Origin of the sequence: Micromonospora sp. NPDC006431, assembly GCF_042870725.1 — a bacterium.
In the GTDB taxonomy this organism is placed as follows: domain Bacteria; phylum Actinomycetota; class Actinomycetes; order Mycobacteriales; family Micromonosporaceae; genus Micromonospora.
This window is the reverse complement of the sequence record NZ_JBIAHQ010000017.1, coordinates 1-115,343: the sequence shown is the minus strand read 5'-3', so window position 1 is coordinate 115,343 and position 115,343 is coordinate 1. Positions and strand designations below refer to the sequence as shown.

Below are 115,343 nucleotides of genomic sequence, written 5' to 3'. Positions count from 1 at the left end.
CCGACCCGCAGCCGGCCGGCGGTCAGGTCACGCAGCGCGGCGAGGTCGCGGCGGGCGGCGGCAAGCCGGTCGAGCACCGCCTCGGCGTGACCGAGCAGGCAGCGGCCCTGCTCGGTCAGGGCGACACCGCGCGGCAGCCGGTCGAACAGGGTGGCTCCGGTCTCGGCTTCCAGGGCGGCGATCTGCCGGGACACCGCCGACTGGGTGTAGCGCAGAGTCCGGGCCGCGGCCGTGATGGACCCGTGCTCGACGACGGTACGGAAGACCTCAAGCGCATGCGGCTGCATTCCGCCATGTTCTCGCAGCATGGCTGGCATGTTCAACATTCGCTGGTGGCATGGCCGGCCGCCGCCTAACCTTCCGGATCATGGAAGCCATCGCACTGCTGGGCGCGGGCACGATGGGCAGCGCGCTCGGTCGCCGGCTGCTCGCCACCGGGCACCGGCTCACCGTCTGGAACCGCACCCCCGGCCGGACGCGGCCACTGGTCGAGGCCGGCGCGCGGGCCGCCGCCAACCCGGCCGAGGCCGTCCGGGACGCCGACGTGGTGATCACCATGCTCACGGACGCGACCGCCGTGCGGGAGTCGCTGTTCGGCGCCGACGCGGCGGCCCGCGCCCTACGTCCCGGGACCCACCTCGTGGAGATGTCCACGATCGGCCCGTACGCCCTTCGTGAGCTGGCCGGTCAGTTGCCGCCCGGCGTACGTCTCGTGGACGCGCCGGTCGCCGGCAGCGCCGCAGCCGCGGAGGCCGGCCGGCTCGTGGTCCTGGCCGGCGGCGCCGAGGCGGCCGTCGACCGCGTCGCTCCGGTGCTGGCGGCCCTCGGCACGGTCCGCCGGTGCGGTGGCCCCGGCCGGGGCGCGGCCATGAAGCTGGTGCTCAACACCGCCCTGGTCACCGCGGTCGCGTCGGTGGCCGACGCCCTGGCCGTCGCCGACGCCGTCGGCGTGGACCGCCGTACGGCGTGCGAAGCGCTCACCGGCGGACCGCTCGGCGGCGCGGTCGCCCGGGTGACCACCACCGAGGCCGCGTTCGCCGTCGCGCTGGCCGCCAAGGACGCCCGGCTCGCCCTCGACGCGCTCGGCGACGCGCCGGCACCGGTCCTGCGGGCCGCCGCATCGGTGCTGGCGGCCGCGCCCCGGCCGGACGCCGACATCGCCACCCTCACCGACGTCCACCCCGTGGACGTCACCAACCCCGACAAGGAGCAACCGTGACCGTGATCCTGGACAACCCCGCGACCGTGCCCGCGCCGTACGGCGACCGCTTCGCCCACGTCGCCCGCTTCGACCTGCCGGGCGGTGCACTGCTCGTGCTCTCCGGCCAGGTCGGCGTGGACGACGCCGGCGCCGTGGTGGCGCCCGGCGACGTACGCGCCCAGAGCGAACGCATCTTCGAGCTGATCGGCGGCCTGCTGGCCGCGCACGGCGCCACGTTCGCCGACGTCATGCATGTCCGCACGTTCCTGACCGACCTCGACGACCTGGCCGGCTACGGGGCGGTCCGCAGCCGGTACTTCGCGGACGCCAAGCCGGCCAGCACCACGGTGGAGGTGAACCGGTTGTTCCTGGACGGCGCGGTGCTGGAGGTCGAGATGACCGCCGCGGTGACCAGGAGCTGACCGGGTCACGGCTGATAGGCCCCTCCCCCGGGCCGGGGTCGGCTATGGTCGGGCTGTGCCCGCCCACGACCTGCGGCAGCGGGTCGCCTCGGCCCGGGTCGCCCGGCTGGCCACTGTCGGCGCCGACGGCCGCCCGCACCTGGTGCCGGTGTGCTTCGTCCTGCTCGGCGACGCGGTCTACCACGCGGTGGACCGCAAACCCAAGCGCCACCGACGGCTACGGCGCCTGGAGAACATCCAGGCGACAGGGCGGGCCTGCCTGCTCGTCGACGAGTACGCCGAGGACTGGTCGACGCTGTGGTGGGTGCGCCTGGACGGGCACGGCCGGGTGGTGGTGGACCCGGCGGAGGAGGACGCCGCCCGCGCGGCGTTGTGCGACAAGTACCCGCAGTACGTGGCCCGGCCGCCGGACGGGCCGGTGGTCGCGGTCACGGTGACCCGGTGGTCGGCGTGGTCGGCCGCCGAGGGAACAGCGGACCCGGCGGCGTGAACCGAGCCGGGACGTCTCCGGGCCGGGTCACCGACCGGGGGCGAGGGCGTCGAGCACCTCGTCGGCGCGGCGCAACGACGCGTACGGGTCCGCCCGTGGTGAGCCGATCTCCGGGTCGAAGTTGAGGTCGACGAACAGTTCGGTGATGCCGGCCGCAGCGAGTGCACCCAGGTCCGACCGGATCTGGTCGAGCGTGCCGGTGAGCGGCTCACGGTCGGGCGGGCTGGCCGCGCGTACCCGAACGGCACCTCGGCAGACGAAGCGCAGCGCCTCCGGGTCGCGGCCCGCGCCGGTCGCGGCGGCCTTCACCGTCGCGACCGCCTCGCCGATGCCCTTCAGGTCGGCCTGGCTGCCACTGACCCAGCCGTCGGCGAGCCGCCCCGCCCGGTCCAGCGCGGCGGGCGCGTGCCCGCCGAGCAGGATCGGCGGGTGCGGTCGCTGCACCGGCTTCGGCTGCATCCGCGTCGGCGGGACCTGGTAGAACGCGCCGTCGTGCGCCGCGACCTCGTCCTGCCAGAGGGTACGGAGCACGGTGAGGAACTCCTCGGCCCGCCGGCCCCGTTGATGCCGGCTCGCGCCGGTGGCCTGATATTCCTCGTCCGCCCAGCCGAGACCGAGTCCGACGTCGAGTCGCCCCCCGGCGAGGATGTCGAGGGTCGCGGCCTGCTTGGCCAGCACCACCGGTGACAGGAACGGCATGTTGAGCACCGCCACGCCGAGCCGGATCCGCCCGGTGTGGGCGGCGAGGAACGCCAGCGTGGTCAGCGGATCCTGGACGCTGTGGTAGGTCTCGCTCCAGGCGAGGTCGGCGGGTACCAGCAGGCGCTGGAACGTCCAGAGCGAGTGGTAACCGAACTGTTCGGCCCGGCGGGCGACGTGGATCATGTGCTCCGGCGTGGCCCACGACCCGGATACGGGCACGGCGAATCCAATCTCCACCCCGGCACCGTACCCAGATCCGGCGCGGTGCGGCTTGACAACGGTCCGGACGACGACCAGATGGCCGGGGTGCGGGCCCGCGACCTAACTCTCGGCGTAGACGAGGTCCATGGTGTCGGTGCGCCCGGACCAGCGGAGTTCGAGGTGCCAGCAGCCGGCCCGCGGCAGGTCGATGATCGACGGGCCGGGACCGCCGGTGACCTCGTGGGTCACCCGGGTGTCGGTGCCGTCCAGTGTCGCCGTGATCACCAGGGTTTCCGGCGATGTCGTGTCGGACGGCGTCGGGGCGGGCCGGGCCACCCAAAGGATCTTGTTGGTGTGCCCGTCAGCCGGTTGCTGCGACAGCGGGTAACCGAAGAGCACCCCGAGAATCTCGCCCTTCGCGCCGAAGACATGCGGCGGTCCCGAACCGCCGCCGCTGAACCCCTCGTCCGCCCAGTCGGGCAGGGATCCCATCTCGATCGGCGAGGTGCAACCGGCGGCCGCGCGCGGCGAGACCGTGCTGGCCGGCGCGGCCGACCGCCCCGCGGCGGTACACCCCGCCAGCAGGAGCACCGATCCCAGCACCACCCTGCCCCATGAGCCCATCGCACACCCCCGGACGATCCCGCCTGCCGATGACCCGAATCCGTCAACCACTTCAAGGACACCGGCCGGCCCACTCGGGTTCCGGCGAACGGCGCCGGGTTCTCCGCAAGCCGTTGGCTGCCGCAAGGGATCTGCGACCATGAACCATGGCTTCCCGATGGCGATGCGGGGCCGATCTGCTGGCAAGCGCCGCGGCCGTGATCGGGGTGCTCATGCTCGGCCTCTACCTGGGAGTGATGCGACAGCAGGGCGACCAGCCCCTCGCCTGGGTGGTCACCGCGCTGGCGGTGGCCGCGGTCCTCGCCGGCTACGGGGCGTTCCACGCAGCGCCCCGGCGGGGCTGGGCGCTGGCGACTTCAGGTGTCCTGCTGGCGGCGCTGGGGCTGCTCGCCATCCTGTCGATCGGTCTGCCCATCCTCATCGCAGGCGGGCTGGCCCTGGTGGCCGCCGCCCGCAGCGGGCGGCGTCACTCCCCCGGCCGCTGATTCGCTATCGGGGATCGGCTGTCAAGGCTTCGCCTGCCTCGGCCGTGTAGATGGGCTGGGTACGTCCACACTTCGTGCTCGACCGCCAGTGCCGTCTGATCTCGGTCATGGCGACTTCCCGCCACCGTCGAACCCTGTCGCTTCGTCGAGCCGGAGCCGATGCTGGCTGGACCGGAACCGTCCGCGATGCGGACGGTGGTTGGACGACAACCCACGGAGCGTACATGAGGAAGAACGCCCTTTGGCTGGTCACCGCAGTCTCCAGTATGGCCCTCATCGTGGGGCCCGGACTGCCGGCCGCCGCAGCGGACCCAGCCCTCGCGACGACCGCGTCGCAGACCTACACCTACGACCTCGCCACCGCCACCACAAGCGACCCGGTGGCCCAGGCGAAGATCGACAAGATCGCCGCACAACTACCTGCGGACTGGCGTGCCCGGCTCGCTGCCGTGCGGGCCGAGTCCGGCATCGAGCCCTCCGGCCTGCAGAACGCCATCGCCGCAGCCATCGACCCAGACGACTACGTGTGTAGCGACACCGCGTTCAGCGCCTGGGTGGACGAAATCGTCGGCGGCATCGATTTCGGCACCCTGTTCGTCCTGCTCATCTTCGGGGTCCTCGACTACCCGACCTACGACGCGGTGCTGTACGGCTCGTCGGCGAACCAGACCGACTACGGCCTGCCCGCGCAGTACCAGAACTCGATGTCGGTGGCCTTCCGCGCCGCGAAGAAGTTCTGGGACGTGCCGCTCGACGATGTCGACTTCCTCGCAATGCAGAACGACATGCTGCAGGACCCTGAGCGGGTCGCCCGAATGGTCACGCTCTTCTGGGGTCTGAGCCCTGAGGACGCGCTCGGCATCGCCGAGCAGCTCATCGGGATCATCGACTCCGCTCCGGGCCTCGCCGGCGGAGACAGCCCGCTCTTCACCCTCAACGCCTTCGCGTTCAGCGCCGTGGACGAGACCGAGCCGCCCTTCGCCAACCTGCCCGACAAGATGGTCTTCGGCGAGGGCATGTTCACTGCGCTTGAGGTGTTGGGCATCAGCGACGCCGGCCCGCGTGCGGTGCTCGGTCACGAGATGGCCCACCACGTCCAGTACGAAGCCGGCCTGTTCGACAGCCCGCTCACCGGTCCGGAGGCCACGCGTCGCACCGAGCTGATGGCCGACGCCTTCGGCACCTACTTCGTCACCCACGCGCGCGGTCTGGCCCTGAACACCCGCCGGGTCCTGGAGGCGGAGCGGGCCTTCTACGAGGTCGGGGACTGCTCGTTCACCTCGGGCGGCCACCATGGCACCCCGAACCAGCGGCTCAGGGCCTCAACCTGGGGTGCGAACCTCGCCAGTGCCGCGCAGAAGCAGGGTCACATCCTGCCTACGCTCACCATCGATATGAAGTTCGAGGAGCAGTTGCCGGTGTTCGTCGCGCCGGACGCGAACGAGTGAGACTGCGCTCCTGAGCAGGCGGGCCGTCCGCTACGGGCGGCCCGCCGTGCCCTGCGCCGCCGATGCTGTTCGGCTTCGCCGGCTTGCGATCGCGGCTCCCGTTCAGAGCCAGCCGCGTCGCGCTGCCTGCACACCCAGCTGAAACCGGCTGCGGGCGCCGAGTGACTTCTGCAGGGCGGCGATCCTCCTGGTGACGGTACGCTCGCTCACGCCCAGCTCCCGTGCAATCGACTCGTCGGTGAGGCCCGCACCGAGCAAGGTGAGGAGATGCCGGTTCGACTCGCTGGGGCCAGCATCGAGCGCGCCGTCCGCGGGAATGGCCGAGATCGGCACGCCAAGTGCCCAGAACGACTCGAAGACGCCGATCAGGGCGTCGAGGAAACCGCCGCCGAGTATCACCAGCCCGTGTAGACGCTCGGCACCGGGCATGGGTGCGGTGAGGACCGCCCTTCGGCTGTCGGCAATGGTGAGATTGCAGGGGACGTTCGGGAAGACTCGGGCGGATTCTCCCACCAGGATCGCCTGCTGAACGAGCGCCATGGCCGTGGGCTGCCGAAGGATGTCCGCGCTGTAGACCACGCGGTACGTGACACCCCGACTCATCGCCTCGAAGGACCCCGGTGCCTGCGCCAACTGGGGTGGGTCAATGCCGACGGGTCCGACCGAGAGTGCCATGACCTCGCCGCGCACCTCACGGTGCAACTTCTCCTGCGCCGCGTACGTGCTGTCCGTGGTGGTGAGCACCTCCAGGTAGACGGGCAGGGGTGACTGCTCCGCCCACAGCCGCCCCAGCACTTCGGAGCTCTCTCGGGCCGCTGCGGCGGTACGCAGATGCTGTTCGGCGAGGACCTCGAGGGTGAATCGTGGCGGCAGCGGGACACACCTCTCCCCGCTGAGCTCCACGAGGCCGAGGCCGACCAGCTCGTCGAGCGCGGCATCGACAGCAACCACATCGGTCTCGAGCCGTGCAGCGAGCTCCTCGCGGTGTCGAGGACCGCCCTGCACCAGGGCGAGGTAGGCGCGTTCGGCCACTTCAGACAATCCGAGATCACGCAGTGCACCCACCACCGCTGTCTATCACGGATCTTGGGCCGGGCTGTTCAGCCTTTTCGGGCTGCAGCAGGTCCGATTGGTGATACGGGCACGTCCGGCATGCTCGTCATCTTTCGGCGATCCGCACTGGCGACGACCCGACATGTCAGGTGCTCGCCAGATGCAGCCATAGCGCGCAGCCCCTGGTCTTCACGAAGCTTTGCTCCACCGGTACAGGCCCCTGGTACCGGCAGAAGGAGGCCAGATCAATGCCAATAAAGAGACCGACGTTGGTCGGCGCCGCGCTCGCCGCCACGCTCGTCGTGGCTGCCGGCACCAGCGCGTACGGCCAGCCGCCGGCACCCGTTGCCGGGGTCACCGGCGTACCGGCGTCGGCAGCGCCCGCCAAGCAGGTCACTCTCGTCACCGGTGACCGACTCGACACATAGCGCTTCCATCTTCTCTCCTCCGTTCCTACAGTGGTGGATCACCGCCCCTCGAGACCGTGAGAGTCACATGAGCATCCGCGTGTATCGCAACGCCGCCATCCACACGGGAGACAGCGCCAACCCCTTGGCCGAGGCCATGGCCGTGGACCGCGGTCGCCTGCTGGCCGTCGGCCGGGAGGCGGAGGTGCGGGCGGCCGCGGGCCCCGGGGTGGAGCTGATCGATCTGGAGGGCGCCGCGGTGCTGCCCGGGCTCTACGACGCCCACATCCATACCGCGCAGTACGCGCAGAGCCTGGGCGCCGTGGACCTGCGCGAGGTGCGCTCCCTGGACGACGCCCTCGCCATGGTGGCCGCGCACGCGGCGCGGCTGCGGCCGGGCGCCTGGCTGTTCGGCGGACGCTGGAACAGCAACACCTGGGATCCGCCGGCGCAGCCGGACCGGTACGCGCTGGACTCGGTCTGTCCCGAACTGCCGGTCGCGTTGCCCAACGCGGACGGCCACACGGTGTGGGCCAACTCTGCGGCCCTGCGGCTCGCCGGCATCGACGCGAGCACGCCCGACCCGGTGGGCGGCGAGATCGTCAGGGACGCGAGCGGAGAGCCGACCGGCATCCTGCGCGAGGCGGCCTCGTACCCGCTACGCGACCTGATGGTCTCCCCCGACCTGCGCGACCTGCTGCACGCCGCGCAGGACGAGCTGCTCGCGCTCGGCCTGACCAGCGTGCACGACATCGACGGCGAGGACTGCCGGGCCGCCTACCTGGCGCTGCGCGACGCCGGCAAGCTGAAGCTACGCGTCCACAAGGCGATCCCGATGGTCCACCTGGAGGCGGCCATTACCGAGGGCCGCCGCACCGGGCAGGGCGACGACTGGTTCCGCACCGGGCCCGTGAAGATCTTCAGCGATGGCGCGCTCGGCTCGCACACCTGCCACATGAGCAGGTCCTTCGCTGGCGAGCAGGGCAACGTGGGCATCGCCGTCACCCCGTACGAGGACCTGGTCAGGCTGTTCGGCAGGGCCGCGGGAGCTGGCATCGCGGTGGCCACGCACGCCATCGGCGACCAGGCCAACCGCCTGGTCATCGACGCCTACGAGGCGGTCGGCGGTACGCCGGAGTTGCGGCACCGCATCGAGCACGCGCAGCACCTGCGGCCCGCCGACCTGGCCAGGATGGCCAGGCTGGGCATCGTCGCGTCAATGCAGCCGGTGCACTGCACCAGCGACATCGATCTGGTCGACTCCCTGCTGGCTGGCCACGAGCTGGCCTCCTACGCGTGGCGCGGGATGCTGGACGCCGGCGTCGCGCTGGCCTTCGGTTCCGACGCCCCGGTCGAGCACCCCAACCCGTTCGCCGCGCTGTACTCCGCGGTGACCCGTGCCCGCCCCGACGGAACTCCGGCCGGTGGCTGGCAGCCTGAGCAGCGGCTGAGCATGGCCGAGGCAGTTACCGCCCATACCCTGGGCGCGGCCTACGCCGCCGGCGAGGAGGACCGCAAGGGCGTCCTGGCGCCCGGCAAGCTCGCCGACTTCATCGCGGTGGACACCGACCCCTACCAGGAGTCGCCGGACGCGGTGCTCCGCACCAAGGTCATGACGACCGTGGTCGGCGGCGAGATCCGCTGGCAGCAAACCTGAGGGGCACGGTCGCAACGCTCGCTGCCGGCGCGCTGCATCGGCTACCCATGGTCGCGGTGCCCGTCGGCGATGTTGCCACGGCGTGGGTGGCCGCGTGTCCGCCGTGGATTCCAGCCAAGCAGCAGATCTCCGACCTACTGTTCCTGCTCGGATTCCGACCGGGCTACTCGGTCGGCGACCCGCCACAGGAACACGGCCAGCAACAGCAGCCACACGATGAACAGGCCGACACCGAAAAGGGAAGAGTTGCCTTCGACGGTCCGGCCGAGGACGCTGAAGATCGAGCCCAGGGCGAACACGCCAGCCGCGACGAGCCCGCCGACGCCGAGCCACTTCGGCAGCAGCCCGGTGCGAAGTGCGCTGAGGGAAACCGCGGCGGTGAGCGCGGTGATGCTCCACACGATCGGGGTGCGCCCTTGTAGCTGGTTGAGTGCCAGCACTGCTGACAGGTCGCCCGCGTCGGCCGCGCCGACGAGGGCGGTCTCGGCGGCCTGGGACACGAACCCGAGCGTGACGAGCACCGTGCCGCTGATCGCGATCGCGGTGGCAAGCGTGTCCTGACCAGCCCTCCGTACGACCGGGGCCAAGGCCGCGACGAACGCGATCGCCCCCAGCAACGCCGCGCCGACAGCGGCCTCGCTGGCCACCAGTGCCGACCGGTGCGCCACGGTGAACGCGGCGACGACGGCGGGAGTGTCCCCGTCGGGGCCGAGCCCTTGCAGCAGCCGATGGATCACGTAGAACACGTCGAAGCCGAGCGCCCCGAGGGCTGCCGTCCGCAGCGCGCGAGTGCCGGTGACACCGATCGTCATGCCGGACGAGGAAGTGAAAGCGATGGACATGCCTGCGATGCTGTCGCAATCGGGCGGCCGGGATCGTCCGTTGGCGGGAGACAGTCGCTCGCGCGGCTACTGCGGCGGCGTACTCCGCTGGGCGTATCCACCCACGGTGACCAGGCCGGTCTCGTAGTGCGGCGGGGTGCCGCGCGATGATGCAGGCAGGCATGGTTCCGGAGCACAGGGTGGTGGGCAAAGGACGCCACCACGACGGCGGCACGGACGAGACACCATCCGACGCTCTCTACTGCGGGCGGCGTAGGCGGCAGTAGTACCGGCGAGCGGTGGTTGCCTACCGGGGGCGGACGATGGCGTGCGTCCGGGTCGCGACGATCGGTGGCATGCCAGAAACGTCGCTGTCCCCACCCGCCGCAGACGCGGTCCTGGCCCCCGCGGCGGAGCACCTGCCGTTGCGCCGGGGCCCCCTGCTGGTCACGTCGCTGCTGGCCGTGACGGCCAGTGCTCTGATCTACCTCGCTCCGCTGGCCGCAGTGTGGCGCACCGCGTGGCCGTACGCGCTGCTGTTCGCCGCGCTGGGCACAGCACAGTTGGGTACGGTTGCCCGCGTGCTGGCCCGCCCGGCGTCGCGTCGGGTGGTGTTGGCTGCCGGCGCCGCGCTGGCCGTACTCGTCGTGTGGTTCCTGACCCGCCGCACGCCGGTCCTGCCTGGTCCCTCGCCGTGGATACCGGCGGACTCGGTGATCGGGTTCGTCGACTACCTCTGCGCGGGGCTGCAGGTCATCGGCGTTGCGGGATTCGGCATCGTGTGGGTTCTGCGCGCGGTGGCCCTCTCCGGCGGCGCCGATACGCAGGCTCGGCGCCGGCCGCGGCTGCGCCGGGTGGCGGGGGCGGTCGCTGTCACGCCGGTGACGCTGGTCGTGCTCCTGGCCACGTTCGTGGGGTTCAGCGGGGCCAGCGACGGGTTAGCGGGAGCGGGGTTCCCCGGCGACACCGTGCCTCCACGCCATTTGCCCGCCGGGAAGCGCAGCACAGTGGAGTACTGCCGGATCGACGGGGTCCCGCTGGCCATGGATATCTACACCCCACCGGCCGGTGCGGCGCCGCCCGGCCGGGGCGCCCCGGTGGCGATGTACATCCACGGCGGTGGCCTGGTACTCGGCGACCGGAAACTCTCCGGGCTGGGCGCGTCACTGTCCGACCATCAGGCGGCGCTGTTCACGCCGCTGCGGGAGCGGCTGAACGCCAACGGTTACCTCGTCGCCTCGATCGACTACCGGCTGACCCCCGCCGCCCCGTGGCCCGCCCCGCTCGATGATGCCAAATGTGCGGTCCGGTTCCTCCGGGCCCACGCCGCCGACCTCGGTATCGACCCATCCCGCATCGGTGCGTGGGGTGCCAGTGGCGGTGGTTGGCTCTCGTCGATGCTGGGTCTGACCGGCCGGCAGGACGGGATCGGCCCGTACGCCGAGCAGTCCAGCGCGGTTCAGGCCGTGGTGGACATGTTCGGCCCCACCGACCTCAACGACTTCGCCGACGCGCCGCCGTTCATCCGGTTCCTGCTCTGGGCCGGTATCGGTACATCCACGGCTACCCGCCACTCGGCCAGCCCGATCAACTACGTCACTGGCAATGCGCCCCCGTTTTTGATCCTGCATGGCAAGCAGGACGAGGACATCGCGCCGCGCCAGTCCCTCCGGTTCGCCGAGCGGCTGCGCACCGCCGGTGTGTCGGCAGAGTTCGTCGAGGTCGCCGGCACCGGGCACACCCTGGCCACCCCCGGACAGCGACCGTCGACGCAGGAGGCGACCGACATGGTGGTCGATTTCTTCAGGGCGACGCTGCGATGACGCCCGTCCGGGGTGGGCGGACGTCACCGCAGGGTGAACAGGGTTTTGCGATCCTCGTCGGCGGGATGGCCCATGGCGGATCGAGCGTGCGGGCGCATACGGTGAGCGCGTGTTGAGGGGCGGGCCAGTGCTGCGGCGGTGGATGGTGGACGCCGGAATCGCGCTCGCGGTGTTGGTTGCCGCCGAGATCGCGATAGCGACCGGCAACGAGGACGGCTCGGTCGACCGGGACTGGTTCGCGTACCTGCTCGGAGTGGCGATGGCGGTACCGCTGCTGCTGCGCCGGCGGTACCCGACCGTCGTGCTGTACGCAGTCTCAGCGGTGCTGTTGCTGTTCTACGCCCTCAACTATCCGGGCTTCCCGCCGGCTCTGGTGCTCGCGGTACCGCTGTACGACGCGGCCCGCGCCGGGCGCCTGTGGTGGGCGGTGCCGGTGCCGGTGTTCTTCCTGGCGGTCGGTGCCGTCGTGTTGATCGTGCACCGGGAGATGCCGCCGCTGGAACTGCTCGCCGCGTTCCTGCCGCAGGCCGCGACGCTGGCGGTGGCGGTGCTGCTCGCCGCGTTGATGCGCAGCCGGGCCGCGTACACCGCGGCGGTGCGGTACCGGCTGGACCAGGCAGAACGGGAGCGCGAGTTGGAGGCGCGGCGCCTGGTCACCGAGGAACGGCTGCGGATCGCCCGTGACCTGCATGACACGGTGGGGCACGCGATCGCCACCATTACCGTCCAGTCCGCCGCCGCGCTGCGGCTGCTGGACGCAGAACCGGAGCGGGCTCGAGAGGCGTTGGTGAGCATTCGGGGCACCGGCAAGGCAGCGCTGGCCGAGATGCGGGCCACCCTCGGTCAGCTGCGCTCCGACGGCAGGCCGGGCTCGGCGGGGCCGGACCTGCGCGGGCGCGGGCAAGCGGAGCGGGACGCAGGACTGCACCGGCTGCCCGAGTTGCTGGCCGCGGTGCAGGCGGCGGGTTTGCCGGTCGAGCTGAACAGCGAGCTGTCCGGCGAGCGGCTGCCCGCACCGCTGGACGAGGTGGCGTACCGGATCGTGCAGGAGTCGCTGACCAACGTCCTGCGGCACGCCGGGGCGGCCGCTCGTGCCGAGGTGCTGCTGCGGGCGGTGCCGGACTCGCTGTGGGTAGAGGTACGCGACGACGGGGTGGGCGCCGGTGCCGGCGGGACGCCGTCCGGCGGGCGGGGGTTGACCGGGATGCGGGAGCGCGCCGAGGCACTGAGCGGCCGGTTCGAGGCCGGACCGCGGCCAAGTGGGGGTTTCCAGGTCCGGGCGATACTGCCCCGGATTGCGCCGGAGCGGATGCCAACGGCCCGGGAGACGCTGGAAGGTGGGGCGCGGTGATCCGGGTGCTGCTCGTCGACGACCAGGTCCTGGTGCGGGCGGGGTTCCGGGCGCTGCTGGAAGGCGTACCCGATATCGACGTGGTGGGCGAGGCCGGCAACGGCGGTACGGCGGTGGCGCTGACCCGGGAGCTCCGCCCGGACGTGGTGCTCATGGACATCCGGATGCCCGATGTGGACGGGGTCACCGCGACCCGGCGGATCACCGGCGACGCCCAGCTGTCCGGCGTACGGGTGCTGGTCCTGACCACGTTCGCCGAAGAGGACGACGTGTTCGCCGCCCTCCGCTCCGGGGCCAGCGGCTTCCTGGTCAAGGACACCGACCCGGACGATCTGGTGCAGGCGGTACGCGTGGTTGCCCGCGGCGACGCGTTGCTGTCGCCCAGCGTCACCCGAGCGGTGATCAGACGCTCGGTCGGGGCGGATCAGCCGGCCGCCCGGCCGAGGCCCGCGCCACCGGAGTTGGCCCTGCTCACCGCCCGGGAACGGGAGGTGGTGCAACTCGTCGCGGCTGGCCTGAGCAACGACGACATCGCTACCCGCCTGGTGGTCAGCACGCTCACTGCCAAGACCCACGTCTCGCGGGCGATGGTCAAGGTCGGCGCGCGGGACCGGGCCCAACTGGTGGTCTTCGCCTACCAGACCGGCCTGGTCACCCCAGACGGATACGACGCTGGGAGTACGCCCCGGTAGCAGGCCGCCGGCAGCTTGCCGGACCAGCGACGGCCCCTGGGTCAGCCGACTCCGCGCAAGTCCCAGGGGCGGCCACGCACTACTCGGCGAGCAAGCGGCGGCGACCGTCGTCGCCGCGGACCACAATATCCGCGCGCCTCGGCCGTCACCCCACCCTTGCGCGCGTTCGCAGATTTGCTGTCGACCACCACGCGGGCGGCGCTCGGCCTTCTGAGCGCCCGAGCCGGGCAGCTGCCAACGGCCGGCCCGGCGTTGTCCCCACAGGGCAGTCGATGGAGCAGCCGCGGTGACGGTGTCAAGGCCGTTTCGTCGTGAGGCCGGTGCACCTCTTCGCCGTGGCGATCTTGTCCTCGATCCGCTCGCGGGCCGCGCCGGACACGAGCACGGGCTGCCCGGTGCCCGACACCGTCGCTGGCAGGAACTCGGTGCGTGTCACCGTCCGCCCACGCACGGTCAGCCGCAGGACCCCGGAGTCGGTGCTGTGCGACTCGCTGTACCAGAGGAAGTTGCCGAGCCCGTAGTGCACGTAGGTCTTACCGAGCCAACCGTCGGCGAGCAGGGTGTGGGCGTGGGTTCCGACCACGACGTCCGCTCCGGCGGCGGCCATCTGGCGGGCGAAGGTCTTCATCTCCCCGGTTGGGCAGGAGTTGCCCTCGGCGCCCCAGTGCATGAAGACGATCACCAGGTCGGCCTGCTGGCGGGCTGCCTGCAGCGCGGCGGTGGCGCGGGCCTCGTCGAACGCCATCGCGATTCCCGGCCGGGTTTCCGTCGCCTTCCACTGCGCGGCAAGCTCGTGCACCTGCGACATCCCCAGCACCGCGATCCGCACGCCCTTCACGGTGCTCAGCCATGGTGCGTACGCCGCGTCGATGTCGCGTCCCGCGCCGAACACCGGGAAGTCTGCGTCCGCCGCCGCGTCGAGGGTGTCGAGCAGCCCCACCTGGCCGTAGTCGAGGGTGTGGTTGTTGGCGATCGACACCGCGTCGATCCCCGCCGCGCGAAGCGCCGAGTACGCGGTCTCCGGCGAGCGGAATTGATAGCGTTTGGGCTGCGGCGTGCCGCGGTTCGTCACCGCCGTCTCGAGGTTGACCAAGGTGAGGTCGGCGTCGCGTAGCACCGCGGCGATGCGACCGAATGCCGTCTGCGGGTCGTCGAGCAGACGCAGCGTACGGCCCGTGAAGTGCACGTCGCCCGCGAAAGCCAGCCGCAGCTCGACCGGCGGGGCCACGCCCGGCTCGGTGCCACTCGGCGATGCCGTGGCGTTCGACGTCGTGGCTGGGGGCTTCCACTCGGCCGGGCGGCCTTCGGTGGCGCACCCGGCCAATGCTGCCCCGACCGCGACGGCCGCCACCGCCACCCGCACCTTGCTGATCACCCGCTCAGGATAGTGGGGCCGAGGAAGGCAGGCTTGCCGCCGGCCCACCACCGCTGCGTCTCGGGGCAACCTCCCTACGGCGCGACCGGGTAGACCTCCATCTCATAGAGCGAATAGCCGTATCCCGTGCCACGCTGCACGCCCTGCATCCGGACGAACTTTGCCGCCGGCGCATCGAAGCGCAGGGTATCTGTCCCGCCGTCGCCCGCGGTCACGGCCGCCGCGGTCGTCCAGGTCGTGCCGTCGGCAGAGGTCTCGATCCGGTACGCCCGGCCGTAGGCCGTCTCCCAGCGCAGCACGACCTTGCCGATCCGCTGCGGCTGCGCGAGTTCCACCTGCAGCCACTCGTTGTCCACGTGGTTGGACGACCAGCGGGTCGTGAGATCACCGTCGATCCCATGATCGGGGGTGAACTGTGGGAGGTTCTGTTCGGTGGTTGACGCCGAGGCGGTGCCACCGTTCGTGACCAGCGCGGCGTTGGTGTCACTGGTCTTCGGATAGACGTGGACCGTCAGCACCGTGCTGACCGGATCACCGCTCGCTGGGCTGAAGGTCACCCGAACGTCGTACGTCCCAGTCGGCGTGCCAGCCGAGACGGTGACGGCCACGGGGACGGCCGTGTCCTGGCCACGGAAGATCGTGGTCGGCTGGCTGGCCGGTTGTGCGGAGATTCCGCCCGGTGTGGTGACGGTCAGGGTGCCGGTGAGATCCGCTACGCGGGCCGGCACAAGGTGTGCCGTCGTCCTCGCGGGCTGCTCGCCCGCCTCGACGTCAACCATCGCCGGGTCGAGGGAGAGGTCAGCGACCGGAGTGTCGGCAAACCATGGAATCAGCTCGTTGATCCGCGGTGCGGCGGAGGCGTCCTGCCAGGCGAGCCGGATCGTGTCGGTCTTCACGCCTGCCGCGTCGAGCTGCGTGTAGCCACCGGACAGGACGCCGATGGTGGTCCAGCTGCCATCGGCGGAGCGCACCTGGACCGCAGCTGTCGCCGGGGTGCCGGACTGGAGGACCACCACCTGGTCGACGGGACGGGCCGGCGAGATGCTGACCTGGAGGAACTCGCCGGGCTGCGGTGCCCGGTCCGCGACGTACGGGGTACCGACGTCACCATCGACGGCCTTCGCCAGGCTGGATCCGGTGGCTGGCGGCGGAGTGCCGGTCGCCGTCAGCTTGGTGCCGCCAACCACGGCGACCTGGAACTCCCGGACCACCACCCACGTGCTCTGGGCCGCCGTCGCGCGCATCCGGACGAACCTCGCCTTGGTCCCTGGGGGGACGCTGGCGTGAATCTCCGGCTGGTCTCGGTAGGTGCCGATGGCGGTCCAGGTGGATCCGTCGGTGGAGAACTCCAGCGTGCCCTGGCGGAGGTAGTCCGTCGGGCTGGTGGGCTTGCTCATGTAGAGGTCGATCGTGCTGATCTGCTGAACCGACCCGAGGTCGACTCCCACGTAGGCGCCGGAGTCCGCGGCCCGGTCGCTCCAGTAGAACGTGGTGAGGTCCCCGTCGACCATGTTGGCCGGCGAGTTGGCCTGCCACTGCCCCATCGAGGTCGTGCCCCTCGCCCTTCCGCCGGTCGTCCCGAGCCAGCGGTCGCTTGCTGACGTGGCCCGTTCGAGGAACGAAGGCATCACTCCCGGCGCGACGCTCTGGCTGATCGCGTCGGCCTGGGCCCGCGCCGTGTTGAACGCCTGGCGCTCGGCCCAGGCCGTGTTGCCGTCGCCTGCCCGCTGTGCCAGCAGCATCCGGACGGCGTGCTGGCCCGCCTGACCGTAGCGGCCGAGCTTGTCCAGCCACGGCTTGACCTCGTCCAGGAACGCCCGGTTTCGCAGCCCGGAACGGAGCGCGGCCGGGCTGCCCGCCATCTGGCCGAAGTAGTCCTCGAGCCCGGCTGCCGCGCTCTTGAATCCTTCGCCGCGCTCATAGGCCGACCAGAACGCATCGATCATCGGTTTGAGGGTCGGCGACTCGACCGGATCGATGTTGGAGGAGTAGTTGTTCTCGGCGAAGACCTTCAGCGCCGGCCATGCCGGACCACCAATGTCCTGCAGCGCCGCCTCCCACGCCCGCGCCGCGTCGTACGCCTCCGGGTTCCAGAGGAAGGCACCGGAAGTGAACTCCGCGATCTTCGACGCCTCGGCCTGAACCATCGGGTTGGCCGTCACACCGACGAGATGCTGCCCGATGCCGGGCTCGCGCCCAACGTACGGGCCGAGCAGCAGCCGGTTGGTCACGTAGTCGTTGACCGGGTAGTTGTCCCACACCAGGATGTCGTGGTCGAAGACCTCGCGCGCGCTCTTGGCCTGGGCGGTGGTGATGACCGGAGCCACCACCCCCACACCGGTCCACTCGACGATCACCGCCGGGTCGAGCTTGGTACGGAGGGCGGTCTTGTAGGGCGAGTCGCTGACGTCGTAGTACTCCGTCGGCACCATCTGCAGCCTCTCGGCGCCGGGGTGGGTGGCGATGAACTCGTGCTGCACCCGGTTGAGAAGGAACGCCTGTGCCGCGCCCGCCGCGCCGCCGCCCGTGCCGAACTTGGCCGCATCCTCGGCGCAGTTCCATGTCGTGTAGCTGATGTCGTCCAACGGAATCGCGAACGAACGCACTCCGATGTTCCACAGCGACTGGAACTTGTCCACCAGTGCTCGCTTGTCGCTGTCAGAGCTGTAACAAACGGACAGACCCGGCGAGAGCGCATAGGTGAACTCGACGTGGGTGCTCGTCGCCGTCGCCACGAGTTCCTGAATCGGGCCCAGCTTGTCCGGCGGGTACGCCTGGCGCCACTGTTCCCGCAGGTAGGGGTCGTCCTTCGGGGAGTAGACGTAGATGTTCTGCTTGGTACGGCCGTAGAACTCCAGCTGGCTCAGCCGGTCCTGCTGCGACCACGGCTGCCCGTAGAAACCCTCGATCACCCCGCGCAGCGGCATGGCCGGCCAGTCTCGGATGGCAACGGCAGGAAACACGTCCCGGCCGGAGTGCGGCACGAGGAGCTGGCGCAGGGTCTGCGCGGCGTAGAATGTACCGGTCGGGTCGACTCCGTCCAGGACCACCCTCGCGTTACCGTCGCTACCCTTGCCGATGCCCAGGACATAGCCGTCGCGGGGCAGGCCGGTGGCGTCGTCGGCGATGCCGATCTCCTGGAGGGCCGCGTCGGAGGCGGAGTTCTCGCTCGGCCCGCCGATGTAGAGGGTGATCCCGGCGTCCGGTGCCGGATCCTTGTCGGACACGGTCCTCACCTTCGTGACACCCGCCTCGGCCAGCACTCGGTTGACCACAGCGACCGCCGACGGATCGGTCTTCGCACCCGTCACGAGCGCAGCGTTGGGCGTGACCGGAACCAGGTTCTTCTTGTCCTCGACGGACTGGGGCGGCGGCCAGATCGCCGGCAGTGGGACCGCCGCTGCGGTTGCCGGAGCCGCAGTTGCGAGAGAGATGGGCAAGGTGGTCGCAACCGCAACGCTCGCAGCGGCGAAGAGCGCGCCGAGCCGTGCGGGCATTCCCCTCCGTCGCGCGCCCGCCCGGACTGTGACGGCGGGCCATCCCGATAGGAGTGCTCGTCTGCTAGGCATGTGTCTCCTCTCGAAGACGGCACGCCAGCCTCCGCGCTGACGACCGTTAGTGCGCGACTCCCCGGCTATCTGCGCACATTCACACAAGGTCCAGGATGTGTCAAGAGGCGCTCACTGCGCGTGACAGCCTCGCGCGGGGCCGCCTGCGGAGTCGCACCGCGTCAAGGGCTGGGAACGCGGCCCTTTTGTGGACTCTTCGAAGCCGGCGAATGGGTTCACAGACTTTCGCCGGATCGCGCGCCCAGCCTGACCATCTCACCGGGGTCGGCGCGACGACGTCCAGCCTTGCTGGTGCAGCCGTTCGATGCCGTCCAGCAGCAGGTCCAGCGCGAACTCGAACTCGAACTGGTCGTCGCAGCCCTGCCCCACGACCGAGGCGTTGTCGTGGGACGCCGCTGCGGCGATCTCCGCGAGGTGCGGGAACCGGGCCACGGCCTCCGGTGGTAGCGCCGCCGGCGGGTCCGGGACGGTCGTGCCGGACCGGCCGGCGCGTCGGGAGGCGTCGAACAACTCCTGGCTGAAGCCCAGAATCCGGCTGCCCATCGCGTGCATCACGTGGTGGGAGAGGTCGGCGGAGAACCCGCCGGCCCGGAACGTCCCGACCATCGAGTCGAGGTAGGCGAGGATGGCCGGCGTCGCCATGTTCCGCGATTCGATCGCGAGCGGCGCCCAGGGGTGGCGCTGCAGCACCTGCCGCGCCGAGAGGATGCGCCGGCGGACCATGTGCTTCCAGTCGGTGCCGGGCATCAGCGGGTCGATCTCGGCGACGACCACGTCGATCATGCCGTCGAGCAGCTCGTCTTTGTTGGCCACGTGCTTGTAGAGGGCCATCGGCACGACGCCCAGATCCTGGGCGAGGTTGCGCATGCTGAGGGACTCGATCCCGGCCTCGTCGGCGAGCGCGACGGCGGCGCGCAGGATCCGGTCCCTGCTCAGCGGCGTCCGGCGCAGCGTTTCAGCCTGCTCAACCATCTCGGTCCTCGTCTTCCGGCGACGGTTGAACCATAACCACCTTGACAGGTGTACGGCGTACACCTAGCCTGCTGTTGTGAGGTGTACGCCGTACACCTGAGGGAGGGGAAATGAAAGCGATCGTCCAGGACCGATACGGCCCGCCGGAGACCCTCACGCTCGCGGACGTCGACACGCCGGCGCCCGCCGCCGACGAGGTGCTCGTACGGGTCGAGGCCGCCGCGCTCAACGCGTACGACTGGCATGCCATGCGCGGCGATCCACGGATGGCACGGTTGGCCATGGGCCGATCAAGGCCCCGAGCACGCATCCGTGGCCGCGACTTCGCCGGCCGGGTCGAGGCCGTCGGCACCCACGTTCGACAAGTACGCCCCGGCGACACCGTCTTCGGCGACCTCGGCGAAGCCAACGGCGCGTTCGCCGAGTACGTATGCGTGCCCGAGAACCTCGTCGCGCCGAAGCCGGCGAACCTGACGCCGCAACAGGCGGCCGCCCTGCCGCTGGCCGGCATCACCGCACTCATGGGACTGCGCGACGTCGCGCAGGTCGAGCCCGGCCACCGCGTCCTCATCAACGGCGCCTCCGGCGGCGTCGGCACCCTGGCCGTCCAACTGGCCAAGGCGCTCGGCGCGACCGTCACCGCGGTGTGCAGCACCCGCAACGTCAACCTGGTCCGCTCCCTCGGCGCCGACCACATCGTCGACTACACCCGCGACGACTTCACCCACGACACGCGCCGCCACGACGTCGTGTTCGACCTCGTCGGCAACCGCTCACTCACCGCGCTTCGGCGGGCGCTGACCCCAACCGGGACGCTGGTGCTCTCCGGCGGCGGCGTGTACCGCGGCGGCAGCCTCATCGGACCGGTCTGGCTCATCACGCGCGGGCGACTGCTGGCACCCTTCGTTCGACACCGCATCGTCACACTCACCACGGCACCCAGCCGGCAACACCTCGACACACTCCGCGCCCACGCCGAGACCGGCCGCCTCACCCCGATCATCGACCGGACCTATCCACTCCACCAGGTGCCCCAAGCCATCCGATACCTCGAAGACGAACACGCCCAGGCGAAAGTCGTCATCACCATCTGACCTGCCAACCACCACCCCGACCAGGCCCCAGAGCCGGGAAGTGGCATGACGACCCAAGGCCCCTCTTGATCGAGTCATGCTCTTGCTGGTTGGCGGGCGCCGAGCACCACACCCGTCGCGCGAACGTCCCCTCCGCACCCCTCTGTTGCGGCGCAGGTGTCCCCGTCGATGTCTTGTACGACAGACCGCCGGCACCGGCACGGGCGCAGGCAGGTACCGACCCGCAGAGGAGTCTCGATGGGTATTCGTCGACCGTTCGCGGTCGGGGCGGCATTCGCCCTGGTTCTCACACTCAGTCCTGCTGTCGCCTCGGCCGTCGTTGACGTCGGCTCGCCGGGCGTCGGCAGGCTTGATGTCCGGCGTGCGGGCCAGTCCGTGCGGCCCACGGACGGGCAGGTCAGTGCGGCGCGCGAGTTGGTCGCCGCCGCGGGCGCCGGTACGCGGGTCAGCTGGGACGGGCGGTTCGGCACGCCTCGGACGATCCGCAAGGATGGCGGCTGGCTCACCGGGCCCAGGTCGGGTGATCCCGCCTCGGTGGCCCGGTCGTTCATCGACGCCAACCGTGACGCGTTCGGCCTCACGGCGGCGGACGTCGCTTCGCTCGCTGTCGTACGCGACCACGAACTCGTCGGTACCGGCACGCACGTGGTGAACTTCGCACAGACGTACGCGGGCCTGCCGGCGGTGCGCGGTGGCCGCCTCGGCGTGGCGGTGACCAGCGACGGCAAGGTTCTCTCCTACGCCGGCAATTCCGCCCGTGGCGGCGCTCTGCTGGCCACGCACAAGCTCTCCGCGGCAAGAGTGCTGGAGGGCGTGGCCGGCAAGCTCGCCCCCGGGGTGTCCTTCACGGCTGTGCCGGCCGGCGACCGCGCCGGCTTCCAGATGTTCGCCAAGGGACCGTTCGCTGGAGAGTCCTACGTGCAGAAGGCGGCGTTCCCGACCCGGGACGGCGCCCGGCCCGCCTACCGGGTGCTGTTCATCAAGGCCCTCGACCAGGCGTGGGACACCGTCGTCGACGCGGCGACCGGGGAAACGCTGTACCAGGCGTCCCTGGTGGCGCACGACGCCGAAGGCACCGTATACGAGAACTACCCGGGAGCCCCGGCCGGCGGCGCCCCGGTGGTCAAATCGTTCGGGCCGACCGCCCAGTCTCCCTCGGGTTACGTCGACCCGACTGGGCTGGCGGGCCTGGCGGGCCCGACGACGCTCGGCAACAACGCCAACACCTACGCCAACTACTCGAACTTCCTGGTCCCCGCCGACCAGGGGCCGCGGCCGGTGAGCCTCACCGGGCAGTTCAACTACGCGTACACCGCGAACTGGGCCCGCAGCAAGGGCCAGTCCGTGCCGCCGGCCTACGTCCAGGATCTCGATCCGGCGGCGACCAACCTGTTCTGGCACCACAACCGCATCCACGACGAGCTTCGGGCGCTGGGCTTCACCGAGTCCGCAGGCAATTTCCAGGTCAACAACGGCGGCAACGGCGGGCAGGGTGGCGACCCCGTGCTGGGTCTGGTCCACGCCGGGGCGGCCACCGGCGGCGCACCCACCTACACCGGCCGGGACAACGCCTACATGCTCACCCTCCCCGACGGCATCCCCGCGTGGAGCGGCATGTTCCTGTGGGAGCCCGTCAACGACACCTTCGAAGGGCCGTACTCGGACGGCAACTTCGACGCCTCCGTCATCGAGCACGAGTACGCGCACGGGCTGTCCAACCGGTACGTCAGCGGCGAGGACAACGCCCTCAACACCCACCAGTCCGGCTCGATGGGCGAGGGCTGGGGCGACTGGTACGCCCTGAACTACCTCTACGGCAACCAGCTCGCCACCACCGCCGTGGTCGGCCAGCACGCCACCGGCAACACCGAACGCGGCATCCGCAACTGGAGCTACGACCAGAACGCCACCGGCTACGGCGACGTCGGATACGACCTCGGCGGCCCCGAGGTCCACTCGGACGGGGAGATCTGGACCACCATCCTGTGGGACATGCGCAAGGCACTCGTCGCCCGGTACGGAGAGGCCACCGGTGGTGAGATCGCTGCGCGGCTGATCACCGACGCGATGCCGCTGTCCCCGGCCGACCCGTCGTTCATCGACATGCGCGACGCCATCCGCACCGCCTTGGACAACCGCTACCACAGCCGCTCCGACTACGCCGCCCTCGTGGACGTCGTCTACGGCGCCTTCGCCAAGCGCGGCCTGGGCCTGCATGCCGTCAGCGACGGCGGCGACGACACCGACCCCACCCCCTCCTACGAGCACCCGAACCCGGCCCGCAACGGCACCCTGACCGGCACCGTCGTCAACGCGGCCACCGGCAAACCCATCCCCGGCGCCCGCATCATGCTCGGCGTGTTCGAAGCCAGGGTCACGCCGCTGCGGACGTCGTCAACGGACGGCGGGTTCTCCGCGCCGGTGGCCGCCGGCACCTACCCGGTGACGATCGCGGCCGAGGGCTTCGGCGCCCGGACCTTCCCGAACATCAAGGTCACCGCCGGCAAGACCTCCGCGTTGCGGTTCGCCCTGGCACCCAACCTGGCCTCCGCCGCCAACGGCGCCACCATCGTGTCCACCACCACGACCGGCGCCGCCCGCCTGATCGACGACACCGAGGCCAGCACCTGGAAGACCACCCCGGGAACCGGGAACGCCGTGATCAAACTGGCCGCCCCGGCCCAGATCTCGTCGATCCAGGTCAGCGCCTTTACCACCGCCCGATTCGAGGGGCTGCGCGGGTTCACCCTGCAGACCTCCACCGACGGGACGAACTGGCAGACCGCCCTGACCAAGGCGGACGCCTTCACCTACCAGGCGCCTCGGCCGACCGCGCCCGACCTGCACTACAAGCAGTTCACCCTGCCGAAGCCGGTACAGGCGCAGTACGTACGATTCTGGGCCGACACCGCGCTCGGCGAGACCAAGACGGACGTGCAGACCGCCGAGCTGCAGGTCTTCTCCCCCACCGCCACCGGAGTCGAGCCGCTGCCCCCATCACCGCCGGACCCGCCGGTGACCGACACCGGCGTCATCGCCACCGGAAACCCGTCCACCGGGACGGCCGACGACGCCACCGGCATCACCGCCACGGCGTTCAAGACGACCTGTGCCGTGCCGGCGGCACCGGCGCAGGGCGCGGACGGCTGGGTCACCAAGCTGCCGGACAGCTTCGGCGACGGCGCCCACGAGGCACACGTGCAAAGCGACAGCATTGCCCCGTACGACTTCGACCTGTACTTCTACGACGAGTCATGCACCCTGCTCGGCGCGGCGGCCTCCTCGGCCGCGGACGAGTCCGGCACGATCCCCAGCGGAACCCGCTACATCCTCACCCAGCTGTGGCTGGGCGCCGCGGTCCCGTTCACCCTCACCGCGACCGACACCAGGTGACCTGACCACACCTTCCTTCGAGCCCGAGGCGGGGTGGTGTGCGCCGGCAGCCCGGCCACACCACCCCGCAGCCGCCAGCGGTTAGCCAGGTCGGCGGCGAAGGCCTCTATCCGGTCGTTGCGCGCTGTCGCACTACGCAGCCTCGAGGACGAAGAACAGGAAGCACAGGATGTACCCCGAGGGGGAGGTCACGAGGTCGGGGAACGCCTCGCGGGCACCGGGTGCGGGAGGCGGTTCGCTCACGACGGCGATCCGGAAGCCGGCTGCGGTGAACTCGCTGGTTATTGCGTGCAGTGGTCGGTGCCAGTACGTCAGCACGGCGGGCTGGCCGCTGAAGATGTACTCGTCGGACCACTGTTCGGTCGCGAAGTAGTCGCCTTCGGGCCTGATCAGATGGTAGACGAAGGGATGGTTGACGGCCACGATGAGTCGGCCGCCGGGTACAAGCACGCGCCGCAACTCGGCGAGCGGTGCCTTCCAGTCCTCGAGGTAGTGAAGGACCAGGCATGCGATGGCATCATCGAACGCGGCGTCGGGGAACGGCAGAGGATTGTCGCCCAGGCCGCCCTGACGCAGGGCCGTGCCATCGCCGAGCCGCTGCCGGGCCAAGTCCAGCATCTTGGCGCTGGGCTCGATGCCGGTCACGATGGCGCCGCGATCGCGCAGTGCCGCGAGCAGGGGGCCGGCTCCGCAGCCGACGTCAAGGATCCGCCGCCCGGCCACGTCTCCGGCCAGGTCCAGGATCGCGGGCCTGGTGTAGTAGCCGTTGATGAGGTTGGACTCGGTCTCGGCCGCGTACGCCTCGGCGAAGCTGTCGTAGTCGTTGGCCACAGCATGGCCGACAGGCCCGGAGGAGTGCTCAAGGTCAGCAGACATACGGCCAATCCTGACAGCTCTGATTGCTTGAGGGTGCGAACAGAGGCGAACGTTGCCTGACGCGGCATTATGAGGACCGCGACGAGAACGGCCGCGATTAGGAACGGGCTCCGCCGCCGGGTCGTGATGTCCGAAACGCCGGTGGGCGGCGGTCGGCCCGGTCGCGTCTCGTGCCCGCTCGTGCCCGCTGCGCGCCACGGTTACTGGCCCACGGATGGCTCATGTCGGCGTTTCGGATCAGCAGAAGATCACGGATGGCTGGTCGTCTGGTGATCGCATGCTTCACTATCACGCATGACGTGGCGAAGGACCGGGCTGGTGTTGGCGGTCATTCTGGCGGTGGTGGCCTTCGTTGGCTGGCGCTGGTGGCACAACCACCCGCCGTACGGCCCGGAAGCGCTGGCCATCAAGTCCTCACTTCAGTTCGTCAGCCACGAGGAGGCTCAGGCCGCGCTCGGCGAGAAGGTATACGCCCCGTTGTCCAACGGACGCGACCAGTTGGTGCTCGGGCGGGTTTCCTGGCAGACCCCGCCCCAGCCACTCGATGGCGGATACTTCGCGATCTTCCTCATTGACAAGCGCATCAACCGCAAGGTGGGAAGCTTCAGCGCGTCGTCGCCACGGCAGGAAGCCATCAGCGCCGGGAACGCCGGAGTGGAAAATAAGATCCCGGAGCGCTATCCCTGGCTACAGGGCGCAGGCGACGTCAGAGAGGGAAACACCTGGTGGAGCTACGGCTCCAGACTGGCCGTGTACGGCGGGGACGCTTCGCCGCTCACGTTCGTCGCGCCCTTCCGGTATCTGGAGGGGCCGCAACGGGCGGCGGCTAGGGCGGCCACTGCACCGGTTGCGATGTCGGACCTGCTGCTGGCCTTGGTCTACATGGGGTCCGATGGGCAGGTGTACTGGGCGCAGCGGCTCCAAGGCTAGGTAGCGGATCTCCTCGTCGGGCAGTCTCCGACCGTCCGGCCTCCCCGGGCGGGGACAAGGTGGAGCGCCCCACAGACGAGTCTGAATGACGGCCGGCACGCCGGGTCGCCTCGCCGGCGATCAGCCACACCAGCGACGCCCGGTCGTCGAACGAACGGACCGAACGACAGCACCCCGCCACGGGCGCGTCGAGTCCACGACGCTCATCGGCCTCTCGAACCGGACGAGCAACCTCGCTGCGGCGTTACTCCGTCTCCTGTGCGTGGCACGAGCGAGAGGTCCCGCGTGGTGAACCGGGTTGAGAAGAGTGGGCGCCGGCGGCGCGGTGTCGTGGAGACCGCGTGGCTCCTGCTCGTGGTGGTGATCGCGTCGCTGCTGTTCCTGGCCCGGTACGAGGACCCGAGGCGGATCTCCAGCTCCGGCGACAGCATGTGGTACATGCGTCAGGCGCTCATCTTCACCGGGAAGAGCCCGGACGAGGCCCGGATCGAGGCGGCCCGCCAGGTGTGCCGTGACATCAACCGCTCTCAGCGGGAGCTCGGCATGCGGCCCTCCTGCAAAGGAGTATCAAAGCGACGAGATCTCGCCGCGCTACGTTGGGATCTTCGACAGCCGGCCGGGATATCCCCTGTTCGCCACGCCGTTCGTAGCGGTGCTCGGCGCCTGGACCGGCATGGTGGCCGCCACGATGATGCTGGCCATCGCCGGCGCGGTGCTGGCCCACCTGGCGGTCTGGATGGCGACCGGGCGACGGCTGGCGGGCGTACTCGCGGGGGGCCTGTTGTTCGTACTGCCGTCCGGATTCTGGATGACCCGCCTGCTCACCGAGAGCGGGATGGTGGCCGGCTACCTGGCCGTGATCACCGGTGTCATGGTGGCGTGGCGCGGTCGTACGAAGTTCGGCCTGTCGACCGTGGCGGTCGCGCTGGTGTGGCTGTTCGCGGTCAGATCGGCCAGTGGCATGGCGATGGCGCTGACGCTGGTCGGAGCGAGCACGGTGGCGCTCCTCGTGCGGACGCCGCAGCGTCGGCCCGCGCTGGCGACCGGCGGCGTGGGCCTGCTCGCCGTTGTCGGCTGGCAGGTCCTCAGCGTGCTCCTGAGCCTGCCGGGGCTCAACGAGACGATCCAGGACTTAGCCACCACTCATTTCGCGCGTCCCGACATGGCCCACCCGGTGAGCTGGCTGATCGACCGGAACATCGCCTTCTGGCCGGAGCAGGGAGCCGATCAGGTCCCCCACCCGGAGGCAGTCGTCGCTCTGGTGTTCGCCGTGGTGGTTCTCGTACGCCGGATGCGCTCGGTCGCCGCATTGTGGATCTTCACCGGGCTGACCGGCGTGGTGATGCTGGTAGCCCATCCTGTGGCGACCGAGTACGACCGGCTGATGCTGCCGTTGTGGATTCCGGTGGCGTGCGCGCTCGGCGACGCCGCGGCGCTCGCCGTCAGCGGCTTGACAACCAAACTTGACAACCAAATAGGCAAACCCCTGGCTCAGCGGTTGTCGCCGCTGCCACCCAGCACGCCACGGCCCTGGCGGCTGGCCAGCTTGGCCAGGTTGGCCGCCGCGATGTCGTCCAGCGACAGATCGAGGTAGTCGGCGAGCACCGCCACGTACCAGAGCACGTCACCGAGTTCCCTGGCGATGTCGGCCCGGTCGATCCGCGACTCGTCGCTGTCGAGGTCTCGGACCCACTTCTTGAACTTCTCGGCGATCTCACCCGATTCGCCGACCAGCCCGAGCACCAGATGGAGCAGTTCGTTCCTCTTGTCACGTGGAGCGGCAGTACGGAGGGCGCCGCGCTGATACTCATCCAGGTCCATGGCGGACCAGTATGGCCGAACTAGCATCGAGGAGTTGTTCCAGATCGGCAAGGGCCAGGCGAGGGCTCTGTCCGGGTCGTGCCCTGCCATCGACCGGCAGCGATCGCCGGGATCGTGCCGGAGCCGCTTCCGCCCGCGTTGACGGAGGAATTAGCGGACACTTAGACTTCCGTCGATTTGTTGCCTGCAACATTGTCCGGGTTTCTGCGCGGGCGGCGCTGCTCGTCGCCTGCGGCCCCATCGCGCAGCCACCCATGTGCCTGGAAGGGGCTGTCTATGTTGCGCATGCGTGCTTTCTGGCGAGGCTTGCGCCGCTTTCCGCGACAGGGGGTCGCGGTGGCTTCCCTCGTCGCCCTGCTCGCCGCGATGGTCGTCGTCGAGGTGGGCACGAGCGCCCCTGCGCTCGCGAACACGAGTCAGTTCAAGGGGGTCAACTGGGCCGACCCCAGGGACAACTACGCCGAGGACCCGATCGTCCTCTCGGGCGTGTCGGCAACCGACGACTATGCCACCACGTACACCAAGGCCACCTCGATCATCGGAGCGTTCGAGACCAACCTCGGCGCGAACACCGTGCGACTGCCGATCAACCCGTACACCGTCAACGGGCCTCGCTGGGCTCCGTACACAGGTGCCATCGATGCCGCCGTCGCCAAGGGCTTCAAGGTCATCCTCAGCTACTGGGAGGGTTCCGCCCACAAGGACGGGCTGATCGACAACACCACCGCCTTCTGGAACATGTGGACCACGGTCGTCAACAAGTACGCCGGCAACGGCCTGGTCTACTTCGAGCCGATGAACGAGCCCCACGGGTACACGCAGAGCGCCTGGGCGAACGTCGCCGCCTCGTGGATCAGCAGCTACCCGTCGGTCCCGAAGAACCGGATCTTCATCAGCGGCACCGGGTACAACGACAACGTCACCAGCGTGTGCGCCGACAGCCGGCTGTCCGGAACCTTCCTTTCGCTGCACTTCTACGGGTTCTGGAACCCGACCGAGGCCAGCTACGCGGCCTGGGCCACCGACTTCCGGAACCGGATCGGTTCGTGCGCCTCCCGCACCGTACTGGACGAGTGGGGTGCGCCCATGACGAGCGGGCTGAACTACAACGGCCCGGACAACGGCAACGGCTACATCGCCTACATCCAGGCCGTCAGCGACAACCTTCGCTTGCTGGGCATGGGCTCGGTCTACTGGCCGGGTTTGCGCGCCAACGACGGCTACAGCATGACCAGGCTCGGCCCCAATTACACCCTCATCAACAACAACGCCTCCGGGGTCAACCGGCTGCAGTGGTCGTGGGGCGGCGGCGGAACCTTCAACGCCCCGATCCGCGGCGTTGCCTCCAACCGCTGCCTCGACGTGCCCAACTCCTCGACCACCTGGGGCACGAAGCTGTTCATCTACGACTGCAAGAGCAGCGCCAACCAGTTGTGGCTGCAGACTCCGTCGAAGACCCTGGTGGTGTACGGGAAGCTGTGCCTGGACGTCACTGGTGCCAGTACCACCGCTGGCGCGCAGGTCCAGGTCTGGGACTGCAATGGAATGCCGAACCAGCAGTGGAACATCAACAGCAACGGCACGATCACCAGCGTGCAGACCGGCTACTGCCTCGATGTGAACGGCGGCGGTACGGCCAACGGCACGAATGTCATCGTGTGGTACTGCAACGGCGGCGCGAACCAGCAGTGGAAACGCTCATAAGAACCCGCGGCCGGTAGCCCTGACCGCAACGGCCGCGCCTGGTGGGGTCGCTACGACGATCCCACCAGACGTCTGGCGGTTCGGCACTTGCGCTGCAGCTGATGTCGGTAAGTATCGGAGTCCGGCCCGCTCCCTCGGTGCCGTGACTCGTCACAGCACCGAGGGAGCGCACGTGACGCGGCGGGAGCGGACCCGACGCCGGGCTGCCCGTCCCCGCCGACGACCGGCGGGTTCAGTGGCAGACGGACGTGAGGCGCTCGTCGTCCTTCGGCTCACCGCCCGGGGCCGTGCTGAAGACATGGCAGCCGCTCGCGACGCCGTCGACGCGTAGGTACCCGCGCTCGCGTACCGTGGGCCACTCGCGGCCGTCGACGTACACGACGCCTGTGGCCGCGTCCCCGGCCGGGACGAAGACCGACGCGACGGTGTTGCCGGGCACGTATGCGCCGACGTCCGTGCGACCGTCATGGGTGTGGAACGCCGCGCCGATCCGGCCCTTCAGCGTGGGCAGCGTGACGCTCGCCCAGGTGACCGACTGCGGTTGGGGACGCAGGTCGAACGTTGCGTAGCCGGGTGTGGTCGGCCGGAGGCCGAACATGCCCTGCGGGATGTTGTACGCCGGCGAGGCGGCCCACGGGTGGGAGTAGGTCATGTTCGACTTCAGGGAGGCGTCCCACGCCTCCGCCGTGGCCCCCGCTCCGTTGGCGATCATGTTGAGCCAGCTGCGGCGGCCGCTGCTGGTGAGCAGCTGGTAGGCCAGGTCGGAGCGGTCGCCGTTGTAGAGCGACTCAATGAGGAACGCGGCGCAGTACACGCTGCACTGCATGCCGCGCGAGCCGATGTAGTCGGCGGCGCGGGCCGCCTGATCGGCGCCGGGAACGCCGAACGCGCTGGCGAAGACGCTGGCGTGGACCGCCCAGTGCTCGACCGGAGTGCGGTCGGCGTTCAGGCCATCCCGGTAGGCGCCCTTCGCGTCGTCCCACAACAGCTCGTTCATCGCGGAGCGGATCCGCTCCCCGGTGGCGGTGAAGGAGGCCGCGTCGTCGTCGCGGCCCAGCGCCTTCGCGATTTCCGCCATGTCCAGGAAGCTGCGGTAGCCGATGGCGTTGATGACGGTGTTGTAGGGCCGGAAGACGAAGCCGTCCCGCTCCGACGCCGGCCAGTCGACGATGTCGCAGTCGGTCCGGCTGCTGCAGCCATCGGATCCGGTGTTCTTGCGGATCAGGCCGGTGCTCTCCTCGATCCACTGGTCGGGCAGCTTCTCCCGTAGCTGGTCGTAGCTGCGCTCCAGTTGCGCCACGTCGCCGGTCTGCTGATAGCTGTCGTGCATCGCCAGGATCGTGTACATCGGCCACTCGGTGGGCCAGGTGCGCCGGGTGAGCAGGTAGTCGATGGAGTAGTTGCCCAGGGACGGGTCCGCGGAGGTGAAGAAGTTGGCCATCATCTGCAGGTAGCTGTCGGCCTCGTACGGCTCACGCTCCCGGGTCCAGGAGTCGACGTACAGGTTGTGGTTGGTCGCCTCGACCGTGTTGCGCGACAGACGCCAGACCTTGTCGAGGGCGTCGTCGGAGGAGTCGAAGACAGCAGTGCCGACGTCGAACGGGTAGACCTGCGCGAGGGCCGGGAAGTCCTCGGCTCCCAGACCGGCCGGCGCGCCGATCACCTCGAGGTAGCGGAACACCCGCATGCCCCAGGTCTCGACGTGCTGCGGCCCGTCGACGAGCGTCCAGCGGTCCTGGTACTGGTTGCCGGTCCGCATGTTGTAGCGGACGGTCTGCGGCGCGGAGAGCTCCTCGCCGAAGCGCAGCTCGAGGACCTGGCCGCTGTTGCCGTCCAGGTCGAGGCTCACGCCGCCGAGCCAGGTCGGGCCGTAGTCCACGAAGTAGTGGCCCGGCTCCTTCTCGACGACCTCGACCGGGTGCTCCAGCCGCTGCCGGACCTTGTCCGTCGGGGTGGCGACCAGCTTGGTGTACGGCGCCTTCGCCGCCGCCGGCTGCCACGCGGAGTCGTCGAAGCCGGGCTCGTCGAAGCCGGTCGGGTACGCCGCCACTTGGACGTTCTCCTTGGGTGCGGTGTAGTAGCCCGTGCCGATCGAGCCGGCCGACGGGTAGACGCCGGAGCCGTTGAGCGTGGTCCAGTTCTCCCCGGTGCCGAACGTCTGCCGGGTGCCGTCGACGTACTCCACGACCAGCTGCGCCTGGAAGCGCCGGTCGCTGGTGGTCCACGCGAGCGCGCCGAGTGCGTTGGCGCCGCCCCGCCGGACCAGGTCGGTCACGTCGAAGCCGTCGTACCGCGTCTCACCGGCGATGGACCGCGTGGGTCCCAGGCCGACGAAGTCGCCGTTGAGCCACAGCTTGTAGACGTACTGACGGCCTGGCTCGGGCGAGGAGCCGGTCGCGAAGACGGTCGCCCAGGCGACCTCCTTGTCAGCGGTGTTGAACTCGCCGCGGAGGAAGGCCCAGTCCGTGCTGCCGAGCCCGTAGACGCAGTTCTGGCCGGTGCCGACGTTCAGCCTCCCGCCGGCCACCGTGCCGCAGGCGAAGTCGGAGCTGGAGGCCTCGAAGTCGTTGGCGTAGAGCTTGCGCCCGTCGGCTGCGGTGACCGTCAGGTTGTCCCAGCTGTTGCGCTCGCTGCCGCCGGTGCGGAACCCGATGCTGCCGCGCGTGAACCGCACGTTCTGCGTGGTGTCGATGAGCCGGTCGTCGAGCCAGGTGCGGACCGTGGAGCCCGAAACCCCGATCCGCAGCCGATAGTCGGTGTTGCGTTGGAGCGCGACGCCCAGCGGGACCGTCTTCAGCTCCTGGAAGGTGCCGTTGACCCGCTGGTGCGGCGCGAGTTGGTTGACGCCGTCCCCCCTGAGCTGCCACATGAGGTAGTTGCTGGGGTCCTGCGCGTTGAACACGATGGTCGCGTTCTGCGTGGTGATCGAGAACGTCGTCTCGATCGTGTAGTCGCTCCACTGCAGCGGTGCGGGATCGCCGAGCCAGATCGGGTTGCTCTGCGCCCAGTCACCACCGAGGGAGGTGCCGAAGCCGGCCGGCTGCGACCACGGGGACACCATCCCCGCGCCGTCCCACGTCCGGACCCGCCAGTGGTAGCGCTCGCCGCGGTCGAGGGCCGGCCCGGCGTACGCGACGTTCGTGCTCTCCGGGGACGTCACCTTCCGGGAGTCCCACACGAGGTCCTTGCCGGACTTCAGGCCGGAGAAGGTTTCCGCCACCTGGACCTGGTAGGCGGTCTGGTGCGCCGCCGGAACGTGCCAGCCGAGGAGCGGAGCATCGACGTCGTCGACGTCCGCCGGCCCGGAACGCTGCTCGACCGTGAGCGCCGACGGAAAGGCCTTCCCGGGCGCGGCGTCGCTCTGCGACGCGATGGGCAGTTCGACAACGACGGCGAGCGCGACGGTCAGCGCGAGAACCAGCGTCCGAGTGGCCACGCGTGGACGGGAGGCGTGCTTCAGGAACATCTGCGTCCCCTCTATTGAAACGTTCCAACGCCTCGTCATGCTAACGATCGGTGACCTCGGTCACAAGATCCTGGCCGGACCCGGCCATGGCCCCTCGAGGATCCCGGTCCACCAGGCACCTTCCCTGGTTGCCGGCACGACGCCGAGATCCTGACCGCCTACCTCGACCGCTATCTGCCGAGGGTCGACCTGCGCTACGACCAGCGCTGGGCGCTGGGTGCCCTCCTACATCTCGAGCTACAACGCCGCACGAGCCACGCCGACCGCTACCTCGTCCCCCGGCGGCATGTGGGAAGGCCGGGCCAGCGGCGTCTCCCGCCCACCGATCGTCAACACCTACCGAGACGGATCCAGGTCGGCGTGCCTCAAGGTCGGTAGCCCGTCTTGTCGGCATCGGTGATCTCGCGCAGCACTCGGGCCGGCGATCCGACGGCGATGACACCGGACGGGATCGAGCGGGTGACCACGCTCCCCGAACCGATGATTGTGTTGTCGCCGATGGTCAGGCCCTGGTTGATAGTGGCGCCGCCGCCGATCCAGACGTGATCGCCAATCGTGACCGGCTTGGCGTAACACCCGCCGGCTGCCCGTTCGGCAGCATCGAGGGCGTGGTTCGAGGTGTAGATGCCAACGCGGGGGCCGAAAAGGACATGATCGCCGATGGTGATGCCACCCCCGTCCAGCATCACGCAGTCGAAGTTGGCGTAGAAGTGGTCGCCGACGCTGATGTTGAAGCCGAACTCGCAGCGGAACATCGGCTCGAAATGGCACTCCCGCCCAACCGCGCGGAGCAGTCGCCGCAGGATCGCCTCGCGCTGCTCCTGCGGCTGCCCGAAGCTGTCGTTGTACTCAGTGGTCAGCAGCACGGCCCGCTGCCGAGCCTGCACCAGTTCATCGGTGAGGTCGTTGTACATCCGGCCCGAGAGGATGTGCTCCCGCTGCGCTTCGAGCGTCACCGCATGATCCTCCCATCGTCCGGGCTGCGGCCGCTTGTCGGCACGCGAGAACCGCTCATCGCCCAGTTGGAGCCGTTCGTCTCAATTGCAGGACCAGATGGCCGTGCGTCATCACTAGGCCACTTAGCGTGGTTCGCGCGTTGGCGATCAGACTAACGGCCGGCGATCCCGACGCCTGACCGCCGAACGTACGTCCCTGCTCGACCGGTCGCCTCGGGACCCTTCCTGCCCGGCCAAATCCCGCCATGCAGAATTCACTGAGGGAGTCATTCCTGATGAACCAGCCACGCATGCCCTTAGTTACCACCGGGCTCGCCATCGCCACCGGCCTGGCAACCGTCGCCGCCCTCGTCGGACCAGTCGCCGCCGAGCCGAGCTCCGACGCCTCCACACGAGCGACCTCGGTCACCACCGACCAGGTCGTGACCTGGGGTGCCAGCGCGGACCGCGTCGGCGGCTCGTTCGCCGACCAGACGGTCCGCAACATCATCCACACCAGCATCGGTGGCAGCGACCTGCGCATCTCGTTGTCGAACGTGTTCGGTGACCGCATCGTGACCTTCGACTCCGTCTACGTCGGCGTTCAGAGCGAGGGCGCCGGGGTCCTACCGGGCACCAACCGGCAGGTCACCTTCGCCGGCAGCGAGACGGTGACGGTTCCGAACGGTGCGGAGGTCCTCAGCGACCCGCTGCCAGGTGACGTGCCCGGCGACACCAATCTCACGGTCAGCATCCACGTCAAGGGTGCCAGCGGCAGCCTGACCGGACACAACCTGGCCATGCAGACCAACTACATCTCCGGGCCTGGTGATCACGCCGCGGACACCGATGGGACGGCCTTCACCCAGCAGGCAACCCGCTGGTACTGGGTCGATGCGCTGGTCGTCGACACGCGGCAGCAGGTCGACACCGTGGCCACGCTCGGCGATTCCATCACCGACGGCTACGGGTCCACCCGCGACGCCAACCACCGGTGGCCGGACTACCTCGCCCGCCGCATCGCGGAACAGCCCCCGGCGCACCAGTTCGGCATCATGAACGAAGGCATCTCCGGCAACCGGGTTCTCACCGACGGCGCCGGGGTGAACGTCCAGGCCAGATTCGACCGAGACGTGCTTTCCCAGCCCGACGTGCGCACCGTCATCCTCATGGAAGGCATCAACGACATCGGCGGCGGCGTCGCAACGTCGGCGGACCAGCTGATCTCGGCCTACCGGATCCTGATCGCCCGCGCCCACACCAACCACACCTGCATCCTCGGTGCCACGCTGACCCCGTTCGAGGGCGCCGGCTACTACAGCCCCGCCAAGGAAGTCATCCGCGAGGAGGTGAACACCTGGATCCGGACGAGCGGCGAGTTCGACGCAGTCATCGACTTCGACCAGGTCACCCGCGACCCCGCGAACCCCAAGCGGTTCCTGCCGGCCTACGACGTCGGCGACCACCTGCACCCCAGCGACGCCGGCTACCAGGCGATGGCCAACGCCATCGACCTCAGGCAGCTCGAGTGCAACCGGTAGCGACACCAGCGCGCTAGGTCGGCAGCTCGTCGCACCCACCCTGCCAGCGGCTGTGGAGACCGCCGTAGGGCCCGCGCCACGTCGGTGCGGGCCCTACGCAGAGCGCTCGGGCACAACTGCCGTACCCCCGCGATCTCACGGCGATCCGCGCAGGTCGACAGCCGGCGCGCCCTTCGCCAACCGGAACGTGCAAGCCGCTGCTGAGCGAAGCGTCCTGACCGGTAATGCGTTGGCGCCGCGACGGTCCAGGTACATGATCGGATCGGACCGCAACGGTCGGGCGGGACCGGGGTCCTTCGGCCAGGCTTGACGTCGAAAGGAGGCCTCGTGATCTCGGCACTCAACCGGCTTGTCGACCTTGTCGAAGAGCACCTCACCGAGGAGTTCGACGTCAAGGGATTGGCCAGGGCGGTCGGCACGACCGAATACCACCTGCGGCGGATGTTCTCGTCGTTGGCCGGCATGCCGCTGTCGGAGTACGTGCGCCGGCGTCGCATGACCGTCGCCGCTGCCGACGTCGTCCGAGGGGAGGACGATCTGCTGAGCATCGCCGTCCGGCACGGATACGGCTCGACCGAGGCGTTCGGACGTGCGTTCCGGGCGGTTCACGGCGCCAATCCCGGTGACGTTCGCCGCGACGGAGGCCCCCTTCGCACACAACCGCAGCTCAGGTTCCGCCTGACCGTCGAAGGGAGCATCCCCATGGACACCCGCATCGTCGACCGCCCCGCGTTCCGGCTCGTCGGACACGCAGCCCGGGTTCCGCTGGTCCATCAGGGCATCAACCCGCACATCCAGCAGCACATCACGGCACTGCCGCCGGAGGCGCATCTGCGGCTGAAGGCCCTCGGCGACACCGAGCCGGGGGGCCTGCTGCAGGTCTGCGACGACCTCGACCCCGACGGCACGGAGGGCAGCGAGCTGACCTACCTGCACGGGGTCGCTGTCGTCCGGGACACGCCGGTCCCCGACGACCTCGACACCATCGAGGTACCGGCCGGCATGTGGGCGGTCTTCCGCACCGCCGGACCCCATCCGCAGGCCCTGCAGAGGACCTGGGCCGCGACCGCGACCGAGTGGTTCCCCTCCAACCCGTGGCGTCTGCGGCCAGGGCCCTCGATCGTCGCGATCCTTGAGCGCGCGGACGACTTCAGCACCGCGACCTGCGAACTGTGGCTACCCGTCGAACCGATCTGACGGACCCTGCGGAATGTGTTGGGACCAGACACGCCCGGCACCCGGCGTCCGACTCCGGACGCTGGGTCACCCGGTGGCTCACCTGATGGGTGACGCGATGCCGCGTGTTGTCGACTACCTGCCGTCGGCCGTTGGTAGAGGTGCGGTTGGGCCGTTCTACCCGCCACTCCTTGTCGGTTCCCCGGCCCAACCTGTCGACCTGGCGCGGATCCGGCACACCTGGCCTTGGTCGGCCCCCTGTGTCGGCGCCACGAACAGTGGTCAGCCTCGGCCGGCTCAGACGTGACCTTGGAAGTCGCGTCGCGGGTCGAACAGGCTGATGGGGTGGACCGTCGAGCCGCTCGTCGCCAGGTCGGCGAGGATCTCGCCGACGACCGGGACGAACTTGAAGCCGTGGCCGGAGAATCCGCATGCCACGGTGACCTGCGGGTGCTCCGGGTGCGTCGCGATCACGAAGTGCTGGTCGGGCGTGTTGGTGTACATGCAGGTCGCCGCCCGCAGCAATCGCCCCGGAAGGGCGGGCAGGACTCCGGCCAGGTGTTCCCGCATGTCCTGGATCTCCTCCGGGTGCACCTGCCGATCGATGGTCTCCGGGGTGCAGGCCTGACCGCGCCGGAAGAACGCCACCTTGGCACCGCCGTCGGGCCCGTCGATGGCCGGGAAGCCGTAGATCTGCGTGCCGGAGCCGTCCTCGTGGATGTAGATGGGATGCCGCTCGGGTTGGAAGGGGCCCACCCCGGTCTCCGGCTGGAACCAGTACATGACCTGCCGCTCGACGCTGAACGGCACACCGAGGTCGGCGAGGAGTGCCGGGGCCCACGCCCCGGGGCAGACGACGAGCCGGCCAGCTGTGTAGAAACCCCCCTCGGTCGTCACTCGCACGCCGCCGTCGGGCAGCGCCTGCCATCGCAGTACCGGCTCGTTGTAGCGGAGGTCGGCGCCGTGCCGTCCGGCCAGCTCGAGGTGAGCGGCCACGGTCGCCTCGGGGCGGACGAAGCCGGCCTTGGCCTCGAAGAGCGCCACCTCCTCATCCCGGGGACTGAAGGTTGGGAAGCGGCGACGTAGCTCCCTTGCGTCGAGGATCTCGTGCGGCAGGTCCCACTCGCGCGAAGCGCGCAGACTGCCGGCGAAGGTGTGGCTCTCCGGCCGGCCGACAAACACTCCGCCGGTCAGTGAAATGATCTCCCGTCCGGCATCGCGTTCCAGCTTGTCCCACAGCTCGTAGGCTCGAAGCAGGAGCGGCACATAGGCCGGATCCTCGAAGTACGACTGCCGGGTGATGCGCGAGCCGCCGTGGCTGGACCCGCGGTCGTGCGCCGGCCCGAACTGCTCCAGACCGAGCACACGCTGCCCCCGCACGGCCAGGTGGTAGGCGGCGCTGCTGCCCATGCCGCCAAGCCCCACGACGATGACGTCATAGGCCGCCATTTCTACGCCTCCAGCATCCGTGCATCCTTCGACCGGGACGCTACCCGCCTGGCCCGCTGCTGCCGCACAAGATCCAAACGGCCGCCTCCCGCACAGGGAACCGCCCCCTGGTCAGCTCGCCACGCCGCTTGATCGGGCATTGGCGTGAGGGCCAGTTGAACCCGTCGCCCGACCCGCACGGTCCGGCGGTCAACCGGGCGTCGGAGTCGGCCCGACGGCGTGCGGCGGGACGGTCGGGCAGGCAGATTAGGCTTTGTTGGTGCGCCAATCGCCAGCGCCGTGCGGGCATCCGCGCTGATCGGGAAGCCTGAACGGTCGGTGAAGGCGTCGCGGAACGCCGGGTAGTCCTTGTGCAGCAGCGATTCGCAGCGCGGCGGGCTGCGTCAATCCAGGGAGCTACGGTGATCGCAGGGGCGCGAGCTGCACGGTCCAGGTCCGGGCTGTCCCGACGACCGCAATTGCCCGGCAGAGGAGGTCGCAGCCCAGCTGCGGACTTCCTTCTGCGAAGCCGCGGTTGATGAAGCTGATCGCTCTCGGGTGGTCACCCGCTTCAAGAGCATTCTCCAGCCCGGTGGCCAAGACCGCGGCGAGCGCGGCGTGAAAACTGTCTGCCCCTCTGTCGCGGAGGGTCTTGGCGGGCTCGCGCAATGGTGACGGAGAGACCGTGGGCGGGGCTAACACGAAAGTCATGTCCTTCTCCTGTGGTGTCGGTGTTGCTCGGTCAGGCCAGCCAGATTGGCGCCCACCTGCCGCAGCCGTGCCGCAACGGCACCGCTGGGCGGAATTGGTTGATTGTTGCCGGCAAGGTAGTGGCTGATGACCCGGGCATGATCGCTGACGGGACGCCAACGCGTCGTTGTGCCTGGGGCAGACGTTTCCCGAATGGCCGCATGAAGGGGATGACCCGCCACTGGACGCCAGCCATGCCTCCGACCATGATGGTTTGCCTCACGGCGTCGCTGGTCGTCGCCTGTAACGGACGGGGCGTTGTCCGTCAGCAAACTGAAGTGTCGGTGGCGATCGGATTGTCTGCCAACGCTCGGCCCTCAACCTCGAAGTTGTCCTGTGGACACTGCCGAGACCTGGGCAGCACGCCCGGTAGGCGCTGGCCCGCCAACGATGTTGACGAACTGATCCACCACCCACTCTACGCGCACTACACGCGGCGGTGCCGCTGCCAGCTCAGGGAGCTGACGCCAGCGATGAATGTGGCTCCCTCTCGGCGAGGATCGACACGACCTCGTCTCGTGTCCTTGTCACGTCCGCCCGGGTGTGGTCCATCGTCCGAGCCTCACCTGTGTCGGCGACCTGCGACCTACAGCAGCGGTTGCACGTCGTACATCTGGCTGCGCGAAGTCGACGGAGGAGCCCGCGACAGCGCCACTGCACCTGGCATCCCCGCTCGACTAGCCTCTACGACATGGCAACTACGGTGCTACGCGTCCGGCTCATCGGCGGCGACCGCATGGACCTCACGTACGACAAACCGGACGTCTCCGACGAGGACGAGCTTGTGGAACACGTGATCTCGACACTGGCGCAGGATTCGGGAGTGCTGCGCACTAAACACGGTGATCGGCTCGTCGTACTCTACGGCCGAGGCGTCGCAGCGATCGAAGTTGCGCCTCGCGGTGCAGTGCTGTGACGGAGGCCGCGCCCATGGGGCTGGCGGCCAGCGCCGGATTCTGTGTTATGGTTACCCGGTTGCAGTTTTGATTTCCGTAGACGTTTCGGCGCCTGATGGGTTAACCAAAACCCATCCAGGTGCTTTTTTCGTTTCGTGTCGTTTCCGGCGCGGGTGATCAACGCCGTGGCGCGCGAGTCCGCACAGTGCGGTCTCCAGCAGCCTGCGAAGGAGCAGACATGGCTACAGGTACCGTGAAGTGGTTCAACGGCGACAAGGGCTTCGGCTTCATCAGCCAGGACGGCGGCGGCGCCGACGTTTTCGCCCATTTCTCGGCGATCTCCGCGAGCGGCTTCCGCAGCCTCGCCGAGAACCAGCGGGTGGAGTTCGACATCACCCAGGGCCCGAAGGGCCCGCAGGCGTCGGATATCCGCTCGCTCTGATCCACGCTTTGCCGCGGCGGCCTGACTGGTTCAGCGGGCCGCCGTTCGGCGTTTCATCTATCATCATTTGTTCAGGTTCGTTCTTGCGATGTCCCGTGGCCTGCGGCCCTGACCGACTTGGTGGTCGAGTCGCCGCACGCGTCGCGGCATATGAGTTCACCGATGCTGGAGCAGCCCGCGTTTGGCCATGTAGGCTCGCAACGTTTCGGCGTCCTCGGCGGACATCAAGCGGCGTGGGATCACGGTTGCCGGCATCCGGCCGACGTACACGATCCAGAACTCAGGGGTGTCCCTTACCTGGGCGACCCCGTCCCAGGCGATGCCGCCGGACTCCGAGCCGCTGCGCATCATGATGTTGTCGTCGGTGATGTCGTAGGCGCCCTCGACAGCGTAGCGACTGGATCGCCGCCGGGCGCGCAACCGCACCCACGGCGAGTACAACATCGACAGCAGGCCACCCACGACCATCGCCAAGCACAGCGGCGAGATCCGGTCGCCCCACCCGAATCCTCGCGAGACGGCGAAACCGATCGCCCCGACCGCCGCCAGCACCGCGCCGATATAACCGTACTTGCGCAGCCGAACGCTGCTGAGCGCAGCCGCCACGCGGCCTGGGTAGGCGGGATCAGCTGGGACGTCAAAACGGATGTGCACGCCAGAACGATAGTGCCCCACCCGCCCCGGCAGTGCCTGACTCGCGCCCCGCTGGCCGGTGAGTAGGTCACTGGTCCGGTCTCCGGGCGGCGCGTGTGGACACCGCTGCTGGCGTGGCGGTCTTCGGGCCCGCGGTCAGTCGTCGATCGCCTGGTAGACAGCGGTCCAGAAGTCGAGCCACGTCGGCAGCCTCTGGTCGCCCGCGTGCGCCCGCTGCATGATGAAGATCGTCGTCATCTCCTCGTCCGGATCGTTGTACCAGGCGGTGCCGTAGAAGCCGGGCCATCCGTAGCTCCCGACCGAGGGGCCGAGGTGCGTGCGGCGGGTGCGGACCGACATCCCGAAACCCCAGCCCATGGTGTCGAAGTACCCCGGCCAGAACCCGGAGACCGCCTTCTGCACCGGGGTCAGGTGGTCGCTGGTCATCAGGGTCACCGAGGCCGCGAGAGCACCCGCTCGCCGTGGTGGGTGCCGCCCGCGAGCAGCGCCGAGGCGAAAGCGAGGTAGTCGTCGGCGGTCGAGACGAGCCCGCCGCCACCTCCTTCGAACGCCGGCGGCCGGCTCCACTGCCCGTCTTACCTGTTGCGCGACGACCGCACGTTCCCCAAGGACATTGAGGAAGACACCCGTCCGAGCAGTACGGATCATCGGCGTGGGCGTGCGCTTCTGCGTTCTCGCGAGGGCTTGGGCTGCCGGACGCCGATAACGGCGTCACGTCGCGTAACGTTCGCACCGCGGCATAGGCGTGCACCGCCGCCGAGGTTTCGCGGAGGCCTGGAGCACGTGACGATGTTGGTGGTGTCTCGGCGTACGTTCCACGACATCGCCGCCAAGCTGCCCGTATCGGCCTGTGGCGTATTCATCGAGCCGTATGCCGCGGGTAGCGAGGGCTGCCCGTCTCCGATACCGTACCCCGGTCCCACTTCCGCCCTTCGATGTACGGGGGATACATGAGAATGCGTGCGGTAAGGCGCGCTGGCGTAAGTTCACTGGCGCTGTTCGCATCCGCCACCCTGCTCGCCACCAGCCCGGCGCATGCGGAGCCTAGTGGCGCCGACCTGGAGCTGACTACCTCGGCCACCGCCGTGACCGCCAGCGACTCGGTCAAGGAACTGACCACCACCGTGGTTAACAAGGGTCCGGCTGACGGCTCGTACTGGACCCTTGAATACGACCTCAGTGGCCTGGACGACAGCAAGGTCACGGTCGGGGCATCGCAGCAGCTCGGCTGCGAGCGCAGCGGCGAGAAGCTGCTGTGCCGGGAGGAGCCGGGGCTTGCTGTCGGGAACAGCTTCCTGCAGAAGACGCCATTCGCGCTGACGCCGGTGGTGGGCAAGACGGGGGCCGCCGGATCCTTCACCGTCACCGCGGTGTCGGACTCCGACCCCGACCAGACCAACAACTCGGCGACCGTCACGGTCGACGTACCGGCCAAGGGCGTCGATCTGGTGGCCGTGGCCGAGGACGTGTACCAGGTGACCGACGACGGGGAGCTGACCGACAAGCCGGTAGCGCCGGGTGGCAGCAGCTTCGTCCTTGGCGCCGTCGGCAATGTCGGGGACACCATCGCCAAGGGCCTCAAGGTCTCCGTCGCGCTGCCCGAGCACGTGACCTTCGCCGAGGTGGAGCCGGGCTGCACCTACGGCACGGGCAATCGCACAGTCACGTGCGACTACGAGGACGTCACGCTGGTGCCGATCGACCAGGACAGCGGTAAGGACGACGACATCCTCTCGGTCGTGGGCATCGTCTTCCCGGTGACCGTGGCCAAGGACGCTCCGGGACCGGTGGTGCTGAAGGGCGGAAAGCTCACCGGTGTCGCCCTAGCCACCCAGACCGAGGTCAGCCCCGCCTCGGTGGCTCGCAGCACGAGCGGCAAGCTGCCCAAGGGCCTCAAGGCCCGGTCGGCGGCCAACGTCAGGGACGCCAACCCGGCCGACAACACTGCCGAGTTTCGGGTCCACGTCGGCGCCGCGGGCTCCGGCGGCAGCGGCTCGGACGGTGACGGCTCGGGCGGCTCGGGCGGCGGCCTGCCGGTGACCGGCGTCCAGGCCGGGCTGATCGGTGGCATCGGCGCGGGCGTCGTGGCGCTCGGCGCCGTGCTCTTCCTCGTCACCCGCCGACGCCGGCTCGTCCTGACGACCCCCGATGACGAAGTACCGAACGCCTGACGACCGTCTGCCGTCTGCATGAGAACCCGTTGAAGGGGTGGGGTGGCTAAGGCCGCCCCACCCCTTCACGGCAAACGGCGATGCCCAGGTCTCTGACCTCGCTGGGCTTCTGCAACGACGCTCCCGCACCGTCCGTGGACGTGCGGGATAGTGCTTTCGGGCCCGGAAGGACCACCCGGACGAGTGCAGCCCGGGCTCACGGGTTCCTCCTTCGAGGGTGTCGCCGGCAGCCGCCGCGGGGCGGTGCGGCCGCGGCTGCCGGGGAGAGTGCGGTCAGTTCCCGGTGGGGACGCCGAGCTTCCCGAGGACCCGCTGGGCGGTGGCGACGCTGGACTGGGGGTTCTGGCCGGTGACGAGGTTGTCGTCGACCACGACGGTGTTCGACCACGGCGTACCCGTCTCGACCGTCGCCCCACGCTCGCGCAGCGTTGTCTCGACCCACCACGGGGTGGTGTCGCCCAGGCCACCCTGGCGTTCCTCCTCGTCGGTGAACACGACCAGGCGGCGGCCGGCGAAGGTGAACGTGCCGTCCGGGCGGCGGGCGGCGAGCAGCGCCGCCGGCCCGTGGCAGAGGGCGGCGATGACCTGGCCGCGACCGTCTGCGTCGGTGAGCAGCCGCCCGAGATCGGTGTCGGTGGCGAGGTCGGCCATCGGGCCGTGCCCGCCCGGGATGTAGATGGCGTCGTAGGCGGACGCGTCCACGTCGGCGATGGCGCGGGGGTTGGTCAGGTCGTCGGAGATGCTGGCGAGGTAGTCGCGGAAGGTGGCGGCGTCGGCGTCGCTCACTCCGCCGCGGGAGTCGAGGCTGATCGCGTCGACGGTTGGTGCGATGCCGCCGGGCGTGGCGATGTCGACCTTGACACCGGCGTCGCGGAAGACCTTGTGCGAGGCGGCGAGTTCCTCGGCCCAGAAGCCGGTCGGGTGGCTGGTGCCGTCGGCGAGGGTCAGGCGGTCGGCGCCGGTGACGATCATCAGGATCTTGGTCATGGCAGGGCTCCTTGTCTGCGGTGTGCGAGATCAGGTCATGGTTCGTCGGGCGGAATGCGGGTCTCGTGGCCGTGCACCTGGACACCGGGGTCCAGGTGCACGGCTCGGTATCAGGCCCAGGTGCCGGCGGTGTTGACCGCGGCGGGCGTTGCGTCGCGGCGTACGGCGTGCCGGGTCGCGATCAGCAGGACCAGGAGGCCGGCGAAGCTGAGCGCGGCGCCGTCCCACAGCGTGGAGGTGTAGCCGAGTCCGGCGGTGATGGTCACGCCGCCGATCCAGGCGCCGAGGGCGTTACCGACGTTGAATGCGGCGATGTTCGCGCCGGAGGCCAGCGTGGGCGCCTGCCCGGCGTACTGCATGATCCGCATCTGCAGGCCGGGCACGGTGGCGAAGCCGAACGCGCCCATGAGCGCCAGCGAGACGACGGTCATGATCTGGCTCGGCGCGGTGACGGCGAAGATGACCAGGACCGCGGTCAGTGCGGCGAGGACGGCGGTGAGCGTCGCGGGCACCGACCGGTCGGCGGCCTTGCCGCCGAGGGTGTTGCCGGCGAACAGGCCCACGCCGAACAGGACCAGCAGCCACGGAACGGTGGCGGCGGCGAAGCCGCTGACCTCGGTCAGGGTGTACGCGATGTAGGTGAACGCGCCGAACATGCCCCCGAAGCCGAGGACCGTGATCAGGAGCGAGAACCACACCTGCGGGTGGGCGAAGGCCTTGACTTCGTGGCGCAGCCCGCCGGCGGTGGCGGTGGCGGTCCGTGACGGGACCAGGGCGGCCATGCCGACCAGGGCGACGACGCCGATGGCGGTGATCGCCCAGAACGTGGATCGCCAGCCCAGTTGCTGGCCGAGGAACGTGCCGAACGGGACGCCGAGCACGTTGGCGGCGGTGAGCCCGGTGAACATCATGGCGATGGCGGCCGCCTGACGGGACGGTGCGACGAGGCTCGCCGCGACGACCGAGCCGATGCCGAAGAAGGCGCCGTGGCTCAGGGCGGCGACGATGCGGCCGACCATCATCAGTTCGTACGTCCCGGCCAGCGCCGAGGCCATGTTTCCGGCGACGAACAGGAGCATCAACCCCGTCAGGACGTGCTTGCGGTTGAACCGGGTGACGGCGGCGGTCAGGCCGATCGCACCGACGGCGACGGACAGGGCGTAGCCGGAGATCAGCCACCCGGCGGCGGATTCGGTGACGGCGAAGTCGGTGGCGACCTCGGGCAGCAGGCCCATGATCACGAATTCGGTGAGGCCGATACCGAACCCACCGATCGCAAGCGCGAGCAGGCCCAGTGGCAGCTTCTTCGGTTCAGCAGACATCAGTTCTCCCGTTGCGGACATGTGGCGCGCCTGCAACTACCGGCGTACGCAATAGAGATACTTGCGCGCGCCGCCTATCGGTGCAAGCGTGCCACTGGTCACATAGCTGGCGTCTGCAACAATCGGCGTGCGCGGCTAGAATTGCGGCGACAGCGCTGGACCCGATCCGGACGGTCGGCAACAAACGGTGACAGCAAGGAGTGCAGGACGTGGGCATCCGCGACGACGCGGTCGAGATCCGCGCCCAGGGCTGGCGGACCCTCGCGGCCCTGCACGGCCTCATCGACACCGCCCTGGAGAAGGCTCTGCAGGCCAAGCACCACCTCTCGGTCGTGGAATACACCGTGCTCGACGCCTTGTCCCGCCAGGACGGCTGGCACATGCGCATGCAGCAACTCGCCCGCGCCGCTGCCCTCTCCGGCAGCGCCACCACCCGGCTGGTCAACCGGCTGGAGGACCGTGGCCTGCTCACCCGCATCCTGTGCCAGGACGACCGCCGCGGTATCTACACCGAACTCACCGAGCAGGGCTGGGCCCTGCTCAACCAGGCGCGCCCGACGCACGACGAGGTTCTCGCCACCACGCTGGCGCAGGCCGAGAACCTTCCGGAGCTCGCACCGCTGGTGGACGCGCTGCACCAGCTACCGGCACAGACGTCGCAAGCCCCCGCCTGACCGGGAGGATGTACGACAGGGGCCTGTCTCGGTAACGGCTTTGCCAGCGGCGGATCCGCGCGCAAGTTTCTCCGTTCGGTCAGCCGTCCAGAGCAAGGTCTGCCACCTCGGCGGCGGATCCCCAGGACAGGGTGACCCCCGCCCCGCCGTGGCCGTACGCGTGCACCAGCCGACTGCCGGGTGGGCCCGCCGGGTCCGGGTCCACCTCGACCCGGGGGCCGCCGTGCCGGGCCGGCCGCAGCCCGATCCGCTCGCCGAGCACCGGCGCGTCGGCCAGCGCCGGCACCAGCGCGACGCAGCGACGTCGGATCGCCGCCGCCGTGTCCGGATCGGGCGCGGTGTGCCCCACCCCCGGCTGGTATGTGCCGCCGAGCACCACGTCGTGTCGGCGCGGGTGCACGTACGTGATCCCGGCCGGGTCGTCCTCGTCTCGCACCGAGACCGTCAGGCCCGGGTTCGCCACCAGCACCAGATGCCCGCGCACCGCGTGCACGGCCGGGTCGGCGGCGAGCTGGCCGGCGGCCAGCCCCGTCGCGTTGACCACCGTCGGCGCGGTCTCGAACGTGTCGGCGAGCCGTCGCACCCGGCGGCGCAGCACCCGCCCGCCGCCGGCTTCCAGCCGCTGCCGTAGCCAGGCCAGGTACAGACTCATCTCGACCGTCGGCGCCGTGAACCGCAGCAGCGCCGTGTACGGCGGTCGCGCCGCCTCGGCCACCAGATCCCCGCACGCCTCCGCCCACCACGGCGGATTGGCGTACGGGTGGCGCAGCAGCATCCGGGTCGGCCGGTCGACCACCCCCGGCACGCCGTCCGCCGCCTGGCGGCTCAGCTCCGCATGCGTCTCCCGCGCCCAGCGCAGCACCCGCGGGTCCTGGTCTGTGTGGCTCGGGTACCAGACCGCGGCGGCCACCGTGGACACCGTGTCCGCCGGGTCGTCGGCGGCCAGCACGGTCACCCGCGCCCCTCGCTGCTGGAGGGTGACCGCCGCCGTCATCCCGATGATCCCTCCCCCGACCACCACCACGTCCGTCGCCGCCATCATCGTCCGCTCCCGTCGCTCGTGCCGTTGGCCTCGGATCGTCACCGTCCCGACGGGCCGCCGTCCAAGACGGATCGGGTAGCCGGCAATAAGCGCCGCTTATGATCGGTCCATGTTCGGCTCGCCGACCCTGGACGTCTGGTCGGACCTGCGGCGGCTGCGTTACTTCGCGGTGCTCGCCGAGGAGCTGCACTTCACCCGGGCCGCCGCCCGGCTGCACGTCGCACAGCCCGCGCTCAGCCAGCAGATCCGCGCTCTGGAACGCCAGCTCGGCGTGTCGCTGGTACACCGCACCAGCCGGGGCTGCACGCTAACCGAGGTGGGGGCGCGGATCGCCAGCGAGGCCGCCCGGCTGCTCGCCGAGGTGGACGCGGGCACCGCCCGCATCCGGGACCTGGTACGCGGGCGGGGCGGCCGGCTCCGGCTGGCGTACACCCGGTCGGCGCGTGGCGGCCGGGTCGACGCGCTGGTCGCCCGGTTCCGGGCCGCCCACCCGGACGTCGAGGTGGTCCCGGAGACGGCCTGGACGGCACCGAACGTGGCCGGCCTGCTCGCCGGCCGGCTCGACGCGGCGTTCGTCCGTCCGCCGGTCGACGAGCCCGCGCTGGCCTGCCGGACCGTCGACACCGAGGAACTGCTGCTTGCCCTGCCTGCGGGTCACATCCTGGCCGCCGGTCGCCGTCGGATCAGCCGGGCCGAGGTGGTCGACCTGCCGGCCGTGATGTGGCCGCGCGAGAACGGCCCCGGCATGTTCGACCGCACGATCGCCCAGGTCTGGCCGCACGGCGGCTTCAACCTTGTCCGACAGGAGCCGGACGACGAGCAACTGCTGCGGGCGGTGGCGCAGGGAGACGTGGTCGCGGCCGTCCCGGCCGGCCGCGCCCGCGCGCTGCGGCTGCGCGATGTATGGCTGCGCCGGTTCACCGCCCCGACTCCCACTGTGGACGTGGCTCTGTGCTGGCCCCGCGACAGCACGAACCCGGCCCTGCGCCGCTTCCTCGCCCTGCTCGACTGAGGCCGGCGAGACGGCGGTAGACGTCACGGTCGCTGGAGAAGCAGATTTCGGGTGCCGTGGCGCCGCAGCCGACCGTTGACGCTTGGCCTGTTGAAAATTGCCAGGCGCTGCGGTGGAATGGTCGAAATATTTCACCATCGGTCTTCGCGGATGAAGGTGGCACCATGCCGGTCCACCCACCGTTCGGCGGGATGACCTCCTACAACAGTTGTCGTTGTTGTTCCACACCCCTCACGGAGGCAGCGCATGTCAACTCATCGGCACGAGGTCGACCGTCGCACCCTGCTCAAGGCAGGTCTGGGTACTGGGATCGCGGCGATCGTCGGCACTGACCTGTTCGTGGCGGCGCCAGCGGGCGCCGCACCCAGCGCCATGTTCCCCTGGATCATTGACTGCGACACATGGGGCGCGCGTCCGCCAAGGGGAGCGATTCAGATCACCGGCAACACCACCAACAAGATCATCCTGCATCACATGGCGTTCCCGAACGTCACGGACTACTCGCGCGACCACGCGATGCAACTGGCGCGGGACTGCCAGGACCTGCACATGGACGGCAACGGCTGGGTGGACACCGGACAGCACTTCACGGTCAGCCGTGGCGGCTACGTGCTGGAGGGTCGCCGCCGCAGCCTGGAGACGCTCGACGCGGGCGCGCACCAGGTCAGCGCCGCACACTGCCCGGGCGAGAACGGGAACGCGATCGGGATCGAGAACGAGGGCACCTACATCACCGAGACGCCGCCGGACGCACTGCTCGACGCGCTGGTGAGGTTGTGCACCGCCGTGTGCCAGCAGTTCCGGCTGCAGCCATGGGACATCTTCGGCCACTGGGACTTCTACCCCACCCAGTGCCCGGGCATCGCCTTCTACCGGTTGTTCCCGATGGTGCGCTCGCGTGTCGCGGCAGCACTCGGCACACCACAGTCGGACATCCCCGCGCGCCGGTGGCCTGACATCTGGCGTTTCGTCGACGGCCCGGTTGTGCAGGTCGCGCAGTACCTGCTCGCGGATCTCGGGTACCCGCTGACTCCGAACGGCAACTTCGGCTACGACATGAATCCCGTCGTGGCCGACTTCCAAGCCAGCCACGGGATTCCGGTTGACCCGGACGCGACCTTCGACGCGGCCACCTGGGAAGCGCTTGTGCCGACACTCGAGAAGGACGCCAGCGGTCTTCCCGTCAACGCGGTGCAGTTCCTGCTCGGCCGCAAGGGGTACGACGACGTCACGTTGACGGGCGACTTCGACCACAACACCATGAAGGCGGTCCAGGACATGCAGCGCCTGCACGGCCTGGTACCCAATGGGAAGGTCGACGTGGACACCTGGTGCGCGATTGTCGGCGGCACAGTTCGTTCGGCCTTCCAGCACTGAACGCCGCCCGAACTCACCCAGCCGTCCCTGCAGCTAACCTTCTTGACGATATATCGACATGTAGCTAAGTTTCAGTCATTCGGACTGAGAGGTCGTCGTCCATGAAGGCTCGACTCGGCACCGCGTTCGTACTGCTGGCCGCTCTGGCGACCACCGTCCTGCCGCTCCCCGTCCAGGCCTCCGCCGCGCCGGTGGACCCGCCCACCGCCGCCGAGCACGGCTGGGTCACCTCGACCTTGCGGCACATGACCCTGGAGCAGAAGGTCGGCCAGCTCTTTTCCACCTACGTCTACGGCGCTGACGCCGCCGAGCCCACGGCCGCCGACCGGGCCGCCAACCGGGCCGCGTTCGGCGTCGAGACGCCGGCCGAGGTCATCGACCGGTTCCACCTCGGCGGCGTCATCTACTTCTCCTGGTCGCACAACCTGGACAGCCCCCGGCAGATCGCAACGCTGTCCAACGGGCTTCAGCGGGCCGCCCTCGGTGACGGCGCCAAGGGTCGGGTACCGCTGCTCATCTCCACGGATCAGGAACAAGGTGTGGTGCTGCGGATGCCCGCCCCCGCCGCACAGTTCCCCGGGGCGATGGCCCTGGGCGCTGGGCGGTCGCCCGAGGCCGCGTACACGGCGGCGGAGATCACCGGACGGGAGCTGCGGGCGGTCGGCGTCCGCCAGCCGTACGCGCCGATCGCCGACGTCAACATCAACCCGGGCAACCCGGTGATCGGCGTACGGTCCTTCGGCGCCGACCCCACCCTGGTGGCCGAGCTGACCGCCGCACAGGTCGGCGGGTTCCAGGACGGCGCCGGCGTGACCGCGGTGGCGAAGCACTTCCCCGGCCACGGCGACACGGCGGACGACAGCCACACCGGCCTGCCGGTGATCGACCACAGCCGGGCGGAGTGGGACCGGATCGACGCCCCACCGTTCCGGCAGGCGATCGCCGCGGGCGTCGAGTCGATCATGACCGCCCACATCGTGGTGCCTGCGCTCGACCCGTCCGGCGACCCCGCGACACTGTCGCCGGCGGTTCTCACCGGCGTGCTGCGCGGCGAACTGGGCTTCCGGGGAGTCATCGTCACCGACGCGCTGAACATGGCCGCCGTGCGCAAGAAGTACGGCGATGACCGGGTACCCGTGTTGGCGCTCAAGGCCGGCGCCGACCAGCTCCTGATGCCGCCGGACCTCCAGCTGGCGCGGAATGCGGTGCTGCGGGCCGTCGCCACCGGCGAGCTCACCGAGCGACGCATCGACGAGTCGGTCCGGCGCATCCTCGCCATGAAGTACCGGCAAGGGCTGGCCGGGTCGCCGCTGGTCGATGTCGACGAGGCGGTACGGACGGTCGGCGCGCCCCAGCACATCGCCGCCGTCGCCCGGGTGACCGACGCGACCCTCACCGCGGTCCGTAACGACGCCGGACTGCTGCCACTGGCCCGCGCGAACCGGTCGGTGCTGGTCACCGGTTGGAACAGTGCCGCCTTCGCGCCGATCGCGGCGATCGCCGACGGATTCACCGCCCGCGGCGCCCGAGCCACCGCCCGGCCCGCGACCCTGCCGTCGGACGCGCAGATCGCTGCGGCGGCCGCCCAGGCGGCGAACCACGATCTCACCGTCGTGCTGGTGAACAAGGCGTGGGACAACGTCGTCACGGACCCACGTGGCACCCAACGACGCCTCGTCGCGGCGCTGGTCGACACCGGGAAGCCCGTGGTGGTGGCGGCGGTCCGGGATCCGTACGACATCGCGTACCTGCCGAGTGTGACCAGCTACGTGGCGACCTACTCATACACCGCGGCGGCGATGGACGCCCTCGTCCGCGCGCTGCACGGCGAACTGTCCCCGAGCGGGCGGCTGCCCGTCACGATCCCCACGTCCGAGGGCGTGGGCACCGTGCTCTACCCCTACGGCCACGGCCTGACCTGGTAGGAGGCGACGCATGCAGCGTAGGAACGTCCGCACCCGTGCGGTCGGTGTGGGAGCGCTTGGCGCTGGCACGGGGAGGAGATCCGCAAACCTGTCCCCCCGCCCGCTGCTCCGCACGGTTTCGCTCGGCCTGACCATGGCCCTCCTGGGCGCGGCGCTGCCAGCCGCCGGGGCGCCCGCCGCCGCCGTGCCGCCCCCGGCCGCGTCCGGACCGCCGGCCGTCACCCCCGCCGACATCCAGTTCCGTGCAGACACGCTGCGGCGCGGCAGTGCCCGCGAGGTTGGCCTGCTCCCCGACCAGGTGGATCGTCTCCCCGCCGACCTGGCGGCCTATCTGCAACCGACCGCGGACCATCCCGGTTATCCCGCGTACACAGGTGCCGTGGTCCTGGCGGCCAAGGACGGCGTGATCGTGCAACATGCCGCCGTGGGAGCGGCGGTCAAGTACGCCGCCGTCGGGCCGCCACCCGAACTGGTCGGGGTGGAGCTCCCCGCTGACCAGCAGATCCCGATGCGGCCCGACACGATCTTCGACATGGCATCGGTGTCGAAGCTGTTCACCACGATCGTCACCATGCAGCAGGTCGAGCGGGGGCGGGTGGACCTGGACGCACCGGTGGCCAGCTACATCCCGGAGTTCGCGGCCGGCGGCAAGGCGGCGGTCACCGTACGCATGCTGCTCACCCACACCTCAGGTCTGCCCGCATTCACGGCGCTGTGGAGCAAATACCCGACGCCCGCCGAGCGGTTCGCCGCCGCGCTCGCCACGCCGCTCACGGCACCGCCCGGCACCCGGTACGTCTACTCCGACCTCGGCCTGATCGCGCTCGGCGTACTGCTGGAACGGGTGACCGGCCGGCCGTTGGCCGAGCTGGTCCGCGACGGCGTCACCGCGCCGCTCGGCATGACCGACACCGGCTACAACCCGGGACCGGAGCGGCGGTCGCGGATCGCCGCGACCGAGTACCAGCCGTACGCCGGGCGCGGCATGGTCTGGGGCGAGGTGCACGACGAGAACGCCTGGTCGCTCGGCGGCGTGGCCGGGCACGCGGGGATCTTCTCCACCGCGGCGGACCTGGCCGTCCTCTGCCAGGCACTACTCAACGGCGGCGAGTATCGCGGGCAGCGGATTCTGCGGGACGACACGGTACGCGCGATGCTGGTCAACTACAACGCATCGCTGGAGTCTGCCTATCCGGAAAGCGACCGTGGGCTCGGCTTCGAGCTCAACAAGCACTGGTACATGATGGGGCTCTCCTCCCCCGTGGCGTTCGGGCACACCGGCTTCACCGGCACGTCCATCGTCATCGATCCACTTTCCCACTCGTTCGTCATCCTGCTCAGCAACCGGGTGCACCCCGATCGCGGCTGGGGCAGCAACAACGTCGCCCGGCGCGTGGTCGCGCGCGACCTCGCCGAGGCGATGCCGGTGCGCCCTCGGTCGCGGGAGGCCTGGCGGGCCGACCCGCGCGACCTCGCGACGAGCACGCTCACCGCTCCGCTGCGCCGGGCGGCGCGAAGCGGGACGGCGAGCTTCCTACTCTGGTACGACACCGAGCCCCGTTACGACAACGCCCGGTTCGAGGTCTCCACGGACGGAGGGCACACCTGGGCTCCGGGGCGGATGCTGCTGCACGACGGGGACCGAAGGTGGACCAGCGACGGCACGGTAACCGGCTACGGCGGCCGGGTCTGGTGGCAGGTCACGGTCGAGCTGCCCGACCAGGCGACCCACCTGCGGTGGATCAGCACCACCGACGGCTCCGGCCAGGGCCGCGGGGTCTACGTCGACCACATCGCCGCGACGGACCGGGACGGAGTGCTCTTCCAGGGCGAGGGCGGCGACGACTCTCGACTCATCGCTGACGGATGGTCACCCGCCGGCGACTGACCTGGCGGAGGCCTCTTGTCGCATCGGGTACTGGTCCCGGTTCCACCGGCGGATCGATGGTGTTCGTGGAACGATAGAGGGCGTGTCAACTGCGAAAACTGCTAAGCCTGTTATCTCGCCACTGGCTGGCGAGCCGATCAAGCGTGCCGATGCCGAGCGGCTCGCGGGAGTGCTGAAGGCATTCGCCGACCCGGCCCGCCTGCGGCTGCTCAGCCTGATCCAGTCCGCCCCAGAGGGCGAGGCGTCCGTAAGTGACCTCACCGCGCCGCTCGGTCTCTCCCAGCCGACCGTGAGTCATCACCTTCGGATCCTCACCGAGGCCGGCCTGCTCGAACGCGAGAAACGCGGCGTCTGGGCGTACTACCGGGTGGTGCCGTCCGCGATCGCGGCGATAGCCGACCTGTTGACCCCACCCCGCAAACGGCCGACGAAGAGGACTCGCTGAGCGGCGCTCCCGAACCGTGCTGTCGTAGCGGGCGGGCAGGATGATGCGGTGCGCATCATCCCTCGCTTCGTGGCGTCCTTCCGCGTGCCGGCGAACGCTCCTCGCGTACCCGGTTTCTCCCGCACGGCGGACACGCCTGCCGTCCAGCGGTGGCCGCATCGCCGGCTCGTGGTGATCCGGCAGGACGACGAGTTGTCGGCGTACGACCTGGACCGGCTCGTCGCCGGTGACGGCGCTCCCGCCGCCCGCTTTCCGGCTCCCTGGCCGCGTGGGGCGGGCGGGATCGATGCGGTGAGTCCCACCCTCGACCTGGCGGTCTTCAGCGGTCAGCATGCGCTGCACGCGATCGACGCCGCCGGCGGGCTGCGCTGGCGGGTGCGGCACGCGTGCTGGGTCCCGTACTGCTCGTCCTTGCACGACTCCTACGCCGAGTACGCGGGCAGCGAGGAACACCGCCACCCCGATTCCGGCTCGTGCTGGATCAGTGCGGACGGCTCCACGGTGTGGGCCCACGTACGCACCCCGCTGCCGGATGACGTCGAGCCGGAGTTCGACGAGGAGTGGCTCGTGCTCGACGCCGTCGACGGTCGCATCCTGGGGCGGGCCCCGACCGGCACCGCGGCCGCCGGCTCCCACCACATCGCCCACCCCGACCCGGGCCAGATGGGCCTGAGCGTCGGCGAAGGCCAGGATGGCGCGCCGCTGCGGTGGGGCCGGTGGGACGGCGCTCGACTCACCGTCACCCCCATCGGTGACGATGACCGCTGCCTCGTCGATGTCAGCCCCTGCGGGACGCGGCTCCTCACGATCGCTCACTGGGGAAGGGAGCCCGCAATCCATCGTCTTCCCGACGGCGCGGTGACGCACGAGGTCGCCGACTACCAGCTTTCCCCGCATCTTGAGGCGCTGTCGGACGCCGAGGAGGAGCCCTTCTGGGGCTACCAGTGCGGCTTCGTCGACGACCGCACGGTTGTCGCGAGCACCATGGAGGGGAACGGGCATACGCGGCACTGGCTGATCGACACGGCGCGAGGGGACGTGCTCGGCCAGGTGGAGTACCCGCTGCCCGTTTCGGAGGACCCGATGGCGCTCGGCGACGGCACCTGGCTCACCTGCGGCGAGGACCCGTTTCAGCTCCTGCTGTGGAGTCCTCAGTGAACTCCTCGGTGATGGTCTGGGAGGTCACACCGGCGCGTCCGCCATCTGGCTGATCAAGCACCGCCCTCTCGCCGGCCCGGACGGCGAACGGCAGCATGTTCCCCGGAGGCGGCAGTGGGCAGATGAAGGCGTCGGAGAACGCACACGGCGGCAGGGTGACCCGGTTGAAGTCCAGCGCCACCGGGCCGGCCGCAGCCGGCATCGGCAGCAACAGAAACCGGGCCGCGCCGTAGCTCTCGCGTCCGCTGGTGGCGTCCCGGAACGTGATGTGCGCTTCGCCCGCATGGCCGGTGTACAGCGCGACCAGCTCGGCCTGCTGGCCGTCGATCGTGAAGGTGAACGTGCCGACGACCGGGTAGTCCACCAGCCGGTCGGAGTGGCTGTGTTCGGTGCGCAGCGTCTGGTCGGCGTCGGCCGGGGTGAACTCGGCGGTTACCACCCAGGCGGGGTCGGGGGCGAACGCGTCGATGCCGGCGAACCGGCGCACCGCCGGCGCGTGCGGGTCGTAGGTCCGTACCGCCAGGTCGGCGCCGCGGCGGATGATCTTCAGTTCGACATCGCCGACCATGAGTCGCTGGTCGGGCCGCAGCAGGCCCTCGGCGGTCGGTACGCCGCCGACGAGCAGGCCTTCGGCGCCGGACACCCGCACGTCGGTTCCGTCGGCCCACCAGGTGCCGGGTATCCCGTCGATCTGGGTGCGCCCCACCAGCCAGTGCGTGCCGGCCAGCGTGAGGTCCCCGCCCGGCGCCGACACGGCCGCCTCACGTTCGGCATGCCAGCTCCGCCATTGATCAACAAAGGTCACGGTTCCTCCATCAGGTCGAGCGGCAGTTGCGGGATGGCCGCCAGCAGGGCACGGGTGTACTCGTCGGCGGGGTTGGTCAGCACGTCCGCGGTCGGGCCGCGCTCGACGACGCGGCCGTGGCGCATGACGAGCACCTCCTGGCAGAGCTGGCTGACGATCGCCAGGTCATGCGAGACCAGCACCAGCGTGAGCCCGAGCCGGTCAACGAGATCCTTGAGCAGGTCGATGATCTGCAGCCGGACCGAGACGTCGAGGGCGCTGACGGGTTCGTCGGCGAGCAGGATCCGCGGGGCCGGTGCGAGCGCCCGCGCGATGGCGATGCGCTGGCGCTGACCGCCGGAGAACTCGTGCGGGTAGCGCCGTCCGTCTTCCGGGCGCAGCCCTACCGCGGTGAGCACCTCGGCGACGCGCTCGGCGCGGGCTGACCGGTCCGTACCGATGCGCAGCGAGCGCAGCGGCTCGGCGACGATCGACGCGACCGACATGCGGGGGTTCAACGACGACCGGGGGTCCTGGAAGACGACCTGGACCTGCCGGCGGAACGCGCGATGTCGGCCCCGGTCGAGGGGCTCGCCGGCGAAGCGGATCTCGCCCGAGGTCGGGCGGTCCACGCCGAGCAGCTGCCGCAGCAGGGTCGACTTCCCGGCACCCGACTCGCCGACGATCCCGAGGCTGGTCCCCGGCCGCACGGTGACGTCCACCCCGTCGAGCGCCGGGTGGGTGCGGCCCGGGAACCATCGGGTCAGCTGATGCCCGGTGAGAATCGGATCGCTCATCGGTCCTCCCTGCGCACGCTGGGGCGGGCCAGCCGGGTCACCCTGGCGGCGCTCGCGACGAGCTGCCGGGCGTAGCCGGAGCGAGGCCGGCGCAGCACGTCGTCGACCGGGCCGGATTCGACCAACCGGCCCGTGCGCATGACCAGGAGACGGCGGGCCAGTCCGGCGACGACCGGCAGGTCGTGGCTGATGAACAGCAGCCCGACCCCGGTCTCCTCGATCAGCTCGTCGAGCAGGGTGAGGATCTGCGCCTGTACGGTCACGTCCAGCGCGGTCGTCGGCTCGTCGGCGATGAGCAGCCGGGGCCGGCAGGCGAGAGCCATCGCCAGGGCCACCCGCTGTCGTTGGCCGCCGGACAGCTCGTGCGGCAGGGCCCGTACCAGCCGGGCCGGGTCAGGCAGGTGCACCCGGCCGCACCAGTCGATTGCGCGGCGCTCGGCGTCGCTGCGGTTGAGGCCCTGGTGAAGCCGCAGCGGGCCGGCGATCTGGCGGCCGACCGGCATCAGCGGGTCCAGGGCGGTCAGGGGCTCCTGAAACACGATGCTGACGGTGCGGCCGCGGACCCGACGCCACTGCCGGTCCGGCGCGCCGAGGAGGTCCTCGCCGTCGATGAGGACGCGGCCGCTCGTACGCATGCCGGGCGGTAGCAGTCCCAGCAGCGCCAGCGCGGTCAGCGATTTACCCGAGCCGGATTCGCCGATGAGGCCGACCCGGTCGCGGGCGGCGAGGCCGAACGAGACGTCGCGAACGAGCGCCTGCCCGTCGAGCGTGATGGTCAGCCCGGTGGTCTCCAGGATGGTCATCGGTACGCTGCCTGCCTTTCCTGCCGTAGCTGCGGGTCGAGGACGTCCCGCAGGCCGTCACCGAGCAGGTTGACCCCGACGACCGTGACGGCGACGGCGAGGCCGGGCAGCAGGACATTCCACGGGGCGACGCTCACCGTCGACTGCGCCTCCTGGAGCATGCGGCCCCAGGACGGCGCGGGCGGCGGGGTGCCGAGCCCCAGGTACGACAGCGACGCCTCGGCGATGACCGCGACGCCGAAGGCGAGGGTGGCCTGTACCAGCAGGGTGTGCCAGATGTTGGGCAGGACGTGCCGGACCAGGATCATCAGTGGTCCGGTGCCGCAGGTACGCGCCGCGAGGACGTAGTCCTGGGTGAACACGCGGCTCGCCGAGATCCGGGTCAGCCGGGCCACCTCGGCGGAGACGCCGATGCCGATCGCGCTGATCGCGACTGCGGTCGACGCGCCGTACACGGTGACCAGCAGCATCGCCAGCAGCAGGGTCGGGAAGGCGATCACGATGTCGATCACTCCGACGACGGTGTTCTCGAGGAACCGGCCGGCGACCGCCGCGAGCAGGCCCAGCGGGACGCCGATGATGAACGCGACCGCGACTGAGGCCAGCCCGATCCACACCGCGGTACGCGCGCCGAGCATCAGCTGGGTGAACTGGTCGCGGCCCAGGCGATCGGTGCCCGCCCAGTGCCGTGCGGACGGGTCCGCCAGCCGGGCCGCCGGGTCGGTGTGGTCCAGCCCGTACGGGGACCAGACCAGCGACACCAGCGCCAGGGCGAGAACCGCCAGCAGCAGCGCCGCGCCGAGCACGAACGACGGCGAGCGCCAGCCTCGGCGCGGCCGGGCGGGGGTGTCGGGCGCCGCGATCGTTTCGACCGCTTCGACCAAAGGTGTGCTCATGTCGAACCTCGCAGTCTCGGGTCGACCAGCCGCTGCACGACGTCGACGACGAGTCCCACCACCAGCACGGTCGCTGTCATGAGGAAGACCGTGCCCTGCACGATCGGCAGATCGCGGGCCTTGACGCTGGTCAACAGCAGCGAGCCCAGGCCGGGCAGGGCGAAGACGCTCTCGATGACCACGGTGCCTAGCAGTGAGCTGGCCAGCAGGATGCCGAGGATCTGGACCACGGTTGCGGCGCCGTTGCGTGGTCCGTGCCGCCACAGCGCCCGCGGCAGGCTGTACCCGAGGGAGCGGGCGGTGCGCACGTACTCCTGGCTCAGCACGTCGAGCGTCGCCGAGCGTACGTAGCGCACCAGCACCGACCCCTGCGCGATGGTCAGCGTCGCCACCGGCAGGACCAGTGACTGGAGCGCGGCTTGCGGGTCCTGCCAGCCGGTGCGGGGAAACCCGCCCGGCGGCAGCGCCCGCCACTGCACCGCGACCAGCCAGACCACCACGATCCCGACCCAGAAGATGGGCAGCGCGATGCCTACCTGCGCCAGCGTCGACAGCGCCACCCCGAGCAGACCTCGCCGCCGTACCGCCGCGAACACCCCGATCGGTACGGCCACGACGATCGACAGGACGAACGCGCTCAGCGCCAGCGGTACGGTGACCGGGAGCCGGCCGGCGATCTGATCGAGCACCGGCAGCTGGGTGAACAGGCTGTCCCCGAGGTTCCCGGTCACCAGATCGCTCAACCAGTGGCCGTACTGCGCCAGCACCGGCCGGTCGGTGCCGAGCTGGTGCCGGATCGCGTCGATCTGGTCCGGGGCGGACCCGACCGCCAGCAGCGTGACGGCCGGGTCGCCCGGTAGGACCCGGAGCAGGAAGAACACCGCCGAGCCCGCGACGAACAGCGAACCGATCAGCCAGGCGACCCGACGGATGAGGTAGCTGAGCACCGCCTATCGCCTAGCGTTTGGTGATCGGTGCGACATAGAAGCTGTCCGTGGTGTTGTTCTTCTGGTAGCCGCTGACCGAGGTGCTGGCGACCTTGATGGCCGGGTCGAGGAACAGCCAGGCGCTCGCCGCGTCCTCGGAGATCTGCCGTGCCACCTTCTTCAGCAGGGCGGTCTGCTCGTCGGGTGTCGCGGCGGTCTCGGAGTCCTTGACCCACTGCTGCACCTGCGGGTTGTCGTACTGCCAGTAGAAGGTCGGGTCGCCGTACCAGACGAGGTCGCGCTGGTTGACGTGGGTCATGATGGTGGCCTGGAAGTGGTGGTTCTTGTAGACCTTGTCGGTCCAGGTCGCGTCGTCGACGGGGTTCAGCGTGATGGTGATACCGGCCTGGGCGAGCTGGCTCTTCAGCCCCTGCGCGATGATGTTGACCGCGTCCGACGGTACGTAGTCGACGGTGTAGGACAGCCCGTTCGCGTACCCGGCCTTGGCCAGCAGTTGCTTGGCGCCGGCGACGTTGTGGTCGTCGATGCTGGTCAGGTCCTCGTACCAGGGGTCGGTGGGCGGCACCATCGAGCCGATGACCTGGCCGCGGTCGGCCCATACCGCCGTCAGCAGCGCCTTGCGGTCGATGGCCTGCCGGATGGCGTGCCGTACGTCGGGGTTGTTGAACGGGGCGACGGCGTCGTTGAAGTTGAACAGTTCCTTCGTCGTGGACGTGCCTTCCACGATGGAGAACTGCGGCTGGTTGTCGAACTGGGTGAGCACATCCGGCGAGGACACCTGGGTCACCAGGTCGAGTTGGCCGGCGAGCAGGGCGTTGTTCTCGGCGGTGGCGTCCTTGAAGAAGCGGTACACCACCTGCTTGTTGCTGGCCTTCGTGCCCCAGTACTTGTCGTTGCGGGTCAGCGTGATGGAGTCACCCTGTTTCCAGGAGGTCAGGGTGTACGGGCCGGTGCCGATCACCGTCGTCTCCGGGTTGCCGGCGTCGGGCTTGGTGACAGCCGCGCCGGTGCTCGTGAGGTAGAACAGGAACGACTGCGACCGCGTCGACAGGGTGACCTTGACGGTGCCATCGTCCGGCGCCTCGATCGTCTTCATGATCGAGAGGTTCTTCTTGCGGGCGCTGGTCGACTCGTCGGACGTCACGCGCTTGAGCGCGGCCACCACGTCGCTGCCCTTCAGCGGGGTGCCGTCGGAGAACGTCACGCCGGGCTGCAGGTGGAACGTGTATACCGTGCCGTCCGGCGACACGTCCCACGACTTTGCCAGCAGCGGCTCGACCTTGCCGTCGTCGGTCAGCACGGTGAGCCCCTCGACGACGTTGCGCAGCAGCACCTGGGCGTGGCCGGTGTTGCCGCCCTTGATCGTATTGAGCGTCGTCGGCTCGTTCAGCGAACCGACCGTGATCGTCGCGTCGGCGGCGCCTGTCGACCCGGGGCTCGTCGGCGAGCCGCAGGCGGCGAGCAGCAAAGCGAGGGCGGCGGTGGCCGCGAGCACGCCGAGCGGGCGCAACCGGCGTGCGAAGGGTAGGCCAGCCGAGGGCCTGCGGTGAATGGTCATGTCCTTACTCCAGACAGACGGAAGCTGCGTCGCGCGAGCGCGGGACGCGGTGATTGAGGCTCACAAATGAGGGCAGATCAGACGTTGATGACGACGCGCGGGCAGCGTGGCGCGGCAGCCACGGGCGCGGATCGGGGTGTCAGACCGTCAACAACAGCAGATACGGCGCGCGGCGACGACACGGACCGCAAGCGGGGTCCGGTCCAACGACGGCGCACTGTTCACGCAGGTCAGGCTACATGATCACGGTGCTGGGGCGGCGAGCTGGCGATCGTGTCCTTTGACACAGGTCCGAATCCCGTTCGCAATCCGCCAGCGCGGAGTGCCGGCGCCAGCGGGACCTTCCGTCGCGCTATTTGCACCGCTCACCGCATTGTGTGGGCCGCTCACAGTTCGAGCGGCATAGATGGGGACCGCGTGATGACGCCGGGGAGAAGGATGCGCGATACCGCCTGAAGTATCCGATGCGGCAGGTCAAGGAGGAACAGCATGTCCCCCACTGCGGATTTTCCGGCCGATGACCTCACGGAGCCCGACCAGCCACGGGCTTGCGGCCCCACCGGCTCCCGATTCACCCCGTCCCGCCGAACCGTCCTCAAGGCTGGTGCGGGTGCCGTGCTGGCAGCGGCCTTCACTCAAGCGGCTGCGCCGCGTGCCCGCGCCGGCAGCCCCGATCCGGGCGGCAACACCCGCGTCGACACCGGAACCGACTTCGCTGTCGCACCGTCTCCGGACGGGCGCATGCTCGCGTTCGACATGCTCGGCGTGCTGTGGGTGGTCTCCCCCTCGGGCGGCACCGCGCGCCGCCTGACGTCCGACCTGTACGACATCGCTCAGCCGGACTGGTCGCCCGATGGGTCCACGATCGTGTTCCAGTCGTACCGGGATGGAGTGTTCAACGTGTGGGCAATCCGCCCCGACGGGTCAGGCATCACCCAACTGACGAAGGGCCCGTTCGACCACCGCGAACCGAGGTACAGCCCCGACGGACGTCGCATCGCCTACTCGTCCGACCAGGGCGGCTCGTACGGCATCCATGTGCTCGACCTCGCCACAGGCTCCACCCGAGCCTTGGCCGAGACTGCGGCCGAGGAGTACGAGCCGGCTTGGTCACCGGACGGGTCTCGCATCGCATTCGTCGTAGCGGACACCCGCATCGATGTCGTCGAGGTCGCCACCGGTGCCCGCACCACGGCGGTCACGGTACCGGCCGGGCAGGTGATCCACCAGCCGTCGTTCCTGCCGAACGGAACCGACATCGCCTACCACCTGCTCACTGCGGGCCGCAACGAGCTGGCCTCGACGGCAGGCACCTTGGTCACCGGTGAGGAGGTGTTCCCTTTCCAGGCCAGGTTCACGGCCGACGGCCGGTACCACTACAGCTCGGCCGGCAAGATCCGCACGCGTCGCCTCGGCTCGGCCACCGCCGGGTCCGTCGGATTCACCGCAGCGCTGACAGCCACGGTCGCGAAGTACCGCAAGACCATCCGGGTGTTCGACGCACCCGGCACCTTCCCTGTCATTGGCATCGGTTCCCCGGCGGTGTCCCCGGACGGGTCCATGGTCGCGTTCCGCGCCCTGAACGACATCTACCTGATGCGGGTCGGGGAGAAGCCGGTACGCCTGTTCGGGGACCGCTGGTGGAAGGCCGACCCGGACTTCTCGCCGGACGGTCAGCAGCTGGCCTATGTCAGCGACCGAACCGGCACCTTGAACATCTGGGTCCGGGACCTGAGCTCCGGGGGCGACCGGCAGCTGACCTACCTGACCGAGTCCGCGGCCCTGTCGGTGCGGTGGTCGCCAAGCGGTCAAGAGATCGCCTATCTCGACCAGGATGGCGGACTGTGGGTATTGAACGTGTCCACCGGCGACGTGCAGCAGGTCTTCGGCGCGACGTTCGAGCCGGGCCGGCCCACGTGGTCCCCGGACGGGAAGATGATCGCCCTGGCGGCCGTCGTGCCCTACTCGCGCCGCTACCGGGAGGGCCTGTCGAAGATCCTCGTGGTCGACCGTGCCACGGGCGCCGGCAGGTACGTCGACCCCGCCCCGCACAGGTCGCTGCAGACCCGCGGTGACGACGGGCCCGTCTGGTCCCCGGACGGGACGATGCTCGCATTCGCGATGGAGTCGTTGATCTGGGTGCTCCCGGTCGACCAGAGCGGACACCCGACCGGGCCGGCACGCCAGGTCACGAGCGAACTGTCCGACGCACCCGTCTGGGCGGGCGGCTCTTCCACGCTCATGTACCTGTCCGGTGGTCAGCTGAAGATGGTCCGTGTCGACGGCGGGGCCGGCCGGACGATCCCGGTCCAGCTGCGCTGGCGCAACGACCCCGGCCCGGACCAGGTCGTGATCCACGCAGGCCGGATGTGGGACGGGTCGTCCGCGACAGTGGCCCGCGATGTCGACATCATCGTGCGAGGCCAGCGGATCGTTGCGGTCGAGCCGCACCGCGAAGGCCGCAGCGGCAGCCTCGTCGACGCCAGCGACCGGTTCGTCATGCCCGGACTGATCGACATCCACCACCACCGCGAGATGCAGGGCTACGCGTACGGGTCGCGGCAGGGGCCGCTGTGGCTCGCGCTCGGCATCACCACGACCCGCTCCCCCGGCTCCCCGGCCTACCACATGGTCGAGGAACGCGAATCGGTCCAGTCCGGCGCCCGGCTGGCGCCGCGCTACCTGGCCACCGGCGAGGCCGTGGACGGGCCTCGCATCTACTACAACTTCATGCGCCCGACATTCACCCACGCCCAACTGGCGCTCGAGCTGGAACGGGCGGCCAAGCTCGACTACGACCTGATGAAGTGCTACGTGCGGCTACCGGTCGTGTGGCACAAGGAGGTCATCCAGTGGGCACACCGGCAGGGCAAGCCGGTCACGTCGCACTACCATTACCCGGCGATCGCAATGGGCGGCGACGGAACCGAGCACGTCGGCGCCACGAACCGGTTCGGCTACTCCCGGACCGTCACGAACGTCGGATCGGCGTACTCCGACGTGATCGCCATGTTCAACGCGTCGAAGATGGCCCGCACGCCAACCCTGTTCGTGTCGTCGACCCTGTACCGGGAGGACATCTCCCTCGTCACCGACGAACGCGTCCGGCGGCTCTACCCGAACTGGCGGATGGCGAAACTGCAGGCGTCGGTCACCTCTGCGCAGTCGACGGACCAGACCGCCACCCGGCAGAACCTTGCCAACCAAGTCGCGCAACTGGTCGCGATGGTCCGTGGTGGCGGCGTCGTCACCGCCGGGACCGACGCCCCGATCGATCACCTGGCCATCAGCCTGCACATGAACATGCGCGCGATGGTGAAGTACGGGCTCACGCCGCTGGAGACCCTGACCAGCGCAACGTCGACGTCGGGGGATTTCCTCGGGCAGCCAATCGGTCGAATCGGAAAGGGCATGCTGGCGGACCTGGCCATCGTCGACGGCCGCCCGCTGACTCGGATTGAGGACGCCGCGAACGTCACCGCGGTCGTCGTGGGTGGACGGCACCACACCGTCGCAGACCTGATCGCCCCCTACCCGACCTCCACGACGACCAATCAGCCGCCACCGGCGGCATCAGCACCCAAGGGCAGGGTCAAGCAGCGCGTGCCCGCACACGCCAGCACGGCCGCGTACTGGTGGAACACGCCGGAGGAGCTCGAACGGGCTCGGATCTCCTGCGGCCACGACCACTAAGCCGAGGCCATCTCTGGAACCGCGCCCCGGATCGGTCCGGGGCGCGGTTCCGTCACACCAGCAGCCCGGAGCCGATCACCCGGCATGGGCGTGCGTGTATCTGGCCTCGCCTCCGCCGGCTTCCCAGCCGCCCACAAACCCCGTCTCCAGCCATTGCGCCCGCCGTCGCCCCATTCGCACCGAGATGACCCCCATCCGGCGCGTACGCCGCGGTGATCCGCCGAGCAGGTTGGCCCGGCGGATCACCGCTGCCACAAGCAGGCACCCGGCCAGGATCAGCCGAGGTCCCGCACCCGTATGTTGCGGAAGGCGATGACCGAGCCGCCGTCGTGGTTCTGCAGGCCGACGTAGCCCTGCGCGTACTGCCGTCCACTGGTGCCAGGGTCGGTCGGACGGCCCGGGAACGGCAGGCCGGGCATGTTGTCGAACTCGTTGATCACCACGCCGTTACGGATCACGGTGTAGTGCTGGCCGACGACCCGGATCTCGAGGTCGTTCCAGACCCCCTTATCCGTCGAGCGGGCCTGGGCGAGGTTCAGGTCGGCGAACCCGTACACGGAGCCGGTCTTCCGCGGGTCGTTGCTGCCGATCTCCGGCGAGTCGTTGATCTGGATCTCGTGGCCGCAGTTCACGGCAACCCATGCCGGATCGCTCGTTTTGCACTGGGGGTTGGCGGCCGGGTCGACGCCGGGGAACCGCACGAAGACGCCGCTGTTCGATCTCGCGTTCGCGTCGCCGCCCCGCTCGTCGCGGAACTGCAGGCGCAGTGAGAAGTCGCCGAACTGGGCGGCCCGATACCAGAGCATGCCGAGGCCGCCGCCGGTGGGCGAGTTGGTCGTCACCATCGACCCGTCGTCGCGCAGGGCGAACCCGCGGCCGCCGACGTAGCCCCAGTTCGCGTACGACTCGGTCGTCCCGTCGAACAGGCTGACGTAGCCTGTCGTTCCACCCACCTCGGAGTGCGCCGCGGCTTCAGTCAGCGTGGCGGCCTCCGCTGTGGTGATCACGTCGGCGCCGACCAGATCGCGCGCGATGTGCGTCACGTGCGCCACGAACCCGCCGTGGTTGGCCCAGGCACGCTCGTCGTCGATCAGGTCGTTGATCGAACAGCCGCCGTCGACGGTCCGGTTCGCCACGCCGCTGTCGTAGTCGAGAAAGCGGACGGTTGGCCGGCTGTCCGGCGCGACGCACGACGATAGCGATGCGGTGGCCGGCGCCGCCGCGAAACCGCCGCTCAGGACCGCGGCGGCGAGGAGCGCCGTACCCGCGAGGAAACGTTTCCCGCTACCCACGCTGAACCTCCTTGTCTCACCGATCGAGGCGGCGCTGCCGGTTTTCGCTCGTCGGCTGTCCGTCTGCATCGGCCTCTCGTTCCCCGTGAGGTCTCGGGCCTCCCGGGGGCGCTACATGACAAGTGCTCACCCGAACCTAGGTTCTTTCCATCGAGACATCAAGAAGTTTGGTTGCCGTACGCGCATCTTTTGCTGCGGCGACGGAAAGCCGAGTCTAAGAAGTCAGGCTTGGGTGCCTGTTTCGACTCGCCGGTCCGTGGTCCGCAACGCCTTGATCTGCCGGCTGGGCACACGGGCGCGCCCGCCGCTGCGGCCAGGCGCGTTGAGGCATCCCGCGATTGATCATTGCCAGTTGAAGAAGTACGACACAAGGCGTCAGGTTTCTGATCGAACATGGATTCACCGGTCGGCGTAGTGCTGGACGTGAACCGGTCTTACGAATAGATAAGGACCTCGATGCGCGAAACGCCGGAAGATCTCAACGAGCTCCAGAGCCTCCTGGACTCCTCCCTTTCCCGCTCCACCTCGCATCTCCGCTCGATCATCGCGGAGCGCACCCTGACCGCGGAGCAGCTCACCCAGGTGCTCACCGGCATGTGCACGCTTGCCCTGTCCACCGTGACGGCGAAGGGCGAGCCGCGGATCAGCGGCGTGGACGGGCATTTCCTACACGGCAAGTGGCATTTCGGGACGGCGCGCAGCGCCGCCAAGGCCCGCCACCTCGCCGCCCGTCCGGCCGCCAGCGTCGCGCACATGCGTGGCGAGGACTTGGGCGTGTTCACGCACGGTACGGTGGAGATCCTCAACCCCCAGGACAGCGAGCCTGCCGCGGGCTGGCCAGACCTGCTCGCGTACCTGAAGGACTTCTACGGCGAAAGCGCCTTCGACTGGGACAACGACGTGGTCTTCTATCGGCTGCACGCGCACTGGATGGCGGTCTACGCCCCAGACGTCGACAAGCTCACCGCCAAGTGACGACGAAACTCGACGTGCCTTCAGGTCCGGCGGTGGACGTTGGCGTCTCGGGCGCGGGCTACGGCCTGGGCCCGGTCTGCGACGCCGAGTTTGAGCAGCATGTTGGAGACGTGGTTCTGCACCGTCTTGGGGCTGATCCCGAGCCGGGCGGCGATCGCTTGGTTGGACTGGCCGGCAGCCATCCGGGCCAGGATATCGAACTCGCTCGGTGAGCTGCGGAAACGGGTTGGCCGGGTTGGTGTCGGCGAGTGCGGCGAACATCCGGTCGGCTACCGCGGAGTCGAGGATCGCCTGGTTGGCGTGGACCGCGTGCACCGCTCGGATAATCTCGTCGGGTTCGGCGTCCTTGAGCAGGTAGCCGCGGGCGCCGGCCCGGATCGCCTGGCGCACCCCGTCCGAGCAGGCCGCCCCATACTGCCATTGCCACCGCGAGGAGTACCGCGAGCACAGGCCCGACGGCCAGCATCGCAGCGCTGACCCGGCCGAGCACGCCCTGCCGGTCCCGGCGGCGCGCCCACAACGCGAGGAACGCCAGCGGCAGCAGCCCCCAGTACATCCCGATCAGCCGGCCCAGCCACTGCGGCGGCTCGGGCTGGCCGCTGGTCTGGATTTGCTGCACCAACAGCAGGTGCACGACAACCAACACCGAACTCAACAGGATCGCAAAGCCGACCCCCGCCAGCGGCACCCGCGCCAGCCGGTCGATAACCACCCGCATCTCTGAAGCTCCTCTCTGCGGGAACACTTGCCACGAGCGTCCGGCGTGGCGTTCCCGGGTGGCCTGAGTACGCCTCCCGCCCCGGCCGGGAGAATCCACCCGGCGAGGCTTCGCCGGTGTCCCGAGCCATGGATGAGTGACCCAACCGCTTCACAGGTCGGCCAGGGTCGCGCCAGTCTGCGCGGCGAGGATCTGACCGGTGTGCCGCAGGTGGTGAACGGTCAGGTCCACCAACGCCGCGCCCCGCGCGGCAGCCCGGGGCTGTGGGAGCGTCCAGCATCGGCAAAGAGCGCGGAGCCGGGGGAAGGTTCAGCTCAATGGCCGCGTAGGGCGATGATGCCTGGGACTGGTGACCGACGGATATCCCGCACATACTGCTTATGGATAGAGCCGCCGCGCGGCGTCCGGTGACACAGGGAGGCACCCATACCGGCAGGCGCAGCGCTGGCGTTCGCCGCCGGAGCGGATGCCCGTTCATCGTCGCCACCGGATGAGATCGGGACACCGCAGATCGGTCACCGTCGACTGATCGTCGGGTCCGTCAGGCGCGCCGGGATCGTGCTAGGCGGAGGTGATCATGTACCCAGCGGCGAAGGTTCGCACCGCTCTGGCGGCCGGGACGCTCGGCCTTGTCATGGTCGCCTGCCAGTCCTCGCACGCCCCCACGCCCGGGCCGTCCGCCCCTGATACGACACGCTCAGTCTGGCCCGCGCCGGGTGGGTCGGGTGGCGGGCGGGTGGCATCGCCGTCCACATCGACCGCGCCGCTGCCCACGCAGGCCCCGGGCACGTCACCCGCGCCGGTACCGTCCGTGCCGGCGCCGACCAGGTCGGCCGGCCTGACCAGGTGGCAACTGGCCGGGCAGCGAATCATCTACTCCTACCCCGGGTTGACACCACCGGCGAGCCTGTTGAGGATCATCCGCGCCGGTGAGGCCGCCGGGGTGATCTTCTTCGGGGAGAACATCGCCAGCACCGCCCAGATCAGCTCGGTGACCGCCCAGTTGCGACGAGCCCAGGCGCAAAGCCCGGTCCACGTGCCGCTGCTGCTGATGGTCGACCAGGAGGGTGGCCTGGTCCGGCGGCTGCCGGGGGCGCCTGCGCTGTCAGAGAAGCGGATCGGCCAGTCCGCCGATCCGGTGGCCGCGGCGGCCGCGTCGGGCACCGGAGCCGGCCGCACCCTCGCCGCAGTGGGCATGAACGTCAACCTCGCCCCGGTTCTCGACGTCTACTCCACTGCGGGCAACTTCATCGACCAGTATCAGCGCTCCTACGGCGCGAACCCCGGCATCGTCGCGTCTTTGGGGCGGGCGTTCATCACCGCCCAGCAGCGCACCGGCGTGGCCGCCACCGCCAAGCACTTCCCCGGACTGGGATGGGCGGCAACGGCCCAGAACACAGACACCCGGACGGTCACCCTGTCCCAGTCGCTGGCCACGTTGCGCGGCACCGACGAGTTCCCGTACTCCGCCGCCGTCGCCATCGGCGTCGACCTCGTCATGGTGTCCTGGGCCATCTACCCGGCGCTGGACCCGAACCGCCCGGCCGGACTGTCGCCGACAGTGGTCAGGCAGGAACTGCGCGGCCGCCTCGGGTTCACCGGGGTGACCGTCACCGACGCCCTGGAAGCCGGTGCGCTGGCCCCCTACGGCAGCACCGGCCAGCGCGCGGTCGCTGCCGCAACCGCCGGCATGGACCTCATCCTGTGCTCCGCCCGTGACGTCAGCCAGGGCGAAGCCGCCACCGCCGCCCTGGTCAACGCCCAGACCGGGGGCCAGCTCGACGCCGCTGGCTTCATCGCCGCGGCGGATCGGATCGCCGACCTGCGGGCCCGTCTGCACTGACCGTCTGGTGAGGCGGCCGTCCGACGCGGCTCCGCTCGCTCGAACCGGCCCGGGACCGACCCGAGCACCCCCAAGTCAGGTTCGCGGGGCCGACCCAAGTCAGCCGGCGAACCGACGAGGACGCCGGGGTTGAGGATCCAGGACGGGTCGAGCGTGGGCGGCGGGCCACATGCCGGGCTGGCTAACTTCGCTGAGCCAGCATGGAAGTCAACAAACGCGGTCGAGTGGCCATCGCACCGCCCTAGGCTCACCGTTGAACCGGCGGTCAAACAGCAGGAGGTCACGGCGGTGGGCATCGAGCAGCAGAACATGAAACTGATGCAGACCCTCGACGACGCGTGGAACGCCCAGGACATCGGCACATTCAACAGCCGGCATCACGAGGACGTCGTGGTGCGGTGGCCCGGCAAACCGGAGACGCATGGTCAGCACAACCACGAGGCCGAGGCGAGGGACTTCTTCAAGGCGTTTCCGGATCAGCGGCTAGGCAACCGGCCATACAAGGTCCTGTTCGCCTCGGGCGACTGGACGTGCTCGATCGCGCGCTTCACCGGCACCATGACCGGCCCCATGACCGGCCCGGACGGTAACGAGATCCCGCCCACCGGCAAATCGTTCGACGTCGACTTTTGCACGGTGGCCCGATGGGTCGACGGAAAGATCGCCGAAGAGAACCTCTTCTACGATCTCACCACCTTCATGAAGCAGATTGGGCTGGCGTAGCCGCTGTCCATGGGGCTACCGGCGCACAAGGGTCTGCTGCGCTACCTGCTCGGCGCTCTCCCGGTGGCGCTCGTGCTGGCTTGCTGGGCATACCAGGCCAAAATCGCCGTGTGGGTGCTGGGGGTGATGGGGCCTTCGGAGGTGATGGCGAAGGCGCTGAGGGCGGTTTCCCGGGCACCGCCCGTTATGCCCGACCTCGTCCGGTGGGGTCCTCCAAGGCAAGCCATCCTGGCGGGAAATTCACCGGAACTGCTATCGCCCTGCGGAAGGAGCAGCGGCGATCGCCAAGAGTTCCGCTGCGAGGGCGGTCGGGGTACGGCCCAGCCACAGCGCGTGCAGCGGACGGGTCAGCGGGAGGCCCTCGACCCGAAGCTCGACCAGTTCTCCCGCTGCGACGGCGGGCGCGGCTGCGCGTGCGCTGATCACACCGATGCCACCACCGGCGCGGACCGTGGAAAGGATCGTGGTGGTCGAGCCGAGGCTGATGGCGTGCGGCAGCGACGGCGCGAAGCCGAGGGCGTGCTCGACCGCGTTCAGGAACGTGTCGCGCGTGCCGGAGCCCGGTTCACGCAGCAGCAGTGGCTGATCGGCGAGGTCGGTCGGCCGCAGTGCGCGCCAGGCGTGCGCGGCGAGGGGATAGCTGGCGGCGACGACCAGGGCGAGCCGGTCGTCGCCCACGATGCGGGCACTCAGGTCTGCGGGGATGTCGGGTGACTCGACGAACCCAAGGTCTGCCGCGCCCGAGCGGACGGCCTCGACGACGCCGTGACTGTTCGCGACGTCGGCCGAAATGTCCAGCTCGGGATGGGTGCGGCGCAGGCTCAGCAGCCAGGCCGGCAGCAGGTACTCGGCCACGGTGAGGCTCGCCGAGATACGCAGCCGCGCCTGCCGGTCGGCGCGCAGCGTCAGAACTCCGTCGGCGAGGTTCTGCGCGGCGTCGATGACGTTGCGCGACCAGGCAACGACCGCCTCGCCGGCGGGCGTGAGAAGGCTCCCGCGCCGCGAACGCACCAGCAGCGGTACGCCGAGCCGGCGTTCCAGCTTCGCAAGCCGCGCGCTGGCGCTGGGCTGGGTGATCCCGTGCGCCTGCGCCGCGCGCCCGACGCTCCCCGTCTCGGCGACGGACAGCAGCAGGTCGAGCGCCGGCAGGTCGCTTATCCAGGGCGGTAGTGGCATCCCGCGCAGTCTGTCACAGGTGCTCGGGTGTTCGGCCCGTCCCGGGCCTCGTCATCGGGCCAGCAGGTATTGCAGGCCCAGGCTGGTCGAGCTGACCGCGGCCCAGAGGATCAGGCCGAGCAGCAGCGGCCGGGCACCGGCGCGGCGGAGGGCGGCCACGTCGGTGGAGAGGCCGACGGCGGCGAGGGCGATCGCGATGAACAGCAGCGCCACCTGGTGCAGAGCGGCCTGGGCGGCGGCGGGGATGAGTCCACCGGTATTCAGCGCGGCCACGGCAAGGAATGCGACCAGGAACCAGGGCACCAGAGAGGCCGCGAGCCGGGCCTTCGACGTCTCCGGCAGGTCGGCGCGGCGGCGGGTCAGGGTGGCGAGGACGAGGACGACCGGAATGATCATCAGGGTGCGGGCGAGCTTGACGACGACTGCGTATCCGGCGGCGTCCTGGCCGTAGGCGCCCGCGGCCGCCACCACCGAACTGGTGTCGTTGATGGCGGTGCCCGCGAAGAGCCCGAACGCGTGCGCGTCCAACCCCAGCGCGTGCCCGAGCGGGGGAAAGACCAGCACGGCGGCCACGTTGAAGAGGAAGATCGTCGAGATCGCGTACGCCACGTCGTTACTCTTCGCCCGGATCGCCGGTGTCGCGGCCGCGATGGCGGAGGCGCCGCAGATACCGGTGCCGACGCCGATGAGCGTGCGCAGATCGCGGGGAACGCCGAGCCGCCGGCCCACCGACCAGGCCAGCAGCAGGCACACCCCGAGCGTGCCCAGCATGACCGGCAATGACTCCGCGCTCACCGACAGCACCTCGTCGAGCGACAGTTGAGCACCGAGAAACACGACTGACAACTGGAGCACCAGGCCCTTGGCGAAGCTCAGCCCCGGCGCCATCGCCTCGGACCGGCGCCGTGCCAGCGGGCTCAGCAAGACCCCGACGACAACGGCGAAGACGGGCGCACCGACCACGGGGACCAGCGTGCCGGCAACCGTCGCGGCGAGTCCCAGCAACACCGCCGCGCCGAGCCCGGCGGCCTGGACGGGTGCGCGGCGGCGGGTGGGCATCTCAGCAAGAACGATCACCGTTCCAGGCTTCGCCCGCGCGGCGCTCCCCGGTAGGGATCATTCCCAGACCACCGTCATAGGCAGCGCCTATGACCGAACCGGTCGCTGTTCCGGCCCGCAGTGGATCAGTCAGGACTCGGCAGGGGAACGCCCGGTAGGTACCCGCTGGCGACGGCGATGCTGAGCTTCACCGTTGTTCACGGCACCGCTCTTCCTTGAGGCTTCTCACCATCCCCAGCGGCTGGACGCGGTTCCGCTCGCGGGTATCGGGGGCACGTCGTCCGCACTCTCGGCGAAGTCGAGCGGTGGCAGCGGGCCCACGTACTCGACGGTGTAGCGCTCACCGAGGTCGTCGCGCAGCTCCTGAACGGCTGCGTCGAACTGTTCGAGGTCGTCAGCACGGACCAGGTAGTAATGGGTGAGGAGCGTGACGTCGTCTGCGGTGCGCGAGCCGTGCTCAACGGTGAGCGGCGTCAGCCGGCCGGCTACCTGAGCGTCGAGTGCCGCACGCCGCTCGGCCAGTCCCTGGTTCACCTGCTCACCGACGCTGATCTGCGCATTGAGATCCGGCGCGCCTGCTCGGGACTGCCCGACCAGCTGGCGCAGTGTCGGCGACGAGGCGAGCAGGTTGCGCAGCTCGGCATCCTCATCGGCTTTGATCTTCAGTTGCATCTCGACGAGGCCGTCCAGTTGATCAAGCCGCGAGGCGCCTCGCTCGCCGAGCGGCGCCAGGATTTCCGATCGCACGGCGTCGTCGTCCGGGGCGAGCGTCCCGAACCGAACCGGCAGGACCGGTCCACCCTCGATCAGGGCCCGTAAGACGTCGAGGTAGTCGACCGCGTCGGCGTCGCGCAGGGCCTGGTCGCCGATCTCGCTCACCGCCGCGGCGACCTGGTCGGTACCCACCAACCGGACCCGGCCGGCTGGCGTCCCGATACCGGTGACACTCTCGGGCAACGGATGCGCAGGGCGGACCAATCCGTATACGACCAGCACGATCAGCTCTCCCTGTCACTGCCAGTCTGGCGTCCGATCGGGAGCTTGCGCCGCCGGCGCGCCGAGCCCTCGTCTCCCTCACCTTCCTGGTCGTCCCGGTCGCTGTGCACGGAGTCCTTGATCTCGCCCAGGGTGTCCTTGAGACCGCCAAGCGCGCCGCGGGTCTTGGAGCGGGCGCCTCCCTCGGTCATCCCTTGGATCATCCCGGGCAGGCCGGTGACCTGTCCCTCGGGTTGAAGGTCGAGGCGGTTGACCGCCTCGGCGAAGCGTAGGTAGGTGTCCACGCTGGCGATCACGATCCTGGCGTCGATGGTCAGTAATTCGATCCCTACCAGCGAGACGCGCACATACGCGTCGATCACGATGCCCTTGTCCAGGACCAGGTCCAGTACGTCGGCCAGACTACTTGGGCGGGGAGCGCGGTTCGCTCCGGTGGTCATCATGGTCATCGTTGTCGCTTCTCCTCAATCGCTGGTCGTCCAGGGGTGAATTTCGGTCCCGCCGCCAGGGGTGTTGCCCTCACCGTTACGGCGTGGCGTATTCGCTGCCAGTCAGCTCGTCCTATCGGTTCTCGCGAAGGCCACCAACCGGTCGAGGTCCGTCCGGTCGTCTCGTCGTTCCGACTGACGATCCGCCTGCGCCGTGCGGTCTTCCGGGTCGGCGATTCCGAATTCACCACTGGTCGGCGAATCCTGGAAGATCTCCCGCAACTCGGCGAAACGCCGGTCCAAGGCCAGCAACGCCTGCCCCAACCGCTCCACCTGCTCCGGGGTCAGACCACCCTCGTCCACCCGGCGTAACGCCTGGCGCTCCAGCAACTGCCGGACCACGTCCAGGAGCACGACGACGAGGCGGCCGAGGCCCGCGCCGGCCTGCTCCGGGTCGATGTTCACCCGGAGCGGCGAATCATTCCGCGACGGCGTCATCACGCGAGCCTCCTTCCTGTTGTCCATTCAGGCATTGCCCGGTTCGCGGCCACTTACTCCCCACTGTTCGGGCTCGTCGAGTCCAGCTTGGAAATCGTCGAGCCGCTGAGCCGAGATGAGCAGCAGGTTGAGGTCCAACCGGATGAGATCGATTCCGGCCAGTGCGATCACCACATCACCGCTGACCACAGCACCGCGATCAACGATCCGGTCGAGCAGCTCGACCAGGTCGTTCGTGCCGGTGAGCCGGGTGCTCAGATCACGCCGCTCAGCCACGGTCAGCCACCTTGAGGTTGGTCACCGAGAATGAGTACGGCGGCCACGGCCCATTGACGCTGAGGGTGTAACCCTCGGCGGCCAGCCGGTCGCCGCACTGGTCGACAACCTCGATGAACTTCGACCACCGGTCGCGGCGCACCAGGTACGTCCGGTCCAGTATGTTTCCGCCCCGACCGGTGACGGCGTCAACGGCTTGCTCACGCAGTGCCTCGTCCACGTGGGCAGCCAGCACGGCCGAGGCCTCCCTGCGTCGCTGCACGCTTTGCAACGCCTCGCGTCGCTGCTGAAGGTAGGCCAGGCCAGCCCCGATGCTCGCGGACCGCTCCTCAGTGTCGTCGGCGCTCCCGGCGGGGCTTCCCCCGGGGGCCGGAGTACCCGATTCGCTGTCTTCGGCGTCGTGGCTGCTTGCCGCGGTACTGCTACCGGCGCTAACGCGCACTCCGAACTCGTCACAGCCAGCGACCTTTGCCAACAACCGGCGCAAGTGTTCGCCGCGGACAGCCAGCAGATCAAGTAGCGCCCGCCGCCCGGTCACCACCGTGCCCAGCCGCAGCGGTAGCGCGGCACCGGCGGCGTCCGCGGCGGCCCGTACCACGGTGTCATGCCGCCGAGCGAGTTCGCCGAGCAGTGCCGCATCGCCGGACTCGTCGTTGATTGCCGCGAAGCTCTCGGCGGACACCTCGCTGGTCAGCACGCCCAGACCCGATCCGGCGAGGAGCTGGGTCGGTTCGTCGCAGATGCCCGCCATGGTGGGCAGCGCGGCCTCCGCGGGCACGACGGCATACAGGTAGATGCCCTGGTTCGCGGTCACTCCGAGCTCCCGGTCCGCACGCGCCGCTCGATCTCGCTCAAACGCTCGCGGAGTGCCTCATTCTCCGCCCGCAACTGGTCGATGAGCCCGCCTCCACCGGCGCGTCCGCTGCCCAACACCGCTGCGGATGCCGGCTGCGCTCCAACCCCCTCTTCCTCCGCCTGGGGGGCGGCTTCGGCCTCGTCCCGTCGACCTGCTCTCGCCGTGGCCTTCTTGTCGGCCTCGACCTGCGCGGCCCGCGAGTTCAGGAAAGGATCATGCAGCCACCAGTCGATGCCCATCTGCCGTGCCGTGTCAGCCGACGCAACGAGTAGCCGCACCTTCAACGTCAGCAGCTCGATGTCGAGCACACCCACCACGATGTCGCCGACGATGACCACGCCACGGTCCAAGACCCGCTCCAGGACATCCGCCAGCGAGTCCGAAGCGGGCTGCGCGTACCTCGACCGCGGCGCCGCCAGATTCCCCGTCATGTCTGATCCGTGGCGCTGCGATGGAACCGCCGCAGCCTCTCGTACTGGATGACGTGGCCCTCCTGGTCAGCGTCCACCCGGTAGGTCGCCATAACGCTGCTGCTCGGGGGAATCCGTTCCAGTTCGGTGACGTCGAGGAGGAAGGACCAGCCATCCTTCTCCGGTCGTGCCCCGCTCAGTCTCTCCGGCGTCAGCCCGGTCAACTCCACGAACTCACCCAAGGCAGTCCGCGCGACGTCCACCAGGCCGCGGCGACCGGAGCCAGAACCCTGCCGGTCACCGTCATCACCCCGGGACCGCTCTCGCGTGCCATCCGTTTCGGACCGGCCCTCACGATGATCACGCCGGGACTCGTGGTCGCGACCGGGACGTCCGTGGGCACCGTCGCCATCAGACTGACCACGGGCACGGTCCTCTTGAACCTGTGCATCTGCCGTCATGAACTAGCCCCTACCCAGCGGGAGGGCCGACGAAAACCGGGGTGTCCACGTTGGTGGCCGGACCGGCAACCGGTCGATCGTCGGACGTTCCAGCCGCCCGGCGCGTACCGGCCCCTTTTCCGGGTACCCAGTACCTACCGATGCGGCGGACGACGACATTCGAAGTCCGCTGGACGACCCCGGACACGCAGGTGAGGAAGGCAATCATGACCCAGGGTCAGGGCGATACGACGGTGGCCCCTACGCAAGGCCGACCGAAGGAAGAGCAGGACCACAACGATCGGCAGCGGCAGTGGCTGCAGAACCTCCTGTCCGACATGCGGCAGAGCCAACTCGACTTCTACGGAGAGCTCATCGACAAGGTCGATAACGACCGATACCCCAGTCCGGCGATGCTCGACACCATCGAACGCGGCCTCCCACCCGAGCTGTACTCCCACTACATCGCAGTACTGATGGACAAGGTGGCCGACTCGAAATACCCAAGCCCGACGCTGCTCGCGCGTCTCCAACGTCTGACGATCCTGCCCGCTCGGTGAGCCCGGGGCCATCAGCAGGAGCTGCGGCATCTCGTGGTCGGGCAGCGTCAGCTGCCTTCGGTGCTCGACACGGCGGGCAGGTACGCCGCGACCGCGTGTGGTGCGGTCCGCGCGCCGACCTGGGTGACGGTGTGCGAGCCGGCGGCCACGCCTGCCGCGACCGCGTCAGGGAGGGCGACGCCGGCGGCGAGCGCGACCGCGAGTGCGCCGACGAAGGCATTCCCCGCCCCCACCGTGTCGACGGCGTCGACGATCGGCGCGGGGCAGTGGCCGGACCGGCCGTCCGAGTCGGCGTAAACCGCGCCCTCGGCACCGAGAGTCACCACGACGGCGCAGCCGGCTCGGCAGGCAGCCGCAGCGGCGCCGGTCGGCGTGGGGACGACCGCGCCGAGCACCACCTGCGCCTCGGTCTCGTTGACCACGAGTACGTCGAGCGCGGCGAGCACGTCGGCGTCGAGCGTGGCGGCGGGGGCCGCGTTGCACACCAGTCGCGCCCCGGCTGCGCGGGTTGCGGTCGCCAACGCCCGAACCGCCGGTTGCGGTACTTCCAGCTGGCAAACGACAACGTCGCCCGCGCGCAGACCGGCTACGGCGCGGGCCAGGTCGTTGTCGTCGACCGCGCCGTTAACGCCGGGGCGACACGGCGATCATGTTCTCCCCGGCGGCGTCGACCAGGATCAGCGCGGGTCCGCTGGGCTCGGTCGGATCCACCAGCACCCCAGCGACTCCTGCGGCGGTGAGGTCGGCCCGCAGGTGGCGGCCGTACTCGTCGTCGCCCACCCGGCCGCAGGTTGTACGACGACTCCTCCCACATCCACATCGCCCGGTCCTGGGCATGCGGAACAACGGGGGCGGGGGCACCGCCCTTGAGCGACACGTACTGGGCGTGGGAGGTGCCGGCAGTCAACCTCTCGTCCTCGGGCTCGACGTGGGTGGCTCGTCCTCGCGCGCGTTGATCACCACCGCCACCGGCGTACCGGTCGGGTACGGACGCGCGGGCGGCGCCAATCCGGTCTCAACGCCGCCGACGAACGCCGCCGCCACGGTGGCGGAGGCCGTACGCGCGGCCCTGGCCGGTGTCGACCCGGGCGCGGTCCGGGCCGCCGTGCTCGGCATCGCCGGTACCGGCGCGTTCGCCGAGCCGGCCACAGCCGCCGCTTTCCAGCGCGCGTGGGCGGGCCTGGGGCTGCGCTGCCCGGTCCGGGTCGTCGGCGACGTGATGGTCGCTTCGCGGCGGGTACCCGGCAGCCGTCCGGCACCGTGCTGATCGCGGGCACCGGGGCCATCGCCGCCCAGCTCCACAAGCGCACGTTGGTGCGCAGCGTCGACGGCCTGGGCTGGCTGCTCGGCGACGAAGGCTCGGGGTTCTGGCTGGGCCGGGCCGCCGCCCAGGCCGTCGCCAGCGCGCTCTACGCCGGCGGTCCGCCAGGCCCGCTCGCCGTACTGGTGACGCGGCAGCTACTCGGAACAGAGCCCGAAACGGCCACCCGTGAGTGCGCCGACGCGCTGGTACGCACCGTGTACGACCGGCCGCCGACCCGACTCGCCCAGCTCGCACCGCTGGTGGCCCGCGCTGCCGACGCCGGTGACCCGGACGCCAGGGCGATCGTCCGATCGGCCGCCGATCGGCCGGTAGCCTCCGTCACCGCGGTCCGCGAGAGCGCCGACACCACACCGATCGTGCTCGCCGGCAGTGTCCTCACCGCCGGTCGGATCTTCCAGGACGCGGTCCGCCGACGGCTCACCCGCCGATGGTCGGCGCCGGTGCTCGTCGCGGCGCCAGGCGAGGTCGGGGCCGCCTGGCTCGCCGCGCGGACCCTACCCACCGTTGACGACAACGCCGCCGCGGCGCTGCACGATGCGCTTCGCATGGCCGCCCTGACCCCGCGCCTGCCCCGTGACCGCCGGCCAGGGCGGGCTGCTCAGCCGGCGCGGCGACGGCGGTTGTTGTCCGCTGACGCCTTGTGATGCCTGCCGATCTGCGCGGCCGACGGTCGTCTACAGAGCAGCACCGGAGGCGACTCGTCGCACCGCGTCCACAACCAGCTGCGGCTGGCCGTAATGGACGTAGTGGTCGGCCGTGTCGGCGATGACGTGTTGGCCTCGGCTGGACAGGGCGGCCAGTTGGGCGTGATGCTCGAGCGCCTCGCGCGGCTGCCCGGCCGCGGAGATCACGACAACCGGCCGGTCCTGCCAGGCGCCAGGACGCACCGTTGACTGCACCAGGCGGGCGCTGTCCACAGACGCCTCGGCTTCGCTGGCGGCGGCTGCCATGCTGGTGCTCCGATACACGACCGCCGCATGCTCACGTACCACCCGCGGCGCGCCCGCGCTCGCGGCGATCCCCGGAGCCAGGCGCACCACACCGATCCGCGCGGCGAACCGGAAGGCTGCCATCTGCCCACGAATGATAGGCGCGCTCGCCTTCAACGTCCCGGTCTCGCGCTCGTCGGTGACGTCCACCAGCACCATACCCGCGGTCTCGCCAGGCCAACGGTCAGCGAACAGACGCACCACGAACCCACCCAGCGAATGACCGACCAGGACGTACGGCCCATGTTCGCCCGCGTTGGTCAGGAGGGTGTGCAACTCTTCGGCCAGCCGCCCGGCGTCGCGCCGACCCGGCCCCGGATCGCTCCACGCATAGCCGCCGCGGTCATAGCTGCACGCCCGGACCCGGACGGTCGCCGAGCCGTCGGTCAGCATCTGTTGCACCGTCGCCCACGTCGTGGACGACTCGCCGAGCCCTGCTTCGAACACCACGGTCGGCGCACTGCCGGTCGACCCGGTGCAGTTCAGATGCAGCCGGCGCCCCCCGATATCGATCAACCGGCCCGGCGCCGGATGCCGCTGACCGTCGCCCCGCCTCGACAGCGTCTCGTAGGTCCAACCTGAGCCGCTGACCACCGCGAACACCACTACCAGACCAGCGACAATCCGCAGCAACGCACGCCGCCAACCTGCCCGGACACGCCGGCGAGGCACCGCCACGCCATCAAGACGTTCTTCCACATCCAGGACGGTAGGCAACCGTCACCCCTGCGGCATCGTCCTGCGGTCGCGCTGGCCGTACGACTCGCGTCGCCGCCGTCCCACGCCTCTGTCCACCTCCTGACGGACGCGTTGCTTTCCGACCGCTAGGGGATCGCCCCTACGGCCTAGGACGACGCGATGAGGAACTCGTCGAAGGTGCGCGGTGGTCGATGTAGGAGACTCGCCAGCCGTCGGCCAGGCCGATCAGTTCCGTCGCTGCTGCGCTTGCCGGCCGGGCACGGCGAAGACCACGTCTGGGCCGTCGAGGACTGCCGCAACGGCATACGGCGTGGTAAGTCTTGTCGACTCCGGACAGGTACAGCAGACAACCCGTCGTCCAGCGGATCAGGCCCGGGGGCGCCGGGCCTGATCCGGCAGGTCAGACCGCAGTGACCTCCTGCGCGAGGTCTGCGGCCTTCTCGGCGATCATCACCGTCGCCGCGTTGGTGTTCGTCGACACGATGGTCGGCATGACCGAGGCGTCGGCGATCCGCAGTCCGGACAACCCCTTCACCCGGAGCTGCGGATCCACGACCGCGAGCGAGTCCACGCCCATCCGGCACGAGCCGGCCGCATGTCCGTAGGACTGCACCGCCTCGCGGACGAACGCCGCGATCGTGGCGTCATCGGCGGCCAGGAGCAGGTGCGATCTCGCCTTCCAGTCGTCGAAGGCCGGCATCTCGCTGAGCTGCAGGGCGTGCCGGACACCGGATACCAGGGCCCGAGTGTCGGCGGGTTCGTCGAGATAGCGGAAGTCGATGCGGGGCGGCACCGCCGGATCGGGGCTGGCCAGTTCCAGCACCCCACGGCTGGCGGGGCGCATGTGCCCGATGCCGAAGGTGTAGCCATGCTCGGGCGCCGACTGCCAGGGGTTGGTGAAGGGGACGTGGATGAACACGATCTGCAGGTCGATCGACGCCCGCCCGGGTTCACTGTCCAGCAGCAGCGTCGTCTCGCCGAGATTGCCGCTGGCGGGCGGGAGCGGGCGGCCGGCCTCGACGGTGAGGCCGGCCAGGATGATGTGGTCTTGGAGGTTCTGCCCCACGCCCGGCAGGTCGTGGAGCACCTTGACGCCGACGCGCTCCAGGACCTGAACGGGGCCGACCCCCGAGGTGAGCAGGAGGTGTGGGGTTCCGATGGCGCCGGCACAGAGGATGGTGTCGATCTCTGCCGCGTAGTGGCGCCGCTCGCCGTCGACGACCACGTCGACACCGAGGCACCGGTCACCGTCGATGACCAACCGCTCCACGAACGCCCCGGTCACCAGGTCGAGGTTCGCCCGGCCGAGCGCCGGTTCAAGGTACGCCGTCGCGGTGCTCTGCCGCCGCCCGTCGACGATGAGTAGGTCGTGGCTGCTGGCGCCGCGCAGCTCGGGGCCGTTCAGATCGTCGACGACCGGGTGGCCGGCCTGGGCCGCGGCGGCCAGGTATGCCTGAGACAGCGGGTGCAGCTGCGCGGCCGGTGCCGGGCGGAGCGGACCGGTCTGCCCCCGGTACGCCGGGTCGCCGTGGGCGGACGTCTCGGACCGCTTGAAGTACGGCAGCACGGAGGCGTAATCCCATCCCGTACAGCCGAGATACGCCCAGGTGTCGAAATCGCGACGGTCGCCGCGTAGGAAGGCCATCGCGTTGATGCTGCCGGTGCCGCCGACGGTACGTCCGCGCGGGATGTCGTGGACCCTGCCGGTGCCGGTTTGCGGGATGGTCCGGAAGGCCCAGTCCACGTCCGTCCGCTGCAGCGCCGGCCAGGTGGACGTTGTGGTGATCCGTTCGCTGGGATCGGCCCGGCCCGCCTCGATCAGCAGGACCCGGACCGCCGGGTCCTCGCTGAGCCGGGCGGCGAGCACACAACCGGCCGTACCAGCTCCGATCACGATGTAGTCGTAGCCGACGCGGGAGGCACTCACAGGGACACCACGACTGTCTTGGTCTCGAGATACTCCTCCAGCGACTCCCGGCAGGTCTCCCGGCCCCAGCCGGACTCCTTGGTCCCACCGAACGGGAGCGCCGAGTCGGCCGCCTGGTAGCAGTTGACCCAGACCTGGCCGGACTCGATCTCGGCGGCCATCCGGTGCGCCCGCGACACGTCCCGGGTCCACACGCCGGCGCCGAGGCCGAAGCGGGTGTTGTTGGCCAGCACCAGCACCTCCTCCTCGGTGTCGAACGGTACGACCGAGACGACCGGGCCGAAGATCTCCTCGTGCATGATCCGCGAGTCCGGGCGGGCGTTGACGATAACGGTCGGCTCGAGGAAGTAGCCGCCGGCGTAGGCCTCGCCCTGCGGCGCGCGGCCACCCGTGACCACCTCGGCGCCCTCGCCGACGCCGATCTCGACGTACCCGAGGACCTTGTCGCGGTGCTCGGCCGAGATCAAGGGCCCCATCTGGGTGGCGGGGTCGGTACCTCGGCCGAGCGTGATCGAAGCGGCGTGCTTCGCGAGCCGCTGGACGACCTCGTCGAAGACGCCGCGCTGCACATAGAGGCGGGAGCCAGCGATGCAGCTCTCACCCTGGGTGGCAAAGGCGGCGGCGGCCGCGCCGGCGATCACGGCGTCGAGGTCGGCGTCGTCGAAGACGATGTTGGGCGATTTTCCGCCCAGTTCGAGTGAGACGCGCTTGAGGTTGCCGGTGGCGGCTCGCACGATCGCCTTGCCGGTGGGTACCGAGCCGGTGAAGGTCACCTTGTCCACGTCGGGGTGCTCGACGAGGGCCGCGCCGGCGGTCTCACCGAGCCCGGTCACGTAGTTCACCACGCCGGCCGGGATACCGGCTTCGGCTGTGAGCTGCGCGAGCAGCGCGATGGAGAGCGGGGTCTGCTCGGCCGGCTTGAGCACGACGGTGCACCCGGTGGCGAGGGCGGGCGCGAGTTTCTTGATGGCCATGAGCAGCGGCAGGTTCCACGGCACGATCGCGGCGACCACGCCCACCGGCTCTTTGAGGGTGTAGGCGTGGAACCTCCCGCCGTGGCTGGCCGGGTAGGAGATCGGAATCGTCTCGCCGGTGATCTTTGTGGTCCAGCCGGCGTAGTAGCGCAGTACGTCCACCGAGAACGGAATGTCGAAGTACCGCATCTCGTTGATCGGCTTTCCGCTGTCGATCGAGTCGAGCACGGCGAGCCGCTCGGCGTTCTCCTCGATCAGGTCGGCCAGCCGCCAGATCAGCCTGCCGCGGGCCTGTGGGGTGAGCGACCGCCACGAGCCGCCCGGCGCGAAGGCCGCACGAGCAGCCACGACCGCCCGGTCGACGTCGCTCGCGTCGCCGGCGGGCACCTCGACGACCACGCTGCCGTCGGCAGGGTCATAGACCGGCAACGTCTGACCGCTGACGGCCGCCACCCACTCGCCGTCGATGAACATCTTCTCCGCGAGCCTGATGTCGGCCTCGACCGACGAGGCGGTCCGGAGCATGCTCGTCATCCTGCAACCTCCTGAGAGTTCTGCCATACCAATAGAGAGCGTGGTGGTCATATCCTCTGTTCCACCGGATCGGCTGCTGGTATTCCAGCAGTTCCGGCGTGGCACCGCCGCGATGCAGGCGTGCCGACCTCAGCGACGGGGAGCCAGCCGCACGCTGATGCTCTTGACGTGCGAGTAGTGGTGCAGCGCCTCGATCCCCTTCTCCCGCCCGTAGCCGCTCTGCTTGTGCCCGCCGAACGGCATCTGGACGGATTGGGTCGACCATGAGTTGATGTAGACCTGCCCCGCTTCGATCGATTCGGCGACCCGGAAGGCACGGGAGATGTCCTCGGTGAAGACTCCCCCGACCAGGCCGAATTCCGAGTCGTTGGCGAGGTCGATGGCCTCCTGCTCGGTGTCGAACGGGATGACCACCAGGACCGGCCCGAAGACCTCCTCCCGGGCGATCCGCATCTCGTTGGTGACGCCGGAGTAGATCGTGGGCTCGACGTAGAAGCCGCCGTCGAGCTCGGGATCGGTGACCACGCCACCGCCCAGCTCGGCTCGGGCCCCCTCCTCGGCGGCGATCGCAAAGTACCGCTGCACGGTGTCGTACTGGCCTCGGGTGATCATCGGACCCACGTCCTCGCCGGGGCGCAGCCGCCGGGTGGCCGCCACCAGCGCGGCGACAAACCGCTCCTGGACCGACCGCTCGACCAGAAGCCGGGTTCCGGAGGAGCAGACCTGACCCGCGTTGGTCGTGAAGGCCCGGACGGCCTCGGTGGCGGCAAATTCGAGATCGGCGTCGGCGAACACGATGTTGGCCGACTTGCCGCCGAGTTCGAGAGTCAGCGGGAGGATCCGGTCCGCCGCGATCCGGCCGATGTCCTGCCCGACCCGCACCGAACCGGTGAACGCCACCTTGCGCACCAGCGGGTGCTGCACGATCGCGGTACCGACCTCGTCGCCGCGGCCGAGCACCACGTTGAGCACCCCCGGCGGCAGCCCTTCCTCGCTGGCGATCCGTGCCAGCGCCACGGTCGTCTGGGAGGTGCTCTCCGCGGGCTTCGCGACGATCGTGTTGCCGGCGGCGAGCGCCGGGGCGCAGGCCCGGGCCGCCTGGTTGAGCGGCAGGTTCCAGGGCGTGATCACCCCGACCACACCGAACGGTTCGCGCAGCGTGTAAACGTGCAGGTCGGGCCGGATGTCGAGCACGTCGCCCGCCGGCAGGTTCACCAGTGCCGCGTAGAACTCGAAGTACTCCGCGGCACCCCGGATCTCGGCCGTGGCGAGGGGGAGCGGCTTGCCGGTGTCGAGGCTCTCCAGTTCGGCCAGCACGTCGAGGTCCGCGAGCAGCCGCCGACCGATGGCCGCCAGGATCCGGCCGCGTTCCAGCGACGCGATCCGACGCCACCCGGGCGCCGCGGCATGGGCCGCCCGCACCGCGAGGTCGACATCGGCCGCCGTGCCCTGCGCGACCTGTGCCCCCACGCCGCCGGTCGACGGATTGGTGCCGGAGCGGAAACCCCCGGCGATCGGGGGGACGGCCTCGCCGCCGATCCAGTGCAACAGCGGGGCGTTCACCGGTCACCGCCGATCAGCTCGTACATGGCGGTGTGGTCGGTCTGCGGCGTGACTTCCCCGGCGACGCGCCGCCACTGTCGGGCCACACCGTCGGCAACCTCGGTGGCCTGGCCGAGTTCGCGTGCCAGGTCGACGGCGATCCCGACGTCCTTGGCCATCAACTGCAGCGCGAACCCCGAGTCGTAGCTGCCGCTGATCATGAACTGGGCGGCCTTGTTCTCGCTGGTGTTCGAGCGCCCGGAGGAGCTGTTGAGCACCTCGGTCATGGTTTCCGGCGGGATGCCGAACCGCTCCCCCAGCCGGAGCGCCTCCACGGTCACCGAGATGGTGGTGGCCGAGACCAGGTTGTTCAGGGCCTTCGCCGCGTGCCCGGCCCCGACGGGGCCGACCGGGATGACGGTCCGGGCCAACCGCTGCAGCGCCGGGCGCACCTCGGCCAGATCGATCTCCTCACCGCCGACCAGTACCGCCAGCGTTCCGGCGACCGCGCCGCGTACCCCGCCGGAGACGGGAGCGTCGAGCATCCGCAGGCCCCGGGCGGCCAACCGCTGCGCCAACGCGCGGGTGCGCAGCGGCTCGGAGGAGCTCATGTCGACGACCAGAGTGCCGGGTCGCAGCACTTCCGCGACCGCGTCGCCTTCAAGCACCGACTCGACAACCGCCGAGTTCGGCAGCATCAGGATCAGGGCGTCCACAGCGCGGTATGCGTCGACCGTATGGGCGGTAACCGCCTTCGGGTGCTCGGTCACGAATCCCTCGGCGACGTCCGGTGCGGCGTCGGCCACCGTGAGTCGGTAGCCCGCCTCGTACAGTCGTGCGGCCATCGGTCGGCCCATCTTGCCGAGGCCGATGAACCCGATGTGCTCGATTCCCATCCCGGTCACTCGGCGTCCACAGCGGCGAACACCTCGGCTGCGAGGCGGAAACTCTCCAACGCGGCGGGCCCGCCACAGTAGAAGGCGGTCTGCATGAGGACCTCCTTGATCTTCTCCTGGGAGACCCCGTTGTTCAGCGCACCGCGGACGTGCGCCTTGAACTCGTGGCCCCGGTTGAGGGCGGTGATCATGGCGAGGTTGATCAGGCTGCGCTCCTCCAGGCTGAGCCCGGGGCGGTTCCAGATGTCACCCCAGCAGTACTTCGTCACGTACTCCTGCAGGTCCATCGAGAAGTCGGTGGCGGCAGCCAGCGACGCGTCAACGTGGGCGTCGCCGAGCACCCGGCGGCGCATCGCCATGCCGGCCTCGTACAGGTCGTCAGTCACGGTGGTGGGTTCCTTCCGAGCGGTGGTTCAGATCCGGGCCAGGTCGGCCCAGTCGCGGATGACGAACACGCCGTCGGCGGCGGCGACGTGACAGGCGGAGTGCCCGCCGAAGTGGGCCGGAAAGACCAGCAACGAGCGCTCCGCGGCCTCGGCGAGGAGGCGGCGCCGGGACGCCCGAGCCAGCGTCGGGTCTTCGCAGAAGCAGCTGTTGACGTCCGGGTTCGCTATCTGCACGGGTGAGTGGATGATGTCTCCGACGAAGAGCGCGCCGGCGTTCCCGGACTCCAGCCGCAGCACCGCGGAGCCGGGGGTGTGCCCGGGGGCGGCCTGCAACACGAGATCGGAATCGATCCGGTGCTCGCCGCTCCAGAGCTCGACGAGTCCCGCGCGGTGTACCGGGACGACGCTGTCCTCGAAGACGTTCTGGTTGCCGTCGGCCGCCGGCCGCGGGTTCTTCACCGGGTCCCAGAACTCGAAGTCCTCCTGCGTGATGAGGTAGCGCGCGTTCGGGAAGGTAGGAACCCAGCCGCGGCCCTCCAGGCGGGTGTTCCACCCGACGTGGTCGACGTGAAGGTGGGTGTTGATGACGATGTCCACGTCCTCCGGTGCGATCCCCGCGGCGGCCAGGTTCGCCAGGTACGCGGTGTCGTGGTGGGCGTAGACCGGGGCGTACGGGCGTTCCTTGCCGTTGCCGGCGCCGGTGTCGAGCAGGATCACCGCCCCCTGGCTGCGGACCAGCCAGGTGTGCAGCACCGAGCGGAGCTGTCCCCGACCGGCGTCGAAGAAGTCCGGGTCGAGCCATCCGGCGTTGTCCCGCCAGTACGCCGGGTCGCTCTCGGGGAACAGGAAGCCGGGGGTCGCCGGGCTGGCGCCGGCGTACTCCTGGATTCGGGTGATCTCGACGTCGCCGATGACGACCGTGTGCGGCCCGGTCGTCATGACCGGTTCACCGCGGGCACCGGGTAGGCCGCCTCGATCTCGGGGGTCACCGCGGGAAGCACGAAGTTCGCCGTCTCCATGACCTCAGGGGTGAAGCCGTTGCCCTTGGCCAGCCTGCGGGTCTCGGCCATGTAGGCGCTGCGGGCCTGGGCGGCGTCGGTCATGGCCCGCTCGCGCTCCTCCCACACTGCGAGCGCCTCGCCGATCTCGTCGTACTGATCGAGGGTGTGGGCGAGTTCGACCGCGTTGACGATGCCGACGCTGGCGCCCTGCCCGAGTGCGGGACACATGGCGTGGGCGGCATCCCCGACGAGCACCGCCCGACCGGTCGACCACGGCGTCACCCGGTTGGTCTGGTAGCTGTCGTGCCGGCCACCCTCGGCCTTGCCCGCCAACTCCACGGCCGTGGCCAGGTGCGGGAAGCGCTTCGACCAGACCTCGACGTCGATCGGGATTCGCGAGGCGCGTTCGTTGGTGGTCGTCGCCATCATGCCCATGTAGATCGTGTCGGGTCCGGTGGGGATGAACAGGATGCGCATCGGGTCCGGCTCCAGGGTCCAGAAGTCGATGACCCGGTCCCACTCGGGGCCCTGGAACTCCGCCGGACGCGGGATCAGGACCCGGCAGACGCCGTCCTGGTACTTCTTGCGTTCCTGGGTGAACTCGCCCAGCGAGTTGCGTACCGCCGATCCGGCGCCGTCGGCGCCGATCACCAGGTCGGCCGCCAGCCGGCTCCCGTCCGCCAGGAGCAGGGCGCCCGCCGGGTCGGCGCCGACCGCCCGGGAATCGGTGACGATCTCGACCCCGGCCTCACGGGCAGCAGAGACGAGCAGCGCGTGCAGCTTCGGCCGGGTTATCGCCCAGTAGGGGTAGCCGGCCAACTCCGAGGAGACCGACTCGCCGTTCAGGTTGGTGTCGTAGGTGCCGGGTCGCACGCCGTTCGCCCGGATTGTCCCAGCCACTCCGATGACTTCGAGGGCCAGCATCGCGTTGCGCCACAGCAGGATGCCGGCGCCGAAGTCGCGCACCTGGTCGTTCTGCTCGTGCAGACGTACGGTCCAGCCACGCCGGGCGAGCGCGATGCTCATGGTGAGACCGGCGAATCCGGCGCCCGCGACCTCGGCACGCCGGGAGCGGCTGGTGGGGCCGGCCGAGAGAGTTCCTGTCATTTCAGTGCCTCCACGAAACGGACAGATGGCTGCTGAGCGATCACGTCACCGTCACCCCGCCGCGTCCACCCACACGGTCATGCTCCCTCGCGCCAACGTGTGAAAGTGCAGGTTGAAGCCCAGGACGACCGGGGTCAGCTCGGGATCGATCTCGAGCGCGGGGACGTCGACCGCGTGGACGATGAACACGTAGCGGTGGCGGCCCGAGCCCGGCGGCGGGTTGGGGCCGATGTACTGGCGCATCCGCAGGTCGTTGGGGAGGGTGAGGGATCCCGCCGGCATCGGCCCGTCCGGCCCGCCGGCGCCGGCGGGCAGCGAGGTCACGGAGGCGGGAATGTTCGCGACGGCCCAGTGCATGAAACCGACCCCGGTGGGAGCGTCCGGGTCGTAACAGGTGATCGCGAAGCTCTTGGTTTCGGCCGGGAAGTCCGACCAGGCCAGGTGGGGTGAGGTGTTGATGCCGCCGATGTCCGGGTCGCGGTAGGTCAGCGGCATTTCCGTGCCGTCGACGAGGTCGTTGCTGAACACCCGCAGCGGCGGTGCCGGGGTCACGGCTGCGTAGGGGTCGTCGTTGATCACAGTTTCTCCTGTCATGATCACTTGTCGGCGATCGATGCGGTGTCGACGTGGACTGTGCGGATCGGGGTGCGGATGTCCCAGGTGCCGGCCCAGCCGTCCGGCAGGGCGACGGCGCTGCCGGCGGTCAGCTCGTGCGTGGTGCCGTCCGCATCGGTGACGGTTGCCTCGCCGGAGATGACGTACAGGTAGGAGGCCCCCTCGGCCGCCGCTCGCCGGAACACCCCCGGTCCGCGCTCCTGGACGGCGCACCGGCCGTCGGGCCCGTCGAACACGACGGTCTCGGCGACCGGCGGCGCCCAGGAGGCCCCTCCCGCCGGCTCCGAGAGCTGCAGGTCGCGCTCGAGCACGTCGGCCGCGGCCAGGAAGGCGGACGGCTGCACCCCCGCGCGGTACGGCGGCACCGGGGTCGTGTGCAGGTAGACCTTCCGGATGGTCTCGCGGATGTCCCAGGCGCCGACCCAGCCGTACGGCAGCACGATCACGCTGCCGGCGGTCAGCTCGTGGGAGGTGCCGTCCTCGTCCGTGATGGTGGCCTCGCCGGAAATGATGTACATGAACGAGCCCCGCTTGTCCTTCACCCGGGGATAGACCCCGGCGTCGCACGCCCAGACGGCGAAGAATGCGCCGGCAGCGTCGTACAGGACTCTCTCGTATGCGAAGGGCGCCCCTTGAAGGATCGGCTCCATCGAGATCTCGACGGGAAGCGGGCCGTCGAGTACGGCCGTGGCGTCCAGGAACACCGACGGATTCGTGGTCTGGTTCGTCGTCATGGCTTTCTCCGTGGGACGGTCAGCAGGCAGTTCGGGTCAGCTCGGTCGGCAGACTCGGCGGGGGCACTGCGGGTGCCTCGATGCCGAGCAGGTCGAACGAGGGGCGGTGCAGGATCCCCTGCAGTTCCTCGTCGGTGATGGGCGTGTGCGCGATCTGCCGCATCCGCGCGACGACCCGTTCGAGGGCGGCGGCGGCGCTGGCCGCGGCCACCATCGGCGAGTCGCTACCGAAGAGCACCTTGGACAGGACGCCGTACTCCTTGGCGGCCGAGAAGGCGTTCGCCAGCACCGTCGGACGGCTCGCGATCGCGGATGTGTCGGCAAAGACGTTGGGGTGCCGGCGCATCACGACGACGGTCTCGTAGATCCACGGGTGGCCCATGTGTGCGACCACGATCCGCAGGTCGGGAAAGGTGCACGCCACGTCGTCGAGCAGCAGCGGGTTGGCGTCGGGCAGTCGGCCGGCGTTCGCGAAGATCGCGCCTTGGTGGATCATCACGGGCAGGCCGAGCCGCTCCGCGGTCTTGAAGACCCGCATAGTCATGGGGTGCAGCGGTGAGGTTCCCTGGTAGATCGGCCCCATCTTGATGCCGACCAGCCCAAGTTCCGCGTGGCAGCGCTCCACCTCGTCGACCGCGTCATGGCGGGTCGGATCGACCGACATGAAGCCGACGGTCTGACCGCCGACTTCTCGTACGAATGCGGCGACGGCGTCGTTGGGGACCATGATCCCGGAGGCCTGCGCCTGGAGTCCGAAGACGATCGTCCGCTCGGCGGGCGCGACGCCCCGGCGGTAGGACTCCACCGTGACCAGGTCGATCTCGTCGGAGGCCAGCGTCTTCGAGACCCGTCCCAGCCCGTCCGTCCAGGGAGAGCGCTGGTGCTCCCGGGTCCAGAAGTGCGTGTGCACGTCGGTGATCAAAGTCAGACCTCACTTCGCAGATAAGGAACGGCGAGCGCCTCTGGTGCCTTGTGCCGCCGTTTGCCCTCGGCGGCGAGGGCAACGAGCGCCAACACGTACGGCATGGCGAGCCACAGGGACACCGGCAACGTCACGGCCGGTCGGACAATGGCGAGCACGACCAGCACCGCGACCGCGGCCGAGCCGGCAAGCCCGGCAGCGCTGACCCGCCGCCGGTCGAGGCGGGAGGTGGCCGCCGCCCGCCGGACGCGCCGGGTGCCGAGAGCCACCAGGATGAGTAGGGCCGCGGCGACCCATACCTCACGAGGGATGTCGCCGACGGCCTGCAGCCGCAACTGGGTGGCATCGGTGACCGCGAAGATCGCGACGGCAAGGCCCAGCCCGCTCAGCCGCCAGCCGCCGAACAGGACCGCGGCAATCGCCAGATAGCCACGCCCGCCGGTCATGGCCTCGCGGAAGACACCGACGTCACCGATGGAGATGTACGCGCCCGCCGCTCCGGCGCAGGCGCCCGAGAAGAGGACGCCGGCCCAGCGCAGCCCGCGGACGCTGACGCCGGCAGCGTCGACGGATACCGGGCTCTCACCGGTCGCCTTCAGGTTGATGCCCCAGGTCGTCCAAGTCAGTGCCAGGGCCACGAGGACGACGATGACGGCCGTGGCGTAGATGAAGGCGTCCTGGGTGAACAGGGCGGGCCCGAGGACGGGCACGTCCGACAGCACCGGGATCGCGAGTCGGGGCAGCGGCTCGAAGGCGCGCGGCTTGCTGAAGACGTCGTCGTTGAGGAACGCCGTCAGGCCGTAGCCGAGCAGGGTCAGCGCGATGCCGGAGACGATCTGGTCGACCTTGGTCTCGATCGCGAGCACGCCCATCAGCGCCCCGAAGAGCAGGCCGCCGACGATGCCGCCGAGGAAGCCGACCGCGATGTTCCCGGTGCCGGCCATCACGAGGTAGCCGCCGAAGGCGCCGACGAGCAGCACGCCTTCGAGCCCGACGTTCAGTACGCCGGCTCGCTCGGAGACGAGTTCCCCGGTGGCGGCGAGCAGGATCGGGGCGGCGATCGTGATCGCCGAGACGAGGAACGCGACGTCGAAGATACCCATCTCAGGCCTCCTCGGTCCGGGCACCGCTGTGGGCGACGACGCCGGAGCGTCGCCGGGCGGGGGCGGGCTTGGCCGCGGACGGCGCCCTCGTGCGGCCGCGCAGGACGACGGCCGCCACCAGGACCAGCACGATGACGGCGCCCTGGAGAACCGAGGCCAGCGAGGACGGCACGTCCAACTGGGCCTGCATGGCGGTCCCACCGACGTTCAGCGCGGAGAACACGACGGCGGTGGCGACCGCGCCGACTGGTGAGTTGCGTGCCAGCAGGGCGACGGCGATGCCGTTGAAGCCGACGCCGGCTTCGAATCCGTCGCTCATCCAGGGCGCGGAACCGGCGAAGAGCAGCGCGGCGCCCGCGAGACCGGCGAACCCACCGGAGATCACGATGGCCGCGACCCCTTCGCGGACCGGATCGATGCCGGACCACCGAGCGGCCTCCTGGTTGCCGCCGGCTACCCGCAGGCGGAAGCCGAACGCGGTGCGGGACAGCAACAGCACCACGGCGATCGCGCACACCGGGAGGAGCACCACGTCGTACGAGAGGGTGCGGCCAGGGATCGACTCGACGCTCGGCCACAGTGCGGCGGCCGGGAAGTTCGCCGACTGCGGTTGACCGTCCAGGGAGCCCTGCAGCGGTCCCCGGACCAACCAGTCCGCGACCTGGATCGCGACCAGGTTGAGCAGGAGCGACGAGACGATCTCAAGTACCCCGCGCGAGGCCCACAACCAGGCGGTCAGGCCTGCCCAGAGGACGCCGCCGACGATGCCGGCGATGGCGGTGAGCACCACCGCGACCGGGCCGGGCAGGCTACCGCACTGCAGCCCGACGGCCGTGGCCAGGGATCCACCGGCGAGGATCTGACCGGGAAAACCGACGTGCAGGCGTCCGGCCCGGGTGGTCAGGATCCAGCCGAGCGCGACCAGGAGCAGCGGCACGGCCTGGGTGAGGGTCGTGCCGGCGTTGGTCGGCGTCCCGAAGGTGCCGCTCCAGAAGGCGTGGAGCGCGTCGGGCGGCGCCACCCCGATCGCCACCAGCAGGAGCGCGCCGACGGCCAGTGCCGCCAAGGCCACTCCCACCTGCACGAGCAACCGCATGATCAGGTCTTTCGACAGCATCAGAGGGCCTCTCCGGACGACGTCATGAGGGCGCCGAGGTTGGCGCGGGTGGCCTTCGCGGCGTCGACGACGCCCTGGATGCGTCCGTGAGCGAGCACCGCGATCCGGTCGGACATCGAGATGACCTCGTCGAGGTCCATCGAGATCAGCAGCACAGCACCGCCGCGTTCGCGGTGCGCGACGAGGCTCCGGTAGACGAAGTCCGCCGCCCGGACGTCGAGACCGCGCACGGGCTGTGCGGCGATCAGCAGGGCCGGATTCCCCGACAGTTCCCGGGCGAGGACGGCCTTCTGCTGGTTCCCGCCGGAGAGCCGCCCGATCGGCAGGTTCTCGCTGTCGGCGCGTACGTCGAACTCGTGCATCAGCCGACGCGCCTCGGCGGACGCCGCCCGGACGTCGAGCAATCCCTGCCTGTTCAACGGCGCGGAGCGCAGCGACCGTAGGGTGATGTTCTCCCAGAGGGTCATCCCGGGGACGATCGCCGCGTGGTGCCGGTCCTCCGGAATCACCGCACCGCCGGCTCGGAAGAAGCTCCGCGGCGACCGATGGGTGAAGGGCCGCCCCGCCAGCTCGATGGCGCCCGACAGCGCCGGCCGGATGCCCATGAGCACCTCGACGAGCTCGGACTGACCACTACCGGCGACCCCGGCGACTCCCAGGATCTCGCCCCGTCGCACCTCGAGGTCGATGCCCTGGAGCGCCTTCGGGCCGGCCGGCTGATTGTGGTCCCGAGCGACGTCGAGACCGCGGATGGTGAGGACGGCGGGACCCGGCGTGCCGGCGGGAAGCGGCGGGCGGTCGGCCATTCGATCACCGACCATCAGGGTCACCAGGTGGTCGGGGGTTGCCTCCGCGATGGTTCCCGAACCGCTCACCGCGCCGCGGCGCAGCACCGTGTACCGATCCGCGACGCTGAAAACCTCCGACAGCTTGTGCGAGATCAGGATGACCGCATGACCGTCGGCGGCAAGCCGCCGCATCAGGTTGGCGAGTTCGTCCCACTCACCCGGGCTCAGCGCGGCACTCGGCTCGTCGAAGATTAGGATCCGCGCACCGCGGCACAGCAACTTGACAATCTCCAGCCGCTGCCGCTCCCCCACCGACGCGTCGGCGACCAGCCGGTCGGGCGTGATCCGCAGCCCGGTTGCCGTAGCCACCTCCTGCGACCGGCGGCGCGCCTCGGTCAGACCGTTGTGCCATGGAACGGCGGCTGGTGCGATAGCGAGGTTCTCCAGCTCGGTCAGTGTCGGTACCAGCGTGAAATGCTGGTGGACCATCCCGATTCCGGCCCGCAAGGCATGCTCGGGCTTGCGGAAACGCACCGGCTCTCCGTCGAGCTCGATGCCACCCTCGTCGGGGGTGTAGAGGCCGGTGACGATCCGCATGAGCGTGGTCTTGCCCGCACCGTTCTCGCCGAGGAGGGCGTGGATCTCACCCCAGGCGATGTCGAGGTCAACGGCGTCGTTGGCGACGAAGGAGCCGAACCTCTTGGTCACTCCGGTGAGCCGGAGAGCGGGAGCTCCGGTGCCCGTGCCGCGGCGGGCGGGGCCGGAATCGGGACGAGTCTTCATCGACGGCGGCCTAGCGCTGCTCGAAGTGGTAGGCCGGCTTGGGGAGGAGAACACCCTTGTCGGCGACGATCTTGCCGTCGGTGATGTCCTTGGTGATCTTCTCGACGAGCCCCTTCTCCTCCGCCGTCCCCTTGCCCGGACAGAACTCGAATCGCAGCGCGCCGGTGCCCAGGCCGTAGCTGATGGCGCCGGCCGGCAGCTTGCCAGCAGCGGCGTCGGAGACAGCGTTCTTCAGGATGTCGGACCAGCTCACTACGCCGGAGCCGATGATGTGGGGACTCGAGTCGCAGTGCAGGGCGAAAACGTCGTACACGTCGGCGGGGCTGGCGGACCCGCCGACGGCCTGGTAGACGCCCCCGGAGCCACTGTCGAGGTCGGAGAGGATCGAGTCCACGCCACTGGCGATCATTGCCTCGGCGGCCTGCTTGGCCTTGCCGACATCGTTGTAGTCGCCGGTGTAGGTCTGCACGACCTTGGTGTTCGGATTTTCCAGCGCGGCGCCTTGAGCCATGCCGTAATACCACGCGCCCGACGCGGGAACCTGGAGGCCGGCGATCATCCCGAGTTTCTTGGTCCGGGAATGGGCCGAAGCGACGGCCCCGACCACGATGGCGTTGTAGCCAACGGCGGCGCTGACCGAGGTCACGTTCTCGGCGTAGGCGTCGAGGTCGGCGGCTACCAGGATGAAGTGCACCTTCGGATACTTCGGCGCCACGACCGCGACGGCCTTGTTGAACGAGGCGCCGTCGGCGACCACGATCTGGTTCTTCGCCGCCAGCGACTCCAAGCCCTGGATCTGCTCCTGTGAGTTGGCGGCGTTGTCGACGATGGAGGACAGCTTGAGGTTCTTGTCAGCTTCGACCGCCGCGTTCACGCCGGCCAGGCCGAACTGGGTGAACCCGCCGTCGTTGCGGGGGGCCTGGGAGATGAAACCGATGTTCTTGGTCCCGTCGGCAGCCGCTCCGTCGCCCGAGGCCCCACACGCCGAGAGTGCGAGGGGTATGGCGGTAACGGCTGACACGATCGCGATCTTGGTACGCATGCGAGCCCTTTCGTCGGCTGCTGCCCGTGCAGGTAACAGGGGGTGAAACGGACCGGTGAAGAAAACTGGTATGGCAGATGCAAGCGCCTAGACTGCGGGAGCGCGGTAACGTGCACCAGATACTGCTGATCTGCCATACCAGTTGTCAAGAGGTTGACCCGACCCGAACTCCGGATGACGTGCCGCAGGCCAGGCCGACTCAGCGTCGGCACAGGAACGGCGGTGGATGCAAGGGCCAGCCAGGCCGGCTAGGGCCTCACCGGCCGAGGACGGCAAGACTGCGCGCACGTGCCGACCCGGACCCGCGATCAACGGCTGCGTGCCGGTGCCGGGCTGGGCTCACATACGGGATGGCGGGGTCGGACCGCTGCTCAAGTCCGGCGACGCGCCTCTCCTCGCCGTCGAGGTCGAGCGCGAAAGCGCCGGACCGGTCAGCGACCGAACTTCGCCGTGACCTCGTCCTGAAGTTCGAGGCGGCCCTGCTGCACGTGGGCACGCATGGCCTCCTCCGCCGCATCGGCATTCCGCGCGCGGATGGCGTACACCACAGCGCGGTGCTCCGCGAGCGACCGCCGCATCCGCCCCTCTCGCCTGGTCACGATCGACGACAGCAGGCCGCGGTTCAGATGCTGGACCAGCAACCGGTAATGGTCGCTCAACCGTTCATTGCCAGCACCCTCGGTAATGAGTTCGTGCAACCGCGCGTCCACGGCGCTGTAGCCGTCGGTGTCGCCAGCCTCGACGCAGTCCTGCATCGACGCCATCACCTCGTCGATCCGCGCGATGAGCTCGTTGTTGGCGCGGTTCGCGCACAGCCGGGCGGTCATCCCCTCCACCGCCTCACGCACCTCGAAGAGATCGAGGATCTCGTGCCGGCTAAGGCTCTTGACGAAAGTGCCACGGCGCCGCTCAATCGACACAAACCCGGCACCTTCGAGCTCCTTGAACGCCTCACGCACCGGCATCCGACTGACCCCGAACCGCTCGGCGAGGCGCGCCTCTGAGAGCTTCTCCCCCGGCGCGATAGCCCCGGACACGATCTCCTCACGAAGCCTCTGGACGATCACGTCCTTCTTCGAGACGTCGTTTTCGGCGACCCCAGCGGATGCCCTCTGCGCCGCCGACATAGCTCCCAAACTTCCTCTAGACCACTGCCCGAACTCCCCTGAGCCTGATGCATGATACCCGCTGCGGTGGCCGTGCCAGCACGGGCAGCGACGGCCCCACCGCCGGCAGCGGGCGTGAACGACTCGCTCGGGGAGGCGACCGGGGCGCTGGCGGAGCAGTCAGCCCTTGTCCTCGCCGCTGCCGCTCGCGCGAACGGGCCGAAGCCGCCCTTGGGTGATGGCACTGCCGGCACCAGGACCGGCCCGACCGCCCACTCGGTGCCGGTCAGCGTAGCCCGGCGAACAGGTCGTCCTCCGGCGTCGGCGCACCGGTGGTGTCGCGGACCCGGACGAAGGTCTCCACGCCCATGAGGTCGGTGAACCGCTCCTGACCGAGTTGCAGGAAGAAGATGTTCTCGGCTTGGCTGGCGTGTGCGACCAAGGATTCGAACTTCTGCCCGCCGTAGGCGCTCGTGTCCACCCAAGTGGTGATCTCGTCGTCCGGCAGGCCGAGCGCCGGCATCTCCCCCGACGGTCCCTCCGGCTCCGGAAACTCGACGCCGATCTCCTTCATGACGCGGCCGAACTCCTGGAACGCGCCGCGCGGCACCGTGGTCCAGTACACCTTTGCGGGGATGCCCGTACGCTCGACCGCGGCCATGGTGATGCGGTGGGCCTGGATGTGGTCCGGGTGGCCGTAGAAGCCGTTCTCGTCATAGGTGACGACGACGTCGGGCCGATAGCGCTGGATCAACTCGGCCAGCCGGTCGGCCGCCTCCCCCACCGGGGTGTTCCAGAACGCGCCGGGCGCGTCGTTGGCCGCCCAACCCATCATTCCGGAGTCGGCATAGCCGAGGGTCTCCAGGTGCGTGACCTTCAACGCCTCGCAGCTGGCCGTCAACTCGGCGCGGCGCATCGCCACCACGGCCTGCGGGTCATGCCCCGGGTCGCCCGGCTTGACCCCACCGGGCCCGTCGCCGCACCGCCCATCCGTGCAGGTCACGAGCACTGTCGTAATTCCCTCCGCCGCATACCGGGCGAGGATGCCGCCCGTGCTCGTCGCCTCGTCGTCGGGATGCGCATGCACCGCCATCAAGGTCAGGGATCGCTCAGTCACCCCACCACCATACGAGGGAGGCCCCGACGCACTGGGCTTTGCCGCAATCCGGGACGGCCGCCGGGACGAGGCGTTGGCAAACCGTTGCCCGGGTATCCGCTCATCTGCAGAGTCGGGCGGCAGCGGCTGGCGGCGCGCGGTCGGCGGTAATGCGGATGTGGAGCGGGTGGGCGCGGCTGGCCAGTCGGGCTCGTCCGAGTTCCGGTGGGGCGTGAGCGCCTCGCCTCGCCATCGAGGGCCGCTATCGTCGCGGCCATGGAGCCCACCGCCCGCCGCCTGTACCGGCTTGTGGAGCCGATCCACCTGGTCACCTACTTCGCCGACGAGCCGACCGATGCGCTCATGGCACTCGGCCACCGGAACTATTGGGACGGCTACTTCGCCGGACGAGCCGCACCGCTGGGCCGGGTCCCGGCCGAGGTGGTCCATGCGATCTTCTACAACTTCGCCGACGGCGAGGTCGCCCGCCACATTCCCCGCGTCTGGGATACGGCCACTCCCGAGATGGCGCTCGCCGCTCGCGAGAAGGGCAGCGTCGCGGCGCTGAGGCGGATCCTCGGCGATCTCGCCGACGCCCCCGGTCTCGCGCGTGCCGCCGACCTCGCCACCAGGGCGGCGACCAGCGCCCCGGTGGAGGGACGGATCATGTACGCCGGACTCCGGGTGCTCCCCGTACCCGAGGAGCCCGTGGCCCGGCTCTGGCACGCGGCCACCCTGCTCCGTGAGCACCGCGGGGACGGTCACGTCGCCGCCCTGGTCGCCGCGGGCATCGGCGGGACGGAGGCCCATGTGCTTCACGCGCTCTCCGAGGGGATCCCCGCGGAGAAGTTCGGCAGGGTCCACCACCTCCCCGCGGCCCGGCTGGCGGCGGTTGTGGACGGGATGCGTGCCCGCGGCCTCATCGACGCCTCAGGCTGGCTCAGTGACGACGGCCGGGAGACCAAGGAGCGGATCGAATCGCTCACCGACGACCTCGCCGCACCGGCGTACGACAACCTGGAGCCGAGCGAACTCGACCAGCTCATCGGGGACCTCGAGCCCATCTCCGCCGCACTCGACGCTGCCGGCTCCCGATAGGTCCCGACACGTACGAACTCGAGAGGACCGGCCCCGGGGCGGACCACTACTGGGAGCGTGGAGGGCATGCAGGCGTTTTCGCACCCGTACGCGCCTGGGTCGACGGCTACCGGTGGTGACGGACGCGCCGGCGCCGCCGCGCGCTGCGAGCGTGTGTCGCTATCTGGCGCTGCCCTCGGACGTATCAGGGCGAACGCGGTGCGGCAGCACCAACGCTTGAGCGGCGATGACGCGTTCACCGTTGAAGGTCAGCGCCGGCGACCCATGCAGCTGGTAGCCCTGGTCGAGCAGGCCGCTGACGCGGGCGCAGAATGCCGCATCATCGGGTCCGGTGATTAGGCGGTAGCCAAGCGGTTCGGAGAGATCTGACACTGTCCCATTGTGCCCGCCCGGCACCGGACTGGCGGGATGCGCTCCTGGCGGGCGGTCTTGCCGACTGGCCGGACCGCCTCAATGCGGAACTCCCCGCTCACCAACCCGGTGAACGTTCATGGTCAGCGTACGAGGCGGAAGACAGGAGCTCCACCGCGCCCGTCACCGCGAGGTGGCGGGCGGTCTCGGCTCGGATGCCCTTGGCGGCAAGCACTTCCCGCTGCTCGCCCGTGTAGCCGATGCAGTCGAGAAAGACCACGTCGGCTCCACCCGCGGTGACCCGCCGTCCGGCGGCCGCTACCTCGTCGAGTCCAGCCGTGTAGGGGTCTACGGCCGCCGCGATGACCGAGCGGCCCAGGCGCCCTTCCCACCGTTCCCGGATGTCCGTCAACTGCTCTGGCACGGGGCACAGCACGCCCAGACGGCCCTCGCCGACGAGCTGCTCCATGAGCTCGTGGGCGAGGTCCTCCGCGTGGAGCACCGGCACCGACGTCGGGCCGTGCTCGACGCGGCCGGTGCACAGCACGACGACGACCCCGCACCGATCGGCTACGCAACGTCGGATGGCGTCGTCGAGTGCTGGGGCGATGCTCGTCGCGCCGAGGCGGACGCGCGAACCGTCCCGCAGGCGGGAAACGAGGGTGCGCTCCCCGGCACGCGGCGCGAGCCGGGCGATGCCGTCCGCGTCGAGGAGGTCCAGCGCGCCGTGTTCGACCCAGTCGACGCCGGAGAGGGCGGCCTCGACATCGGGGATGAGGTCGGTGCGGGGCGCCTGGCCGATCGTGACGAGACCGAGTGTCGGCCTCACGTGGTTCGCCCGGCCCACAGCCGGCACGTGCATCACGCCACCGCCTTCTCGGGCAGGTCCGCGGCCGCGACGCCACGCTCGACGATGCGCCGTCGCACGGCGCGGTCGACCCGCGCGTCGGGGTCGGCGATCGGGATCGCGGCGAGGAGCGCCTTGGTGTAGGGGTGCTGAGGCGCCGTGAAGATCTGCTCGACGGTGCCCTGCTCGACGACGCGGCCCTGGCTCATGACGACGATCTCGTCGGCCATCATCTCGACGACGGACAGGTCGTGCGAGATGAAGACGTAGGTGAGTCCGAGGTCTCGCTGCAGTTGCTTCATGAGGTCGAGCACCTGGGCCTGCACCGACACGTCGAGTGCCGATACGGGCTCGTCGCAGACGACGAGGCTCGGGTTGAGAATGAGGGCCCGCGCGATGCCGATCCGCTGGCGCTGACCCCCGGAGAACTCGTGCGGAAAGCGGTCGATGTGTTCCTCCCCCAGGCCGACCGTCTCGAGGACCTCGACGATGCGGGCGCGGATCGCCGCGTCGTCGAGGTCCGTGTGCAACCGCAACGGCTCGGCGAGTGCCCGGTGGATGGTCCACCGTGGGTCGAGCGAGGCGTACGTGTCCTGGAAGACGATTTGCATCTGGGAGCGGAGGCGACGCAACTCGTCGTCACCGGCCCCGAGGAGGTCGGCCCCGTTGAAGGTCACCGTCCCCGACGTCGGCTCATGTAGGCGCAGCAGGGCCCGACCGGTTGTCGACTTGCCCGAACCGGACTCGCCCACGATGGCGAGCGTGCGGCCACGGCGGACCCGGAAGGACACGCCGTCGACCGCCGTGATGGTGTCGGCCGGACGTCCCAGACGGCGGCGTCGCCCGGTGAAGACCTTCGTCAGGTCGGTGACCTCGAGCAGCACCGGCGCGTCGTCATCCGGTGCCTCGGTGGGCGCGTCCGTGCGTGCCTCGACTCGAACCCGCCCGGAGCCGTCGCGCGCCGTGCTTCCCTCGGCAAGCGCCTCGACCGCCTCGATGACGTGCTCGTTGGCGGAGGGGATGAAGCTGAGCAGCCGCTTCGTGTATTCGGCCTGCGGCGCGGCGAAGAGCTGCTCCGTCGGCGCCGTCTCCTGCAGCTCACCGCCGTACATCACGGCGACCCGCTGGCAGGTCTGGGCGACGACACCGAGGTCGTGCGTGATGAGCAGGACCGCCGTCCCGTGCTGCTCCTGCAGGTCCATGATGAGGTCGAGGATCTGCAGCTGGGTCGTCACGTCGAGCGCCGTCGTCGGCTCGTCGGCGATGAGCAGCTTGGGCTCGCATGCCATGGCCATGGCGATCATGACGCGCTGGCGCATCCCGCCGGACAGCTCGTGCGGGTAGCCCGCCAGGACGCGTGCGGTCTTGCGGATCCCCACCATGTCGAGCAGTTGCCCCGCTCGGTCGGCCGCCTGCCGTCGGCCTAGGCGCAGGTGCTGGCGCAACGGCTCGGTGAGCTGGTCGCGGATCGTGAAGACCGGGTTGAGCGCGGTCATCGGCTCCTGGAAGATCGTCGCGATGTCCTTGCCGCGGATCCCGCGCATCTGCCGGTCCGACAGTGCGGCGAGGTCGCGGCCGTCGAAGCGGATGTGCCCACCGATGATGTGCGCCTGCCGCGCCGGCAGCAATCCCGTGATCGACATGGCGGTGACGCTCTTACCCGAGCCCGATTCGCCGACCAGCCCGACCATCTCGCCGCGTGCGATGGTCAGGTCGAGGCCCCGGACCGGGTGGATCGGGCCGCGGGACGTGTCGATGCGGATCGAGAGGTTCTCGATCGACAGCAGAGTGTCAGCCATGTCCGTGCTCCTTGGTTCCGTATGCCGCTGGGCTCGGTCTCGCTCGCCCGCTCAGGCGTGCGCGGGGACCTGCCCACTCGTCTGCAGGTGGGTGGCCGGGCCGTAGAGGCTCTCGAGGAGCGCTGCCTGGGCCTCGTCGTGGAAGGACACGGCACCCGCGGTGAAGCCCTTGGCGACCTCGACGGCGAAGCGCGCGGCCAGGGCGATGTCGACCTCGTGACTCGCGCCGGTCGCGCAGCCGGCCACGGGCGTCACCGTCGTGATGGCGACACCGACGACGGGCGCGGCCGTCGCGACGGCCGGCTGGAGGATCGAGTTGAGGTGGTAGAGGCCGTTGCCGTACGGCGTGATGTCCTGCGTCGACAGCGGGAAGACGACGGCGGGCTCACCCGACACGGTCTCGAGGACGCCGATGAGGTCGGCGCTCGCGGGGAGGATGTAGCCGGCGCGGACCGTCGGGGAGATGGCGATGCCACGGTGGTTGATGAGGCGGTTGCCCTTCGTGGTGTCGATGGACAGGACGGCGTCCATCTCCGAGGTGACCTCGTGCTCGTTCATGGCGGTGATGTCGACGGGCGAGTCCATGAAGGGCACGGGATCGTGTGGACGGGTCGGCGCGTCGGGGCAGATGTGCGTCGAGATGACGACGTCGCCGGGCAGGACATCGCCGCGGGCGTGCATCGCGAGGAGCTTGGCGGCCGCGGCGATGGCGGCGGTCGCCCCGTCGCCGTCGGACACGTAGCCGATCAGCTCCGGCCGGGCGCCGATGCCGCCGAGGCGCCCGACGACACCGAGCGTCGGTGCGTCGCCGCCGGCGGTCTTGCCGCGGCTGCCCGGGACGGTGACGCAGATGAAGTCGGTCGAACCGAGCTCACCCGCCACCGTCTCGACGGTGATCGAGCAGGCACTGTCGCCGAGGGTACCCAGGTGCTCGGCGACGAGATCACCGGATGCGTCGGGGCGGTCGAGGAGGTCGAGGGCCGTAAGGACGTGGGACAGCACGATCATTCGCTTTCGACAGCGGTCTCGGCGACGCCGAGGTACCGGAGGGTGGTCAGGGCGTAGGTCTTCGCGGCGAGGACGACGTCGGCGACTGGTGCCTTCTCGTCGAAGCCGTGGATGGTGGCCAGCTCGGCCGGCCCGTACTGGAGAACGGGGATGCCGTGGCTGCGGAAGGTGCGGGCGTCGGAGGACGCCCACTGGAGCACGCCCTCGGTGGTGGGGTCCCCCGTCAATTCGCGCAGGGCCGCGACGAGCTCGGTGACGATGGGGTCGCTCGGCAGCGTCCAGTTCGGCTCGCTGCAGAAGCCGATCGGCTCGATCGTCGCCTCGACGCCCGCCTCGGCGAGCAGCTCGTCGACCCGGCCGAGGACTTCGGCGCGCGTCAACCCGATCGGCACGCGGGTGTCGACCTCGACGACGCACCGGTCCGCGACGACGTTGGAGGACGTGCCGCCGCGAATCGTGCCGATGTTGACGGTGACGTGCTCGAAGACGGCACCGATGCCGGGAGCGTAGCCCTCGCGCTCCTCGGCGAACGTCTTCGAGCTCTCGATGAGGTCGCGCACGTCCTCGGGCGCGGACGGCTTCATGTCCCAGAGCTGCTGCAGGGCGACGACGGCCCGGGCCGCGAGGAGGTTCGCGCTGACGCCGTGCAGCGGCTGGAGGCTGCCGTGCCCCGGCTTGCCGTCGATCGTCATGCGAAACCAGTTGCTGCCCTTCTGGCCGATCGTCGGGTGCGTCCGCTCGGCGGGCTCGGCGATGATCGCGCCGGTCGCGCCGTCGAGGACCCCCTGGTCGAGGAGCCAGTCCGCCCCGCGTGAGCCGCCCTGCTCCTCGTCGGGGACCGCGGCGAGCGACAGCCTCCCGGCCAGCGGGACACCGAGGCGGTGGAGGACGACGAGCGTGTGGATGACGCCGGCGAGACCGGCCTTCATGTCGCTCGCTCCGCGACCGCGCAGGTAACCGTCGACGACGTCACCTGCGAAGGGCGGGAAAGTCCAGCGGCTGAGGTCACCGACGGGAACGACGTCGGTGTGGCCGGCGAGCACGAGGTGGCGCGCCGTCGTGGGGTCGCCGCCCACCGCGGCGTTGCTCGCGGCACGGTGGACGACGATGCTGAGGCGACCATCGCCCGCGTCGTGGACCTCGGGGTCGAGGCCCTCGGCGCGCAGATGGTCGGCGATGAAGGTGCCGACTTCCGTGCAGTCCCCCGGGGGGTTCTCGCTCGGGATCCGGATGAGGTCTCCGGCGAGCGTCAGCAGTTCGTCCCGGGTGCGCTCGATCTCGTCGAGGACGCGGGTCTCCCAGTCGGAGGATTGCGTGGCCACGTCAGGCTCCAAGTGTCGTTTCGTGTGCGGGGCGTCGGATTCGTGATGGTGCGCGGGGAGGCGGCCGCTGGCCGCGCGTCGGGATGGCAGCGGGCCCAGCGGCGCGCCTCCCCTGCTCGGCGTCAGCCCTTGTTGCTCAACTGGAAGAAGCGGATGATCCCGTCGGGGTACGACGTGTACCCCTGCACGCCCGCGCGCTCCGCGACGACGATGTTGTACTCGTACAGGTACGCCCACGGCGCCTGAGTGTTGATGATCTCCTGCGCCTTGCCGTACAGATCGTTGCGGACGTTCTGGTCCGGCTCGGTCGAGGCCTGCTTCCAGAGCTTGTCGACCTCAGGGTTGTTGAAGTTGACGTAGTTGCTCGTGCCGTCGCTGGTCAGCAGGAGGCCGAGGTGGTAGCCCGGGTCGTTGACGAACGAGGTCCAGCGGCTGATGTAGCTCTGCACCTTCTTCGTCGCGAGCGCCTCGAGGAACTGCGGACGCGCCATCTTGTGGATGTTCATCGTCACGCCGATCTTCGCCAGCTCGGCCTGGATGAGCACGGCGTCGTCCGACCAGTCGTCGAAGCCGCTGCCGAGGGTGAAGTCGAAGCTGAAGCCGTTGGGGTAGCCGGCCTCCGCGAGGAGCGCCTTGGCCTTGTCGAGGTTGTGCGAGTAGCCGTAGCCGGCGTCGGAGAAGCCCGGGGTCGAGCTGGCCACGGACGAGCGCATCGACGACGCCTGGCCCTTCATGACGTCGCTGATGAGCTTGTCGTACGGGATCGCGTACGACACGGCCTGGCGGACCTTCGGGCTGTCGAACGGCTTGATGGCGTTGTTCATCCCGAAGAAGAGGATCTTGTTGCTGGCGCGGGAGTCGATGGCGACGCCGGACTGCTTCGACAGGGTGTCGACGTCCTTCGCCGGCACCTCGAGCGCGAGGTCGACCTCGCCCTTGGTGAGGAGCTGGACGCGGTTGCTCGCCTCGCCGATGAACTTCGTGTTGACCTTGCGCAGGGCCGGCTTCTCGCCCCAGTACGTGTCATTGCGCTCGAGCACGGCCTCGGTCGCCGGGTCCCACTTCGTCACCCGGTAAGGGCCGGAGCCCGCGGTGTGGGTGTCGAGCCAGGCGGCGCCACCCTCGGCGTTGACCTTGTCGATGTTGATGATCGAGAACGAGTACATCGGCAGGATCTGGAGGAAGAGGTGGTTCGGCGCGGTGAGGTCGATCTTCACGGTGCGCGCATCGGTCGCCGTCACCGTGCCGATGCCGGCCATGCCGTAGAGGAAGCTCGCCGACTTGGACTTCTTGATGAAGTCGAACGACTTGACGACGTCGTCGGAGTCGAGGGCCGAGCCGTCCTCGAACTTCACGCCCTGGCGCAGCGTGAAGGTGTAGCTCTTCGAGTCGTCGCCCACCTTCCACGACTCCGCGAGCATCGGCACGATCTTGTCCGTCTTGGCGGTCGGCTTGCCGTTCGTCGTCGTGCGGTCGTACGTGACGAGCTGGTCGTAGGCCGCCACGACGAACGTGTCGGAGGTGACGTCGTTGGCCTCGGCCGGGTTGAGGGTCTTGCCGCCCTCGGAGTAGGCGGCGACGAGGGTGTCCTTGCCAGCCGCACCGGCACGCGAGGAGCCGCCCTGGTTGGCGTTGGCTCCACAGCCGGCTGCGGCGAACATGACGGCAACCGCGGCGGCCAGGGTGGCGCTGCGCTTCACGCTGTTCTCCTTCATGTACGGGTGGGGGAAGATGCGATGGAAGGGAGTGGATGGGCTGGCGCCCGTCGCAGATACGAACCGGGTCATCGGCTCGTCCGCAGGCGCGGGTCGAGGACGTCGCGTAGGCCGTCGCCGACGAGGTTGAAGCCGAGAATCGAGGTGGCGATGGCGATGCCGGGGAAGACGGTCATCCACCACTCGCCGCTGATGATGTAGCCACGGCCGTCCGAGATCATGACGCCCCACTCCGCCGTCGGCGGCTGCGCGCCGAGGCCGATGAAGCTGAGCGAGGCGGCCGTGAGGATCGCGTAGCCCATGCCGAGAGTCGCCCGGACGAGGATCGGGGCAACGGTGTTCGGGACGATGTGACGGATGAGGATCGTCCGGTCACGCAGGCCGATGGCGCGCCCCGCCTCGACGAAGTCACGCTCCCGGAGCGAGCGGGTCTGGCTGTAGACGATGCGGGCGAACTCGGGGATGCCGACGACGCCCACGGCGATCATCGCGCTGGCCAGGCCCGGGCCGAGGGCGGCGGCGATCGCCATGGCCAGCACGAGCGACGGGAAGGCGAGCAGCACATCCATCACCCGCATGAGCACCGCACCCACCACGCCGCCGAGGAAGCCGGAGATGGCGCCGATCGGGACACCGATGAGCAGCGAGATCCCGACGGCGATGAGCCCGGTCCAGAGAGAGATCCGCCCGCCGGCGAGCACCCGGGCGAGGATGTCGCGGCCGAAGTTGTCCGTGCCGAACAGGTGCGCGGCGGAGGGCGGCTCGAGGAGGCCTCCAGCTCCGGTCGCGGTGGGCGAGTACGGCAGCAGGCCGGCCACGAGAGCGCCGATGGTCCAGATCGCGATGAAGACGAGGCCGACCATCGCCAGGCGGTTGCGGACCAGCAGGCGCCAGGCCGTCGTGGGCCTCGACCCCGCCCGGTCGGACGACGCGGCCCGGACGCCGCTCGCAGAGGCGGAGACGGTGGTGTCAGGCATTCTCGATCCTCGGGTCCAGTCGGGCGTTGAACAGATCGACGCAGAGGTTGACCGTCAGGTAGATGGCCGCGGCGAGCAGCGTGAAGGCCTGGACCGGCGCATAGTCGGTGGCGAGCACGGACTGGACGACATAGAAGCCGACGCCCGGCCAGCTGAAGACGGTCTCGGTGATGACCGCGCCGCCGAGGAGTTGGCCGAACTGGAGCCCGACGACGGTCACGACGACAGGGGCGGCGTTCTTCAGCGCGTGCTTGAGGATGACCTTGGCCGGCGGCAGGCCTTTGGAGCGAGCGGTGCGCACGTAGTCCTGGTTGATCACCTCGAGCATCTCGGACCGGGTCATCCGGGCGATGATCGCCGTGCTCCCGGTGGCGAGGCACAGGGCCGGCCAGATTATGTGGGCCAGCGACGACTTCAGCGCGACCAGGTCGCCGGTCAGGAGCGAGTCGAGGACATAGAGGCCCGTGATCGACGTCGGTGGGTTCACGTCCTGGGCGATGCGGCCCAGCGGGGCCGGCTCCCACCCGAGCTTGTTGTAGAAGACGAAGATCACGATGAGGGCGAGCCAGAAGAGCGGCATCGACGCCCCGATCAGCGAGAAGATGCGGCTGGCGTGGTCGATCGGCCGGTCGCGGCGCGTCGCGCTGATGACACCGATGGGGACCCCCAGGAGCAGCGAGATGAGGATCGCCACGATGGCGAGTTCGACCGTCGCCGGCAGCCGGGAGGCGAAGTCCGCGAGGACGGGCTGGCCGGTGTGCCACGCGAATCCGAAGTCTCCGGCGAAGAGGCCGCGCACGTAGGAGATGAACTGAGCGACCAGCGGCTGGTCGAGGCCCATCTCGGCACGGATCTTGTCGACGGTCGCCGGGTCAGCCTGCTCCCCGGCGAGAGTCCGGGCCGGGTCGCCGGGCAGGACGCGGGTGAGCAGGAAGATGCAGAGCACGACGCCGAAGAGTGCCGGGATCATCGCGAGGACTCGTCGCACCACGTGGTTCACAGCCACCTCCAATCTGCGCTTCGTTGGGTCTGACCTGGTCTCGGCGCCCAGGATTCGCTCGCCCGTCATCCCTGAGCAATACTTTCTCTGTATTTGAGAGGGCGTCCCTGATTGGGTCCGGGTGCGGTAGGTTCTCACCCGTCCCGCCCATCCCGGAGGACCCATGTCAGACACGGGCGCTCGCCCCCGCTCGCCGCTCCAGACCGTGGACCGCGCCCTGGAGGTCCTGCTGTCGTTCACCGAGCGGCGCCGCGACTGGGGCGTCATGGAGCTTGCCGAGGCCTTCGCCATCGACAAGTCGACCGCGCAGCGCATCCTCGCCGCACTCGCCGCCCGCGGCTTCCTCAGCGCCGATCCGGTCTCCCGGCGCTACAGCCTCGGCCCAACGATGTGGCGAATGGCCGCCCTGTGGGAGCGCACGGGGGGCCTGGCCGCCCTGGCACACCGGGTGCTGGAGCCGCTCGCCTTCCAGACCGATCGCACGGCCCTCTTCGCCGTCCCGGACGGGCTCCACGTCCGGTGCGTCGCGGCCGTCGACGGCGGCGGACCGCTGCGCAGCCATCCGCTCGTCGGCGAGCTGTACCCGGCCAACGCGGGAGCCACCTCCCGCGGCTACTTCGCCTTCCTTGACGGCAACGAGCGGCGTGCCCTCATCTCGGGGCGGGTCTTCGCGACATTCACCGAGCTGACAAGGGTCGACGAGCATGAGCTCGAACGACTCTTCGTCGAGGCCGTCGCGCAGGGGTACGCCTACTCCGAGGGCGAATACGACTACGCCACCCGGGCGCTCGCCGTTCCCATCATGCTCAGAGGGCGGCCCGTCGGCTCGCTCAGTCTCGGCGAGAGCAAGTATCCGGCGCGTTCCGACGACATCCGAGACCACCTGCCTGCCCTGCAGGCCGCGGCGGAGCAACTGTCCGCCCTGCTCGACAACCGGGCGAACTCGGCCGCCGTAGCCCGGCAGACCGAGCCGACCCGAGCCCACTGAGCGCCGCGCCATTGAGCCAGACCGACCACCGCGAGGAGACACCCATGCCCCAGGGCCACCAGAACCTCCTGCTCCTGTCCAACTCGACGGCCCCCGGGCGGACGTACCTCGAGCACGCACGCGAGGCGATCCTCGAGACACTCGACGGCCTGCGCTCCATCGTGTTCGTCCCGTTCGCGCTGGCGGACCACGACGCCTACACCAAGACGGTCCGTGGTGCCATGGAGCCGCTGGGCATCACCGTCCGCGGAGCACACGAGGGCACGCCGCACGACCTGGTCGCCGGTGCCGAGGCCGTCTTCGTCGGCGGCGGCAACACCTTCCGCCTCGTCAAGGCGATCCACGAGCTCGGCCTGATCGACGTCGTACGCGCCCGGGTCGCCGAGGGGATGCCCTACCTCGGCTCGAGTGCCGGCACCAACGTCGCGACGCCGAGCCTGCGCACGACAAACGACATGCCCATCGTCCAGCCGCCGTCGTTCCAGACCTTCGGCCTCGTGCCCTTCCAGATCAACCCCCACTACCTCGACCCGGATCCGGCCTCGACGCACCAGGGCGAGACCCGGGAGGAGCGGCTCACCCAGTTCCTCGAGGAGAACGACGTCCCGGCGCTCGCCATGCGCGAGGGCACCTGGCTGCGGGTGAGCGACGGTGCCATGCGGCTCGATGGCGTAGCCGCGGGCGCGCGAGTCTTCTGCCGAGGATCCGCGCCGGTCGAGGTTCCGAGCGGCGCCGATGTGACCTGGCTCGTCGAGAGGGTGGGTTCGTTCGACATCCACCGTTGAGGTCAATCAGTCGACGAGTCAGCCATGTCCTCGATCATGACAGACGGACCTGCGTCTCGGATCACGCGGCCGGAGCAATGGTCCGCAAGCGGGTGGGACCCTGCGGACGGCAGCACCTGTTCCACGATGATTTCCTCCAGGTGCGGCGCGGCAGGACCGCGCCGGGGTTGACCCTCTCCCAGGGAGAGAGCCGAGGCTGTTGGAGGCGCTGGTGACGGGGCTGATGCCGATCGGAGTGTTCGCGCGAGCGACCCGGTTGTCCGTTCGAGCGCTGCGCAACTACGACCGGCTGGGTCTGCTCGTCCCGGCGTGGGTCGATCCGGGTACCGGCTACCGCCGGTACAGCGTCGACCAGTTCCCCCGGGCGGGGCTGATCCGACGGCTACGAGAGCTGGAGGTGCCGTTGCCCGAGATCGCCGAGATCCTGGTGGCCGACACCCCGGAGCAGGCACGCGCCGTTATCGAGCGGCACCGGGAACGCGTGGCCGCGCGGGCGGCCCGGCTGGATGAAATCGCCGGGCAGTTGGGGGCCGTGCTGGCCGAGCCGGGGCGCGTGCCGGGCTGGCTGCACGGGTACGAACGGTGGCGCCCCGCCCAGCCCACCGCCCGCGTGCTGGTGCGTACCCCGCTGAGCGGGCTGGCCGAGGCGCTCGCGCCCGGGTTCGCGCGGCTGTTCGCCGGCCTCGCCGCGCAGGGGATCGCCCCGGCGGGTCCGGCCGGGATCCGCTACCTCAGCGACGACCTCGACGCGGCGGAGTTGGAGGTGGAGGTGTTCGTGCCGGTGGGGCGACCACCCCGGCCGACCGCGACGATCGCGGCCGGGGAACTGGCGGGCTGCCTGCTCGCCGCGACCGTCCACGAGGGTGGCTACGACGACCTTGAGACCGCCTACCGGTCCCTGGGGCGCTGGATCGCCGAGCAGGACCGGGTGCTGGCGGGCCCGGCAGAGGAGCGCTATCTCGTCCCGCCCGCGCCCGGCGTACCCGCGGCCGCGCTCCGCACGGAGATCGCCTGGCCGGTCCGACCCCCGTCCGGCCCGCCCGACCAGCAGATCAGGACACCGAATGATCATCGATAATGTGGCGTTCCCCGCCGGTCAGCACTGCGAGACCACCACGCTCGGCGCCCTGCTGCGCCACGAGGGCCTCGACCTGTCCGAGCCCATGCTGTTCGGCCTCGGCGAGGGTCTGGGCTTCGTCTACTGGGACGCCAAGAACATGGACTTTCCATTCCTCGGCGGCCGCACCAAGCCGACCGCGATCACCCGGACCCTGGCCGATCGGCTGGGCCTGACGCTGCACATCCAGGAGACCGCCTCGCCTCGAAAGGCCTGGCAGAACGTCGCCGCCGCCCTCACCGCCGGACGCCCGGTCGGCCTGCAACTGGACTGCTACCACCTGGACTACTTCACCACGAAAGTCCACTTCGGGGGCCACTTCGCCGCGATGTACGGCTACGACGACACCCACGCCTACCTCATCGACACCGCCCAGCAGGGCGGCACCGTGACGACCACGCTGACGAGCCTGGAACGGGCCCGCGACGAACGCGGACCGATGACCGCCCGCAACCTCTCCTACACCATCGCCAACCCCACCGGCCAGCACGATCTGGGCGACGCCATCCGGGCGGCCATCCGCAACAACGCACACGCCTTCCTCAACCCACCCATCGCCAACCTCGGTCACCGCGGCATCGCCAAGGCAGCCCGACAGGTGGCGCGGTGGCTCGACCGCTCAAGCGACCCGTCCCGCGACCTCCCGCTGGCCGCGGCGCTGATGGAACGCGGCGGGACCGGCGGCGCCCTGTTTCGCAACATGTATCGCGACTTCCTCGCCGAATGCGCCACGATCGTCGACGACGACAACCTCCGCCTCGGTCACCAGCTGTACGCCGAGATCGCCCCGTTATGGACCGAGGTCTCTCACTACATCACGGCCGCCGGAGAAACCGCCGACCCAGACCACCTGACCCGCGCCTCGGCAATCCTCACCGAACTCGCCGACAGGGAACACCACGCCATGCAGATCCTGACCGCGATTGGCACCGACTGATACGGCTCGGTCTGCGGCTAGATCAGGATGCCGACCGCTCCAGCCGGGCGCTGATCTTGCAGACGGCACCTCGCACGATGGCTCGGCGCATAAGGAAGACTGGCGGGCATGGCTGACTTGGACGATGCGAAGGCTGCGCTACGCCACTACCTCCAGGCGGCCCGCGAAGACCTGATCTGGAAGCTCGACGGGCTGAGCGAACGCGAAGCCAGACTGCCCCGCACCACGACCGGCAACAACCTGCTGGGAGTCCTCAAGCACTGCCTCAATGTCGAAGCCGGCTACTTCGGGCCTACCTTCGGGCGCGAATTCCCGACGCCTGAGGAACTGGTCCCCATGCAGGCGTTCGAGGAGGACCCGCAGGCAGACTGGTACGCGCGGGAGGAGGAGACGAAGGACGGGCTGATCGACCTGTATCGCCGTGTCGGGGTGTTCGCGGACCAGACGATCGAACAGCTACCGCTCGACGCGCCGGGGCGGGTGCCGTGGTGGCGGCCAGGTAGACAGGCCGTGACGCTGCAAAGGATCATCGTCCACGTGACCTGCGACCTCGCTCGTCACGCCGGTCACGCCGACATCATGCGCGAGCAGCACGACACGGCGATCGGCCTGCGGCGGGAGAACACCAACATCCCTCACGGCTATGACTGGCCGGCGTACGTCACCAAGCTGACGAAGCTGGCTGACCGCTTCGGATAGCCGCCCGGTCCCGGCGGTGCAGTCGGTGAGTTCAGCATCCCCTCTTCCGCACGCCCGGGCGTTGGCTTGATCCGTTGGGGGTGACAGTGGGTAGCGGTCGGCAAGCGAACACCGAATCCCTGCCATGCCCAGTTCGGTCAGCTTGAGGGTGGTTGCGCGGGGACCCTCGCTAACCGACGTAGGAAGAGGAGGAGGACGCAATGCAGGCGATCCAGAAGGTCCGCCATCGACAGGCCGACGTCAACGGTCTGGAGATGTTTTTCCGCGAGGCCGGGCGCCCCGGCCGATCGACCGTACTGCTGCTGCACGGGTTCCCGAGTTCGTCGCACACATTCCGGGAGGTCATGCCCACACTGGCCGAGGTCGCGTACGTGGTGGCGCCTGATCTTCCCGGCTTCGGCATGTCCTCGTCGCCAACCGTCGACAAGTACGACTACACCTTCGAGAACCTCTCACGGGCGATCGAGAACCTACTCGACCAGCTTGGGGTCGAGCGCTTCTTCGTCTACCTGCACGACTTCGGCGCACCGGTGGGATACCACCTGGCCACCCGCGCCCCGAGTCGCATCCGCGGCCTTATCGTCCAGAGTGGCAACGCGCACGAGGACGGCCTCGGCGAGCAGTGGGACAGCGCCAAGGCGTACTGGGCCGACCCGACCGACGCCAAGCGCGCCGAGCTGCCGGACTGGTTGAACTTCGCTGGCACCCGTGACCAGTACCTCGCCGGGCTGCCCGAGTACCTGCGCACGCTGCACCCTCCCGAGTCGTGGCACCTCGACTGGGAGCGCATGAGCCGGCCCGGCAACATCGACGCGCAGTTCGCGCTCTTCAGCGACTACGCCAGCCACGTCGCCCGCTTCGATGAGATCGCCGAGTACCACCGGGCTCACCAGCCGCCGGCGCTCGTGCTGTGGGGACGGCGCGACGCGTACTTCGACGTTGACGAGGTCCTCGCCTACCACCGCGCCCTCGAGCGCATGGACGCGCACATCTACGACGGCGGGCACTTCTTGTTGGAGACGCACGCGGCCGAATGCGCCAAGCTCATGCGGGCGTTCGTGCTCGACAACGCTAACTGAAGCCAGCCTCGCCGGCAGCACCAGCCCAGGTCGGAGAGATCGACCGCGTACGCCGGCCAGCGGTAGCTCCCCTGCCAAGATCGAACGCACCGTCATTGGCCGGGATGGTGGGCAAGAGGGGGCCCGTCACCGTTGGTGACGAGCGGTTCGCGGCTGGATGAGTGCGGCGAGCGTGCGGCAGGTCGAGGCCGCAGGGGGCCACCTAGACTCCTTCGCGCCGGATCCGGCGAGACTGCACCCACGCCCGACCAACAGGAGAACCGCCGTGCCGCCCCGTAGAACCCGCGTCCTTTACGTCACCGATCTGGCATACGAGGCGCGCGGGCGCCGCTACTGCGACGAGGACATCTTCTTGTCCACCCAACTGCGGGAGCACTTCGACATCGCCCTGTGCCATCCGATCGATGCAGTTGAGTTGATGGATTCCTTTGATGTGGTCGTGGTTCGCAACAGCGGCCCCGTCCTGTACTACCAGGATCATCACGACGAGTTCCGCGCTCGTGCGCGGCAGACGGGTGTGCGAGTCTTTACCGAGTTGACCGGCAAGGCCGACATGGCCGGCAAGCAGTACCTGCTGGATCTGTACGGAGCCGGCTACCCCGTCATCCCGACCGTTGACCGGTTGCAGGACATCGAACGCCTGCCACCGGCCACCCAGTACGCGGCCAAGCCAAAGTTCGGCGCTGACTCCGTTGGTCTGCAGTTCGTTCAGCGCGAGCAACTGCAGGACCTGACCTACGACAACCTGCTGGTCCAGCCACGTGTCGATTTCGAGTACGAAGTCTCCTTCTACTTCGTCGACCGCACCTTCCAGTACGCGTTGTACGCGCCTCATGCCGACCAGCGGTGGCTGCTCGAGCCCTACGAACCAACCGATGCCGATTTGGCGTTCGCTCAGCGGTTCATCGACTGGAACGACATCAGCCACGGCATTCAGCGCGTCGACGCCTGTCGCACACGAACCGGCGAACTCCTACTCGTCGAACTTGAGGACCTGAACCCCTACCTTTCTCTGGACCGGGTTGCTGCTCCAACCAGAGATGCCTTTGTCCAGGACATGACGGCATCCATCGCGGCCCTGGCCACGAAGAGCCCAACACCTCGCTGACCGCCCAGCGAACCCGAGGAAGCACGATTCGGCCCCAGCCAACCCGTCCGCACATCGGCAGTTCGACCGGCGGCCGACCGGCGACCTGGCCCCGGTCGCTGAGTGGATGGCCGGCCCCCGCGGCACCCGCCCACGAGCGGGCCGACGCCAACGGCAAGCATGTAGAGGCGCTGGGCCGAGCGAGGAACAACCCAGCGCTGGCCCGGCCCTGCTCTGCCAATCCGAGAGCTCATATAGTCACGGGGTGAAGATGGAGCAGGTCCGGCAGGCATATGCGTCCGTCGCAGAGCTCTACATCGAGCTCTTCGGTACAAGCCAGCAGGTACACGCCGACGACCTCGCCTTTGTCGGGCGACACCTGGCGGGCCGACCTGGCACGGTGCTCGATCTGGGCTGCGGGCCCGGCCATATCACCGATTACCTCCGCTCGTTGGGTGTCGACGCAATGGGAATCGACATGGTCCCCGAGTTCATCGCCCATGCGCGGGCAGCCCACCCGAACGGTAGGTACCAGCTCGGGTCGATGGAAAATCTCGCCGTCGCCAACCACTCCATCGCCGGCATCCTGGCCTGGGGCTCGTTGATCCATCTGCCGCCGGAAGATCTCGACGGCGTGCTCGCTGAGTTCCGGCGAGTAATGGCCCCGGCCGGGACGTTAGTGCTTGGTCTCTTCGTAGGTGACGAGGTCGCCGCCTTCGACCACAAGGTCGTGACCGCCTATCGCTGGCCCGTTGACGAGTTCTGCGAACGACTGGCGCGAGCCGGCTTCACGGAAGTTGAGCGTCTGCAGCGGCCCAGCGAAGGCGCTCATCGGCCACATGCCGCCATCGCGGCAATCGCGACCGTAGGGTGAGCTGGGTCGTGTAGACCTCCGGCTATGAACCACGCTCGGCCGCTGGCGGCTGTCCTCGTCCGGGCCGGATGTCTGTCACCGTTGCTGTCGAAGGCCTCCTCTCGCCGCGGCCCTGGAGCGGTAGTCACCGGAATGTCGCACGGTCAGCCTGTTCCGGGCAGTTCTCGTAACATGAGCGCCGTGCACGGGTTTGTGAAGCGTCGCGGCATACCAGAGCCAGGCTCGATTCCCGAGGTCCTGGACATGTTCCGTGCCGAGGTGCGCTTCTATCGCGAGATCGCGCCGGTCGTGGGCGTCCGAGTGCCTACCTGCCTTCACTCCGAGATCACCCCGGAAGGCACGGCACTGGTCCTCGAAGACCTCTCCTCATGGCAACCAGGAGCCGACCCCATCGCACACGCCCAACTGCTGTCGCACATGCATCAGCATTGGGCCGGGCAGGCTCTGTCCCGCACCGGGTTTGATGGAGACATCGAAACCTGGGAGGAACACCAGCGATGCCCGCACCGAAGAAGTACAACGATGAGCTGCGTGAGCGTGCGACCCGGTTGGCGGTCGAGGCCCGCCGGGATCCGGCCAGCGCGGTCGGAGCGATCCGTCGGATCGCCGGTCAGCTCGGGGTTCACCCGGAGGCGTTGCGCACGTGGGTGAAGAAGGCCGAGACCGACGCCGGTGACCGTCCGGGCACCACCAGCAGCGACGCCGAACGCCTCGCCGCGTTGGAACGGGAGAATCGTGAGCTGCGGCGGGCCAACCAGATCCTGAAGTCCGCGGCGAGTTTCTTCGCGGCGGAGCTGTGCGCCATGTAGCGCTGATTGATCGAGGAGGGGTGAGAGACCTTTCCCGC

The 115,343-nt window shown here is 69.7% G+C and carries 104 protein-coding genes and 3 pseudogenes (1 of these 107 running past the window's edge); 45 read left to right on the top strand and 62 right to left on the bottom strand.

The annotated features are described in order from the left end of the window. Nucleotides 1–287, bottom strand: the 5' portion of a protein-coding gene (locus tag ACFYM6_RS25720; RefSeq protein WP_387279456.1) for a LysR family transcriptional regulator. It extends 664 nt beyond the left edge of the window; 287 of the gene's 951 nt are visible here — the first part of the coding sequence; the start codon lies at nt 285–287; the stop codon falls past the left edge of the window. 80 nt (nt 288–367) lie between these two features. Between ACFYM6_RS25720 and ACFYM6_RS25715 the strand changes: the two genes are divergently transcribed. Genes ACFYM6_RS25715 through ACFYM6_RS25705 form a run of 3 tightly spaced genes read left to right on the top strand, consistent with a single transcriptional unit; the run spans nt 368 to nt 2,113 of the window. After that, nucleotides 368–1,219 (top strand): NAD(P)-dependent oxidoreductase, encoded by an 852-nt coding sequence (locus ACFYM6_RS25715; protein ID WP_387279455.1) that lies wholly within the window; start codon nt 368–370, stop codon nt 1,217–1,219. Continuing rightward, nucleotides 1,216–1,623 carry a RidA family protein gene (locus ACFYM6_RS25710; protein WP_387279453.1) on the top strand — a complete coding sequence of 136 codons (408 nt, stop codon included), beginning with the start codon at nt 1,216–1,218 and terminating at the stop codon, nt 1,621–1,623. The genes ACFYM6_RS25715 and ACFYM6_RS25710 overlap by 4 nt, the downstream gene beginning before the upstream one ends. Nucleotides 1,624–1,678: 55 nt before the next feature. Then, nucleotides 1,679–2,113 (top strand): TIGR03668 family PPOX class F420-dependent oxidoreductase, encoded by a 435-nt coding sequence (locus ACFYM6_RS25705; protein WP_357439133.1) that lies wholly within the window; start codon nt 1,679–1,681, stop codon nt 2,111–2,113. Between the two features lie 27 nt (nt 2,114–2,140). Here the strand turns inward: ACFYM6_RS25705 and ACFYM6_RS25700 are convergent, their stop codons facing one another. Together ACFYM6_RS25700 and ACFYM6_RS25695 are read right to left on the bottom strand one after the other, a co-directional pair. After that, nucleotides 2,141–3,052 carry a TIGR03619 family F420-dependent LLM class oxidoreductase gene (locus ACFYM6_RS25700; protein WP_387279450.1) on the bottom strand — a complete coding sequence of 304 codons (912 nt, stop codon included), beginning with the start codon at nt 3,050–3,052 and terminating at the stop codon, nt 2,141–2,143. Between the two features lie 84 nt (nt 3,053–3,136). Beyond that, nucleotides 3,137–3,607 (bottom strand): hypothetical protein, encoded by a 471-nt coding sequence (locus ACFYM6_RS25695; RefSeq protein ID WP_387279448.1) that lies wholly within the window; start codon nt 3,605–3,607, stop codon nt 3,137–3,139. A gap of 230 nt (nt 3,608–3,837) precedes the next feature. Between ACFYM6_RS25695 and ACFYM6_RS25690 the strand changes: the two genes are divergently transcribed. Together ACFYM6_RS25690 and ACFYM6_RS25685 are read left to right on the top strand one after the other, a co-directional pair. Beyond that, nucleotides 3,838–4,125 (top strand): hypothetical protein, encoded by a 288-nt coding sequence (locus ACFYM6_RS25690; protein ID WP_387279447.1) that lies wholly within the window; start codon nt 3,838–3,840, stop codon nt 4,123–4,125. Between the two features lie 74 nt (nt 4,126–4,199). Further along, entirely contained in the window at nt 4,200–5,573 is a 1,374-nt protein-coding gene (locus ACFYM6_RS25685) for a hypothetical protein (RefSeq protein WP_387279445.1), read from the top strand. A 102-nt stretch (nt 5,574–5,675) separates the two neighbouring features. On the opposite strand, the gene ACFYM6_RS25680 is transcribed toward ACFYM6_RS25685, so the two are convergent. Then, entirely contained in the window at nt 5,676–6,638 is a 963-nt protein-coding gene (locus ACFYM6_RS25680) for a helix-turn-helix domain-containing protein (RefSeq protein ID WP_387279444.1), read from the bottom strand. A 236-nt stretch (nt 6,639–6,874) separates the two neighbouring features. On the opposite strand from ACFYM6_RS25680, the gene ACFYM6_RS25675 reads away from it, so the two are divergent. Continuing rightward, complete coding sequence (locus ACFYM6_RS25675; RefSeq protein ID WP_387279442.1) at nt 6,875–7,054, top strand: hypothetical protein; 180 nt, start codon at nt 6,875–6,877, stop codon at nt 7,052–7,054. A 67-nt stretch (nt 7,055–7,121) separates the two neighbouring features. Continuing rightward, a complete protein-coding gene (locus tag ACFYM6_RS25670) occupies nt 7,122–8,690 on the top strand; it encodes an amidohydrolase (protein ID WP_387279440.1) in 1,569 nt (522 codons plus the stop codon). A 134-nt stretch (nt 8,691–8,824) separates the two neighbouring features. Here the strand turns inward: ACFYM6_RS25670 and ACFYM6_RS25665 are convergent, their stop codons facing one another. Continuing rightward, nucleotides 8,825–9,532, bottom strand: a complete 708-nt coding sequence (locus ACFYM6_RS25665; RefSeq protein WP_387279438.1) for a hypothetical protein — start codon at nt 9,530–9,532, stop codon at nt 8,825–8,827. A 335-nt stretch (nt 9,533–9,867) separates the two neighbouring features. On the opposite strand from ACFYM6_RS25665, the gene ACFYM6_RS25660 reads away from it, so the two are divergent. The 3 genes from ACFYM6_RS25660 (at nt 9,868) to ACFYM6_RS25650 (ending at nt 13,377) form a co-directional block, all read left to right on the top strand. After that, the gene (locus tag ACFYM6_RS25660; RefSeq protein WP_387279436.1) at nt 9,868–11,334 is read left to right on the top strand and encodes an alpha/beta hydrolase fold domain-containing protein; all 1,467 of its coding nucleotides are present in this window, start codon (nt 9,868–9,870) and stop codon (nt 11,332–11,334) included. A 109-nt stretch (nt 11,335–11,443) separates the two neighbouring features. Further along, nucleotides 11,444–12,685, top strand: coding sequence for a sensor histidine kinase (locus ACFYM6_RS25655; RefSeq protein ID WP_387279434.1), 1,242 nt, complete (start codon nt 11,444–11,446; stop codon nt 12,683–12,685). After that, nucleotides 12,682–13,377 (top strand): response regulator, encoded by a 696-nt coding sequence (locus ACFYM6_RS25650; protein WP_387279432.1) that lies wholly within the window; start codon nt 12,682–12,684, stop codon nt 13,375–13,377. The genes ACFYM6_RS25655 and ACFYM6_RS25650 overlap by 4 nt, the downstream gene beginning before the upstream one ends. A gap of 295 nt (nt 13,378–13,672) precedes the next feature. On the opposite strand, the gene ACFYM6_RS25645 is transcribed toward ACFYM6_RS25650, so the two are convergent. The 3 genes from ACFYM6_RS25645 to ACFYM6_RS25635 all read right to left on the bottom strand — a co-directional run bounded on the left by ACFYM6_RS25645 (nt 13,673) and on the right by ACFYM6_RS25635 (nt 19,293). Further along, a complete protein-coding gene (locus tag ACFYM6_RS25645) occupies nt 13,673–14,752 on the bottom strand; it encodes a CapA family protein (RefSeq protein WP_387279430.1) in 1,080 nt (359 codons plus the stop codon). Between the two features lie 74 nt (nt 14,753–14,826). Further along, nucleotides 14,827–18,249 (bottom strand): beta-N-acetylglucosaminidase domain-containing protein, encoded by a 3,423-nt coding sequence (locus ACFYM6_RS25640; protein ID WP_387279428.1) that lies wholly within the window; start codon nt 18,247–18,249, stop codon nt 14,827–14,829. A 327-nt stretch (nt 18,250–18,576) separates the two neighbouring features. Next, nucleotides 18,577–19,293: a TetR/AcrR family transcriptional regulator gene (locus ACFYM6_RS25635; protein WP_387279426.1), complete on the bottom strand. Its 717-nt coding sequence runs from the start codon at nt 19,291–19,293 to the stop codon at nt 18,577–18,579. 110 nt (nt 19,294–19,403) lie between these two features. Here ACFYM6_RS25635 and ACFYM6_RS25630 point away from each other — a divergent pair, with 110 nt between their 5' ends. Both ACFYM6_RS25630 and ACFYM6_RS25625 read left to right on the top strand, forming a co-directional pair. Further along, nucleotides 19,404–20,387, top strand: coding sequence for an NAD(P)-dependent alcohol dehydrogenase (locus tag ACFYM6_RS25630; RefSeq protein ID WP_387279424.1), 984 nt, complete (start codon nt 19,404–19,406; stop codon nt 20,385–20,387). A gap of 237 nt (nt 20,388–20,624) precedes the next feature. Next, on the top strand, nt 20,625–23,780 hold the full coding sequence (locus ACFYM6_RS25625) for a M36 family metallopeptidase (protein WP_387279422.1): 3,156 nt from the start codon (nt 20,625–20,627) through the stop codon (nt 23,778–23,780). Nucleotides 23,781–23,912: 132 nt separating this feature from the next. Here the strand turns inward: ACFYM6_RS25625 and ACFYM6_RS25620 are convergent, their stop codons facing one another. Further along, nucleotides 23,913–24,656, bottom strand: coding sequence for a class I SAM-dependent methyltransferase (locus tag ACFYM6_RS25620; RefSeq protein WP_387279420.1), 744 nt, complete (start codon nt 24,654–24,656; stop codon nt 23,913–23,915). Between the two features lie 318 nt (nt 24,657–24,974). On the opposite strand from ACFYM6_RS25620, the gene ACFYM6_RS25615 reads away from it, so the two are divergent. Then, a complete protein-coding gene (locus ACFYM6_RS25615; RefSeq protein ID WP_387279418.1) occupies nt 24,975–25,586 on the top strand; it encodes a hypothetical protein in 612 nt (203 codons plus the stop codon). A gap of 652 nt (nt 25,587–26,238) precedes the next feature. Next, the gene (locus ACFYM6_RS25610) at nt 26,239–27,180 is read left to right on the top strand and encodes a hypothetical protein (protein ID WP_387279416.1); all 942 of its coding nucleotides are present in this window, start codon (nt 26,239–26,241) and stop codon (nt 27,178–27,180) included. Here the strand turns inward: ACFYM6_RS25610 and ACFYM6_RS25605 are convergent. After that, complete coding sequence (locus ACFYM6_RS25605) at nt 27,078–27,407, bottom strand: nucleoside triphosphate pyrophosphohydrolase family protein (RefSeq protein ID WP_189198415.1); 330 nt, start codon at nt 27,405–27,407, stop codon at nt 27,078–27,080. The two genes, ACFYM6_RS25610 and ACFYM6_RS25605, sit on opposite strands and share 103 nt — an antisense overlap. A 336-nt stretch (nt 27,408–27,743) precedes the next feature. Here ACFYM6_RS25605 and ACFYM6_RS25600 point away from each other — a divergent pair, with 336 nt between their 5' ends. Continuing rightward, nucleotides 27,744–29,111 (top strand): ricin-type beta-trefoil lectin domain protein, encoded by a 1,368-nt coding sequence (locus tag ACFYM6_RS25600; protein WP_387279414.1) that lies wholly within the window; start codon nt 27,744–27,746, stop codon nt 29,109–29,111. Nucleotides 29,112–29,343: 232 nt separating this feature from the next. On the opposite strand, the gene ACFYM6_RS25595 is transcribed toward ACFYM6_RS25600, so the two are convergent. Then, on the bottom strand, nt 29,344–32,547 hold the full coding sequence (locus ACFYM6_RS25595; RefSeq protein WP_387279412.1) for a family 78 glycoside hydrolase catalytic domain: 3,204 nt from the start codon (nt 32,545–32,547) through the stop codon (nt 29,344–29,346). A 174-nt stretch (nt 32,548–32,721) separates the two neighbouring features. On the opposite strand from ACFYM6_RS25595, the pseudogene ACFYM6_RS25590 reads away from it, so the two are divergent. Beyond that, nucleotides 32,722–32,955: pseudogene (locus tag ACFYM6_RS25590) on the top strand (DUF6000 family protein); the annotation flags it as partial. On the opposite strand, the gene ACFYM6_RS25585 reads toward ACFYM6_RS25590, so the two are convergent. After that, nucleotides 32,943–33,533 (bottom strand): sugar O-acetyltransferase, encoded by a 591-nt coding sequence (locus ACFYM6_RS25585; protein WP_387279410.1) that lies wholly within the window; start codon nt 33,531–33,533, stop codon nt 32,943–32,945. The pseudogene ACFYM6_RS25590 and the gene ACFYM6_RS25585 overlap by 13 nt on opposite strands. 275 nt (nt 33,534–33,808) lie before the next feature. Here ACFYM6_RS25585 and ACFYM6_RS25580 point away from each other — a divergent pair, with 275 nt between their 5' ends. After that, entirely contained in the window at nt 33,809–35,053 is a 1,245-nt protein-coding gene (locus ACFYM6_RS25580; RefSeq protein WP_387279408.1) for an SGNH/GDSL hydrolase family protein, read from the top strand. A gap of 327 nt (nt 35,054–35,380) precedes the next feature. Further along, the gene (locus ACFYM6_RS25575; RefSeq protein ID WP_387279406.1) at nt 35,381–36,250 is read left to right on the top strand and encodes a GyrI-like domain-containing protein; all 870 of its coding nucleotides are present in this window, start codon (nt 35,381–35,383) and stop codon (nt 36,248–36,250) included. Nucleotides 36,251–36,526: 276 nt separating this feature from the next. Here the strand turns inward: ACFYM6_RS25575 and solA are convergent, their stop codons facing one another. Continuing rightward, on the bottom strand, nt 36,527–37,678 hold the full coding sequence (gene solA / locus ACFYM6_RS25570) for an N-methyl-L-tryptophan oxidase (protein ID WP_387279405.1): 1,152 nt from the start codon (nt 37,676–37,678) through the stop codon (nt 36,527–36,529). 1,420 nt (nt 37,679–39,098) lie between these two features. Between solA and ACFYM6_RS25565 the strand changes: the two genes are divergently transcribed. Next, entirely contained in the window at nt 39,099–39,323 is a 225-nt protein-coding gene (locus ACFYM6_RS25565; protein WP_387279403.1) for a hypothetical protein, read from the top strand. 218 nt (nt 39,324–39,541) lie between these two features. Then, nucleotides 39,542–39,745 (top strand): cold-shock protein, encoded by a 204-nt coding sequence (locus ACFYM6_RS25560; protein WP_357333802.1) that lies wholly within the window; start codon nt 39,542–39,544, stop codon nt 39,743–39,745. Between the two features lie 156 nt (nt 39,746–39,901). Here ACFYM6_RS25560 and ACFYM6_RS25555 read toward each other — a convergent pair whose 3' ends face one another. Then, nucleotides 39,902–40,399: a YcxB family protein gene (locus tag ACFYM6_RS25555; protein ID WP_387279400.1), complete on the bottom strand. Its 498-nt coding sequence runs from the start codon at nt 40,397–40,399 to the stop codon at nt 39,902–39,904. Nucleotides 40,400–40,534: 135 nt separating this feature from the next. After that, a complete protein-coding gene (locus ACFYM6_RS25550; RefSeq protein ID WP_387279399.1) occupies nt 40,535–40,825 on the bottom strand; it encodes a hypothetical protein in 291 nt (96 codons plus the stop codon). 530 nt (nt 40,826–41,355) lie between these two features. On the opposite strand from ACFYM6_RS25550, the gene ACFYM6_RS25545 reads away from it, so the two are divergent. Then, nucleotides 41,356–42,570 (top strand): hypothetical protein, encoded by a 1,215-nt coding sequence (locus ACFYM6_RS25545; protein WP_387279397.1) that lies wholly within the window; start codon nt 41,356–41,358, stop codon nt 42,568–42,570. A gap of 273 nt (nt 42,571–42,843) precedes the next feature. Here the strand turns inward: ACFYM6_RS25545 and ACFYM6_RS25540 are convergent, their stop codons facing one another. Together ACFYM6_RS25540 and ACFYM6_RS25535 are read right to left on the bottom strand one after the other, a co-directional pair. Then, nucleotides 42,844–43,557 carry a type 1 glutamine amidotransferase domain-containing protein gene (locus ACFYM6_RS25540; protein ID WP_387279395.1) on the bottom strand — a complete coding sequence of 238 codons (714 nt, stop codon included), beginning with the start codon at nt 43,555–43,557 and terminating at the stop codon, nt 42,844–42,846. Between the two features lie 110 nt (nt 43,558–43,667). Next, nucleotides 43,668–44,879: an MFS transporter gene (locus tag ACFYM6_RS25535; RefSeq protein WP_387279393.1), complete on the bottom strand. Its 1,212-nt coding sequence runs from the start codon at nt 44,877–44,879 to the stop codon at nt 43,668–43,670. A gap of 209 nt (nt 44,880–45,088) precedes the next feature. Here ACFYM6_RS25535 and ACFYM6_RS25530 point away from each other — a divergent pair, with 209 nt between their 5' ends. After that, nucleotides 45,089–45,553, top strand: a complete 465-nt coding sequence (locus ACFYM6_RS25530; protein WP_387279391.1) for a MarR family winged helix-turn-helix transcriptional regulator — start codon at nt 45,089–45,091, stop codon at nt 45,551–45,553. Nucleotides 45,554–45,632: 79 nt separating this feature from the next. Here the strand turns inward: ACFYM6_RS25530 and ACFYM6_RS25525 are convergent, their stop codons facing one another. Continuing rightward, nucleotides 45,633–46,595, bottom strand: a complete 963-nt coding sequence (locus ACFYM6_RS25525) for an FAD-dependent oxidoreductase (protein ID WP_387279389.1) — start codon at nt 46,593–46,595, stop codon at nt 45,633–45,635. A 109-nt stretch (nt 46,596–46,704) separates the two neighbouring features. On the opposite strand from ACFYM6_RS25525, the gene ACFYM6_RS25520 reads away from it, so the two are divergent. From ACFYM6_RS25520 to ACFYM6_RS25495, 6 genes are all read left to right on the top strand, one after another. After that, nucleotides 46,705–47,607, top strand: a complete 903-nt coding sequence (locus tag ACFYM6_RS25520) for a LysR family transcriptional regulator (protein ID WP_387279387.1) — start codon at nt 46,705–46,707, stop codon at nt 47,605–47,607. Between the two features lie 246 nt (nt 47,608–47,853). Continuing rightward, the gene (locus tag ACFYM6_RS25515) at nt 47,854–48,984 is read left to right on the top strand and encodes an N-acetylmuramoyl-L-alanine amidase (protein WP_387279386.1); all 1,131 of its coding nucleotides are present in this window, start codon (nt 47,854–47,856) and stop codon (nt 48,982–48,984) included. A gap of 101 nt (nt 48,985–49,085) precedes the next feature. After that, a complete protein-coding gene (locus ACFYM6_RS25510) occupies nt 49,086–50,909 on the top strand; it encodes a glycoside hydrolase family 3 protein (protein WP_387279384.1) in 1,824 nt (607 codons plus the stop codon). A gap of 10 nt (nt 50,910–50,919) precedes the next feature. Further along, entirely contained in the window at nt 50,920–52,797 is a 1,878-nt protein-coding gene (locus tag ACFYM6_RS25505) for a serine hydrolase (protein ID WP_387279382.1), read from the top strand. A gap of 82 nt (nt 52,798–52,879) precedes the next feature. Then, a complete protein-coding gene (locus ACFYM6_RS25500) occupies nt 52,880–53,242 on the top strand; it encodes an ArsR/SmtB family transcription factor (RefSeq protein ID WP_387279380.1) in 363 nt (120 codons plus the stop codon). 48 nt (nt 53,243–53,290) lie between these two features. Further along, complete coding sequence (locus ACFYM6_RS25495) at nt 53,291–54,400, top strand: hypothetical protein (RefSeq protein ID WP_387279378.1); 1,110 nt, start codon at nt 53,291–53,293, stop codon at nt 54,398–54,400. Here the strand turns inward: ACFYM6_RS25495 and ACFYM6_RS25490 are convergent. Genes ACFYM6_RS25490 through ACFYM6_RS25465 form a run of 6 tightly spaced genes read right to left on the bottom strand, consistent with a single transcriptional unit; the run spans nt 54,351 to nt 60,185 of the window. Continuing rightward, nucleotides 54,351–55,205: a DUF1684 domain-containing protein gene (locus ACFYM6_RS25490; protein ID WP_387279376.1), complete on the bottom strand. Its 855-nt coding sequence runs from the start codon at nt 55,203–55,205 to the stop codon at nt 54,351–54,353. The two genes, ACFYM6_RS25495 and ACFYM6_RS25490, sit on opposite strands and share 50 nt — an antisense overlap. Next, nucleotides 55,202–55,981, bottom strand: coding sequence for an ATP-binding cassette domain-containing protein (locus ACFYM6_RS25485; RefSeq protein ID WP_387279374.1), 780 nt, complete (start codon nt 55,979–55,981; stop codon nt 55,202–55,204). The genes ACFYM6_RS25490 and ACFYM6_RS25485 overlap by 4 nt, the downstream gene beginning before the upstream one ends. Next, entirely contained in the window at nt 55,978–56,784 is an 807-nt protein-coding gene (locus ACFYM6_RS25480) for an ATP-binding cassette domain-containing protein (protein WP_387279372.1), read from the bottom strand. Before ACFYM6_RS25480 ends, ACFYM6_RS25485 begins: the two co-directional genes overlap by 4 nt. Continuing rightward, nucleotides 56,781–57,680 (bottom strand): ABC transporter permease, encoded by a 900-nt coding sequence (locus tag ACFYM6_RS25475; RefSeq protein WP_387279371.1) that lies wholly within the window; start codon nt 57,678–57,680, stop codon nt 56,781–56,783. Before ACFYM6_RS25475 ends, ACFYM6_RS25480 begins: the two co-directional genes overlap by 4 nt. After that, entirely contained in the window at nt 57,677–58,627 is a 951-nt protein-coding gene (locus tag ACFYM6_RS25470; RefSeq protein ID WP_387279369.1) for an ABC transporter permease, read from the bottom strand. The genes ACFYM6_RS25475 and ACFYM6_RS25470 overlap by 4 nt, the downstream gene beginning before the upstream one ends. Before the next feature lie 10 nt (nt 58,628–58,637). Continuing rightward, nucleotides 58,638–60,185, bottom strand: coding sequence for an ABC transporter substrate-binding protein (locus ACFYM6_RS25465; RefSeq protein ID WP_387279367.1), 1,548 nt, complete (start codon nt 60,183–60,185; stop codon nt 58,638–58,640). Nucleotides 60,186–60,926: 741 nt separating this feature from the next. On the opposite strand from ACFYM6_RS25465, the gene ACFYM6_RS25460 reads away from it, so the two are divergent. Beyond that, entirely contained in the window at nt 60,927–63,878 is a 2,952-nt protein-coding gene (locus ACFYM6_RS25460; protein ID WP_387279365.1) for an amidohydrolase family protein, read from the top strand. A gap of 275 nt (nt 63,879–64,153) precedes the next feature. Here the strand turns inward: ACFYM6_RS25460 and ACFYM6_RS25455 are convergent, their stop codons facing one another. Then, nucleotides 64,154–65,170: a DUF1080 domain-containing protein gene (locus tag ACFYM6_RS25455; protein WP_387279363.1), complete on the bottom strand. Its 1,017-nt coding sequence runs from the start codon at nt 65,168–65,170 to the stop codon at nt 64,154–64,156. Nucleotides 65,171–65,626: 456 nt separating this feature from the next. Here ACFYM6_RS25455 and ACFYM6_RS25450 point away from each other — a divergent pair, with 456 nt between their 5' ends. Next, nucleotides 65,627–66,145 (top strand): pyridoxamine 5'-phosphate oxidase family protein, encoded by a 519-nt coding sequence (locus ACFYM6_RS25450; RefSeq protein WP_387279361.1) that lies wholly within the window; start codon nt 65,627–65,629, stop codon nt 66,143–66,145. Between the two features lie 20 nt (nt 66,146–66,165). Here ACFYM6_RS25450 and ACFYM6_RS25445 read toward each other — a convergent pair. After that, nucleotides 66,166–66,345 (bottom strand): annotated as a pseudogene (locus ACFYM6_RS25445) (LuxR C-terminal-related transcriptional regulator); the annotation flags it as partial. A 1,254-nt stretch (nt 66,346–67,599) separates the two neighbouring features. On the opposite strand from ACFYM6_RS25445, the gene ACFYM6_RS25440 reads away from it, so the two are divergent. Both ACFYM6_RS25440 and ACFYM6_RS25435 read left to right on the top strand, forming a co-directional pair. Further along, complete coding sequence (locus ACFYM6_RS25440; protein ID WP_387279359.1) at nt 67,600–68,706, top strand: glycoside hydrolase family 3 N-terminal domain-containing protein; 1,107 nt, start codon at nt 67,600–67,602, stop codon at nt 68,704–68,706. A 288-nt stretch (nt 68,707–68,994) separates the two neighbouring features. Beyond that, nucleotides 68,995–69,429, top strand: a complete 435-nt coding sequence (locus ACFYM6_RS25435; protein ID WP_387279357.1) for an ester cyclase — start codon at nt 68,995–68,997, stop codon at nt 69,427–69,429. Nucleotides 69,430–69,681: 252 nt separating this feature from the next. Here ACFYM6_RS25435 and ACFYM6_RS25430 read toward each other — a convergent pair whose 3' ends face one another. The 9 genes from ACFYM6_RS25430 to gvpO all read right to left on the bottom strand — a co-directional run bounded on the left by ACFYM6_RS25430 (nt 69,682) and on the right by gvpO (nt 75,589). Next, a complete protein-coding gene (locus tag ACFYM6_RS25430) occupies nt 69,682–70,605 on the bottom strand; it encodes a LysR substrate-binding domain-containing protein (RefSeq protein ID WP_387279355.1) in 924 nt (307 codons plus the stop codon). A gap of 51 nt (nt 70,606–70,656) precedes the next feature. Continuing rightward, complete coding sequence (locus tag ACFYM6_RS25425) at nt 70,657–71,682, bottom strand: YeiH family protein (protein WP_387279353.1); 1,026 nt, start codon at nt 71,680–71,682, stop codon at nt 70,657–70,659. Nucleotides 71,683–71,889: 207 nt separating this feature from the next. After that, entirely contained in the window at nt 71,890–72,660 is a 771-nt protein-coding gene (locus ACFYM6_RS25420; RefSeq protein ID WP_387279351.1) for a GvpL/GvpF family gas vesicle protein, read from the bottom strand. A gap of 2 nt (nt 72,661–72,662) precedes the next feature. Further along, nucleotides 72,663–73,100, bottom strand: coding sequence for a gas vesicle structural protein GvpA (locus tag ACFYM6_RS25415; RefSeq protein WP_387279560.1), 438 nt, complete (start codon nt 73,098–73,100; stop codon nt 72,663–72,665). Between the two features lie 111 nt (nt 73,101–73,211). After that, complete coding sequence (gvpK, locus tag ACFYM6_RS25410) at nt 73,212–73,586, bottom strand: gas vesicle protein GvpK (RefSeq protein ID WP_387279558.1); 375 nt, start codon at nt 73,584–73,586, stop codon at nt 73,212–73,214. A 27-nt stretch (nt 73,587–73,613) separates the two neighbouring features. Next, nucleotides 73,614–73,862, bottom strand: coding sequence for a gas vesicle protein GvpJ (gene gvpJ, locus ACFYM6_RS25405; RefSeq protein ID WP_387279349.1), 249 nt, complete (start codon nt 73,860–73,862; stop codon nt 73,614–73,616). Further along, a complete protein-coding gene (locus ACFYM6_RS25400) occupies nt 73,855–74,676 on the bottom strand; it encodes a GvpL/GvpF family gas vesicle protein (protein WP_387279347.1) in 822 nt (273 codons plus the stop codon). Before ACFYM6_RS25400 ends, gvpJ (ACFYM6_RS25405) begins: the two co-directional genes overlap by 8 nt. After that, complete coding sequence (gene gvpJ, locus ACFYM6_RS25395) at nt 74,673–75,149, bottom strand: gas vesicle protein GvpJ (RefSeq protein ID WP_387279345.1); 477 nt, start codon at nt 75,147–75,149, stop codon at nt 74,673–74,675. Before gvpJ (ACFYM6_RS25395) ends, ACFYM6_RS25400 begins: the two co-directional genes overlap by 4 nt. Then, nucleotides 75,146–75,589: a gas vesicle protein GvpO gene (gene gvpO / locus ACFYM6_RS25390; RefSeq protein ID WP_387279343.1), complete on the bottom strand. Its 444-nt coding sequence runs from the start codon at nt 75,587–75,589 to the stop codon at nt 75,146–75,148. The genes gvpJ (ACFYM6_RS25395) and gvpO overlap by 4 nt, the downstream gene beginning before the upstream one ends. A 206-nt stretch (nt 75,590–75,795) precedes the next feature. On the opposite strand from gvpO, the gene ACFYM6_RS25385 reads away from it, so the two are divergent. Then, the gene (locus ACFYM6_RS25385) at nt 75,796–76,128 is read left to right on the top strand and encodes a hypothetical protein (protein ID WP_387279341.1); all 333 of its coding nucleotides are present in this window, start codon (nt 75,796–75,798) and stop codon (nt 76,126–76,128) included. 47 nt (nt 76,129–76,175) lie between these two features. Here ACFYM6_RS25385 and ACFYM6_RS25380 read toward each other — a convergent pair whose 3' ends face one another. After that, entirely contained in the window at nt 76,176–76,709 is a 534-nt protein-coding gene (locus tag ACFYM6_RS25380) for a PfkB family carbohydrate kinase (RefSeq protein WP_387279556.1), read from the bottom strand. Nucleotides 76,710–76,752: 43 nt separating this feature from the next. Next, nucleotides 76,753–76,965, bottom strand: coding sequence for a PfkB family carbohydrate kinase (locus ACFYM6_RS25375; RefSeq protein WP_387279339.1), 213 nt, complete (start codon nt 76,963–76,965; stop codon nt 76,753–76,755). Between the two features lie 115 nt (nt 76,966–77,080). Between ACFYM6_RS25375 and ACFYM6_RS25370 the strand changes: the two genes are divergently transcribed. Together ACFYM6_RS25370 and ACFYM6_RS25365 are read left to right on the top strand one after the other, a co-directional pair. After that, nucleotides 77,081–77,395, top strand: coding sequence for a hypothetical protein (locus ACFYM6_RS25370; protein WP_387279337.1), 315 nt, complete (start codon nt 77,081–77,083; stop codon nt 77,393–77,395). Then, nucleotides 77,389–78,096, top strand: a complete 708-nt coding sequence (locus ACFYM6_RS25365) for an N-acetylglucosamine kinase (RefSeq protein WP_387279335.1) — start codon at nt 77,389–77,391, stop codon at nt 78,094–78,096. The genes ACFYM6_RS25370 and ACFYM6_RS25365 overlap by 7 nt, the downstream gene beginning before the upstream one ends. A 30-nt stretch (nt 78,097–78,126) precedes the next feature. Here the strand turns inward: ACFYM6_RS25365 and ACFYM6_RS25360 are convergent, their stop codons facing one another. From ACFYM6_RS25360 to ACFYM6_RS25280, 17 genes are all read right to left on the bottom strand, one after another. Next, nucleotides 78,127–79,140 carry an alpha/beta fold hydrolase gene (locus ACFYM6_RS25360; protein ID WP_387279333.1) on the bottom strand — a complete coding sequence of 338 codons (1,014 nt, stop codon included), beginning with the start codon at nt 79,138–79,140 and terminating at the stop codon, nt 78,127–78,129. Nucleotides 79,141–79,540: 400 nt separating this feature from the next. Next, a complete protein-coding gene (locus ACFYM6_RS25355) occupies nt 79,541–81,067 on the bottom strand; it encodes a GMC family oxidoreductase (protein WP_387279331.1) in 1,527 nt (508 codons plus the stop codon). After that, nucleotides 81,064–82,626, bottom strand: a complete 1,563-nt coding sequence (locus ACFYM6_RS25350; protein WP_387279329.1) for an aldehyde dehydrogenase family protein — start codon at nt 82,624–82,626, stop codon at nt 81,064–81,066. Before ACFYM6_RS25350 ends, ACFYM6_RS25355 begins: the two co-directional genes overlap by 4 nt. A 78-nt stretch (nt 82,627–82,704) precedes the next feature. After that, nucleotides 82,705–84,138 (bottom strand): aldehyde dehydrogenase family protein, encoded by a 1,434-nt coding sequence (locus tag ACFYM6_RS25345; protein WP_387279327.1) that lies wholly within the window; start codon nt 84,136–84,138, stop codon nt 82,705–82,707. Beyond that, on the bottom strand, nt 84,135–85,013 hold the full coding sequence (locus ACFYM6_RS25340) for an NAD(P)-dependent oxidoreductase (protein WP_387279555.1): 879 nt from the start codon (nt 85,011–85,013) through the stop codon (nt 84,135–84,137). Before ACFYM6_RS25340 ends, ACFYM6_RS25345 begins: the two co-directional genes overlap by 4 nt. Nucleotides 85,014–85,018: 5 nt before the next feature. After that, nucleotides 85,019–85,372, bottom strand: a complete 354-nt coding sequence (locus ACFYM6_RS25335) for a carboxymuconolactone decarboxylase family protein (protein WP_073838561.1) — start codon at nt 85,370–85,372, stop codon at nt 85,019–85,021. Nucleotides 85,373–85,426: 54 nt separating this feature from the next. Next, entirely contained in the window at nt 85,427–86,338 is a 912-nt protein-coding gene (locus ACFYM6_RS25330; RefSeq protein WP_387279325.1) for an MBL fold metallo-hydrolase, read from the bottom strand. Then, a complete protein-coding gene (locus ACFYM6_RS25325; RefSeq protein ID WP_387279323.1) occupies nt 86,335–87,507 on the bottom strand; it encodes an FAD-dependent oxidoreductase in 1,173 nt (390 codons plus the stop codon). Before ACFYM6_RS25325 ends, ACFYM6_RS25330 begins: the two co-directional genes overlap by 4 nt. Nucleotides 87,508–87,558: 51 nt before the next feature. Next, the gene (locus ACFYM6_RS25320) at nt 87,559–88,101 is read right to left on the bottom strand and encodes a YbhB/YbcL family Raf kinase inhibitor-like protein (protein WP_387279321.1); all 543 of its coding nucleotides are present in this window, start codon (nt 88,099–88,101) and stop codon (nt 87,559–87,561) included. Nucleotides 88,102–88,103: 2 nt separating this feature from the next. After that, nucleotides 88,104–88,856, bottom strand: a complete 753-nt coding sequence (locus ACFYM6_RS25315) for a cupin domain-containing protein (RefSeq protein WP_387279319.1) — start codon at nt 88,854–88,856, stop codon at nt 88,104–88,106. 19 nt (nt 88,857–88,875) lie between these two features. Next, nucleotides 88,876–89,778: an amidohydrolase family protein gene (locus ACFYM6_RS25310; RefSeq protein ID WP_387279317.1), complete on the bottom strand. Its 903-nt coding sequence runs from the start codon at nt 89,776–89,778 to the stop codon at nt 88,876–88,878. Nucleotides 89,779–89,780: 2 nt separating this feature from the next. After that, complete coding sequence (locus tag ACFYM6_RS25305) at nt 89,781–90,881, bottom strand: ABC transporter permease (protein ID WP_387279315.1); 1,101 nt, start codon at nt 90,879–90,881, stop codon at nt 89,781–89,783. Between the two features lies 1 nt (nt 90,882). Beyond that, nucleotides 90,883–91,998 (bottom strand): ABC transporter permease, encoded by a 1,116-nt coding sequence (locus ACFYM6_RS25300; RefSeq protein WP_387279313.1) that lies wholly within the window; start codon nt 91,996–91,998, stop codon nt 90,883–90,885. Next, on the bottom strand, nt 91,998–93,494 hold the full coding sequence (locus tag ACFYM6_RS25295) for an ABC transporter ATP-binding protein (protein ID WP_387279311.1): 1,497 nt from the start codon (nt 93,492–93,494) through the stop codon (nt 91,998–92,000). Before ACFYM6_RS25295 ends, ACFYM6_RS25300 begins: the two co-directional genes overlap by 1 nt. Nucleotides 93,495–93,579: 85 nt before the next feature. After that, nucleotides 93,580–94,611 carry a BMP family protein gene (locus ACFYM6_RS25290; RefSeq protein WP_387279309.1) on the bottom strand — a complete coding sequence of 344 codons (1,032 nt, stop codon included), beginning with the start codon at nt 94,609–94,611 and terminating at the stop codon, nt 93,580–93,582. 431 nt (nt 94,612–95,042) lie between these two features. Then, nucleotides 95,043–95,738 carry a GntR family transcriptional regulator gene (locus ACFYM6_RS25285; protein ID WP_387279307.1) on the bottom strand — a complete coding sequence of 232 codons (696 nt, stop codon included), beginning with the start codon at nt 95,736–95,738 and terminating at the stop codon, nt 95,043–95,045. Nucleotides 95,739–96,003: 265 nt separating this feature from the next. Next, entirely contained in the window at nt 96,004–96,834 is an 831-nt protein-coding gene (locus ACFYM6_RS25280) for a PIG-L family deacetylase (RefSeq protein ID WP_387279305.1), read from the bottom strand. A 255-nt stretch (nt 96,835–97,089) separates the two neighbouring features. On the opposite strand from ACFYM6_RS25280, the gene ACFYM6_RS25275 reads away from it, so the two are divergent. Then, nucleotides 97,090–97,911: a MarR family transcriptional regulator gene (locus ACFYM6_RS25275; RefSeq protein WP_387279303.1), complete on the top strand. Its 822-nt coding sequence runs from the start codon at nt 97,090–97,092 to the stop codon at nt 97,909–97,911. Nucleotides 97,912–98,070: 159 nt separating this feature from the next. On the opposite strand, the gene ACFYM6_RS25270 is transcribed toward ACFYM6_RS25275, so the two are convergent. The 8 genes from ACFYM6_RS25270 to ACFYM6_RS25235 all read right to left on the bottom strand — a co-directional run bounded on the left by ACFYM6_RS25270 (nt 98,071) and on the right by ACFYM6_RS25235 (nt 106,930). Then, on the bottom strand, nt 98,071–98,283 hold the full coding sequence (locus ACFYM6_RS25270) for a DUF1737 domain-containing protein (protein WP_387279301.1): 213 nt from the start codon (nt 98,281–98,283) through the stop codon (nt 98,071–98,073). 97 nt (nt 98,284–98,380) lie between these two features. Beyond that, entirely contained in the window at nt 98,381–99,124 is a 744-nt protein-coding gene (locus ACFYM6_RS25265; protein ID WP_387279553.1) for an AroM family protein, read from the bottom strand. Then, complete coding sequence (locus ACFYM6_RS25260) at nt 99,124–100,908, bottom strand: ABC transporter ATP-binding protein (RefSeq protein WP_387279299.1); 1,785 nt, start codon at nt 100,906–100,908, stop codon at nt 99,124–99,126. The genes ACFYM6_RS25265 and ACFYM6_RS25260 overlap by 1 nt, the downstream gene beginning before the upstream one ends. 51 nt (nt 100,909–100,959) lie before the next feature. Further along, nucleotides 100,960–101,916, bottom strand: a complete 957-nt coding sequence (locus ACFYM6_RS25255) for a DUF1177 domain-containing protein (RefSeq protein WP_387279297.1) — start codon at nt 101,914–101,916, stop codon at nt 100,960–100,962. Continuing rightward, nucleotides 101,913–103,238: a M20 family metallopeptidase gene (locus ACFYM6_RS25250; RefSeq protein ID WP_387279295.1), complete on the bottom strand. Its 1,326-nt coding sequence runs from the start codon at nt 103,236–103,238 to the stop codon at nt 101,913–101,915. The genes ACFYM6_RS25255 and ACFYM6_RS25250 overlap by 4 nt, the downstream gene beginning before the upstream one ends. 122 nt (nt 103,239–103,360) lie before the next feature. Further along, a complete protein-coding gene (locus ACFYM6_RS25245; RefSeq protein ID WP_387279293.1) occupies nt 103,361–104,938 on the bottom strand; it encodes an ABC transporter substrate-binding protein in 1,578 nt (525 codons plus the stop codon). Nucleotides 104,939–105,021: 83 nt separating this feature from the next. After that, entirely contained in the window at nt 105,022–105,930 is a 909-nt protein-coding gene (locus ACFYM6_RS25240; protein ID WP_387279291.1) for an ABC transporter permease, read from the bottom strand. Beyond that, a complete protein-coding gene (locus ACFYM6_RS25235; RefSeq protein WP_357436442.1) occupies nt 105,923–106,930 on the bottom strand; it encodes an ABC transporter permease in 1,008 nt (335 codons plus the stop codon). The genes ACFYM6_RS25240 and ACFYM6_RS25235 overlap by 8 nt, the downstream gene beginning before the upstream one ends. 163 nt (nt 106,931–107,093) lie before the next feature. On the opposite strand from ACFYM6_RS25235, the gene ACFYM6_RS25230 reads away from it, so the two are divergent. The 9 genes and pseudogenes from ACFYM6_RS25230 to ACFYM6_RS25190 form a co-directional block, all read left to right on the top strand. Next, nucleotides 107,094–107,918 (top strand): IclR family transcriptional regulator, encoded by an 825-nt coding sequence (locus tag ACFYM6_RS25230; RefSeq protein WP_387279289.1) that lies wholly within the window; start codon nt 107,094–107,096, stop codon nt 107,916–107,918. A 44-nt stretch (nt 107,919–107,962) separates the two neighbouring features. Next, nucleotides 107,963–108,703 (top strand): dipeptidase PepE, encoded by a 741-nt coding sequence (gene pepE, locus ACFYM6_RS25225; protein WP_387279288.1) that lies wholly within the window; start codon nt 107,963–107,965, stop codon nt 108,701–108,703. A 211-nt stretch (nt 108,704–108,914) separates the two neighbouring features. After that, the gene (locus ACFYM6_RS25220; RefSeq protein WP_387279286.1) at nt 108,915–109,781 is read left to right on the top strand and encodes a MerR family transcriptional regulator; all 867 of its coding nucleotides are present in this window, start codon (nt 108,915–108,917) and stop codon (nt 109,779–109,781) included. Continuing rightward, nucleotides 109,768–110,757 carry a BtrH N-terminal domain-containing protein gene (locus ACFYM6_RS25215; RefSeq protein ID WP_387279284.1) on the top strand — a complete coding sequence of 330 codons (990 nt, stop codon included), beginning with the start codon at nt 109,768–109,770 and terminating at the stop codon, nt 110,755–110,757. The genes ACFYM6_RS25220 and ACFYM6_RS25215 overlap by 14 nt, the downstream gene beginning before the upstream one ends. Nucleotides 110,758–110,865: 108 nt before the next feature. Further along, the gene (locus tag ACFYM6_RS25210) at nt 110,866–111,456 is read left to right on the top strand and encodes a DinB family protein (RefSeq protein ID WP_387279282.1); all 591 of its coding nucleotides are present in this window, start codon (nt 110,866–110,868) and stop codon (nt 111,454–111,456) included. 200 nt (nt 111,457–111,656) lie between these two features. Beyond that, on the top strand, nt 111,657–112,535 hold the full coding sequence (locus ACFYM6_RS25205) for an alpha/beta fold hydrolase (protein WP_387279280.1): 879 nt from the start codon (nt 111,657–111,659) through the stop codon (nt 112,533–112,535). Nucleotides 112,536–112,692: 157 nt separating this feature from the next. Then, a complete protein-coding gene (locus tag ACFYM6_RS25200) occupies nt 112,693–113,643 on the top strand; it encodes a hypothetical protein (protein WP_387279278.1) in 951 nt (316 codons plus the stop codon). 244 nt (nt 113,644–113,887) lie between these two features. Continuing rightward, nucleotides 113,888–114,496 carry a class I SAM-dependent methyltransferase gene (locus ACFYM6_RS25195; protein ID WP_387279276.1) on the top strand — a complete coding sequence of 203 codons (609 nt, stop codon included), beginning with the start codon at nt 113,888–113,890 and terminating at the stop codon, nt 114,494–114,496. Between the two features lie 497 nt (nt 114,497–114,993). Beyond that, nucleotides 114,994–115,281: pseudogene (locus tag ACFYM6_RS25190) on the top strand (transposase); the annotation flags it as partial. Nucleotides 115,282–115,343 lie beyond the last annotated feature (62 nt).

Excerpts from the sequence above, each read along its gene's own strand:
- ACFYM6_RS25480 (WP_387279372.1), bottom strand. The coding sequence starts at position 56,784 with ATGACCATCCTGGAGACCACCGGGCTGACCATCACGCTCGACGGGCAG.
- ACFYM6_RS25305 (WP_387279315.1), bottom strand. The coding sequence starts at position 90,881 with ATGGGTATCTTCGACGTCGCGTTCCTCGTCTCGGCGATCACGATCGCC.
- ACFYM6_RS25520 (WP_387279387.1), top strand. The coding sequence starts at position 46,705 with ATGTTCGGCTCGCCGACCCTGGACGTCTGGTCGGACCTGCGGCGGCTG.
- ACFYM6_RS25510 (WP_387279384.1), top strand. The coding sequence starts at position 49,086 with ATGAAGGCTCGACTCGGCACCGCGTTCGTACTGCTGGCCGCTCTGGCG.
- ACFYM6_RS25340 (WP_387279555.1), bottom strand. The coding sequence starts at position 85,013 with ATGGGAATCGAGCACATCGGGTTCATCGGCCTCGGCAAGATGGGCCGA.
- ACFYM6_RS25475 (WP_387279371.1), bottom strand. The coding sequence starts at position 57,680 with ATGAGCACACCTTTGGTCGAAGCGGTCGAAACGATCGCGGCGCCCGAC.
- ACFYM6_RS25375 (WP_387279339.1), bottom strand. The coding sequence starts at position 76,965 with ATGCCCAGGACCGGGCGATGTGGATGTGGGAGGAGTCGTCGTACAACC.
- ACFYM6_RS25350 (WP_387279329.1), bottom strand. The coding sequence starts at position 82,626 with ATGACCACCACGCTCTCTATTGGTATGGCAGAACTCTCAGGAGGTTGC.
- ACFYM6_RS25640 (WP_387279428.1), bottom strand. The coding sequence starts at position 18,249 with ATGCCCGCACGGCTCGGCGCGCTCTTCGCCGCTGCGAGCGTTGCGGTT.
- ACFYM6_RS25635 (WP_387279426.1), bottom strand. The coding sequence starts at position 19,293 with ATGGTTGAGCAGGCTGAAACGCTGCGCCGGACGCCGCTGAGCAGGGAC.
- ACFYM6_RS25560 (WP_357333802.1), top strand. The coding sequence starts at position 39,542 with ATGGCTACAGGTACCGTGAAGTGGTTCAACGGCGACAAGGGCTTCGGC.
- ACFYM6_RS25205 (WP_387279280.1), top strand. The coding sequence starts at position 111,657 with ATGCAGGCGATCCAGAAGGTCCGCCATCGACAGGCCGACGTCAACGGT.
- ACFYM6_RS25265 (WP_387279553.1), bottom strand. The coding sequence starts at position 99,124 with ATGCACGTGCCGGCTGTGGGCCGGGCGAACCACGTGAGGCCGACACTC.
- gvpJ (WP_387279345.1), bottom strand. The coding sequence starts at position 75,149 with ATGACGGGGAATCTGGCGGCGCCGCGGTCGAGGTACGCGCAGCCCGCT.
- ACFYM6_RS25450 (WP_387279361.1), top strand. The coding sequence starts at position 65,627 with ATGCGCGAAACGCCGGAAGATCTCAACGAGCTCCAGAGCCTCCTGGAC.
- ACFYM6_RS25670 (WP_387279440.1), top strand. The coding sequence starts at position 7,122 with ATGAGCATCCGCGTGTATCGCAACGCCGCCATCCACACGGGAGACAGC.
- ACFYM6_RS25465 (WP_387279367.1), bottom strand. The coding sequence starts at position 60,185 with ATGACCATTCACCGCAGGCCCTCGGCTGGCCTACCCTTCGCACGCCGG.
- ACFYM6_RS25660 (WP_387279436.1), top strand. The coding sequence starts at position 9,868 with ATGCCAGAAACGTCGCTGTCCCCACCCGCCGCAGACGCGGTCCTGGCC.
- ACFYM6_RS25215 (WP_387279284.1), top strand. The coding sequence starts at position 109,768 with ATGATCATCGATAATGTGGCGTTCCCCGCCGGTCAGCACTGCGAGACC.
- ACFYM6_RS25540 (WP_387279395.1), bottom strand. The coding sequence starts at position 43,557 with ATGACCAAGATCCTGATGATCGTCACCGGCGCCGACCGCCTGACCCTC.
- ACFYM6_RS25430 (WP_387279355.1), bottom strand. The coding sequence starts at position 70,605 with ATGCCACTACCGCCCTGGATAAGCGACCTGCCGGCGCTCGACCTGCTG.
- ACFYM6_RS25320 (WP_387279321.1), bottom strand. The coding sequence starts at position 88,101 with ATGACAGGAGAAACTGTGATCAACGACGACCCCTACGCAGCCGTGACC.
- gvpK (WP_387279558.1), bottom strand. The coding sequence starts at position 73,586 with ATGACGCCGTCGCGGAATGATTCGCCGCTCCGGGTGAACATCGACCCG.
- ACFYM6_RS25565 (WP_387279403.1), top strand. The coding sequence starts at position 39,099 with ATGGCAACTACGGTGCTACGCGTCCGGCTCATCGGCGGCGACCGCATG.
- ACFYM6_RS25290 (WP_387279309.1), bottom strand. The coding sequence starts at position 94,611 with ATGCGTACCAAGATCGCGATCGTGTCAGCCGTTACCGCCATACCCCTC.
- ACFYM6_RS25210 (WP_387279282.1), top strand. The coding sequence starts at position 110,866 with ATGGCTGACTTGGACGATGCGAAGGCTGCGCTACGCCACTACCTCCAG.
- ACFYM6_RS25335 (WP_073838561.1), bottom strand. The coding sequence starts at position 85,372 with ATGGCGATGCGCCGCCGGGTGCTCGGCGACGCCCACGTTGACGCGTCG.
- ACFYM6_RS25625 (WP_387279422.1), top strand. The coding sequence starts at position 20,625 with ATGGGTATTCGTCGACCGTTCGCGGTCGGGGCGGCATTCGCCCTGGTT.
- ACFYM6_RS25260 (WP_387279299.1), bottom strand. The coding sequence starts at position 100,908 with ATGGCTGACACTCTGCTGTCGATCGAGAACCTCTCGATCCGCATCGAC.
- gvpO (WP_387279343.1), bottom strand. The coding sequence starts at position 75,589 with ATGACGGCAGATGCACAGGTTCAAGAGGACCGTGCCCGTGGTCAGTCT.
- ACFYM6_RS25460 (WP_387279365.1), top strand. The coding sequence starts at position 60,927 with ATGCTCGCGTTCGACATGCTCGGCGTGCTGTGGGTGGTCTCCCCCTCG.
- ACFYM6_RS25330 (WP_387279325.1), bottom strand. The coding sequence starts at position 86,338 with ATGACGACCGGGCCGCACACGGTCGTCATCGGCGACGTCGAGATCACC.
- solA (WP_387279405.1), bottom strand. The coding sequence starts at position 37,678 with ATGGCGGCCTATGACGTCATCGTCGTGGGGCTTGGCGGCATGGGCAGC.
- ACFYM6_RS25515 (WP_387279386.1), top strand. The coding sequence starts at position 47,854 with ATGTCAACTCATCGGCACGAGGTCGACCGTCGCACCCTGCTCAAGGCA.
- ACFYM6_RS25605 (WP_189198415.1), bottom strand. The coding sequence starts at position 27,407 with ATGGACCTGGATGAGTATCAGCGCGGCGCCCTCCGTACTGCCGCTCCA.
- pepE (WP_387279288.1), top strand. The coding sequence starts at position 107,963 with ATGCCCCAGGGCCACCAGAACCTCCTGCTCCTGTCCAACTCGACGGCC.
- ACFYM6_RS25325 (WP_387279323.1), bottom strand. The coding sequence starts at position 87,507 with ATGACAGGAACTCTCTCGGCCGGCCCCACCAGCCGCTCCCGGCGTGCC.
- ACFYM6_RS25240 (WP_387279291.1), bottom strand. The coding sequence starts at position 105,930 with ATGCCTGACACCACCGTCTCCGCCTCTGCGAGCGGCGTCCGGGCCGCG.
- ACFYM6_RS25385 (WP_387279341.1), top strand. The coding sequence starts at position 75,796 with ATGACCCAGGGTCAGGGCGATACGACGGTGGCCCCTACGCAAGGCCGA.
- ACFYM6_RS25620 (WP_387279420.1), bottom strand. The coding sequence starts at position 24,656 with ATGTCTGCTGACCTTGAGCACTCCTCCGGGCCTGTCGGCCATGCTGTG.
- ACFYM6_RS25300 (WP_387279313.1), bottom strand. The coding sequence starts at position 91,998 with ATGCTGTCGAAAGACCTGATCATGCGGTTGCTCGTGCAGGTGGGAGTG.
- ACFYM6_RS25525 (WP_387279389.1), bottom strand. The coding sequence starts at position 46,595 with ATGATGGCGGCGACGGACGTGGTGGTGGTCGGGGGAGGGATCATCGGG.
- ACFYM6_RS25675 (WP_387279442.1), top strand. The coding sequence starts at position 6,875 with ATGCCAATAAAGAGACCGACGTTGGTCGGCGCCGCGCTCGCCGCCACG.
- ACFYM6_RS25630 (WP_387279424.1), top strand. The coding sequence starts at position 19,404 with ATGAAAGCGATCGTCCAGGACCGATACGGCCCGCCGGAGACCCTCACG.
- ACFYM6_RS25275 (WP_387279303.1), top strand. The coding sequence starts at position 97,090 with ATGGAGCCCACCGCCCGCCGCCTGTACCGGCTTGTGGAGCCGATCCAC.
- ACFYM6_RS25285 (WP_387279307.1), bottom strand. The coding sequence starts at position 95,738 with ATGTCGGCGGCGCAGAGGGCATCCGCTGGGGTCGCCGAAAACGACGTC.
- ACFYM6_RS25580 (WP_387279408.1), top strand. The coding sequence starts at position 33,809 with ATGAACCAGCCACGCATGCCCTTAGTTACCACCGGGCTCGCCATCGCC.
- ACFYM6_RS25230 (WP_387279289.1), top strand. The coding sequence starts at position 107,094 with ATGTCAGACACGGGCGCTCGCCCCCGCTCGCCGCTCCAGACCGTGGAC.
- ACFYM6_RS25255 (WP_387279297.1), bottom strand. The coding sequence starts at position 101,916 with ATGATCGTGCTGTCCCACGTCCTTACGGCCCTCGACCTCCTCGACCGC.
- ACFYM6_RS25535 (WP_387279393.1), bottom strand. The coding sequence starts at position 44,879 with ATGTCTGCTGAACCGAAGAAGCTGCCACTGGGCCTGCTCGCGCTTGCG.
- ACFYM6_RS25715 (WP_387279455.1), top strand. The coding sequence starts at position 368 with ATGGAAGCCATCGCACTGCTGGGCGCGGGCACGATGGGCAGCGCGCTC.
- ACFYM6_RS25505 (WP_387279382.1), top strand. The coding sequence starts at position 50,920 with ATGCAGCGTAGGAACGTCCGCACCCGTGCGGTCGGTGTGGGAGCGCTT.
- ACFYM6_RS25315 (WP_387279319.1), bottom strand. The coding sequence starts at position 88,856 with ATGACGACGAACCAGACCACGAATCCGTCGGTGTTCCTGGACGCCACG.
- ACFYM6_RS25545 (WP_387279397.1), top strand. The coding sequence starts at position 41,356 with ATGCGTGCGGTAAGGCGCGCTGGCGTAAGTTCACTGGCGCTGTTCGCA.
- ACFYM6_RS25415 (WP_387279560.1), bottom strand. The coding sequence starts at position 73,100 with ATGACCACCGGAGCGAACCGCGCTCCCCGCCCAAGTAGTCTGGCCGAC.
- ACFYM6_RS25550 (WP_387279399.1), bottom strand. The coding sequence starts at position 40,825 with ATGACCAGCGACCACCTGACCCCGGTGCAGAAGGCGGTCTCCGGGTTC.
- ACFYM6_RS25200 (WP_387279278.1), top strand. The coding sequence starts at position 112,693 with ATGAGTGCGGCGAGCGTGCGGCAGGTCGAGGCCGCAGGGGGCCACCTA.
- ACFYM6_RS25485 (WP_387279374.1), bottom strand. The coding sequence starts at position 55,981 with ATGAGCGATCCGATTCTCACCGGGCATCAGCTGACCCGATGGTTCCCG.
- ACFYM6_RS25665 (WP_387279438.1), bottom strand. The coding sequence starts at position 9,532 with ATGTCCATCGCTTTCACTTCCTCGTCCGGCATGACGATCGGTGTCACC.